Source organism: Methylobacterium sp. B4, from assembly GCF_003201865.1.
Lineage (GTDB): Bacteria > Pseudomonadota > Alphaproteobacteria > Rhizobiales > Beijerinckiaceae > Methylobacterium.
On record NZ_QJJJ01000005.1, the window covers coordinates 167,680 to 272,004 of the forward strand.

Annotated in this window: 118 protein-coding genes, 1 tRNA gene and 2 pseudogenes (1 of these 121 only partly in view); 46 read left to right on the forward strand and 75 right to left on the reverse strand. The window is 69.7% G+C overall.

Translation table 11 applies throughout. From position 1 onward, the window contains the following. Positions 1-184, forward strand: partial view of a pyrimidine 5'-nucleotidase gene (locus BY998_RS09565; protein WP_110351394.1) — the end only. It extends 563 nt beyond the left edge of the window; 184 of the gene's 747 nt are visible here — the last part of the coding sequence; the start codon falls outside the window, past its left edge; the stop codon is at positions 182-184. A gap of 11 nt (positions 185-195) precedes the next feature. Then, positions 196-651 carry a metallopeptidase family protein gene (locus tag BY998_RS09570; RefSeq protein ID WP_110351510.1) on the forward strand — a complete coding sequence of 152 codons (456 nt, stop codon included), beginning with the start codon at positions 196-198 and terminating at the stop codon, positions 649-651. Positions 652-724: 73 nt separating this feature from the next. Here BY998_RS09570 and BY998_RS24290 read toward each other — a convergent pair whose 3' ends face one another. From BY998_RS24290 to BY998_RS09595, 6 genes are all read right to left on the reverse strand, one after another. Then, entirely contained in the window at positions 725-886 is a 162-nt protein-coding gene (locus BY998_RS24290; RefSeq protein ID WP_181425471.1) for a hypothetical protein, read from the reverse strand. Positions 887-1,326: 440 nt separating this feature from the next. After that, on the reverse strand, positions 1,327-2,559 hold the full coding sequence (locus BY998_RS09575) for a peptide ABC transporter permease (protein WP_110351395.1): 1,233 nt from the start codon (positions 2,557-2,559) through the stop codon (positions 1,327-1,329). 128 nt (positions 2,560-2,687) lie between these two features. Beyond that, a complete protein-coding gene (locus BY998_RS09580; protein ID WP_110351396.1) occupies positions 2,688-3,218 on the reverse strand; it encodes a DUF2937 family protein in 531 nt (176 codons plus the stop codon). Positions 3,219-3,286: 68 nt separating this feature from the next. Further along, complete coding sequence (locus BY998_RS09585; RefSeq protein ID WP_110351397.1) at positions 3,287-3,547, reverse strand: hypothetical protein; 261 nt, start codon at positions 3,545-3,547, stop codon at positions 3,287-3,289. A 5-nt stretch (positions 3,548-3,552) separates the two neighbouring features. Beyond that, the gene (locus BY998_RS09590) at positions 3,553-4,560 is read right to left on the reverse strand and encodes a WD40 repeat domain-containing protein (protein ID WP_110351398.1); all 1,008 of its coding nucleotides are present in this window, start codon (positions 4,558-4,560) and stop codon (positions 3,553-3,555) included. A 16-nt stretch (positions 4,561-4,576) separates the two neighbouring features. Next, positions 4,577-5,251 (reverse strand): YoaK family protein, encoded by a 675-nt coding sequence (locus BY998_RS09595; protein WP_110351399.1) that lies wholly within the window; start codon positions 5,249-5,251, stop codon positions 4,577-4,579. A gap of 180 nt (positions 5,252-5,431) precedes the next feature. Here BY998_RS09595 and BY998_RS09600 point away from each other — a divergent pair, with 180 nt between their 5' ends. Next, positions 5,432-5,851: a response regulator gene (locus BY998_RS09600; protein WP_110351400.1), complete on the forward strand. Its 420-nt coding sequence runs from the start codon at positions 5,432-5,434 to the stop codon at positions 5,849-5,851. Between the two features lie 35 nt (positions 5,852-5,886). Continuing rightward, positions 5,887-6,246 (forward strand): photosystem reaction center subunit H, encoded by a 360-nt coding sequence (locus BY998_RS09605; RefSeq protein WP_110351401.1) that lies wholly within the window; start codon positions 5,887-5,889, stop codon positions 6,244-6,246. Positions 6,247-6,282: 36 nt separating this feature from the next. Here BY998_RS09605 and BY998_RS09610 read toward each other — a convergent pair whose 3' ends face one another. The 6 genes from BY998_RS09610 to BY998_RS09635 all read right to left on the reverse strand — a co-directional run bounded on the left by BY998_RS09610 (position 6,283) and on the right by BY998_RS09635 (position 10,891). After that, positions 6,283-7,143: a hypothetical protein gene (locus BY998_RS09610; protein ID WP_146221762.1), complete on the reverse strand. Its 861-nt coding sequence runs from the start codon at positions 7,141-7,143 to the stop codon at positions 6,283-6,285. A gap of 91 nt (positions 7,144-7,234) precedes the next feature. Next, positions 7,235-7,915 carry a dethiobiotin synthase gene (bioD, locus tag BY998_RS09615; protein ID WP_110351403.1) on the reverse strand — a complete coding sequence of 227 codons (681 nt, stop codon included), beginning with the start codon at positions 7,913-7,915 and terminating at the stop codon, positions 7,235-7,237. Between the two features lie 158 nt (positions 7,916-8,073). Next, entirely contained in the window at positions 8,074-8,847 is a 774-nt protein-coding gene (locus BY998_RS09620; RefSeq protein WP_110351404.1) for a ferredoxin--NADP reductase, read from the reverse strand. Between the two features lie 184 nt (positions 8,848-9,031). Further along, positions 9,032-9,964 (reverse strand): ring-cleaving dioxygenase, encoded by a 933-nt coding sequence (locus BY998_RS09625; RefSeq protein ID WP_110351405.1) that lies wholly within the window; start codon positions 9,962-9,964, stop codon positions 9,032-9,034. Positions 9,965-10,081: 117 nt separating this feature from the next. Continuing rightward, positions 10,082-10,408 (reverse strand): membrane protein insertion efficiency factor YidD, encoded by a 327-nt coding sequence (gene yidD, locus BY998_RS09630; protein ID WP_110351406.1) that lies wholly within the window; start codon positions 10,406-10,408, stop codon positions 10,082-10,084. 6 nt (positions 10,409-10,414) lie between these two features. Then, positions 10,415-10,891, reverse strand: coding sequence for an iron-sulfur cluster assembly scaffold protein (locus BY998_RS09635; protein ID WP_110351407.1), 477 nt, complete (start codon positions 10,889-10,891; stop codon positions 10,415-10,417). Between the two features lie 223 nt (positions 10,892-11,114). Here BY998_RS09635 and folE point away from each other — a divergent pair, with 223 nt between their 5' ends. The 3 genes from folE to BY998_RS09650 are packed head-to-tail and all read left to right on the forward strand — an operon-like array spanning position 11,115 to position 13,433. Then, the gene (gene folE, locus BY998_RS09640; protein WP_110351408.1) at positions 11,115-11,936 is read left to right on the forward strand and encodes a GTP cyclohydrolase I FolE; all 822 of its coding nucleotides are present in this window, start codon (positions 11,115-11,117) and stop codon (positions 11,934-11,936) included. A gap of 19 nt (positions 11,937-11,955) precedes the next feature. Then, positions 11,956-12,378 carry a phosphoribosyl-AMP cyclohydrolase gene (hisI, locus tag BY998_RS09645; protein WP_110351409.1) on the forward strand — a complete coding sequence of 141 codons (423 nt, stop codon included), beginning with the start codon at positions 11,956-11,958 and terminating at the stop codon, positions 12,376-12,378. Continuing rightward, positions 12,375-13,433 (forward strand): patatin-like phospholipase family protein, encoded by a 1,059-nt coding sequence (locus BY998_RS09650; protein ID WP_110351410.1) that lies wholly within the window; start codon positions 12,375-12,377, stop codon positions 13,431-13,433. Before hisI ends, BY998_RS09650 begins: the two co-directional genes overlap by 4 nt. Positions 13,434-13,460: 27 nt before the next feature. Here BY998_RS09650 and BY998_RS09655 read toward each other — a convergent pair whose 3' ends face one another. The 3 genes from BY998_RS09655 to BY998_RS09665 all read right to left on the reverse strand — a co-directional run bounded on the left by BY998_RS09655 (position 13,461) and on the right by BY998_RS09665 (position 15,993). After that, entirely contained in the window at positions 13,461-13,892 is a 432-nt protein-coding gene (locus BY998_RS09655) for a CBS domain-containing protein (RefSeq protein ID WP_110351411.1), read from the reverse strand. Between the two features lie 232 nt (positions 13,893-14,124). Next, positions 14,125-15,009: a transporter gene (locus BY998_RS09660; RefSeq protein ID WP_110351412.1), complete on the reverse strand. Its 885-nt coding sequence runs from the start codon at positions 15,007-15,009 to the stop codon at positions 14,125-14,127. A 159-nt stretch (positions 15,010-15,168) separates the two neighbouring features. Further along, on the reverse strand, positions 15,169-15,993 hold the full coding sequence (locus BY998_RS09665; protein ID WP_110351413.1) for a rhomboid family intramembrane serine protease: 825 nt from the start codon (positions 15,991-15,993) through the stop codon (positions 15,169-15,171). Between the two features lie 248 nt (positions 15,994-16,241). Here BY998_RS09665 and BY998_RS09670 point away from each other — a divergent pair, with 248 nt between their 5' ends. The 6 genes from BY998_RS09670 to BY998_RS09695 all read left to right on the forward strand — a co-directional run bounded on the left by BY998_RS09670 (position 16,242) and on the right by BY998_RS09695 (position 22,114). Then, entirely contained in the window at positions 16,242-16,865 is a 624-nt protein-coding gene (locus BY998_RS09670) for a PAS domain-containing protein (protein ID WP_110351414.1), read from the forward strand. Between the two features lie 126 nt (positions 16,866-16,991). Beyond that, positions 16,992-17,618 (forward strand): PilZ domain-containing protein, encoded by a 627-nt coding sequence (locus tag BY998_RS09675; RefSeq protein ID WP_110351415.1) that lies wholly within the window; start codon positions 16,992-16,994, stop codon positions 17,616-17,618. Positions 17,619-18,098: 480 nt separating this feature from the next. Then, complete coding sequence (locus tag BY998_RS09680; RefSeq protein WP_110351416.1) at positions 18,099-18,740, forward strand: transglutaminase-like cysteine peptidase; 642 nt, start codon at positions 18,099-18,101, stop codon at positions 18,738-18,740. A 205-nt stretch (positions 18,741-18,945) separates the two neighbouring features. After that, a complete protein-coding gene (locus tag BY998_RS09685; RefSeq protein WP_110351417.1) occupies positions 18,946-19,647 on the forward strand; it encodes a transglutaminase-like cysteine peptidase in 702 nt (233 codons plus the stop codon). A 157-nt stretch (positions 19,648-19,804) separates the two neighbouring features. After that, positions 19,805-20,914: an ATP-binding protein gene (locus tag BY998_RS09690; RefSeq protein WP_110351418.1), complete on the forward strand. Its 1,110-nt coding sequence runs from the start codon at positions 19,805-19,807 to the stop codon at positions 20,912-20,914. A 216-nt stretch (positions 20,915-21,130) separates the two neighbouring features. After that, complete coding sequence (locus tag BY998_RS09695) at positions 21,131-22,114, forward strand: TIM44-like domain-containing protein (protein ID WP_110351419.1); 984 nt, start codon at positions 21,131-21,133, stop codon at positions 22,112-22,114. Positions 22,115-22,238: 124 nt separating this feature from the next. Here BY998_RS09695 and BY998_RS09700 read toward each other — a convergent pair whose 3' ends face one another. The 5 genes from BY998_RS09700 to BY998_RS09720 form a co-directional block, all read right to left on the reverse strand. Beyond that, the gene (locus BY998_RS09700) at positions 22,239-22,445 is read right to left on the reverse strand and encodes a Trm112 family protein (RefSeq protein WP_110351420.1); all 207 of its coding nucleotides are present in this window, start codon (positions 22,443-22,445) and stop codon (positions 22,239-22,241) included. Positions 22,446-22,503: 58 nt separating this feature from the next. Further along, positions 22,504-23,172 (reverse strand): LON peptidase substrate-binding domain-containing protein, encoded by a 669-nt coding sequence (locus BY998_RS09705; protein WP_110351421.1) that lies wholly within the window; start codon positions 23,170-23,172, stop codon positions 22,504-22,506. Positions 23,173-23,251: 79 nt separating this feature from the next. Beyond that, positions 23,252-24,163, reverse strand: a complete 912-nt coding sequence (locus BY998_RS09710) for a co-chaperone YbbN (protein ID WP_110351422.1) — start codon at positions 24,161-24,163, stop codon at positions 23,252-23,254. Positions 24,164-24,281: 118 nt separating this feature from the next. After that, on the reverse strand, positions 24,282-24,821 hold the full coding sequence (locus BY998_RS09715) for a hypothetical protein (RefSeq protein ID WP_110351423.1): 540 nt from the start codon (positions 24,819-24,821) through the stop codon (positions 24,282-24,284). A 71-nt stretch (positions 24,822-24,892) separates the two neighbouring features. Next, the gene (locus tag BY998_RS09720; RefSeq protein ID WP_110351424.1) at positions 24,893-25,885 is read right to left on the reverse strand and encodes a glutathione S-transferase family protein; all 993 of its coding nucleotides are present in this window, start codon (positions 25,883-25,885) and stop codon (positions 24,893-24,895) included. A gap of 179 nt (positions 25,886-26,064) precedes the next feature. Between BY998_RS09720 and BY998_RS09725 the strand changes: the two genes are divergently transcribed. Then, positions 26,065-27,183 carry an NADH:flavin oxidoreductase/NADH oxidase gene (locus BY998_RS09725; RefSeq protein ID WP_110351425.1) on the forward strand — a complete coding sequence of 373 codons (1,119 nt, stop codon included), beginning with the start codon at positions 26,065-26,067 and terminating at the stop codon, positions 27,181-27,183. Positions 27,184-27,276: 93 nt separating this feature from the next. Here BY998_RS09725 and BY998_RS09730 read toward each other — a convergent pair whose 3' ends face one another. Then, complete coding sequence (locus tag BY998_RS09730) at positions 27,277-28,038, reverse strand: phosphodiester glycosidase family protein (RefSeq protein ID WP_110351426.1); 762 nt, start codon at positions 28,036-28,038, stop codon at positions 27,277-27,279. Between the two features lie 229 nt (positions 28,039-28,267). Here BY998_RS09730 and BY998_RS09735 point away from each other — a divergent pair, with 229 nt between their 5' ends. Further along, complete coding sequence (locus BY998_RS09735; protein ID WP_110351427.1) at positions 28,268-28,819, forward strand: hypothetical protein; 552 nt, start codon at positions 28,268-28,270, stop codon at positions 28,817-28,819. Between the two features lie 76 nt (positions 28,820-28,895). Here the strand turns inward: BY998_RS09735 and BY998_RS09740 are convergent, their stop codons facing one another. Next, positions 28,896-29,303: a DUF4174 domain-containing protein gene (locus BY998_RS09740; RefSeq protein WP_110351428.1), complete on the reverse strand. Its 408-nt coding sequence runs from the start codon at positions 29,301-29,303 to the stop codon at positions 28,896-28,898. A 91-nt stretch (positions 29,304-29,394) separates the two neighbouring features. Between BY998_RS09740 and BY998_RS09745 the strand changes: the two genes are divergently transcribed. Both BY998_RS09745 and ssb read left to right on the forward strand, forming a co-directional pair. Beyond that, the gene (locus BY998_RS09745; RefSeq protein ID WP_110351429.1) at positions 29,395-30,411 is read left to right on the forward strand and encodes an NADP-dependent oxidoreductase; all 1,017 of its coding nucleotides are present in this window, start codon (positions 29,395-29,397) and stop codon (positions 30,409-30,411) included. Between the two features lie 201 nt (positions 30,412-30,612). Then, a complete protein-coding gene (gene ssb, locus BY998_RS09750; protein ID WP_110351430.1) occupies positions 30,613-31,170 on the forward strand; it encodes a single-stranded DNA-binding protein in 558 nt (185 codons plus the stop codon). A gap of 117 nt (positions 31,171-31,287) precedes the next feature. Here the strand turns inward: ssb and BY998_RS09755 are convergent, their stop codons facing one another. The 3 genes from BY998_RS09755 to BY998_RS09765 all read right to left on the reverse strand — a co-directional run bounded on the left by BY998_RS09755 (position 31,288) and on the right by BY998_RS09765 (position 35,523). Next, on the reverse strand, positions 31,288-33,822 hold the full coding sequence (locus tag BY998_RS09755) for a TonB-dependent receptor (protein ID WP_110351431.1): 2,535 nt from the start codon (positions 33,820-33,822) through the stop codon (positions 31,288-31,290). A 157-nt stretch (positions 33,823-33,979) separates the two neighbouring features. Continuing rightward, on the reverse strand, positions 33,980-34,918 hold the full coding sequence (locus tag BY998_RS09760) for a FecR domain-containing protein (protein WP_110351511.1): 939 nt from the start codon (positions 34,916-34,918) through the stop codon (positions 33,980-33,982). A gap of 95 nt (positions 34,919-35,013) precedes the next feature. Continuing rightward, the gene (locus BY998_RS09765) at positions 35,014-35,523 is read right to left on the reverse strand and encodes a sigma-70 family RNA polymerase sigma factor (protein WP_181425472.1); all 510 of its coding nucleotides are present in this window, start codon (positions 35,521-35,523) and stop codon (positions 35,014-35,016) included. A 520-nt stretch (positions 35,524-36,043) separates the two neighbouring features. On the opposite strand from BY998_RS09765, the gene BY998_RS09770 reads away from it, so the two are divergent. From BY998_RS09770 to panC, 3 genes are all read left to right on the forward strand, one after another. Beyond that, on the forward strand, positions 36,044-36,649 hold the full coding sequence (locus tag BY998_RS09770) for an XRE family transcriptional regulator (protein ID WP_110351433.1): 606 nt from the start codon (positions 36,044-36,046) through the stop codon (positions 36,647-36,649). A 77-nt stretch (positions 36,650-36,726) separates the two neighbouring features. Next, positions 36,727-37,089 (forward strand): hypothetical protein, encoded by a 363-nt coding sequence (locus tag BY998_RS09775; protein WP_110351434.1) that lies wholly within the window; start codon positions 36,727-36,729, stop codon positions 37,087-37,089. Between the two features lie 88 nt (positions 37,090-37,177). Continuing rightward, positions 37,178-38,035 (forward strand): pantoate--beta-alanine ligase, encoded by an 858-nt coding sequence (gene panC, locus BY998_RS09780; RefSeq protein WP_110351435.1) that lies wholly within the window; start codon positions 37,178-37,180, stop codon positions 38,033-38,035. A gap of 235 nt (positions 38,036-38,270) precedes the next feature. Here the strand turns inward: panC and BY998_RS09785 are convergent, their stop codons facing one another. From BY998_RS09785 to BY998_RS09795, 3 genes are all read right to left on the reverse strand, one after another. Continuing rightward, positions 38,271-40,109 (reverse strand): NADPH-dependent assimilatory sulfite reductase hemoprotein subunit, encoded by a 1,839-nt coding sequence (locus tag BY998_RS09785; protein ID WP_110351436.1) that lies wholly within the window; start codon positions 40,107-40,109, stop codon positions 38,271-38,273. A gap of 205 nt (positions 40,110-40,314) precedes the next feature. Continuing rightward, positions 40,315-42,090 (reverse strand): flavodoxin domain-containing protein, encoded by a 1,776-nt coding sequence (locus BY998_RS09790; RefSeq protein WP_110351437.1) that lies wholly within the window; start codon positions 42,088-42,090, stop codon positions 40,315-40,317. A 112-nt stretch (positions 42,091-42,202) separates the two neighbouring features. After that, a complete protein-coding gene (locus BY998_RS09795) occupies positions 42,203-42,706 on the reverse strand; it encodes an Lrp/AsnC family transcriptional regulator (RefSeq protein ID WP_110351438.1) in 504 nt (167 codons plus the stop codon). Between the two features lie 244 nt (positions 42,707-42,950). On the opposite strand from BY998_RS09795, the gene BY998_RS09800 reads away from it, so the two are divergent. The 4 genes from BY998_RS09800 to BY998_RS09815 all read left to right on the forward strand — a co-directional run bounded on the left by BY998_RS09800 (position 42,951) and on the right by BY998_RS09815 (position 47,349). Further along, positions 42,951-43,775, forward strand: a complete 825-nt coding sequence (locus tag BY998_RS09800) for a phosphoadenylyl-sulfate reductase (RefSeq protein WP_110351439.1) — start codon at positions 42,951-42,953, stop codon at positions 43,773-43,775. Continuing rightward, complete coding sequence (gene cysD / locus BY998_RS09805) at positions 43,775-44,704, forward strand: sulfate adenylyltransferase subunit CysD (protein ID WP_110351440.1); 930 nt, start codon at positions 43,775-43,777, stop codon at positions 44,702-44,704. Before BY998_RS09800 ends, cysD begins: the two co-directional genes overlap by 1 nt. Then, entirely contained in the window at positions 44,704-46,116 is a 1,413-nt protein-coding gene (gene cysN / locus BY998_RS09810) for a sulfate adenylyltransferase subunit CysN (RefSeq protein WP_110351441.1), read from the forward strand. The genes cysD and cysN overlap by 1 nt, the downstream gene beginning before the upstream one ends. 180 nt (positions 46,117-46,296) lie before the next feature. Then, positions 46,297-47,349, forward strand: coding sequence for a hypothetical protein (locus BY998_RS09815; RefSeq protein ID WP_110351442.1), 1,053 nt, complete (start codon positions 46,297-46,299; stop codon positions 47,347-47,349). On the opposite strand, the gene BY998_RS09820 is transcribed toward BY998_RS09815, so the two are convergent. Beyond that, positions 47,237-48,163: a YihY/virulence factor BrkB family protein gene (locus tag BY998_RS09820; protein WP_110351443.1), complete on the reverse strand. Its 927-nt coding sequence runs from the start codon at positions 48,161-48,163 to the stop codon at positions 47,237-47,239. The two genes, BY998_RS09815 and BY998_RS09820, sit on opposite strands and share 113 nt — an antisense overlap. Positions 48,164-48,339: 176 nt before the next feature. On the opposite strand from BY998_RS09820, the gene BY998_RS09825 reads away from it, so the two are divergent. The 3 genes from BY998_RS09825 (at position 48,340) to BY998_RS09835 (ending at position 53,608) form a co-directional block, all read left to right on the forward strand. Further along, complete coding sequence (locus BY998_RS09825) at positions 48,340-49,245, forward strand: DMT family transporter (protein WP_110351512.1); 906 nt, start codon at positions 48,340-48,342, stop codon at positions 49,243-49,245. A 110-nt stretch (positions 49,246-49,355) separates the two neighbouring features. After that, positions 49,356-51,047 carry an acyl-CoA dehydrogenase family protein gene (locus BY998_RS09830; RefSeq protein WP_110351444.1) on the forward strand — a complete coding sequence of 564 codons (1,692 nt, stop codon included), beginning with the start codon at positions 49,356-49,358 and terminating at the stop codon, positions 51,045-51,047. A gap of 146 nt (positions 51,048-51,193) precedes the next feature. Next, positions 51,194-53,608 (forward strand): EAL domain-containing protein, encoded by a 2,415-nt coding sequence (locus BY998_RS09835; protein WP_181425477.1) that lies wholly within the window; start codon positions 51,194-51,196, stop codon positions 53,606-53,608. Between the two features lie 12 nt (positions 53,609-53,620). Here the strand turns inward: BY998_RS09835 and BY998_RS09840 are convergent, their stop codons facing one another. Beyond that, positions 53,621-53,809 (reverse strand): hypothetical protein, encoded by a 189-nt coding sequence (locus BY998_RS09840; RefSeq protein ID WP_110351513.1) that lies wholly within the window; start codon positions 53,807-53,809, stop codon positions 53,621-53,623. A gap of 93 nt (positions 53,810-53,902) precedes the next feature. Next, positions 53,903-55,177 carry a glycosyltransferase family 4 protein gene (locus tag BY998_RS09845; RefSeq protein ID WP_110351446.1) on the reverse strand — a complete coding sequence of 425 codons (1,275 nt, stop codon included), beginning with the start codon at positions 55,175-55,177 and terminating at the stop codon, positions 53,903-53,905. Positions 55,178-55,303: 126 nt separating this feature from the next. Here BY998_RS09845 and BY998_RS09850 point away from each other — a divergent pair, with 126 nt between their 5' ends. The 5 genes from BY998_RS09850 to BY998_RS09870 all read left to right on the forward strand — a co-directional run bounded on the left by BY998_RS09850 (position 55,304) and on the right by BY998_RS09870 (position 60,461). Continuing rightward, positions 55,304-56,566 carry a glycosyltransferase gene (locus BY998_RS09850; protein ID WP_110351447.1) on the forward strand — a complete coding sequence of 421 codons (1,263 nt, stop codon included), beginning with the start codon at positions 55,304-55,306 and terminating at the stop codon, positions 56,564-56,566. A 275-nt stretch (positions 56,567-56,841) separates the two neighbouring features. Then, complete coding sequence (locus BY998_RS09855; RefSeq protein ID WP_110351448.1) at positions 56,842-57,195, forward strand: phasin; 354 nt, start codon at positions 56,842-56,844, stop codon at positions 57,193-57,195. A 189-nt stretch (positions 57,196-57,384) separates the two neighbouring features. Continuing rightward, entirely contained in the window at positions 57,385-58,182 is a 798-nt protein-coding gene (locus BY998_RS09860) for a phasin family protein (RefSeq protein ID WP_110351449.1), read from the forward strand. Positions 58,183-58,376: 194 nt separating this feature from the next. Continuing rightward, positions 58,377-59,846 (forward strand): DegQ family serine endoprotease, encoded by a 1,470-nt coding sequence (locus BY998_RS09865; protein WP_110351450.1) that lies wholly within the window; start codon positions 58,377-58,379, stop codon positions 59,844-59,846. Between the two features lie 363 nt (positions 59,847-60,209). Further along, positions 60,210-60,461: a hypothetical protein gene (locus tag BY998_RS09870; protein ID WP_110351451.1), complete on the forward strand. Its 252-nt coding sequence runs from the start codon at positions 60,210-60,212 to the stop codon at positions 60,459-60,461. A gap of 132 nt (positions 60,462-60,593) precedes the next feature. Here BY998_RS09870 and BY998_RS09875 read toward each other — a convergent pair. Together BY998_RS09875 and BY998_RS09880 are read right to left on the reverse strand one after the other, a co-directional pair. Then, positions 60,594-60,821, reverse strand: a pseudogene (locus BY998_RS09875) (hypothetical protein); the annotation flags it as partial. Between the two features lie 149 nt (positions 60,822-60,970). Beyond that, positions 60,971-63,979, reverse strand: coding sequence for a glycosyltransferase (locus BY998_RS09880; RefSeq protein ID WP_110351452.1), 3,009 nt, complete (start codon positions 63,977-63,979; stop codon positions 60,971-60,973). Positions 63,980-64,261: 282 nt separating this feature from the next. On the opposite strand from BY998_RS09880, the gene BY998_RS09885 reads away from it, so the two are divergent. Together BY998_RS09885 and BY998_RS09890 are read left to right on the forward strand one after the other, a co-directional pair. Next, complete coding sequence (locus tag BY998_RS09885; RefSeq protein ID WP_110351514.1) at positions 64,262-65,533, forward strand: hemolysin family protein; 1,272 nt, start codon at positions 64,262-64,264, stop codon at positions 65,531-65,533. After that, entirely contained in the window at positions 65,530-66,261 is a 732-nt protein-coding gene (locus BY998_RS09890; RefSeq protein WP_245421543.1) for an NAD-dependent deacylase, read from the forward strand. The genes BY998_RS09885 and BY998_RS09890 overlap by 4 nt, the downstream gene beginning before the upstream one ends. A gap of 109 nt (positions 66,262-66,370) precedes the next feature. On the opposite strand, the gene BY998_RS09895 is transcribed toward BY998_RS09890, so the two are convergent. Beyond that, positions 66,371-67,114 (reverse strand): peptidase, encoded by a 744-nt coding sequence (locus BY998_RS09895; protein ID WP_110351453.1) that lies wholly within the window; start codon positions 67,112-67,114, stop codon positions 66,371-66,373. A gap of 188 nt (positions 67,115-67,302) precedes the next feature. Beyond that, complete coding sequence (locus BY998_RS09900) at positions 67,303-68,178, reverse strand: transglutaminase family protein (protein WP_110351454.1); 876 nt, start codon at positions 68,176-68,178, stop codon at positions 67,303-67,305. 185 nt (positions 68,179-68,363) lie between these two features. Here BY998_RS09900 and BY998_RS09905 point away from each other — a divergent pair, with 185 nt between their 5' ends. After that, the gene (locus BY998_RS09905; RefSeq protein WP_110351455.1) at positions 68,364-68,993 is read left to right on the forward strand and encodes a phosphatase PAP2 family protein; all 630 of its coding nucleotides are present in this window, start codon (positions 68,364-68,366) and stop codon (positions 68,991-68,993) included. Positions 68,994-69,099: 106 nt separating this feature from the next. Here BY998_RS09905 and BY998_RS09910 read toward each other — a convergent pair whose 3' ends face one another. The 4 genes from BY998_RS09910 to map form a co-directional block, all read right to left on the reverse strand. Beyond that, positions 69,100-70,044, reverse strand: a complete 945-nt coding sequence (locus BY998_RS09910) for an alpha-E domain-containing protein (RefSeq protein WP_110351456.1) — start codon at positions 70,042-70,044, stop codon at positions 69,100-69,102. Positions 70,045-70,151: 107 nt separating this feature from the next. Further along, positions 70,152-71,591 carry a circularly permuted type 2 ATP-grasp protein gene (locus BY998_RS09915; RefSeq protein WP_110351457.1) on the reverse strand — a complete coding sequence of 480 codons (1,440 nt, stop codon included), beginning with the start codon at positions 71,589-71,591 and terminating at the stop codon, positions 70,152-70,154. Between the two features lie 271 nt (positions 71,592-71,862). Next, the gene (gene radC / locus BY998_RS09920; RefSeq protein WP_110351458.1) at positions 71,863-72,612 is read right to left on the reverse strand and encodes a DNA repair protein RadC; all 750 of its coding nucleotides are present in this window, start codon (positions 72,610-72,612) and stop codon (positions 71,863-71,865) included. Between the two features lie 11 nt (positions 72,613-72,623). Next, on the reverse strand, positions 72,624-73,478 hold the full coding sequence (gene map, locus BY998_RS09925) for a type I methionyl aminopeptidase (RefSeq protein WP_110351459.1): 855 nt from the start codon (positions 73,476-73,478) through the stop codon (positions 72,624-72,626). Between the two features lie 222 nt (positions 73,479-73,700). Here map and BY998_RS09930 point away from each other — a divergent pair, with 222 nt between their 5' ends. From BY998_RS09930 to BY998_RS09945, 5 genes are all read left to right on the forward strand, one after another. After that, complete coding sequence (locus tag BY998_RS09930) at positions 73,701-73,961, forward strand: zinc-finger domain-containing protein (protein WP_110351460.1); 261 nt, start codon at positions 73,701-73,703, stop codon at positions 73,959-73,961. Positions 73,962-73,998: 37 nt separating this feature from the next. Continuing rightward, positions 73,999-75,186, forward strand: coding sequence for an FAD-dependent monooxygenase (locus BY998_RS09935; protein WP_110351461.1), 1,188 nt, complete (start codon positions 73,999-74,001; stop codon positions 75,184-75,186). Positions 75,187-75,220: 34 nt separating this feature from the next. Next, positions 75,221-75,307, forward strand: a tRNA-Leu gene (locus BY998_RS09940). Positions 75,308-75,351: 44 nt separating this feature from the next. Then, positions 75,352-75,522, forward strand: coding sequence for a hypothetical protein (locus tag BY998_RS24295; RefSeq protein ID WP_181425473.1), 171 nt, complete (start codon positions 75,352-75,354; stop codon positions 75,520-75,522). Between the two features lie 692 nt (positions 75,523-76,214). Then, entirely contained in the window at positions 76,215-76,877 is a 663-nt protein-coding gene (locus BY998_RS09945) for an SOS response-associated peptidase family protein (RefSeq protein WP_110351462.1), read from the forward strand. On the opposite strand, the gene BY998_RS09950 is transcribed toward BY998_RS09945, so the two are convergent. Then, positions 76,878-77,375, reverse strand: coding sequence for an HD domain-containing protein (locus BY998_RS09950; protein ID WP_110351463.1), 498 nt, complete (start codon positions 77,373-77,375; stop codon positions 76,878-76,880). It lies immediately after the preceding gene. Positions 77,376-77,830: 455 nt separating this feature from the next. Continuing rightward, positions 77,831-78,031 carry a hypothetical protein gene (locus BY998_RS09955; RefSeq protein WP_110351464.1) on the reverse strand — a complete coding sequence of 67 codons (201 nt, stop codon included), beginning with the start codon at positions 78,029-78,031 and terminating at the stop codon, positions 77,831-77,833. A 337-nt stretch (positions 78,032-78,368) separates the two neighbouring features. Between BY998_RS09955 and BY998_RS09960 the strand changes: the two genes are divergently transcribed. Further along, positions 78,369-78,809, forward strand: a complete 441-nt coding sequence (locus BY998_RS09960; protein WP_110351465.1) for a hypothetical protein — start codon at positions 78,369-78,371, stop codon at positions 78,807-78,809. Between the two features lie 34 nt (positions 78,810-78,843). Here the strand turns inward: BY998_RS09960 and BY998_RS09965 are convergent, their stop codons facing one another. The 3 genes from BY998_RS09965 to BY998_RS09975 all read right to left on the reverse strand — a co-directional run bounded on the left by BY998_RS09965 (position 78,844) and on the right by BY998_RS09975 (position 81,761). Beyond that, positions 78,844-79,932, reverse strand: a complete 1,089-nt coding sequence (locus BY998_RS09965; RefSeq protein ID WP_110351466.1) for a phosphatase PAP2 family protein — start codon at positions 79,930-79,932, stop codon at positions 78,844-78,846. 92 nt (positions 79,933-80,024) lie between these two features. Beyond that, entirely contained in the window at positions 80,025-81,278 is a 1,254-nt protein-coding gene (locus BY998_RS09970) for a diguanylate cyclase (protein WP_110351467.1), read from the reverse strand. A gap of 102 nt (positions 81,279-81,380) precedes the next feature. Further along, on the reverse strand, positions 81,381-81,761 hold the full coding sequence (locus BY998_RS09975) for a hypothetical protein (RefSeq protein WP_110351468.1): 381 nt from the start codon (positions 81,759-81,761) through the stop codon (positions 81,381-81,383). 450 nt (positions 81,762-82,211) lie between these two features. Between BY998_RS09975 and BY998_RS09980 the strand changes: the two genes are divergently transcribed. The 3 genes from BY998_RS09980 (at position 82,212) to BY998_RS09990 (ending at position 84,313) form a co-directional block, all read left to right on the forward strand. Further along, positions 82,212-82,751, forward strand: a complete 540-nt coding sequence (locus BY998_RS09980) for a thermonuclease family protein (protein WP_110351469.1) — start codon at positions 82,212-82,214, stop codon at positions 82,749-82,751. A gap of 289 nt (positions 82,752-83,040) precedes the next feature. After that, positions 83,041-83,322 carry a hypothetical protein gene (locus BY998_RS09985; protein WP_110351470.1) on the forward strand — a complete coding sequence of 94 codons (282 nt, stop codon included), beginning with the start codon at positions 83,041-83,043 and terminating at the stop codon, positions 83,320-83,322. 46 nt (positions 83,323-83,368) lie between these two features. Beyond that, complete coding sequence (locus BY998_RS09990; protein WP_110351471.1) at positions 83,369-84,313, forward strand: ABC transporter ATP-binding protein; 945 nt, start codon at positions 83,369-83,371, stop codon at positions 84,311-84,313. A 4-nt stretch (positions 84,314-84,317) separates the two neighbouring features. Here the strand turns inward: BY998_RS09990 and BY998_RS09995 are convergent, their stop codons facing one another. The 19 genes from BY998_RS09995 to rplN all read right to left on the reverse strand — a co-directional run bounded on the left by BY998_RS09995 (position 84,318) and on the right by rplN (position 96,256). After that, positions 84,318-84,776: an NUDIX hydrolase gene (locus BY998_RS09995; protein ID WP_110351472.1), complete on the reverse strand. Its 459-nt coding sequence runs from the start codon at positions 84,774-84,776 to the stop codon at positions 84,318-84,320. 239 nt (positions 84,777-85,015) lie between these two features. After that, entirely contained in the window at positions 85,016-85,480 is a 465-nt protein-coding gene (locus BY998_RS10000; protein ID WP_110351473.1) for a MarR family transcriptional regulator, read from the reverse strand. 290 nt (positions 85,481-85,770) lie between these two features. Further along, positions 85,771-86,187 carry a 50S ribosomal protein L17 gene (rplQ, locus tag BY998_RS10005; protein ID WP_012454037.1) on the reverse strand — a complete coding sequence of 139 codons (417 nt, stop codon included), beginning with the start codon at positions 86,185-86,187 and terminating at the stop codon, positions 85,771-85,773. 225 nt (positions 86,188-86,412) lie between these two features. Then, entirely contained in the window at positions 86,413-87,450 is a 1,038-nt protein-coding gene (locus BY998_RS10010) for a DNA-directed RNA polymerase subunit alpha (RefSeq protein ID WP_181425474.1), read from the reverse strand. 78 nt (positions 87,451-87,528) lie between these two features. Beyond that, a complete protein-coding gene (locus tag BY998_RS10015) occupies positions 87,529-88,410 on the reverse strand; it encodes an MBL fold metallo-hydrolase (RefSeq protein WP_110351475.1) in 882 nt (293 codons plus the stop codon). 37 nt (positions 88,411-88,447) lie between these two features. Then, complete coding sequence (gene rpsK / locus BY998_RS10020) at positions 88,448-88,837, reverse strand: 30S ribosomal protein S11 (RefSeq protein ID WP_109895534.1); 390 nt, start codon at positions 88,835-88,837, stop codon at positions 88,448-88,450. Between the two features lie 171 nt (positions 88,838-89,008). Continuing rightward, entirely contained in the window at positions 89,009-89,377 is a 369-nt protein-coding gene (gene rpsM, locus BY998_RS10025) for a 30S ribosomal protein S13 (protein ID WP_110351476.1), read from the reverse strand. A 353-nt stretch (positions 89,378-89,730) separates the two neighbouring features. Beyond that, on the reverse strand, positions 89,731-90,333 hold the full coding sequence (locus tag BY998_RS10030; protein ID WP_110351477.1) for an adenylate kinase: 603 nt from the start codon (positions 90,331-90,333) through the stop codon (positions 89,731-89,733). Positions 90,334-90,477: 144 nt separating this feature from the next. Continuing rightward, the gene (secY, locus tag BY998_RS10035; RefSeq protein WP_110351478.1) at positions 90,478-91,821 is read right to left on the reverse strand and encodes a preprotein translocase subunit SecY; all 1,344 of its coding nucleotides are present in this window, start codon (positions 91,819-91,821) and stop codon (positions 90,478-90,480) included. A 114-nt stretch (positions 91,822-91,935) separates the two neighbouring features. Beyond that, positions 91,936-92,445 (reverse strand): 50S ribosomal protein L15, encoded by a 510-nt coding sequence (rplO, locus tag BY998_RS10040; RefSeq protein ID WP_110351479.1) that lies wholly within the window; start codon positions 92,443-92,445, stop codon positions 91,936-91,938. Between the two features lie 13 nt (positions 92,446-92,458). Then, the gene (gene rpmD, locus BY998_RS10045; protein ID WP_096485157.1) at positions 92,459-92,653 is read right to left on the reverse strand and encodes a 50S ribosomal protein L30; all 195 of its coding nucleotides are present in this window, start codon (positions 92,651-92,653) and stop codon (positions 92,459-92,461) included. Positions 92,654-92,665: 12 nt separating this feature from the next. Continuing rightward, entirely contained in the window at positions 92,666-93,244 is a 579-nt protein-coding gene (gene rpsE, locus BY998_RS10050) for a 30S ribosomal protein S5 (RefSeq protein WP_012253652.1), read from the reverse strand. A 90-nt stretch (positions 93,245-93,334) separates the two neighbouring features. Further along, on the reverse strand, positions 93,335-93,697 hold the full coding sequence (gene rplR, locus BY998_RS10055; RefSeq protein WP_110351480.1) for a 50S ribosomal protein L18: 363 nt from the start codon (positions 93,695-93,697) through the stop codon (positions 93,335-93,337). An 11-nt stretch (positions 93,698-93,708) separates the two neighbouring features. Next, complete coding sequence (rplF, locus tag BY998_RS10060) at positions 93,709-94,242, reverse strand: 50S ribosomal protein L6 (protein ID WP_110351481.1); 534 nt, start codon at positions 94,240-94,242, stop codon at positions 93,709-93,711. 16 nt (positions 94,243-94,258) lie between these two features. Continuing rightward, a complete protein-coding gene (rpsH, locus tag BY998_RS10065; protein ID WP_110351482.1) occupies positions 94,259-94,654 on the reverse strand; it encodes a 30S ribosomal protein S8 in 396 nt (131 codons plus the stop codon). 12 nt (positions 94,655-94,666) lie between these two features. Beyond that, positions 94,667-94,972 carry a 30S ribosomal protein S14 gene (gene rpsN / locus BY998_RS10070; RefSeq protein WP_110351483.1) on the reverse strand — a complete coding sequence of 102 codons (306 nt, stop codon included), beginning with the start codon at positions 94,970-94,972 and terminating at the stop codon, positions 94,667-94,669. 42 nt (positions 94,973-95,014) lie between these two features. Continuing rightward, complete coding sequence (gene rplE, locus BY998_RS10075; protein WP_110351484.1) at positions 95,015-95,581, reverse strand: 50S ribosomal protein L5; 567 nt, start codon at positions 95,579-95,581, stop codon at positions 95,015-95,017. Then, a complete protein-coding gene (gene rplX / locus BY998_RS10080) occupies positions 95,574-95,888 on the reverse strand; it encodes a 50S ribosomal protein L24 (protein ID WP_110351485.1) in 315 nt (104 codons plus the stop codon). Before rplX ends, rplE begins: the two co-directional genes overlap by 8 nt. Then, entirely contained in the window at positions 95,888-96,256 is a 369-nt protein-coding gene (rplN, locus tag BY998_RS10085; RefSeq protein WP_012253654.1) for a 50S ribosomal protein L14, read from the reverse strand. Before rplN ends, rplX begins: the two co-directional genes overlap by 1 nt. A gap of 526 nt (positions 96,257-96,782) precedes the next feature. On the opposite strand from rplN, the gene BY998_RS10090 reads away from it, so the two are divergent. Then, positions 96,783-97,187, forward strand: a complete 405-nt coding sequence (locus BY998_RS10090; protein ID WP_181425475.1) for a TadE/TadG family type IV pilus assembly protein — start codon at positions 96,783-96,785, stop codon at positions 97,185-97,187. After that, positions 97,187-98,821: a TadG family pilus assembly protein gene (locus tag BY998_RS10095; protein WP_110351487.1), complete on the forward strand. Its 1,635-nt coding sequence runs from the start codon at positions 97,187-97,189 to the stop codon at positions 98,819-98,821. The genes BY998_RS10090 and BY998_RS10095 overlap by 1 nt, the downstream gene beginning before the upstream one ends. A 73-nt stretch (positions 98,822-98,894) precedes the next feature. Here the strand turns inward: BY998_RS10095 and rpsQ are convergent, their stop codons facing one another. The 12 genes and pseudogenes from rpsQ to BY998_RS10155 all read right to left on the reverse strand — a co-directional run. Beyond that, positions 98,895-99,158 (reverse strand): 30S ribosomal protein S17, encoded by a 264-nt coding sequence (gene rpsQ, locus BY998_RS10100; RefSeq protein ID WP_110351488.1) that lies wholly within the window; start codon positions 99,156-99,158, stop codon positions 98,895-98,897. Between the two features lie 11 nt (positions 99,159-99,169). Then, positions 99,170-99,385 (reverse strand): 50S ribosomal protein L29, encoded by a 216-nt coding sequence (gene rpmC / locus BY998_RS10105; protein ID WP_091947101.1) that lies wholly within the window; start codon positions 99,383-99,385, stop codon positions 99,170-99,172. 12 nt (positions 99,386-99,397) lie between these two features. After that, positions 99,398-99,811 carry a 50S ribosomal protein L16 gene (gene rplP / locus BY998_RS10110; protein ID WP_003597105.1) on the reverse strand — a complete coding sequence of 138 codons (414 nt, stop codon included), beginning with the start codon at positions 99,809-99,811 and terminating at the stop codon, positions 99,398-99,400. Between the two features lie 32 nt (positions 99,812-99,843). Continuing rightward, positions 99,844-100,590 (reverse strand): 30S ribosomal protein S3, encoded by a 747-nt coding sequence (gene rpsC, locus BY998_RS10115; RefSeq protein ID WP_003597102.1) that lies wholly within the window; start codon positions 100,588-100,590, stop codon positions 99,844-99,846. Positions 100,591-100,600: 10 nt separating this feature from the next. Beyond that, positions 100,601-100,984, reverse strand: a complete 384-nt coding sequence (gene rplV, locus BY998_RS10120) for a 50S ribosomal protein L22 (protein ID WP_108940089.1) — start codon at positions 100,982-100,984, stop codon at positions 100,601-100,603. Between the two features lies 1 nt (position 100,985). After that, entirely contained in the window at positions 100,986-101,264 is a 279-nt protein-coding gene (gene rpsS, locus BY998_RS10125) for a 30S ribosomal protein S19 (protein ID WP_003597098.1), read from the reverse strand. Between the two features lie 5 nt (positions 101,265-101,269). Next, complete coding sequence (rplB, locus tag BY998_RS10130; RefSeq protein WP_110351489.1) at positions 101,270-102,106, reverse strand: 50S ribosomal protein L2; 837 nt, start codon at positions 102,104-102,106, stop codon at positions 101,270-101,272. 22 nt (positions 102,107-102,128) lie between these two features. Further along, positions 102,129-102,425: a 50S ribosomal protein L23 gene (locus BY998_RS10135; protein WP_091947107.1), complete on the reverse strand. Its 297-nt coding sequence runs from the start codon at positions 102,423-102,425 to the stop codon at positions 102,129-102,131. Next, positions 102,422-103,042 (reverse strand): 50S ribosomal protein L4, encoded by a 621-nt coding sequence (rplD, locus tag BY998_RS10140; protein WP_017485510.1) that lies wholly within the window; start codon positions 103,040-103,042, stop codon positions 102,422-102,424. Before rplD ends, BY998_RS10135 begins: the two co-directional genes overlap by 4 nt. Next, the gene (gene rplC / locus BY998_RS10145) at positions 103,042-103,782 is read right to left on the reverse strand and encodes a 50S ribosomal protein L3 (RefSeq protein WP_110351490.1); all 741 of its coding nucleotides are present in this window, start codon (positions 103,780-103,782) and stop codon (positions 103,042-103,044) included. The genes rplD and rplC overlap by 1 nt, the downstream gene beginning before the upstream one ends. A 50-nt stretch (positions 103,783-103,832) precedes the next feature. Then, positions 103,833-104,141, reverse strand: a complete 309-nt coding sequence (gene rpsJ / locus BY998_RS10150) for a 30S ribosomal protein S10 (protein ID WP_003597088.1) — start codon at positions 104,139-104,141, stop codon at positions 103,833-103,835. A gap of 87 nt (positions 104,142-104,228) precedes the next feature. Further along, positions 104,229-104,325 (reverse strand): annotated as a pseudogene (locus BY998_RS10155) (elongation factor Tu); the annotation flags it as partial.

Here is a 104,325-nt window from a genome sequence, read left to right on the forward strand (position 1 = left end):
GGTGCCGCACGATCTCGGCATGGCCACCGTGCTCGTGGTGCCGCCGACGCCCGACCCGTTCCGCGAGCTGTTCGAGCAGGAGGCGGTGCAGGAACCGCATATCGACCACATCACCAGTGATCTGGCCGCCTTCCTGGCGCGCTGCGTGCTGCCGGTCGTCCCGCAGGAACCCGCCGCGCCGTGAGCCAGGACGCCGTGAGCCAGGGCGCCACGAGCGAGGACGCCGCGAGCGGCTGGGCTGGGACCAAGGCGCCGAGCCTCGCCGAGATCGAGGCTTTGGCCGACGCCGCCTTCGCCGCCCTGCCGGAGGAATTCCGCCGCCTCTGCGCGGGCGTGCGCATCCACGTGGACGACTTTCCCGATGAGGAGACCCTGACCGAGATGGGCTGCGAGTCGGAGTTCGACCTGCTCGGCCTGTTCCGCGGCGTCGGGCTGGCCCAGGGCGGCGAGTGGGCGACGGGACAGATGCCCAACGCGGTCTGGCTCTACCGTCGGCCGCTGCTCGACTACTGGGCCGAGCACGACGAGACGCTGGGCCACCTCGTCACCCACGTCCTCGTCCACGAGATCGGCCACCATTTCGGCCTCTCCGACGACGACATGACCGCCCTCGAAGCGGCGGCCGACGCGATCGAGGCGCCCGGGCGCTGAGCCTGGCTTCGCTCGTCTCCCTTCGTCGGTTGGCGCCGGCGGGGAAAGGGTGTGGCGCGCGATCTGCGCCGCTTCAGAGAAAGCCGAGCCAGCCGACGAAGGCAAAGATCGTCAGCAGGCCGAGACCAAGCAGAAGACCGGTTCGTACACCCCGCGCGATTTCGATGAAGGATGAGGGCGCCGCGTCCGGCGTCGTCCGCTCCCGCCGCCACTGATCGATCAAGTTCTCGCGCATGTCTGTTGCCCGCCCGCGCCAGGACTACAGATGTCGATAAGAGCCCGACTCATCCGCGTAGGATAGTGCCGACTGGACACAGTGGCCGATGAAGTGCCCCTCCATGGACCAGACCTGATTGGCCTCTTGGCTGCCTAGATCGCAGCGTGGCTCGTAAGGTTTGAAGACAATGCGCCAAGCCGAGACGGTGGTGGTTGATTTTGGATCGACTTCGGACGTCGTCCTTCCATCAACCATCTTAGAGCGGATCATTTCAGGCGCGCTCACTCTGGCGTCCGGAGCGGCGCTGGGCTGGACGGCCGATCTGACGTGGCGGATCTGTTGCTTCGTCGGCGGCTAGGACATCGGCCCGAGAACAGTCGCGACCCATCCACCTCCGTTGCGGACGGGGATTGCCGGCGCTCCGCGATGCTCGCTAACCCTGCCCCGACGAGCCGGCGTCACCCCCGCGAGGGGAGCCGCGGGATCAGCCCGACCTTGGGGCGGCTGGAGCGGAACTGGCCGCGCTCGATCGCCACGAAGGTGAGGATCGCCAGCGCCAGCGTGGTCAGCCACCACAGCGTGGTGAGCCCGACGCCGATGCCACCGATGGCGAAGGCCGTGGCGAAGGCGGCCATGGCGCAGGGCACCAGCACCGTGGCATCGCGGCCGGCGCGGTGGATCGCGCCGTAGAGGGCGAACGCCGCGGCGAAGGCGCCGACGATGCCGAGTTCGTACCAGAATTCGAACAGCATCGTGGTCGGCGCATTGATCGGCAGGATGCCGAAGATCTTTCCGCGCAGGGCCGTCTCCAGGCCGTGGCCGGTCACGAGGCGCACGGGCTCCAGGGTCACCACCTTCTGCCACGCCTTGAGCGCCAGCACGCCCGGCGCCACGGGGCCGAACAGGGCCGCGCCGATGGGGCGGGCGAGGAAAGGCAGCAGCGGCGCCACCACGAGCAGGCCGGCCGCCGCGAGCGCCGTGATTCGCACCCCGAGCGACAGGCGCCAGTAAGTCAGGGCAAAGGCCAGCGCGCCGACGGCGAGGGCCAACAGTGCGGTCAGGCCCGGCGCCAACAGCAGCGCGCCCGCGACGAGCAGCACCACCACGAGGGATTCGGTGTCGCGGCGGCGCGAGCGCAGCCACGCCACGGCGGGCCAAGCGAGCAGCGCCAGCAGCACGGCGCCGCGTTCGAGCGCGCTGTCGCCGTCCGGATTGTCCTTGAGCATCGCGTCGCCGACGAGGTTGATCAGGATCGCGACGATCGCTGCCGCGCCGACGCCGAGCGGCAGCAGGTAGAGGTTGGCCGAGCGCATCCGCTCCGGCAGGGCGTGGTAGGCGAGCAGGGTCATCGCGACGATGGCGAGGAGATTCGCCAGCCGCTCGCTCGCCGGGCCGGGAAACGGCGTCCAGACCAGCGAGAGCGCCGACCAGAACACCACCAGCATGCCCGCCAGGAAGGCCGGCGCGATCAGGAGCCGCCGCACGGACGGCCAGACGGCGCGCTGACGCTGGTCGATGGCGCTGGCGGTGATCAGCAGGACGACGGCGATGGGGGCGAGCACCACGGTGGCGCGGCGGGAGACCTGGGCGGCCACCGGCAGCACCACGAACAGGCCGAAGAAGCCGATGCGCCGCAGCAGGGCCGCTGCGTCGAGCGCGGGATCGACGGTCGTGGAGGGGGGACGCGGCATGGTCGAGGGGAAACCGGATCCGGTGCCTCGCCGGAGGGAGAAGCGGCCGCCTACACCTAGTGCAGGCGGCCGGACCCGGCTGTAGAGGCCGAGCAACACTTCCGCCGCGCGAAAGCGACGGATTCGTCTCAAACCGGCGTGGTTTCGGGGCGCGGGCGCCGGGTCCGGCGGGCCATGTGGCGGCCGAAATCGCTGGTGACGCGCCAGCCGCCCCAGGCGGCGAGGAAGCCGAGCAGCCCGGCCACCAGCCCGTCCGTGGTCGTCGGCACCGCCGGCTGGTAGTCGCGATAGGCCGCGCGGGCGATGCCCATGTCGGGGTCACGCACGATGACGGAAAGGCGCCCGAGCGGGCTCGAGGCGGTGTCGAGGGCCTGCTTCTGCGCCTCCAGCCGCTTCAGCCGCTCGATGTCGGCGCGAGCCGATTCCCCGCGCCGGGCGGCGAAGGCGTCCGGATTGGCGCGCAGGCGCTCCAGCGCCTCGTCCCGGCTGCGGCCGGTCGCCTGCGCGTCGGCGTCGAGGGAGGCGATGGCGCGGCGCAGCTCGTCCAGCGCCCCGCCGAGGCGCTGCGTGTATTGCTGAGCGAATTCCGGCCCCTGCGCGGCGATGACCGCGGCGAGAAGCCCGAAGGCGAGACCGAGCGTGCGGATGACGCGGAACACGAACGACGATCTCCCTGGGCGACCGACAGGGTTGTAGGGCGGCGGGCGCCTGCGGGGAGGGCCGGCGCTCAGCGTTCACCGAGCGCGGCAGCCACATCCGCCTCGCTCAGGGCATCGAGCGCCCCGGCGAGCTTCACCGCCCGCGTCTTCTCGCCGGGCGGGAACAGCAGGATCACGGTCTCGGTGCCGGGGCAGGCCGGATCGGCGCAGACGATTTCGCTCACCGTCATCGCCGTGTCCGGCCCGTAGCCGCCCGCTTCCCGCACCCACGCCTCCACCCGGCGCCGGGCGGCGGCGTCGGGCTTCGGCGCGCGTCCGAACAGGGCCATCGGCCTCAGGCCGGCAGGGCGAGCAATCCGGCCTGCCCGTCGGCGCAGCCGAAGGCGAGGCGGCTCCCGGTTCCGTCCCAGGCGAGCGCCGAGATCGCGCTGCCCTTCACCGCCGGGCGCACCAGCAGCTCGGAGGCGTCGGTGAAACGCACGAGCAGCACGCAGCCGTCCTCGTAGCCGATCGCCAGGACTGGCGCCTTGGGGTGGAAGGCGACCTGCGAGACCCGCGCCGGCCGCACGCCGCATTCCCGGGGTGCCTTGCCCGTCGGGCCTTCCTTCGAATCGAACGGCCAGACGATGGCGGCCTCGGCGCCGCTGGTGGCGAGCCACTTGCCGTCGCTCGACCAGGAGAGGGAGCGCACCTTGCCCGGATAGCCCGACATGCGCATGTGGCCGCGGTCGGGCTGGAGACGCCAGCCGTGGAGTGCGTTCTCCTGCATGGTCGAGACGACGAAGCGGCCGTCGGGCGACCATGTCACGTCGATATGCGAGCCCTTCCACTCGATGAAGTCGGGCGGCGTCTCGAGGTTCGGATACCAGAGGCTCACGCCGTTGTAGTGGGCCACCGCGAGCCGGTAGCCCTTGGGCGCGAACGCGAGCCCGCGGGGGGTGGAGGGGGCGGCGAAGGTCTTCTCGCGGCCCTTGGCGTCCCGGGCCACCACGGTGCGGCCCGAGGAGAAGGCGAGCGAGCCGTCTGGGTGGAGTGCCAGGGCATCGACCCAGCCGCTGCCCTTGGCCTGCGCCACCTCCTGCGCGGCTCCCTTCGCATCGGTCGCGACCACCCGGCCGTCATCGCCGGCGCTCACCAGCCGCGACCCGTCGCTCGCCGCCGAGAGGATGCCGCCCTCCGGATGGGCGGAAACCGTCTCGGTCGCGCCGTCGCGCAGGAGGAACACCCGGCCATCCGCCAGGGCCAGGGCCAGCGTGCCCTTCAGCCAGTGGGCGGCGGTGACGTGGGCACCGGCATCCAGGCCGGTGACGTGGTCGGTGAGGGAGGGAGCGGAGACGCTCATCCGGATCGGCCTTCCTTCAGATCTTGATCGAGGACACCGGCGCAGACCGGTGCAGCAGGGTGAACAGGCTGGCGGCCAGACATAGACCGCCGGCCACGCAGGCGGGAACCGCCAGGGCAGCGATCCCGAAATGCCCGTGGGCATAGGTGCCCGCAACCGCTCCCGCCAGGAGCGCGAGCCAGACCGAGGCGTCGCCGACCCAGCCGAAGCGGGGGCCGCGCCCGGCCAGCGCCAGCGCCGCCTTCTGCCCGAAGGCGAACAGGGCGCCCGTGATGAAGGTGGTGCCGGCGCGAAAGCCCTGGACGTGGGCCAGCACCGCGTTCTGCGTCCCCATGGCGAGCGCCAGGAACAGCGAGGCCACGCCGACATGGGCGTGCTCGACCGCCATGGCGAGGGCGGCGGTGAGCGCGACGGCCTCGAAACCCAGAACCGCGGGCGTGATCCAACGCGGCGGGCACAGGGCCGAGATGGCCCCGCCCGAGACCGCACCGACCAGGAAGACGCCGATCAGCAGCGCCGGCAATACGGCGCCCAGCGGGTCTCCATGGCCGAGCGAGACGGCGAGCTGGGTCGTGTTCCCGCTCATCAGCGAGGTGTAGAGGCCGCCGAGCCGGATGAAACCGACCGCGTCCACGAAGCCGGCGAGCGCGGTCAGCACCACGCCGAAGCCGATCTGCCAGGGACGCGTCACGGCACGGCTCTCCACGGCAAGGCCTCAGCTCTTACCGGCCTGCCGTCAAGGTTAACCAACCGGTTACCAATTGCGCGCAAATCGAAGCAATCACGGTGAACGCGGCCCTTCATGGCCCCGTTGGTCCGGCGATCCGCAAGCTCGGCGGTTGTCCGAGCACGGGTGAGTTGGAGTTCTGCCATGATCCCCTTCGCTTGCGCCCCCGCCGTCCTTCCCCCGTTCCACTTCGCGCCGAACGCCGGCACCATCCTCGTGGTCGAGGACGAGGCCTTCGTCTGCGAACTGGCCGCCGAAGCGCTTCTCGATGAAGGTTACCGGGTGCTGACCGCCGCCGACGCCGAGGAGGCCGAGGCGATCCTGTCGAGCGAGCGGGTGGATCTGCTCTTCACCGATATCGATCTGGCCCGCAACACGAACGGCATCGCCCTGGCCCGCAGCGCCCGCCGCAGCCTGCCGCGCCTGCCCGTGGTCTATACGTCCGGCGGTCGCGACGGCCTCTCGCCCGCCGAGGCGGTGACCGAATCCGTGTTCGTGCCCAAGCCCTACCGCGCCGCGCAGCTCGTGGCCGTCACCAACGACCTGCTGCGCCACCGCGGCTGAGTTCCCCGCCCCTCCTCGGACCCAAGAGACGGACGATGCGTCGCCTGATCGCCTGCGCCCTCCTGATGCTCGCCGCGATGCCGGCGGCCCGCGCCGACTGCAATGTCGAAGATACCGGGTTGGAACCGGCCATCGCGGCCAAGAGCGAGTTGCAGGAGGCCAAGAACGCGCAGATCGTGCGGGATCTGCGCAATCTGCGCGACGCGGCCATCGTGCTCGATTCCTACGGCTTCCCGGACGAGTGCAAGCGCCTCGTGACCATCGTGAAGGGGCTGGTGGCCAACCCCGACAGCACGATCAAGCGCAGCAGCGACACCGACGAGGAGAAGGCCGAGGAGATTCAGGAATCCCGCGAGCCGAAGGCGCCGAAGGAGCGCCGCGGCTCCGGCCGATAGGCCTCCTGCGACCCACGTTCGCCCAGGGCCGCAGCTTCAACGCCGGCAACGGACGTCGTAGCTCGACACCGCCGGATCGTCGGCATCCCCGACGGTCGCGAGCGAGAGGATCGCCGCCGGGCTCTCGTAGCCGTAGGAACAATAGCCGAACCCGGTCCCCGAACAGCCGTCGACCTCGACGACGCCCCGCTTCATCAATTCGGCCTCCCGCGATTGCGGGTGGTCCGGCGCCGGCCCCTTGACGGGATTCCAGCCGAGTTGTCGCAACGCCTCACGCGCCCGGGTGATCGGCTGGCTGTAGACGTTCGGAACGAGGCTCTTGCCGTCGCAGAACGTCTCCAGGGGTGCGAGCGGCACGACGCCCAGGCCGTCGGCACCGTCCAGCCGGAGATCGGCCAGCGGCAGCGGGAGCAGTCCGCCGTCCCACAGGCGCAGGCCGTCCCGGCCGAAGGGCACCGCCCGGCCGATCGAGCGGGCCGGGGTTTTGGGAGCATAGACGATCGCCCGAAGCGTCTCGCCGTCGAAGATCCCGACATTGCCGGCAGCGATCTCGCAGGACCCGCTGGTGCCCTGCGTGAACCGTCCGGCGAAGCCGACCGCCTGGAACCGCCCGATCCGCGCCTCGCTGGTGACGGCCCATCCGGCGGCAGACACCTGCCGGCCGGCGGCGGATTGCGGAGTCTTGAGGAAGTGGGCGCAGAGTTCGCGCTCTCCCGGATCGGCGGGTGCCTTTGGCAGGCTCGAGAGGGGCGTTACGACGACGCCCTCGACCGACGACGCGACCCGGAGCGGCGCCGGCTCGCTTCGCGGCAGGGCCGGCGTCGAGGTCGTCAGCAGGCAGGCGAGCAGGATCGGGGTAACGGCGCGGCGGTTCATGGCGGGGGCGGTGCGATTCATCGAGCGGTGAGCCGGGCTTGAGCACAGGGCGGGCGCCACGGTGATCGCCGCGAACGCATCCCGCAAGCCGGAACACCCGATCGGGGCCGCCTCAGCCGATTGCCGGGAAGCCGTCCGGGAAATCGCCGCCGCGGTGCAGGGGCCGGACCGGCCCGTCGGCGTACCGCGCGATCTGCCCGGCCACCGTCTCGGGCGACGTCGGTGCGCCCTCGCTCGCGCTGACGACGATCCCCGCGAGCGGGACGCCGTGGGCGCGCAGGGTCTCGGCCGCCGTCAGGGCATGGCTGATCGCGCCGAGATAGCTGCCGGAGACCAGCAGCGCCGGAAGATTTTGGGCCTTCAGCCAGTCGAGCCCGGTCGCCGTCTCGGTGACCGGACTCATCAGGCCGCCGACGCCCTCGATCAGCACGGTCTCGTCGGCTCTCGCCTCGGCGAGGCGATCCCGGCACCAGCCGAGGAGATCGGCGAGCGCGAGGCTGCGGCCTTCGCGCGAAGCGGCGAGGTCGGGGGCGAGCGGGGCGGCAAAACGCCAGGGCGAGCAGGCCGCGACGGTGTTAGGGGTGATCGCAAGTCCCTGCGCGGCGAGCAGCCGACCGGTGTCGCTCTGCGCAAAATCGGGATGGTCGAGCGGAGGAACGCCGCTCGCGAGCGGCTTCAGGGCGCGCACGCGGCGGCCCTCGGTGCGAAAGCGGCGGACGAGGGCGGCGGTGACGTAGGTCTTGCCGATCTCGGTGCCGGCGCCGACGACGAACAGGGTGGACGTACGGGTCATGGCGGATGGCGGCGGCGCTTCGTCCGGCAGCGGGGCGGTTCCCTGGATTGCTTCGCTTCGCTCGCAATGACGAAGTGGAAGGGTCCCACCGTCGTCGCGCGCTGGCGAAGCGATCCGGCGGCGCGGCGCCGCCGGCCTTCACGGCAACCGTGAAGGCCTCACTTTTCGACGAAGGCCTTCTCGATCACGTAGTGGGCCGCCTCGCCGTGGTTGCCCTCCTCGTAGCCCAGCCCGGTCAGCATCTCGCGGGTGTCCTTGATCATCTCCGGCGAGCCGCAGAGCATGAAGCGGTCGTTCTCGATCGACATGTTCGGCAGGCCGATATCCTCGAACAGCTTGCCCGAGGTCATCAGGTCGGTGATCCGGCCGCGGTTGCGGAACGGCTCGCGGGTGACCGTCGGGTAGTAGATGAGCTGGCGCGCGATCATCTCGCCCAGGAACTCGTGCTTGGGCAGGGTCTCGGTGATGGTCTCGCCGTAGGCCAGTTCCTGCACCTGACGGCAGCCGTGGACGAGCACGACCTTCTCGAAGCGGTCGTAGGTCTCCGGGTCCTTGATGATCGACAGGAAGGGGGCGAGCCCCGTGCCGGTGCCGAGCAGGTAGAGGTGACGGCCCGGCAGGAGGTTGTCGAGCACCAGCGTGCCGGTCGGCTTCTTGCCGATCATGATCGGGTCGCCGACCTTGAGGTGCTGGAGCTTGCTCGTGAGCGGACCGTTCGGCACCTTGATGGAGAAGAACTCCAGCTCCTCCTCGTAATTGGCCGAGACCACCGAGTAGGCGCGCAGCAGCGGCCGGCCCTCGACCTCGATGCCGATCATCGTGAACTCGCCGTTGCGGAAGCGGAACGAGGGATCGCGCGTCGTGCGGAAGGAGAAGAGCGTGTCGGTCCAGTGGTGGACGGAGAGGACGCGCTCCTCGTTGTACTTGCTCATCGGCCGCAGGTTTCCCGATTCTCAAAGCGTCGAACGCGGGCTCTTCTCGCAATCGCAGCATCCGCGTCAAGACGCTGTGCGGCCACAGCCCGCGAAATGCGACTTGAGCTAGAACTGTTCTTGATTGCCGCGCATGCCTGCCCCGGGCCGCACGCATCGGACGCGAAGGACTCGGGGGCCGTGGTCAGAGAGGCTTCAGGCCCGCCTCGATCTCGGCCCGGCGCGGTTCGAGGAAGGGCGGCAGGGCGAGGCGCTCGCCCAACGTCTCCATCGGCTCGTCGGTCGCGAAGCCCGGTCCGTCGGTGGCGATCTCGAACAGGATGCCGTTGGGCTCGCGGAAGTAGAGGCTGCGGAAGTAGTAGCGATCGACCGGTCCGCTGGAGGGCACCCGCCGCTGCTTGAGCCGGTCGGCCCAGGCCTCGTAATCGGCGTCCGGGATGCGGAAGGCGACGTGGTGGACGCCGCCCGCGCCCTGCCGGGCCGGCGCACCGGCAGCCTGGAGCAATTGCACCTCCGCCGCCGGGCCGCCCGCGCCGGTCTCGAACACGCTCACCTCGCCCTCGGGCAATTCGAAGGTCCGGGCGCGGCGAAAGCCGAGAACCTCGGTCAGAACCGCCTCGGTGCGCTCAGGCCTCGCGACGGTGAGCCGGATCGGCCCGAGGCCGCGGATCTGGTGCTCGGCCGGCACGGGGCTCGCCGCAAAGGGGTGGGCCTCGCCCGCGCCGCCATCATCGACGAGGCTGAGGCGCTGGCCCTCCCCATCCTCGAAGTCGAGGGTCAGGCGCCCGTCCCGCTCGATCGCCGGATGATGCGTCACGCCGTGGCGGGCGAGGTGCTCGCGCCACCAGTCGAAGGCCGCCGGCCCCGCGACCCGGAAGGCCGTGCGGCTGATGCTGTCGGTGCCGCGGCGCTCGGCCGGCGCCGGCCAGTCGAAGAAGGTCAGGTCGGTGCCCGGCGAGGCGCGCCCGTCGGCGTAGAACAGGTGGTAGGCCGAGACATCGTCCTGGTTGACGGTCTTCTTGACGAGCCGGAGCCCGAGCACGCGGGTGTAGAAGGCAAGGTTGTCGGCTGCCCGCGCCGTGATGGTGGTGACGTGGTGGAGTCCGGTGAGCTGCATCGCTGGCCTCGCGCGGGAAGCGGGTTCGGGCTCCAGATAGGGACTCTGGCGGGAAGCCCAAGGGAATGGGAAGCCCAAGGGAGACCGAGCGAGCCCGAGAGACCGAAGCCCGGCGCCTTACGGCCGGCCCGGCTCGTCCACCGCCTCGCAGGTCAGCGGGGGCGGCGCCTCGACGCCGCGCCAGCGGCCGTAGGACCAGGGGCGGTGCCACGCGGCGTCCGCGGGCAGGCCTTCGGGCACGAGGTCGATGCCGTGGGTGCCGAAGGGGCCGCAGCGGCAGATGCGGGCAAACCCCATCCAGCCGCCGGCCCAGAGGCCGTGGCGCTGGATCGCCTCGTCGGTATAGCTCGAGCAGCTCGGCCAGTGCCGGCACTGGCGCCCGACCAGCCCCGAGAGCGTGAGCTGGTAGGCGCGGATCGCCCCGTGCGCCACCTGCCGGATCACGGCGGCTCAGGCCGCTTCGGGGGCGCCGGGCGTGTCCGACGAGGAGGACCGGCGGGCGGCGATCTGGTCGAGGGCGTCGACCACGGCATCGAAGGTCAGCAGGGTCGAGGCGTGGCGGGCGCGGAACTCGCGCACCGGCTCCAGCACGGCGAGGTCGGCCCACTTGCCCTCGGGTGCCGGACCGTTCTCCTTCAGCATCGCCCGCATCCGAGCACGAACCTCGCGCAGCTCGTCCGCCCGGGCGCCGACGACGTGGCGGGCCATCAGCGAGGAAGAGGCCTGACCGAGCGCGCAAGCCTTCACGTCGTGGGCGAAGTCGGCCACCGTGGTGCCGTCCGCGTCCAGGGCGAGATCGACCGTAACGGTCGAACCGCAGAGCTTGGAATGGGCGGTGGCGCTGGCCTCGGGTGCCTCCAGGCGTCCGAGGCGCGGAATGTCGGCGGCGAGTTCCAGGATACGGCGGTTGTAGATGTCGTCGATCATCGCGGACACGCCTCGGCGCTGCACGTTCGGGTGAGGCTCAAGCTTTCGTCGAGCCGGATGCGCATGCCACGCATTGCGCGGCGGCGCGATTGCGACGATATAGGCGCGATCATGCCGTTCCGCGAGAATGGCACCGTCGACCCCGGTCACGCCCTGGCCCAGGATTCGGATCGTTCGAGGGCGTCGGCACTTAAACCGTTTAAGACGCCGGGACGGATCGACGATGTACGCCAAGCCTGACAGCACGACCATGAAGGCGCGTGTGGCGAAGGCCGGAGATGCCATGGATGCCGCCCTCAAATCCCTGTCCTACGGCATGAGCGACGACGAGAGACGCATGAGCGCCGTCGACCTCGAAGGGATGCGCGGCGCCAACGATTCCGTCCGGCCCGGCGACGCGCCCGACATCGCTCCCGAGATCGCTCCCTTGCCCGAATCGGCGCAGCGGGTTCCGAACGAGGTCGCCCTCGGCCGTCCGAGCCGTCAGGAGGCGGAGGCCGCCGTGCGCACGCTGCTGCGCTGGGCCGGCGACGACCCGACCCGCGAGGGCCTGCTCGACACGCCCGCCCGGGTGGTGAAGGCCTACGAGCAGATCTTCGGCGGCTACCGCATGGACGCCGACGCGCTCTTGGAGCGCGTGTTCGAGGAGGTCGAGGGCTACTCGGACGCCGTGCTGGTGCGCGACATCCCGTTCTATTCGCATTGCGAGCACCACATGGTGCCGTTCATGGGGCTCGCCCACATTGCCTATTATCCGTCCAAGGGCGTGGTCGGCCTCTCCAAGCTCGCCCGCGTGGTCGATGCCTTCGCCCGCCGCCTGCAGACGCAGGAGACGATGACGGCCCAGATCGCCGACACCATCGAGAGCATCCTCCAGCCCCGCGGCTGCGCCGTGATGGTCGAGGCCGAGCACCTCTGCATGGCCATGCGCGGCGTGCAGAAGGCCGGCGTCTCCACGATCACCACGCAGTTCCGCGGCATCTACCGGGCCGATCCGAGCGAGCAGGTTCGCTTCCTGACGCTCGTTCGGAACCAGAAGGCCTGAGACGGCCGGATTCCCCGCGATGACCGAGCGGTTCGCTTCCCCCGGCTCCCGGGCCGCGGTCGAGGAGGGCGCCTCCCTGACGCCGCGCTTCGGCTCCGACGGGCTGATCGCCTGCATCGCCGTCGATGCGGGGGACGGACGCGTGCTGATGCTCGCCCACATGAACGCCGAGGCGCTGGCCCGCACCCTGGAGACCGGCGAGGCGTGGTACTGGTCGCGCTCGCGCGGCGAACTCTGGCACAAGGGCGCCACTTCCGGGCAGATCCAGCGCGTCGTCGAGATGCGGGTGGATTGCGATCAGGACGCGATCCTGATCCGCGTGACGGTCGGCGGTGACGGCGGCTGCTGTCATACCGGCCGCCGCTCCTGCTTCTACCGCGCGGTCGAGCGCGACCCCGCGAGCGGCGCGCCGATCCTCGTTCCCGCCGATCCGGACCGATGAGGTTCGAGGCGCTGAACCCCGGTCCGCCCCGCTTTCCGGAAGGGGTGGTGGAGCCGGTGGTGCCGCGCCTGCCTGCTCCCCGCATCGGCCTGGCGCTCGGCGGCGGCTCGGCCCGGGGCTGGTCGCATCTCGGCGTGATCGAGGCGCTCGAAGAGGCCGGGATCTATCCCGACGTGGTGGCCGGCTGCTCCATCGGCGCGGTGGTGGGCGGGGCCTACGCGGCGGGCCGCATCGGGGCGCTCAAGGAGTTCGCCCTCTCGCTGACCCGGCGCCGGGTCGTCGGCATGCTCGATCCGCGCATCACCGGCTCCGGGCTGATCGCGGGCGAGCGCCTGCGCCGCCGCCTCTCCCGCGAACTCGAAGGCCTGCGCATCGAGGATCTGCGCCTTCCCTTCGCCAGCGTGGCCACCGAACTCGGCACCGGCCACGAGGTATGGCTCTCCCGCGGCCCCCTGGTCGAGGCGGTGCGGGCCTCCTACGCGATCCCCGGCATCTTCCCGCCGGTCGCCCTCGATGGACGACTGCTGATGGATGGCACGCTGGTGAACCCGGTGCCCGTGCGCCTCGCCCGGGAACTCGGCGCCGACCTCGTTCTGTGCGTGAACCTCGCCTGCGAGACGCGCCCGCCCGGCACGGTGATCCGGCCCGAGCTGGACGCGCCGCCCCTCGCCGAGCCGGAGGAGCCGGTGGAGCGGGCGATCGAACAGACGCTCGAGGCGACCATGCGGCGACGGGACCGCTGGGGGCTGCTGCGGGGGGCGGGCCGGCGCCTGATGGGCCGCCGACGGGCGGAGCCGACGCGCGAACCCTCGGGCCCGCCGACACCGGGCGTCGCCCGGGTCATGCTCGACGCCTTCAACATCACCCAGGACCGGATCTCCCGGGCCCGGCTCGCGGGCGATCCGCCGGACGTGTCGATCCGCCCCCGGCTCGCGGAGTTCGGGCAATTCGAATTCCACCGCGCCGCCGACGGGATCGAGCTCGGCCGTCAGGCGGTGCGCGCGGCGCTGCCGGAGATCCGGCGCATGATCGGGAGCGCGGCGGCCCGGAGTTGATCCGTCCGCCGCGCCGGCCGATCGGGCTCAGGCCATGGTGATGTAGTCGCGCATGGCCTGGTGCTCGGCCTCGACGGCCGCGATGCGGCGGGCGACCACGTCGCCGATCGAGACGACGCCGACGAGACGCCCCTCCTCGACCACCGGAAGGTGGCGGAAGCGGCCGTTCGTCATCGTCTCCATCACGTCCTCGATGGTGGTCCGCCGGGTGCAGGTGACGACCTTCTGGGTCATGTAGTGCGAGATCGGCCGGTCGAGGGCCGCCGCGCCCTCGGTCGCCAGCGCCCGCATCACGTCACGCTCGGACAGGACGCCGATCACGCGGCCCTCGGCATCGCCGACCACGAGCGCGCCGATCCGCTTCTCGGCGAGAAGATGGATGGCCTCGTCGATGGTGCGGTGCGGAGGCAGCGTGACCACCGAGCCGCCTTTCTCTGCAAGGATTCGCGCAACGGTCATAACTATAGTTCCCCTCCCTGAGGATCGCGCCGTCAGCCCACGGCGCCGATAAGCCTGCCGGCCGGGTTGGACCCCGGCTCTCTGCGGCGATTGTGTGGCGTCGTGGCCGTGCTGGCAAGCCGGCGAGGCCGGACCACCGGAAGCAGCCCTGCACAAAAATGCACACGGCCCGCCGAAGGAGAGGCCGGCGGGCCGCATGAAGTTCCCGAAGATGAGGCCGGAACGCTCCCGCTCAGCGGCCCTCGGCCTGGCGGCGGGTGATCAGGGTGCGGTTCGGCTGGGCCTCGCCCTTGTCCTGGCCGAACGGCACGACCACGCGCAGCCAGCCGCGGGTCTCCTTGCCGCCGTAGTTGCGCTCGGCCACGTCGCGGGTGACGTAGCCCTGCACGTTCATGAAGCCGAAGTTGTAGCCGACGAGACCGCCCACCGCGAGCTGGCCCTGCTGACGGTAGCCGACGACGTTGGTCTTGAGATCGACCGAGCCGAAGGCGACGGGGCCGACCTGCCACTTGCCGAACTTCTTCGTCAGCGTGAGGTCGAGGTTGAGGTAATCGGGATAGAGCACGCCGGTGGGCGAGCGCGTCTCAAGCATGTGGCCGTAGAGCAGGTTGGCCGTGATCGCCCAGTCGTTGGCGGCGTAGGTGATCGCGAAGCGGTGGCTCAGCGACGGCGACTGGGTCAGGAAGCGGGTATCCCAGGGGAGATAGCCGCCGAGGAGGTAGCTGACGCCGACGCCGTCGCCGAGATCCCAGGCGAGCTGGCCCGCGAGCAGGGGCTGGCCCCAGCCGCTGTTGTAGGGGGCGCCGCGCACGCTGGAGGCCGCGATCGGCGCGACGAAGATGAATTGCACCTGCCCGCCGAGCACGGTGAAGGGCGTCGCCCACAACAGGGTGGGAAGGTTGACGTTGCTCTCGGAGTCGAGCGGCGCGGTCTCGCGCACGCCGAAGCTCGAGAGGTTCACGGCGTAGAAGCCCTTGGGGAACGGCGCGCCGAACGGCACGCCGATGGTCTGGCCGGGCTGGGCAGCGGAGGCGGCATGGGCGGCTGTGCCGCCGAGGCCCCAGGCGCACGATACGGCAAGCCCAAGACGGGCGATGACGGCTGCTCGATGTTTCACCGGTTCCACTCTCCATCAGGAACGGAGCGGACAAACATTTGATTGTTTATCTTTAATCCGCTGTCGTTCCTAAAATCGACGGCCGGCGTCTCTCATTTAATTCGTTCCAATCGGCAAAAGCCCACAGTGTGATGTCCAGGGCACATCACCGCCCGCGCTTCAGGGGCGATTGCGGAGGCTGCCGCGCTCCATCAGCGGCAGCAGGAAGAAGCCGGCCGCGAAGCCGCCGAGATGCGCGTCCCAGGCGATCGGTCCCTCGCCGCCGCCGAGCGGCAGGGCGAGGACGCCGAAGAGAAGGTTGGTGACGAACCAGATCCCGAGAAACAGCACGGCCGTGCGGTTGCGCATCAGTTCGGGGATGGTCTGGAGCGGCGGTCGCGGCGGAAGCTGCCAGGGCGCGCCGGCCTCGAAGGGCGGCGGGGGCTGGAACACGAAGCGGGCCGCTGCCGCCATCAGCGCCGAAATCCCGGCCGAGGCCCCCACGAGCGGCATCAGGCTGTAGGGATCGATCAGAAGGTGGAGCACCGCCCCCGCGACGATGCCCGCGAGCGCCAGGATCGCGTAGCGCAGGGCGCCGTAGCGGCGCGCGACCGGGGCGCCGAAGGCGGCGAGCCAGACGACGTTGAAGATGAGGTGCATCCACGACCCGTGCAGCAGGGCGTAGCTCGCCCCCGTCCAGGGCATGGCGGACGGATCGGTCACGAGGTAGCGGGCGAATTCCTGGCGCGCGGAAGCGAGTTCCGGCCCGCCCGCTCCCTCCCCCGCCGCGCCGATGATCGCGGCCGCCGTCGAGGGATCGAAGGACGCGGTCCAGCGGGCCGGGATGAAGGCGAGGTTGAGGAGCACCGACAGGTCGATTCCATCCGGCAGCACGGTGCGGACGAGATGGATCGCCGCGAGCACGGCGATCGAGATCGTCACGATCCCCGGCAGGTTGAAGACGGGCACGCGGCCCTGGCGCGGCAGATCGGGGGAGGCATCCATGCCGCACCATGTCGGCCAAGCCTGCGCCGCCGCAAGGGCCGCAGAGCCCGGGACCGCACGGAATCGGCAAGCGCGCGGACGAGCCGCAACCTTTTGTTAAGGTTAAGGATGAGTTGCGCGAGCGCGCCCGGATCACTCGGCCTAGGGTGTGCGAGACATCACCGACCCCCGGCCGGGCACCCTCTCTTCGTCCCGGGCCGACCCAGATTGAAGCCCGTGTGAAACGGGCCGTACCGGTGCGGAACACCATGAAGCATCCCACGAGCCGTCAGCTACACGCCTACTGGGACCGGCTGCGAGGCGAGCGGGCCGCGCCGGAGCGCAGCGAGATCGAGCCCGGCGAGATCCGCAACCTGCTCGCCGACAGCTTCATCCTCGAAACCGATCCGGCCCGCCGGGTGAACATGGTGCGGCTTGCCGGCACGCGCCTGTGCGCCTTGTTCGGGAGGGAATTGCGAGGCCACGCCTTCATCGATCTGTGGGGCGACGCCCTGCCCCCGTCCCCCACCGATCCCTGGCGGCTCGTGGAGACGGTGGCCTGCGACACCGTCGGCATCGTGGCGGGCCTGACCGGCGTCACCGCGCGGGACGAATCCATCGACCTCGAATTGCTGCTGCTCCCCCTGCGCCACCGCGGCAAGACGCAGGCCCGAATCCTCGGCTCGCTCAGCCCGCATTGCATTCCGTCGTGGCTCGGCACGCGGCCGATCCTGCAGGTCGAGGCGGTCTCGCTGCGGGTGCTCGAAGTGGCCAGTGCCGAGCCCACGGCCGTGCGCAGCTTCGTGGAGGGCCTGCCCGAGCCGGCCAACGACCCCCGCCCCGTCCGGTTCGGGCATCTGCTCGTGCACGAGGGCGGCCGCGGCGGCGCCTGACGCGGGGCACACAACTCTAAGGGCGCAAAAAGGGAGAGCGGCACGGTTGCGTCGGGTCCGGGAAAGTCTTTCGTAACCCTGGAACGGCTAGGGATTCGGTCACGATATCCAGACTGCCGAGCCGCCATGACCGAGCTTTCCCACGCAGGGACGGCCTCCAGCCCGCAACCGGCCAGTGCCGCCGACCAGCGCCGGCACCAGCGGGTGCGCGCGACGCTGCTCGGCCGCTACATGCTGGCGGACCGACGCGAATATCCCTGCCAGACCGTGGACATGTCCCCCGGCGGCGTGCGCCTGACCTGCGCGGTGCTCGGCGCGGTCGGCGAGCGCGTGGTGCTCTATCTCGAACAGATCGGCCGGCTCGAGGGCGCGGTCGCGCGTCACACGCCGGGCGGCTTCGCGCTGCGCTTCACCGCGACGCCGCGCAAGCGCGACAAGATCGCCTCGCAGCTGATGTGGCTCGCCAACCGGGAAAGCCTCGGCCTGCCGGAGGGCCGCTTCCACGAGCGCCTCGTGCCCAACGATCCCGGCGTCACCCTTCGCCTGGAGAGCGGCCGGCTCATCCCCGCCCGGATCATCGACATCTCGATGTCGGGCGTGGCGCTTGCCACCCCATCGACGCCGCCCATCGGCACCCACGTCCTCGTAGGCTCCACCCCGGGCCGCGTGGTGCGCTACTTCGAGGGCGGTATCGGCGCTCAGTTCATGCTGCCGATCTCCCCAGACCGCTTCCACGAGGGCATCACGCTCTGAGCCGCGGCTCGGAGCGCTGCACCTTTCGTCTGAAGCCCCGGCCCGCAACGCCGCAACGGCAGGCCTCGGCCGACAAAGCGTCCCGATGCGGCCCGTTCGGACGCGACTCCCGGCCCGATGCGCGCCCGTCGTCAAAACACCGCCCCCCTGGACGCTGAATCCGGCCGACGGCCCGCCAGGCCGGGCTCCCGCGCACGCCGCCGGCTCCGGACATCCCGCCGATGGGCCGGGTCTTCGCCCCGCCCACGTCGCGAAAACGGCAGGCTGCCCCTGCGAGCACGCGAAGGCGCTCGCCCGGGCGACAGGGTTTCTCCTCTCCTAATGGAATCCCTCGCTTTTCCCGCATCGGCGTGAGGGGCGGTTCGCCCTCGCACGGGCGAGAACCGGAGGGGGCGCGAATCGATAAAATTGCGCGGATCGGCTTCAGCGCGGCGGAGGGGGTGCGGCGACATCCTGGCCTCGTTCGAAGGAAACGCCGCGATGCGCACCACCGATACGGGTCATCTCAAGACGGGGCTTCTCGCGGCCCTCGCCCTCTGCCTCGGCCTGTTCTGCGGCAGCGTTCAGGCTCAGACGCTGGCCGCCCTCCCCTCGGCGAGCGCCGGCCTCACCACCGGCGCGGAAGCCCGGCCGATCCTCGCCTGGACCGAGTTCTGCCAGTCCTACCCGGCCGAATGCACCTTCGACCGCAACGAGCCGGCCCGCATCACCCTCACCCCCGCCCTCTGGTCGACGATCGTCTCGGTCAACCGTCGGGTGAACCGCGCGATCGAACCCGTGACCGACCAGGACCATTGGGGCCGCCCCGACCGCTGGGATCTGGCCGAGGACGGCCGCGGCGATTGCGAGGACTACCAGTTGCTCAAGCGCCGCCTGCTCGCGGAGGCGGGGCTGCCGCGCCGGGCCATGCGGATGACCGTCGTCATCGACGAGAAGGGCGAGGGCCACGCCGTGCTCACCCTCATCACCGACCGCGGCGACTACATCCTCGACAACAAGACCAACGCCGTCTCGCCCTGGCACCAGACCGGCTACGTCTTCATCAAGCGCGAGGGGCAGGACGCCCTCGCCTGGGTCTCGCTGGGCGGGGCCACCTCCCCGGTCACCACGGCCAACCGCTGACGGCCGGCCGCAGCCCGCGGCCCGCCTTTTGCTGGACCACGGAGGGTCGGGCCCGGTGTGGCCCGTTTGCCAGCCTGCTCGGGGTTGTCTCGCCATGATACGGGAAAGCGATCGCAGGGCTTCACCCTTCTTTCACTTTCTCATTGAGCCGGGCGCCGGCCCGTGCAAGCTTTGCCGAGAAACTGGGGCGGCAGGACGGGCGGCCATGCGGTACGCGGTGTTTCGGAGCGTCGGCGACGGATCGGCGTTTCCCCGCGGACACGTCACCCGGCGCCTTCGCCGGGCCGCCCACCTCTCCCTCGTCGGCGCCACGCTTCTGATCGGCGGCGCCGCGGCTCCGGTCCAGCCGAGCCAAGCCCGCAGCGCCGGGCTGCCCGAGGCCGGCACCGCCGCCGATCCCGGCGCGCCCGCCCGGCCCGTGGCGGCCTGGAACGACTTCTGCCTGCGCTATCCGAGCGAATGCGCCGTCGATCCGGGCGAGCCCGCCCTCGTCGCCCTGACGCCCGCGATGTGGCACACGCTGACCACGGTCAACCGCCGGGTCAACGCGCGCATCAAGCCGATCACCGACATGGCCCATTGGGGCGTGGTCGACCGCTGGGACTTCCCCGATGACGGGTTCGGCGATTGCGAGGACATCCAGCTCCTCAAGCGGCGCATGCTGATCGAGCGGCGCCTGCCCCGCCGGGCCCTGCGCATGACGGTGGTGATCGACGAGATCGGCGAGGGCCACGCCGTGCTGATGGTGCGCACCGATCGCGGCGACCTGATCCTCGACAACAAGACCAACGCGGTGCTGCCCTGGCAGCGCACCGGCTACAGCTTCGTGAAGCGAGAGGGGCAGGACGGCCGGGCCTGGGTCAGCCTCAACAACGGCGCCTCGCCGGTGACCACGGCCAACCGCTGATCCGCGGACGCGCGATGCCGGGTGCCCCGATCCAAGCGGGGCTTGGCGCGTTGACGGTCATGCTTTTAGCGCATCCCGAAGACAGCCTGTATCGCTCGCGCATCCACCGGGCTCGCAGGAGTCCGGCCGGTTCACGGCTGCGGGAGGGCCCTGCCCGATGACGCCACGCGACGCGAACGCTCCGCCCGAACAGCGGGAGGAGACCGATGGCGGCTTCCTCGCCGCCCTGCCCCTGCCCGCTTTGCTGCTGGATCGCACGGAGACCGGGGCCGTCATCGCGGCGGCCAATGCCGGCTTGTGCGCGCTGACCGGTCGCGACGAGGGAGATCTGGTCGGGCGGGGCCTCGAGGCGCTCGAATGCCGCCAGGGCGACCATGCCGGCTGGGCCGCCCTGCGGGAAGCGCTGGCGCGCGGAGAGCCCGCGAGCGCCGAACTCCTGTTCTCCCGCGGCAGCGGCTCGTTCTGGGGCGAGATCCACCTCGTGCCGCGGCCCGGCGACGCCGCGCGCTTCCTCGGCCAGATCGTGGACGTGACCCGGCGGCGCGACGCCGAGGACGCGCTGGCCCTGTCGCGGCAGCGCGAGGCGCTCGGGCTGCTCACCAACAGCGTGGCGCACGAGTTCAACAACTTCCTGCAGATCCTGATCGGCTACATCGACGGGCTGAAGCGGCGCCTCGGCGACCGGCCCGAACCCTTCATCCAGCGGGCGATCATCCGCTCCACGGAAGCCTCCGAGCGGGCCGCCGTGCTCACGCGCCAGCTCCTCGCCCATTCCAGGCGGATCGCGCCGGACGTGCGCCCGGTCGATCTCGCCGCCGCGGTCCGCGCGGGCCTCGACCGCCTGCGTCCCAACCTGCCGGCCGGCATCCGGCTCGACCTCTCGATACCCGATGGCCTTCCCCCGGCCCTGTGCAACCCGATCCAGCTCGAACTGGCGCTCGGCCACATCCTCGCCAATGCCTGCGAGGCCATGTCCGGCCAGGGCCGCATCCACGTCACCCTGTTCGCCGTCGAGCCCGGCGACCGCTCGCTCCAGCGCCCGGAGGCCGGGGCGGTCGGGCTTTCGGTCTCGGATACGGGGCACGGCCTGTCGCCGGAGATGCTGTCGCGGGCGCTCGCCCCCTTCGCCACGACCCGCGAGTCCGGCCGAGGCGCCGGCCTCGCCATCGTGCACGGCCTGATGAAGCGGCAGAACGGCACGATCTCCATCGAGAGCCGGCCGGGCGAGGGCGCGACCGTGCGGCTCGTCTTCCCGGCCGCGCGCTGAGGGCAGCGCGCACGGCTGATACGAAAAGCGCGGCCGCCACCTTAAATAATCCGACGCGGACACAACATCTTAGCTCAAGGTCTCGGCACCGCCGGCCGGCGCCACGAAAAAATCTTGCGAAACCCGGCTCCGGGCCGGGACTAAAATCTCGTTTCACCCGTCACCATCTAAAGAGAGCATTCTCGCTCTCCTCACGCTGACCCGAGGTTCTCTCTGATGGCTTCCCCTCCCGTGCGTCGCAAACGCGTCGTGACCCTCCTCGCGCTCGCGGCCTCGCTCGCCGTGGCGGCGCCCGTCGTCGAGGCGCGCCCGGGCGGCGGCGGCGGGATGGGCTCGCGCGGCTCGAAGACCTACAGCGCGCCCCCCTCCACCGCGACCTCCCCGGGCGCCATGGGGCCGATCCAGCGCTCGCAGACGAGCCCGAGCCCCGGCCTCAACAATCCCGGCATGGCCGCGCAGAACCGGGGCGGCTCGCGCTTCGGCGGCGGCTTCCTCGGCGGTATGCTCGGCGCGGGCCTGCTCGGCGCTCTGCTGGGCGCAGGCTTTTCCGGCGGACTCGGCGGCATCGGCTCGTTCATCGGCCTGATCTTCCAGATCGGCCTGATCGCACTTCTCGTGATGCTGGCGGTGCGCTTCTTCCGCCGCCGTCAGGAGGGCAACCAGCCCGCCATGGCCGCCAACGCGCCGCATGCCCGTTCCGGCCTCCCGCCGCAGGGCGGCCAGAACGGCGGCGTCAATCCCGGAATGAATGCCGGCATGAACCCGGTGGGCGGCGGCTATAGCGGCGGCGCCCGTCCGGAGCCGGTCCAGGTCCAGCCGGACGACTTCCAGGCCTTCGAGCGCTCGCTCAACGAGGTCCAGGGCGCCTTCGGCCGCGAGGATGTCGCAAGCCTGCGTCGTCTCGCGACGCCGGAGATGGTCGGCTATTTCGAGGAAGAGCTGCGCGCCAACGCCGCCCGCGGCGTGGTCAACCGCATCTCCGACGTGAAGCTCCTCCAGGGCGACCTGTCGGAAGCGTGGCGCGAGGGCCCGGTCGAGTTCGCCACCGTCGCCATGCGCTTCCAGCTGCGCGACGAGGTCTTCGAGCGCGCCACGAACCGCCACGTCGAGAACGGACCGCAGGAGGCCAAGGAATTCTGGACCTTCGTGCGCGAGCCCGGCGGACCCTGGCTGCTCTCGGCGATCCAGCAGGGCCGCTGAGCCATCGGCCAACATGAAAAAAGGGCGTCCGGCGGGAGCCGGGCGCCCTTTTCGTTTCAGCATCACGCGACCGCGATCCGTCCCCCTCTCCGCGCTTTCGGGGAAAGACGGAGGCCGGAAACCATCACTCCGTCAGCGAGCGGGCTTCTTCCGGCAGCATGATCGGGATGCCGTCGCGGATCGGGTAGGCGAGCTTGGCGGAGCGGCTGATCAGCTCCTCGCGCGCCGCGTCGTATTCCAGCGGCTCCTTGGTCAGCGGGCAGACCAGCAGTTCCAGCAGGCGGGGATCGACTCGGGTCGCTTCGACGGGCGGGGTGGGTGTGTCGGCCATGGCGTCTCGGTTCCGGTGAGCGGGCCCCCATAGCGCGGATGGCCGGGGGCCGGAAACGTTATTGCAGCGTCGGCTCGGAGCCGCTGGCCCGCACCAGCTCCATCTCGGTTACCGCGATCAGCACCTCGGCCCGCGTCTTGAGATCGGGAGCTTCCAGCATCGCCTGCTTCTCGCGCACGCCGAAGGGGCTCATCATGCACAGCGCGTTGACGAGCGCCTCGTTCGGCGCCTCCTCGATACCCGACCAATCGACCTGCAACTCGTTGGCGTCGACGAAGCTGCGCAAGGTGCGCAGCACGCTCTCGCGGTCGACCTCCGCCTCCCCGGCCCGCGCCTCGAAATCCTGGGCGAAGGCGTCGTAGGAGACTTGGCAGCGCCGGTATTTCGTCGTGACGGCGAGTTCGCTCTCGACCCGGAAACGGCTGACGCCGGTCAGCGAGATCAGGTAGCGCCCGTCCCCGGTCTCGGCGAACTGGCTGATCCGCCCGGCGCACCCGACCCGGTAGAGCCGGGGGGCCAGCGGAGAGCCGCCGCCCTCCGCGTCGGGTTGGATCATGCCGATGAGGCGCTCCGAGCGCAGGGCGTCGTCCACCATGGCGAGGTAGCGCGGCTCGAAGATGTTGAGCGGCATCTGCCCCCGCGGCAGGAGCAAAGCCCCCGGCAGCGGGAAGACCGGGATGATGCCGGGGCAATCCGCCGGCGATTTGAAGCCCGACTGCGTGCTCATGCGCGGCGTCCCTGCTGGAGGACGGGGCGCTGCGGGCCCCTTCCGAGGTGTCGTACGAGAGGCCGAGCGCGCCCAGCGCTCATGAAAACAGAAGCGTCGAGAGCTGCCGGCGTCCGCGGATCGCGGCCGAGTCCATCAGGCCCCAGGCCTCGAAGAACTGGAGCAGCTGCTTGCGCGCCGCGTCCTCGTTCCAGTTCCGGTCGGCCCGGGCGATGGCCACGAGCTGGTCGACGGCTTCGTCCCGCTTGCCCGCGGCGTTGAGGCCGAGCGCGAGATCGAAGCGGGCCTGATAGTCGCTCGGGTCGGCCTCGATGCGCTTCTGCAGGCCGGCGAGGTCGCCCAGGCTCTCGGCCTGGTCGGCCAGTTCGAGCGCCGCGCGAACACCCGCCAGCAGCGGATCCTCCACCTTGTCCGGGGGCACCATGGCGAGGACCTGCCGGGCATTCTCGGTCTCGCCGAGTTCGAGCTGGGTCTTGGCCAGGCCAGCGATGGCCTTGAGATTCGCCGGCTCCTCGCGCAGCACCGCGGCGTAGAGCTCGGACGCCGCGGCGAGATCCCCGGCCGAGGCGACCGCGGCGGCCTCCTCCAGCACCTGATCGATCTCGGAGGGACCGGCGAGCCGGTCGACGAAGGCGCGCACCTCCGATTCCGGCACCGCGCCCATGAAGGCGTCGACCGGCCGGCCGCGATCGATCGCGATCACCGCGGGGATGGATTGCAGGCCGAGCTGCTGGCCGATCTGCTGCCAAACGCCCGGATGCTCGTCGATGTTGAGCTTGGCGAGCTTCACCCGCCCGCCCGCAGCCCGCACGACCTTCTCGAGGACCGGCGTGAGCTGCTTGCAGGGGCCGCACCAGGGTGCCCAGAAATCGACGATCACCGGCTGGTTCATCGACTCGGCGATGACGTCCTGCCGGAATCCCGCCGTCGTGGTGTCCGTGATGAGACCGTCGGCGGTGGGTGCGCCGGCGGCGGGGTTGGCTTCGAGCATGGAGCCCTCGGGAATCGTTTGAGACACGCGCGATCGCGTGCGTTGCACCGGGCCGTTACATGGGGCCTGACGCCGCCCCTGACCAGACGTTTTCGGGCGCCCCGGGGCCGTGGCCGGCTCAGGGCTTGGCCGCAGACCCGGCCGGGCCGCCCGCGCCCTCCTTCGCCCCTTCCTTCACCCCTTCCTTGGCACCCTCCTTGGCCGCCTTGTTGTCGGTCAAGAACACGCCCGCATAGATCTTGCCCTGAGAGGTCGCCTCGCAGGTGATCATGGTCTTGCCGGGCTCGGGCGCCGAGAACTTGCAGGAGCCGACCGCGGGGGCGGGGCTGCGGGCGATGCCCTCCTTGTTCTTCATGCCCGGCACCACGAGGCTGATGGGCTGGAGCTGTTCGGTCTCCTCGGTGCGCTCATGCTGCGCACCCGCCCCGCTGAAGCTCAGGGTCTGGCCGTCCCAGGCGGCGAAGTCGAAGGTCGTGCGCCCGCGCGAGACGGTGTTGACGAGCTCCTCCTTGCAGTTCTGCGTCACGTCGAGGCCGCCGATCACCAGCCGCTCGCACCGGCCGGTCATCTTCACGTCGGCCCCCTGCTGGGCGAGCGCCGGACCGGCTGCGAGCAGGCCGAGGAGGGCAAGGAGCGGGGTGTGCGAGCGGGTCGTCATGGCGTCGTCTTCCTCCTGAGCGGCCCGTGCCGCTTTTCCGTGAATGGTATTCCCCGGGGGCGATCCGGGTTTCAACCGCCGAAGCGCAGGGCGCGATCGTTGGGCGCGTCGAGATGAAGCTCGGGGCCCAGCGGCACGATCCCGGTCGGGTTGATGCCTGCGTGGCTGGCGTAATAGTGGCGCTTGATCTGCTCGAAGTTCACCGTCTCCGCGACGCCCGGCAGGGCGTAGAGATCGCGCAGGTAGTTCGAGAGGTTCGGATAATCGGCGATGCGCCGCCGATTGCACTTGAAGTGCCCGACATAGACCGCGTCGAAGCGCACCAGCGTCGTGAACAGGCGGATATCGGCTTCGGTCAGGGCGCCGCCGCAGAGGTAGCGCCGGCGATCGAGCCGGTCTTCCAGCGCGTCGAGTTCGGCGAACAGGACCGTGAACGCCTCCGCGTAGGCTTCCTGGCTCGTGGCGAAGCCGGCCTTGTAGACGCCGTTATTGACCCGGTCGTAGACCCGGGCGTTCACCGCGTCGATCTCCTCGCGCAGGGGTTCGGGATAGAGGTCGGGGCCGTCCGCGCCGAAACCGGCATCGAGCATCCGCACGATCTCGGCGGATTCGTTCGAGACGATGGTCTCGCGCTGTTTGTCCCACAGCACCGGTACCGTGACACGGCCCGAATAGTCGGGCTTGGCCCGCCGGTAGATCTCGTAGAGGCGCCGGGCGCCGAACAGCGGCTCTGCGGTCGAGCCCGGCACACCGCCCTCCTCCTCGGCCTGGAAGACCCAGCCCTCTTCGCGCATGTAGGGCGAGACCACGGAGACGCCGATCGCCGGCTCCAGGCCCTTGAGCCGGCGAACGATCAGGGTTCGGTGGGCCCAGGGGCAGGCGAGCGAGACGATGAGGTGGTAGCGCCCCGCCTCGCCCGCGAACCCGCCCTCGCCCGAGGGGCCGGGCGCGCCGTCCGGCGTCACCCAGTTGCGGAAGGCGGCGGCCGAGCGCTCGAAGCGTCCGCCGGACTTGGCGGTGTCGTAGCCCTTGTCCACCCACTCGCCCTCGACCAGCATTCCCATCTCGAACGATCCTCGCGCGGCCGATCCCGGCCATGCAGGTGGAGGAGTTCGGCCCGGAGAGAAGCCCGCCGGGGCCTGCGACCGGCGTCGCAGGCAGCCCTCGATGCGCCGGGCCGGAACTGGCCGCGGGCGGAAACGGATCCCAGATAGGCCGCCACCTGTCCCTACGGAGCCCGCCGATGTCCGCACGCCTGTTCGAGCCCCTGCGCCTGGACGACCTGGAACTCGAGAACCGCATCATCGTCGCGCCGATGTGCCAGTACTCGGCCCGGGCCGGCGAGGCGACCGACTGGCACCTGATGCATCTGGCGCAGATGGCTCAATCGGGCGCCGGCCTGCTGACCCTGGAGGCGACGGCGATCTCGCCGGAGGCACGGATCTCGCCCGGCGATCTCGGCCTCTACGACGACGCCACCGAGCGGGCGCTCGGCCGCGTCCTCGACGCGGTTCGCGGATACGCGCCGGTCCCGGTGGCGATCCAGATCAACCATGCCGGGCGCAAGGCCTCGAGCCGCGCCCCTTGGGAGGGCGGCGCGCAGATCGCGCCGGAGGCCGTCGACGGCTGGCGCACCGAGGCGCCCTCGGCGCTGGCCCACGGGCCGGACGAGGCGCCGCCCCACGCCCTCGATGCGGAGGGCTTGAAGCGGGTGCGCGACGGCTTCGTCGCGACCGCGCGGCGGGCGATGCGGCTCGGCATCGACGGCGTCGAGCTGCACGGCGCCCACGGCTACCTGCTGCACCAGTTCCTGTCGCCGCTGTCCAACCGCCGCGAGGACCACTACGGCGGCAGCCTGGAGAACCGGATGCGCTTCCCGCTCGAATGCTTCGAGGCGGTGCGCGAGGCCGTGCCCGCGGGCAAGCCGGTCTGGATGCGCGTCTCGGCCACCGACTGGGTCGAGCAGGGCTGGGATCTCGACCAGACCCTCGAACTCGCCCGCGCCCTCAAGAGTCGCGGCGCGGCGGCGATCCACGTCTCCACCGGCGGCCTCTCGACGGCGCAGAAGATCCCGCTCGGTCCGAGCTATCAGGTGCCCTTCGCCGAGCGGATCAAGGCGGAGACGGGCCTGACCACCATCGCGGTCGGCCTCATCACCGAACCGGCCCAGGCCGAGGGCATCCTGGCCGAGGGCCGGGCCGACGCGGTCTCGCTCGCCCGCGCCCTGCTCTACGATCCCCGCTGGCCCTGGCACGCGGCGGCCGAACTCGGCGCCCGGGTGCGCGCGCCCAAGCAGTACTGGCGCAGCCAGCCGCGGGAGTACAAGGACCTGTTCAAGGACACCTCCCACGGGCAGCGATAGCGGCGCCTTCTCGCCTCCCGCCATCCTTGACGCTCATCGCGAGGTGCGCAGCGCGGCACCTCGCGATGAGGGCGCGTGTTGGAAGGCGGCGTCCTACCGCCCCACCGCTCCCACCAGCGGCCCGAGCGGCCGGCTGAGATCGGATCGGCCGAGGCCCGGGGCGTAGAGGCTCGAAACGCTGCCGTCGAGGAACAGTGCGTTGCGGCAGCCGAGCCCGTCCTTGAACAGGCGGGCGAAGGCGCCGAAGGTCACCGGCTGCTCCGAGATCGCGAAGACCGCCGTGCGGCCGCCGTCGCGGACGCCGACGCCGTTGCGGATCTTCTGGCTCGGGCCGTCCTCGGAGATCTTGGGGTGAATCTTGCCCTCGATCACCAGCATCGGGCCCGACTGCGTGGCGAAGTCCGGGGCCGGCTTGGCGCGCAGGTAGCGGGCCGTGTCGAGCACGCCCGCCCGGTCGCCCTTCACGTAGAAGACGCCATTGGGCTTGAGGTGGAAATTGCCCGGCCCGTTGGCGGTGGAGACGCCCTTCATCTCGCGGCCCTCCTCGACATAGAGCCCGACCGGAGCCTGCCCCTTGTCGTACATGCCGGCATTCATCGCGAAGCTGAGTCGCGGCCCCTGCCTCTGGGCGAGGCTCGACAGCGAGGCGTAGGGCAGCCCGTCCGGCCCGAGCCAGAACAGGCGGACGCGCTCGCGGGTCAGGTCGACCGTGCAGACCGTATAGGGCTGCCCCTCGGATTCGACGGCCTTGCAGGGGCCCTTGCCTGCGGGCGCCGGCTGCGCCCGGGGCGCCTCCGGCGCGAGGGCGAGGCAGGCGAAAAGAACGGGGACGAGAACGGCGAGACGGCGCTTCACGGGCGGTTCCTGTCTGGCGGCGGCCGCTTCGGGGCAGGCGGGAGGGCCGGCTCGGCCGCGCCGGATCTCCTCGCCCGAAAGCATGGCAGCATTCAAGCAGGCCGCGCCCCGCAGGCCGGCGCGGACACATCACGCATTTGGGACCCCCGGTCGCTGGGACCGATTCAACTCCCCGAACGTTCACAACGAGCTAGGGGGTTCATTCTCTCTTTCGGGTGGAGACGATCTGATGAAACGGGTTGTTCTGGCATCGGCGCTGATGACCGGCGCGCTGATGATGATCCCGGCCACGGCCGATGCCCGTCCGGGCTTCGGCGGCGGTGGCTTCCGTGGCGGCGGCTTCGGCGGCGGCTTCGGCGGTGGTTTCCGCGGCGGCGGGTTCGGCGGTGGTTTCCGCGGCGGCGGGTTCGGCGGCCCGCGCTTCGGCGGCGGGTTCGGGGGACCGCGCTTCGGAGGCGGGTTCGCCGGCCGCGGCTTCGGCTATCGCGGCGCCGGCTTCGGCGGATGGCGCGGTGGATACGGCGGATGGCGCGGCGGCGGCTGGGGCTATCGCCGCGGCATCGGACTCGGCGGCGTCGGCCTCGGACTCGGCCTGGGTCTCGCCGCGGGCGGGCTCTACGGCGGATACGGCGGCTGGGGCGGCTACGGCGGATGGGGCGGCCCCTACGGTTACTCGACCGTCGGCTACGATCCCTACTATGCCGGCGGCTGCTACACCGTTCCGCGTCTGACTTGGACGCCCTACGGCTACCGCCGCGTGCTGGTCGAGCGCTGCTACTGATCCTTTGGGACAGACATGAACGAAGAAGGGGCCGCATGCGGCCCCTTTCCTTTTGCGCTAAGCGTGCCTTCGCCCCTCAGCGCCCCTTGGCCTCGTCCCGGCGCATCGGCATCGCATCGATCGTCGAGAACAGGCGCTGCGGCGGGATCGGATCGGCCGCGGTGAGCTTGGCGCCGCCGTCCTTGCCAACGAGAACCGCCCTGAAGGACCCGTCCGGCAGGCCGAGATGCCGGCGCAGTCGCAGAGCCTGCGCGCCCGTGCCCACCGCCTCGACCGTGACGAGGTCGCGCTCCGCCGTGCCCGCACGCGCCGAGGCCAGCGCCTGACGCTGGGCCATGAGCCGGGCGTCGTCCGGATCGGGGGCGGCCAGCACCAGCACCCGGGACTTCCAGCGGTAGCCCGCCAGCGGATCGCCCTCCGCCGCGCCCACCGGACCGCTCGCTGCCAGTACCGCCATCGTCACCGCCGCTGCCTTCCACACCATGCCCGACCTCCCTGCATGCCCCACCCTGCATTGCCGGAACCAGCGCGCGACCCATCTGCCCGGTTCCGTTTCGCGAACAGCCGGAGGCCCCATGGCCATCGTCAACCGTCGGATCGTGCTGGCCGCGCGCCCGCACGGCGAGCCGCGCCCCGAGCATTTTCGCCTGGAGGAAGGGCGCATGCCGGCACCGAAACCGGGGGAGGTTCTGCTGCAGACCCGCTGGCTCTCCCTCGACCCGTACATGCGCGGGCGGATGAGCGCGGCGAAATCCTACGCCAAGCCCGTCGAGATCGGCGAGGTCATGGTCGGCCAGACGGTGAGCGAGGTGGTTGCCTCGGAAAATCCGGCCTTCGCCGAGGGCGATCTCGTGCTGAGCCAATCCGGCTGGCAGGACTACGCGGTCTCGGACGGCCAAGGCCTGCGCCGCCTCGACCCGGCCGATGGACCGCCGAGCCGCTTCCTCGGCATCCTCGGCATGCCGGGCATGACCGCCTATGCCGGCCTCCTCGAAATCGGTCGGCCGAAGGCGGGAGAGACCGTGGCGGTGGCCGCCGCGACCGGGCCGGTCGGCTCCCTCGTCGGCCAGGTCGCCCGGCTCAAGGGCGCGCGGGCGGTGGGCATCGCCGGAGGCCCCGAAAAGTGCGCCTACCTGACCGAGACGCTCGGCTTCGACGCGGCGGTCGATCACCGCGCCGACGACTTTCCCGAGGCGCTGGCCCGCGCCTGCCCGGACGGGATCGACGTTTATTTCGAGAATGTCGGCGGGGCGGTGTTCGACGCGGTGCTGCCGCTGCTCAACGACTTCGCGCGGGTGCCGGTCTGCGGCCTCGTCTCGGGCTACAACCTGAGCGAACTGCCCCCCGGCCCCGACCGCTCCCCCCTGCTGATGCGTGCCGTGCTCACCAAGCGGTTGACCCTGCGCGGCTTCATCGTCTGGGATTTCGCCGCGCTGCAGGACGATTTTCTGCGCGATGTCGGCGGCTGGCTCCGGGCGGGCCGGGTCCAGGGCCGCGAGGATGTGGTCGAGGGTTTGGAGAACGCCCCGACCGCCTTCGCCGGGATGCTGCGCGGCGCTAATTTCGGCAAGCTCGTCGTCAAGGTGTCCTGAACCGGGATCACGCGCGGGCCTGCGCCGCGGCGCTTGTCCGAGGAGACGAACAAAGATAGAACATTGGGGGCGACGGATCGGTGGGAAACGGGCACAAGCGGCGCGGGCCGCTTGCTCCGACCGGGCGGGACGCCCAGAGTCGTCGCCATCGCGGGCGTGAACGAAGATGCCCTGTGAGATCGGACCGGATGGAGAGATGAGATGGCGGGCAGCGTCAACAAGGTGATTCTGGTCGGCAACCTCGGGCGCGATCCCGAGACCCGGCGCCTGTCCTCGGGCGACCCCGTGGTGAACCTGCGCATCGCGACCTCGGAGTCCTGGAAGGACAAGGCGTCGGGCGAGCGCAAGGAAAAGACCGAGTGGCACTCGGTCGTGATCTACAACGACAACCTCGCCCGGGTGGCCGAGCAATATCTGCGCAAGGGCTCGAAGGTCTACATCGAGGGCCAGCTCCAGACCCGCAAATGGACCGACCAGTCGGGCGTGGAAAAGTACACGACCGAAGTGGTGCTCCAGCGCTTCCGCGGCGAGATGACGATTCTCGATGGACGCGGCGGGGGCGGCGGCGAGTTCGCGGGCGAGGATGAGGGCGGCGGCCAGATCAGCCGTGGCGGCGACAGAGGCGGGGATCGCGGCGGCGATCGCGGCGGACGCGAGGATTACGGCTCGAGCCGCTCCGGCGGCGGCGACCGCCGGCCTTCCTCGGGCGGCGGCGGCGCCAAGCCGAACTACGACCTCGACGACGACATCCCGTTCTAGGTTCGAGACGGCGGATCGCCTCCGGCCCCGATGCCGGAAGCACGACAGGCCCGTGGGAGACCGCGGGCCTGCTTTCGTTTCGGCTCCGCACGTCCGCCACGGAGGCTGCGGGAAGGATCAGAAGTCGACCGATGCGGAGACGATGAAGGTGCGCGGCGCGCCGACGGCCAGGAAGCCGCGGGCGGCCGAGGCCCAGTAGGAATTGTCCAGAAGGTTCTGGACGAGGGCGCGGAGAACGACCGGCTTCCCGTTCGCGCCCACGGTGGTGTAGCGCAGGCCCGCATCGAAGCGCGTCCAGTCCGGCACCGATTGGGTGTTGGTCTGATCGTAGAACATGCTGCTGGTGTAGATCGCCCGGCCCGTCAGGGTCAGGCCCGGCGCCAGCCACGGCGGCAGGTCGTACTCGGCGTAGAGGTTGAAGGCCGTGTCGGGCACGCCGGGCGCCGCCTTGCCGTTGGCCGCCGGATTGTTGGCCCGAACCAGTTCGGCGTCGATGAAGGTGACGCCACCGAGAAGCCGCAGGCCCGGGACGACCTCGCCGAACACGTTGAGTTCGACGCCGCGGTTCCGCTGACGGCCGCTGACCGAGTAGATGTTGGTCGCCGGATCGGTGAAGGCGCTCGCCAGCTCGATCTCGAACAGCGAGGCCGTGGCCGTCACCGTGCCGAAATCGTATTTGACGCCGATCTCCTTCTGCCGCCCGACGGCGGGCGGGAAGAGCTCGTCGCGATTGACCGCCGTGACGGGCGCGCTGGCCACCGGGTCGAGCGACTCGATGTAGTTGCCGTAGAAGGACAGGTTCTCGAACGGGCTCAGCACGAAGGTGATGGAGGGGCTGAAGCGGCTCTCCTGGTAATTCGAGGTCACCTGCCCCTGCGTCGGACCCGGCCGGGTGGCGAAGCCCTGCTGGTCGATCTCCTGGTAGCGCCCACCCAGCGTCAGCAGGAAGCGGTCGTCGCCGAAGAACGAGAGGGTGTCGGCGATGGCCACGCTGCGCGCGGAGAGCTGTGCGAAGAGCGGCTGCGAGGCCGAGCGGGGAAGCCCGATCGTCGGAATGGATCCGGTCGGCAGATAGGTCGGATTGTAGATGTTGATCGTGTAGGGCGTGAAGACGGGCGGGACGAAGCCGCTGCGGAAGTTCTTGTTGTTCGCCTCGACGGCCGCGATGTTCACCTGATGGTCGAGGAAGCCGGTGCGGAAGCGGGTGCGCAGGCCCACCTCGCCGCTCAGGCCCTGGATCTCCTGGGGCTGGATCGCGAGCAGGTTGGTCGCCAGCCCGGTCACGCTCGTCACGCGATAGTTCGAGGTCAGGAAGTCCTCGTTGTAGCGGCTGGCGCCGCCGGCGATGTAGACCGTCGTGTCGGGCAGGATGTCGTATTCGGCCCGGCCCGCGATCATGCCGTAGCGGCTGTCGTTGTACTCGAACGGGTTCGCGGTGTTGCGCCGGTTGTTCGGAGCGCGAGGGATCGGAATGCCCGGCGCGACCGCGTTGAACAGCGAGGTCGGCGCCGTGACGTTCTGCGTCGAGTGGGTCATGTCGAGCGAGGCGCGGAAGCGGTCGCCGCGATAGTCGAGGCCCAGCGCGGCGACGCCGACCTCGATCGCGTTGTTGTCGAGCGGCGTGGCGCCGGTGCGGTAGGCGCCGTTGAAGCGCACGCCCCATTCCTTGAAGTCGCCGAAGCGGCGGCTCAGGTCGGCATGCGTCCAGATCTGCGCATCGCTGAGATAGGTCGTGGTGAGCCGGGCGAACGGCTCCTCGTAGGCGCGCTTGGGGATGAGGTTGATCGTGCCGCCGACGCGGCCGGTGCCGCCGCTCAGGAGCGCGGAGGGGCCCAGCAGGATCTCGACGCGCTCGAGACCCTCCGTGAAGCTGCGCCGCGGGTTGGCAAGGTAGAACAGGCCGTCGAAGGCCGTGTCGAGGTTGGTGACCGAGAAGCCGCGAATGAAGTAGGAATCGCGCTCGCTGTAGGGCGGCGCGTCGTTGCGCACCGACGGGTTGTTCAGCACGACGTCGGCGAGCGACACAGCCTGCTGGTCCTCGATCAGCTTTTCCGTGTAGCCCGTGATGTTGAAGGGCGTCTTCAGGAGGGAGCGGTTGCCGAGGAAGCCGACCCGGGTTCCCGAGCCGACCTGACCGCCGGCATAGGGGACGGGCGGTTGCCCGACCGTTCCGGTGGGCGGCGGCAGGCCGGCGGCAGCAGCGGCGGCGCGGCCCTGCCGCGTCGCCTGCCCCTGGACGTGCAGCTCGTCGAGCGTCACCGCCCCCGCCGGCTCCGCGCCGAGCTGGACGTAGCGCGGATTGACCAGCGTGATGGTCGAGGCGCCCGCCGGTCGATAGGTCAGACCGGTGCCCTCCAGGAGCTTGGTCAGCGCCTCGACGGGCGAGAAGGTGCCGTCGACCCCTTGCGTCTCCAGCCGCGCCGTCAGTTCGGTCGGGTAGACGAGCTTGACGCCGGCCTGCTCGGTGAAGGCGACGAGCCCCGTCTCCAGCGAGCCGCTGGGGATGCTGAGGCGGCGGTGCCGGCTGTCCGTCAGCGCCGTCGGCACGGCCGGCACCGCCGCGTCGAGGACACGTTTCGCGGGAGAGGCCTGGGCGGTCGCGGCCTGCTCCATCACCCCGAGCGACACGCCAGCCAGGGCGAACACCGTCAACCGCCTGTGTGAAAACCCGCGCCGCTGCGCCACCATGTCAGAGCCCCATCGATCCGTCGGGAGGGCTGGCGCGCTTCGCGCTCTCTGCCCTCTCACCGACTAAGATCAACGGGAGCGCCTTCTCCTGACGTCGGGAGGCGAACTTTTTGGAGGCGCGTCACACGGGCGACCCGACCAGGACCAGCAGGGGCGAGAGCCGGCGGATGCGCACGCCCATGGTCGCGGCGATCGCGTCGAGCGCCTCGTCGGTGTTGCGGGGATCGAAGGCGCCCGTCACGCGCCGCTCTCCGAGCCGCCGGTCGAGCAGGACGATCCGTCCGTGGCGGTAGCGCCCGAGTTCGGCCAGGACGCGCGCGAGCGGCTCGCCGGAGAAGAGGAGCCGGTCCTCGCGCCAGGCCATCGCCCGCTCCACGTCCGCCGCCGCCACGGTGAGGGACGCGTCGGCATCGACCCGGACGGCCTCGCCGGCCGAGACCACCGCGTGGCGGCCCGCCGCCGAGACGGCGACCCGCCCCTCGGCCACGCCGACCGGGCTGCTCGCGCCGTCCGCACGCACGAAGAAGCGGGTGCCGATCGCGCGCACGCTCAAGCCGGGTCCCCGCACGACGAAGGGCCGGTCGGCATCCGGGGCGACGTCGAAGCTCGCCTCGCCGCGCAGCAGTTCGACGCCGCGCTCTCCCTCGCTGAAACGCAGGGCGATCGCCGTATCGGTGTTGAGATCGACGCGGCTGCCGTCGGCGAGCGTCGCGCGCTCGATCGCGCCGACGCCGCTCCAGTGGTCGGCGCGCAGCCGGTCGAGGAGAGGCGATTGCGAGACCAGGGCACCCCCGAGCAGCAGCGCGAGGGCGAGGCCCGCGAGCGTCTTCGCACCACCCCGGCGCGGGCGGGGATCGGGCAGATGCCCGAGCCTGCGCCAGAGCGCGTCCATCTCCGCATAGGCCGCGGCATGGGCCGGATCGGCCGCCCGCCAGCGCTCGAAGCGGTTGCGATCGGAGGCGCTCGCGTCGGAGGAGGAGAGCCGCGCGACCCAGGTGGCGGCGGCCTCGTAGATCGGATCCTCGCCGCCCTCGCCCTCCGCCTCCTCGCCGCCGGCCACGTCTACGCCCTCCGGGCCCCAGCGCGGCCGGATCGGCGCAGCGCTCTCCTGCTCCTCATAGATCAACGACGGGCTGATCTCCTGATCCCGTCCGCTCAAAAAAGATCGAGGCGGCTGCGCCGACAGTGCAGGAGAGCCCGGATGATGTGTTTCTCGACCATGTTCCGCGAGATGCCGAGACGCGCGGCGATCTCCCCGTTCGCCAGCCCGTCGAAGCGGCTGAGCAGGAAGACCTCGCGGCAGCGGGGAGGCAGTTCGTCGATGGCCTGCGCGAGGCGCCTCAATTCCTGCCGGGCGATCGTCTCCCGCTCCGGCAGGGCGTAGCCGTCGGCGATCTCCTCCCATTCGATATCGGTCTTCGGCGCGAACAGGCTGTTCTCCAGACGGCGCCGGTTGCGCATCCGCAGGGCGACGTTTGTGGCGATGCGGAAGAGCAGAGCCGTCGGATGCTCGACGCTCGTGCGCGACAGCGCGGCGACCATGCGCAGATAGGTTTCCTGGCTCGCATCGGCGGCATCGGCCGGATTATCGAGCAGGCGCGCAAGCAGGCGCCGCAGTTTCAGGCCCTCGTGACGGTAGAGGGCATCGACCGATACTCCCTGCATGGCATCGGTCCTCTCGCCCACCGGACTTCCCATCTCCTGCACCGACCGGTGAAGACCAGACGGAATTACCCGAATGATGCAAGTTCCGCAGCACGTTAGACGCTTTCCAGGCTAGACGTTTCAAAGAACACAAATCACTGACCAGACGGATGAAACTTCTCCAATCAAACAGGACTCCAGAACTGGAATAATTACAGATTATTATTCATTCCCTGCCCTTGTTGCACCCGAGCCACACGCTTACGCGTCGATCTGTGGATGATTTCGACTTCCGCGTCGGGCTCATCTTGCCCATCCGAAACAGGCGGGATCGGCCCCCGCATCCGTGCTCGCCCCTAACGGCCACGGAGCGCCCGTCCTTTGCATGGCCTGCGCTCTCCGGGCGGCCCATGATCGGGCCTTCCGTGCCGGCGGCCGGACGGTGTGCCGCTGCCCTTGCCGCTTCGCCCCAGTGGCGCCTGCGAAAACCCGCGTCATAATGGGTGTGCACCGCACGGTGCGAGGAGGCAGCCAGGGATCCATGCTCAGCACAGCGTCGAACGCGCCCGCCGTCGAGGAACGTCCCCTCGAAAAGGCCCTGGGCCATCAGGTTCGCTTGCTGCGACGGGAGCGCGACCTCTCGGTGGCCGATCTCGGCGCCGCGGCCGGCATCTCGCCGGGCATGATCTCCAAGATCGAGAACGGCGCGATCTCGCCCTCGCTCGCCTCGATCAATTCGATCGCCTCGGCCCTGAACGTGCCGATCACGGCCCTCTTCGCCGCCTTCGAGGAAACCCGCGACTGCAGCTACGTGAAGCGCGGCCAGGGCGTGCCGATCGAGCGGCGCGGCACCAAGGTCGGCCATCTCTACGAGTTGCTCGGCGCCGGCATCCGCGGCGACGTGGTGGTGGAGCCCTACCTCATCACCCTGGAGACCGAGGCGGAGGCCTATACGAGCTTCCGCCACGTCGGCACGGAGTTCATCTACATGCTGAGCGGCGAGGTGCTCTACCACCATTCCGGCCAGGACTATCACCTGGAGCCCGGCGACGCGCTGATGTTCGACTCCAACGGCCTGCACGGACCGGCCAAGCTGTTGCGGACGCCGATGACCTATCTCTCGGTGATCGTCTATCCGCGCGGGTGAGCGCGGGGCGCGGTAAGGATTCGTTCACCATCCGCTGCCAGGCTTTTTCTTCAGGATCGGACGGGAGTTTCCTTGCGATGACGGGCGGTTGGCAGCGGGCACGCGGTGCCCTCCTCGCCCTTGCCCTCATCCTCGTCTTCGGCGCACCGGTTCCGGCGGCGGACCTGTCGGAATTCGGGACGGCCACCCCGCTGCCGCCCTCGGCCCCGCGCTTCTTTCCCCGCGGCGACGGCGAGGCGATCGTCGACCGGCCGCCCCGTCCCCTCCCCCGGCGTCTCGCCGGATGCGCGCCGCGGATCGCCCCGGTGCCGACCGACGCCCCCGACGACCCAAGCTATGTCGGCTCGGCCTACGGCCTGGGCAAGCCGAGCTATTACGGCTTCCGGCCGGGGCTCGGCTACGACGACCCGTTCGGGCGGCCCCTGCGCTACTGTCCCTGATCGCCCAAGCCGTCGGCCCGTTGCGCTGGCGCCGGGAGGAAAGCGGGCCTACCTGTGCCGCGCGCATCGTCACTCCGCGAGCAGCCCCATGCCCGACACCACCCTCCGCTTCGATACCCTCGGACCCTTGCGCGCGCGGGTCGACGCGTGGCGCCGGGGCGGCGACCGGATCGTGCTGGTGCCGACCATGGGCGCGCTGCATGCGGGCCACCTCGCCCTAGTGACGCATGCCAAGGCGATCGGCCGGCGGGCGATCGTCAGCATCTTCGTGAACCCGACCCAGTTCGGCCCGACCGAGGATTTTTCGCAGTATCCACGCGACACCCAGGCCGATCTCGCGCTCCTCTCGCAGGCGGGCGCCGACGCGGCATGGCTTCCCAGCGTCGAGACCATGTACCCAACGGGCTTCTCGACCCGCATCGAGCCCGGCCCGGCGGCGGAGGGTCTGTGCGGCTGCTTCCGGCCGGGGCACTTCTCCGGGGTCGCCACCGTGGTGACCAAGCTGATCAACCAAGTGCAGCCCGACATCGCCCTGTTCGGCGAGAAGGATTTCCAGCAATTGCAGGTGATCCGGGCCGTGACCCGCGACCTCGACCTGCCCGTGACCATCGAGGGCGTGCCGACCTTACGCGAGACGGACGGCCTCGCCCTCTCTTCGCGCAACCGCTACCTCGATCCGAGCGAGCGATCGATCGCCCCGCGCCTCCACGCGGTGCTGGCCGACATCGCCGAGCGTCTCGCGCGCGGCGCTGAGGCGGGGCCGCTCGTCGCCGAGGGGATCGCGGCGCTGACGGCGGCGGGTTTCGGCCCGGTGCAATATCTGGAGGTGCGCGACGCGCAGACGCTCCAGCCCGTCGAACGGGCCGAGCGGGAGGCGCGCGTGCTCGTGGCCGCCTATCTCGGCAAGACGCGGCTCATCGACAACGTGGCGGTGGTGCCGGCCTGAATGGCTTCCGCCGCGCGGGCTCGGTCATCCCGTCTCCGATCCCATCGACCGGAAAGCGGGATCGTACGACTTTCGACTGAACGCTTCTGGTTGTGCCACGCTCCGTCATCGCGCGCGTGAGCGAAGCGATCCAGGGCGCGACTTCCTCCGACGGGATTGCGCCCTGGATTGCTTTGGCTTCGCCTCGCACGGACGAAAGCGCGTCCCGAAGCAAATCCCCGCGCGGATGCCGGCTTCAAGCCGCCCGCAACGGCCCCGTGTGCTCGTGGAAGTCCGGACCGTTGCCGGTCCTGGCCACGAAGCCTGCCCGGATCACGAAGTCACCGAAATGCTCGCCCGGCTGCCGATCCTTGGCGTAGGCGGCAAACAGGGGCTCCAGCGTGTCCTTGATCTCGCTCGCCGTAACATCCTCGCGGTAGAGCTTGCTCAGGCGGGAGCCGTCGAAGGCGGCGCCGAGATAGAGGTGGTAGCGCTCGGGGCCGCGGCCGACGAGGCCGATCTCGGAGATGAAGGGCCGGGCGCAGCCATTCGGGCAGCCGGTGGAGCGGATCGTGATCTCCTTCTCCTGCAGGCCGTGCCGGGCGAGGCTCTCCTCCAACTCGGTGAGGAGATCGGGCAGGTAGCGCTCGCTCTCGGCCAGCGCGAGACCGCAGGTCGGCAGCGCGACGCAGGCGAGCGAACTGCGCCGGATCGCCGAGGCGCCCCGGGTCAGGCCGTACTCGTCGACGAGCGCATCGATCTCAGGCTTCTTGTCCGCCGGCACGTTGGCGATGATGACGTTCTGGTTGCCGGTGAGGCGGAAATCGCCCTCGTGGACGCCTGCGATCCGGCGCAGGCCCGAGAGGAATTGCGGTCCGCCCTCGATGTCCTTGATGCGGCCCGACGGCACGTAGAGCGTGAGGTGGTGACGCCCGTCCTCGCCCTCGACCCAGCCGTAGCGGTCGCCGTTGCCCTCGAAGGTGAAGGGCTTGGGCTCACCCAGCTGCTTGCCGATGCGCTTCTCGACCTCGGCCCGGAAGGCGTGGAGCCCGAAGCGCTCGATCGTGTACTTGAGCCGGGCGTTCTTGCGGTTCTTGCGGTTCCCCCAGTCGCGCTGGACCGTCATCACCGCTTCGGCGACCTTGAGGGCGTCTTCCGGCTTGCAGAAGCCCATCACGTCGGCGGTGCGCGGGAAGGTATCGGTCTCGCCGTGGGTCATGCCCATGCCGCCGCCGACGGTGACGTTCCAGCCCGTCACGCGGTTCTTCTTGTCGAGGATGGCGATGAAGCCGAGATCGTGAGCGAAGATGTCGACCTCGTTGGAGGGCGGCACCGCGACCACGGTCTTGAACTTCCGCGGCAGGTAGGTCCTGCCGTAGACCGGCTCGACCTCGGCCGCATCCTCGCCGCCGACCACGCGCTCGCCGTCGAGCCAGATCTCGCGCCACGCGCCGGTCTTCGGCAGCAGGGTGTCGGAGATGTCCTTGGCGAGTTGGAGCGCGGCCTTGTGGGCGCCGGCCTGGGCCGGGTTGGTCGCGGCCATGACGTTGCGGTTGACGTCGCCGCAGGCGGCGATGGTGTCGAGCAGCGCCGCGTCGATCGCCGCCATGGTGCGCTTGAGGTTCGACTTGATGACGCCGTGATACTGGAAGGTCTGGCGCGTGGTCGCGCGCAGCGCCCCGCCGGCATAGGTCGTGGCGATGTCGTCGAGGATCAGCCACTGCTTGGGCGTCACGACGCCGCCCGCGATGCGCAGGCGGATCATGAAGCTGTAGGCCTTCTCGAGCTTCTTCTTGGTGCGCTCCGCCCGGATGTCCCGGTCGTCCTGCATGTACATGCCGTGGAACTTGACGAGCTGGCCGTCATCCTCGGAGATCGCGCCGGTGGCGTGCTTGAGGAGCCCGTCGGCGAGGCCCCCGCGCAGGTAGCCGCTGGCGATCTTCAGGTGCTCGTTATGGGCGAGCCCCGCGGCACGGGCGGCCTCCGCATCCGTGATCGGGCGGTCGGTCGGCGGCGTCTCGTAGCGGCGCGCGCCGATGCCGGGCGTGTCCACGGCGGGGCCATCAGGGGTGTCGATCGGCTTGTGGTCGTCCATGGCGGTGATCCGTTTCGCACTCAGCCCTCCCCCCTCTGCGGGGGAGGGTAGCCCTCGCTTCAGCGAGGGTCGGGAGAGGGGAGCGCCCTGTCCGGAAAAGTCTCGACAGCACGGGCCGCGCCTTCCTCGGCGCCGTCGCACTGCCCCTCTCCCGCCTCGCTGCGCTCGGCACCCTCCCCCGCAGAGGGGGAGGGTTAGGTGAACTTCAGTAAACGTCCTGCTGGTAGCGACGGGCGCGCTCCAGCGAGGCGACATGCGCCTCGGCATCGGCGCTGCTCAGGCCCTTCACGCTCTCGAAGGCGCGCACCACGGCGGCGCGCACGTCCTTGGCCATGTTCTTGGCGTCGCCGCAGACGTAGAAATGGGCACCGCCATCGAGCCATTCCACCACCTCGGCGGCATGTGCGTCGATCCGATCCTGAACGTAGATCTTCTCCGGCTGGTCGCGGGAGAAAGCCACGTCGATCTTGGCCAGCGAGCCGTCCTCCAGCGCGTCCTGCCATTCGAGCTGGTACAGGAAGTCGTGGGTGAAGTGGCGGTCGCCGAAGAACAGCCAGGAGCGGCCCGGCGCTTCCGTGGCGCGGCGCTCCTGCACGAAGGCGCGGAACGGCGCCACGCCGGTGCCGGGACCGACCATGATGATGTCGGTGGCCGGGTCCGAGGGCAGGCGGAAATGCTTGTTCGGCTTCACCCGCACCCGCAGCTTGGCGCCGTTGGCGATGCGGTCGGCCACATGCACCGAGGCGACGCCGGCGCGAGCGCGGCCGTGAGTCTCGTAGCGCACGGCCGCGATGGTGAGATGGACCTCGTCGCCGACTTCCTTGCGCGAGGAGGCGATGGAGTAGGCCCGCGGCGGTAGCGGCCGGGTCACGGTGTTGAGGTGCTCGGCGGTCAGCGCGGTCGGGAAGCGCTCGATCAGGTCGATCAGGTGGCGCCCCTCGATCCAGGCCTTCACCTCGCCGCTCTCGACGAATTTTTGCGCGTCGGCATGGCCGGTCGCCTTGGCGAAGCGCTCGACCGTGGTGGGCGAGAGCGTGGTGATGTCGCGCTCGGCCAGCAGCGCCCGGCGCAAGGCCTCGTCGCCAGCAAGCCCGGTGGCGCGCAGAATCTCGTCCACGAGCTGCGGGTCGTTCTCCGGGAAGATCTCCAGGGAATCGCCCGGCTCGTAGGCCGGCGCGCCACCCTCGAATTCGAGGGCGAGATGGATCGTCTCCTTGTCGGAGCGGGACGAATTGAGGTTCACGTGGTCGATCACCTCGACCACGACCGGCTCGCGGCTGACCTCGCCGTCCTCGTCCTCGGCGCCGGCGCGGAAATCGACCGCCACGACGTTGTCGGCCGGGACTTCTGCCGGCGCCAGCGCCTTCAGCGCGCCCTTGATCCAGTCGGCGGCCGGCTTCTCGAAATCGAGGTCGAGATCGGCGCGGTCCGCGGCCCGCTTGGCGCCCAAAGCCTCGAAGCGCGCGTCGAGCGCCTTCCCGATGGCACAGAACTCGGCGTAGCTCGTGTCGCCGAGAGCCAGCACGCCGAACTGGACGCCGTCCAGCCGAGGGGCATCCTCGCCCATCAGCTCGCCGTAGGCCCGCACGGCGCGGGCCGGCGGCTCGCCCTCGCCCCAGGTCGCGACGATGGCGATGAGCTTGCCGGCCTTGGGCAGCGTGGCGAGGTCGAGATCGGCGAAGTCCACGATCTTCGGCTTGAAGCCCTGCTTGCGTGCGAGCTTGTTCACGTCGCTCGCGAGCTTTTCGGAATTGCCCGATTCGGAAGCGAACAGGATCGTCAGCGGCTCGGCCGCCTTCGGAGGCGCGACCGGGGCCGCGACCGCCGCGGCGGGCTGGCCGGAGGCGGCGTCGAGCCCCGCGAGAAAGCCCGTGAGCCACGCGCGCTGGATCGGCGTCGCCGCGCAGAGCGCCGCGTCGAGATGGGCCCGTTCCTGATCTCCGAAGGGAGCGGTGCGGGGGAGGAGTGCTTGCCTGGACATCGTGGGTGCCATGTCGTCTGCCGTGGCGCCGCTGTCAACGGCGAAATGTCCGTTTTAAAGAACGCCCGGAGAAGAGAAGAGATTGTTCGTTGCTGCGACGCAAAAAGGAAGATTATTCTCCAACCACCGAGAGGCGCGGCTCGGGCCGCCCCCGTGGCGGGGGTGCCGGCAGCGGCAGGGCGGTGGTGGATTTGACCTTCTCCATCGCGAATCGCGAGGTCACGTTCTTGAGAGGAAGCGTCGCGATCAGGTGCTTGTAAAAGGTGTCGTAGGCGGCCATGTCGGCGACCACGACGCGCAGCATGTAATCGACGTCGCCGGCCATGCGGTAGAATTCCAGCACCTCCGGCATCGCCGCGATCCGGTCCGCGAATCGCTCCAGCCAGTCCTTGGAATGATCGGCCGTCTCGATGGAGACGAAGACGGTGAGGCCGAGCCCGAGCTTCACCGGGTCGAGCACGGCAACGCGCCGGTCGATCACGCCGTCGGCCTCCAGCCGCTGGATGCGCTTCCAGCACGGGGTCTGCGACAGCCCGACCTGCTCGCCGATGGCGGCGATGGAGAGCGTGGCGTCCTTCTGCAGGAGGGCGAGGATCTTCAGGTCGATGGAATCCAAGGGGCCTCTCCAAAGCTCGTAGCGAGGATCGCGCGCCGTAACGACCTCGCCGGAGGCCGGGCCGCGCAACACCTTACTGAGAAGAATATTTTCTATTACCGGCAACGATCCGCCCTGAAGGTCGTTGCCGGGTCATTCGCGCCGCAGCGCAGGATTGCGTGCGCAGCGGCACCGACGCCTTGACAGCGTTCGTTATAGCGAACATTTCAGAACTCCGACAAGCAGGCAATCCGATTTTACGCACATGACCGCTGCCCTCGTCCGGGCGGCCCGGGACCTCGCCGAAGCCATGGCGGGGCAGGATCTTCGGGGGCGCATCCGCCTCGTGGAGGACCGCATCCCCGGCCGGCTCGTCTTCACCACCAGTCTCGGCATCGAGGATCAGGCGCTCACGCACGCGCTCGCCTTGAACAAGGGCCGTACCGAGATCGTCACCCTCGATACCGGCCGGCTCTTCCCCGAGACCTACGACGTCTGGACCGAGACGGAGGCCGCCTACGGCATCCGCATCCGCGTCTACGCGCCGGAGCGGGTGGCCGAGGAGGACTTCGTGGCGCGCGAGGGCATCAACGGCTTCCGCCACTCGGTGGCCGCGCGGCAGGCCTGCTGCGGCTTCCGCAAGGTCGAGCCGCTCGGGCGCGCCCTCGACGGCGCGGCGGCGTGGTTCACGGGGCTTCGCGCCGGCCAGTCGGCCAACCGGGCCGACACGCCGCTGGCGGAGGCCGACGAGGGCCGCGGGCTGATCAAGGTCAACCCGCTGGCCGACTGGTCGCGCGCCGACATCGACCGCTTCGTGCACGACAACTTCATTCCCTACAACGCCCTGCACGATCGCGGCTTCCCCTCGATCGGCTGCGCCCCCTGCACCCGCGCCGTGAAGATCGGCGAGGACGAGCGCGCGGGCCGCTGGTGGTGGGAACAGGAATCCAAGCGGGAGTGCGGCCTGCACCTGCACGCCCCCGAAGGCGAAGAAACCTTGAAGGACGTGGCTCCCGGACAGGAAGCCGCCGCTTTCGAGGAGCCGGCGAGCGCCGCGACCTCACGCGAACAGAGAAGGGAACTGGTTTGATGAGCGCCGCCGTCGCCGCGCCCGCGCGCACCCGCCTGACGCATCTCCAGCGTCTGGAGGCCGAGAGCATCCACATCTTCCGGGAGGCGGTCGCCGAGGCCGAGAACCCGGTGATGCTCTACTCGATCGGCAAGGACTCCTCCGTCCTGCTGCATCTGGCGCTCAAGGCCTTCGCGCCGGGACGCCTGCCGTTCCCCCTGATGCACATCGACACGACTTGGAAGTTCCGCGAGATGATCGCCTTCCGCGATCGGCGCGTGAAGGAGCTCGGCCTCGAACTCATCGTGCACACCAACCAGGACGGGCTCGCCAAAGGCATCGGCCCGGTCAGCCACGGCTCGGAAGTGCACACCGACGTGATGAAGACGCAGGCCCTGCGGCAGGCGCTCGACACGTACAAGTTCGACGCGGCCTTCGGCGGCGCGCGCCGCGACGAGGAGGCGAGCCGCGCCAAGGAGCGCATCATCAGCTTGCGCAACGCGCAGCACCGCTGGGACCCCAAGCGCCAGCGCGCCGAGCCGTGGCACCTCTACAATTTCAAGAAGCGGCGCGGCGAAAGCTTCCGCGTGTTCCCGCTCTCGAACTGGACCGAGCTCGATATCTGGCTCTACATCGAGCAGGAAAACATTCCGATCGTGCCGCTCTACTTCGCCGCCGAGCGGCCTGTGGTCGAGCGCGACGGCCAGCTCATCATGGTCGATGACGAGCGCCTGCCGCTGGAGGCGGGCGAGACGCCGGAACTGCGAACCGTCCGCTTCCGCACGCTCGGCTGCTACCCGCTCACCGGCGCGGTCGAGAGCCCGGCCGCGACCCTGCCGGAGATCATCGGCGAGACGCTGGCCGCCCGCACCTCGGAGCGCCAGGGCCGGGTGATCGACAAGGACGGCGCCGGCGCCATGGAGCGCAAGAAGCAGGAGGGCTATTTCTGATGACGATCCATCAGTCCCCGGAGGCGTTCGGCTACGAAGCCTTCCTGCACAAGCACCAGAACAAGGAGGTGCTGCGCTTCATCACCTGCGGCTCGGTCGATGACGGCAAGTCCACCCTGATCGGGCGGCTGCTGCACGACACAAAGCAGATCTTCGACGATCAGGTGACCGCGCTGCAGCGCGACTCGCGCAAGCACGGTACGCAGGGCGGCGAGGTCGATCTCGCCCTGCTGGTGGACGGCCTCCAGGCCGAGCGCGAGCAGGGCATCACCATCGACGTCGCCTACCGCTTCTTCTCGACCGAGCGGCGCTCCTTCATCGTGGCCGACACCCCCGGCCACGAGCAGTATACCCGCAACATGGCGACCGGCGCCTCGACGGCGGATGTCGCCGTGATCCTGGTCGATGCCCGCCACGGGCTGACCCGCCAGACGCGGCGCCACGCGCTGCTCGTCTCGCTTCTCGGCATCCACCGGGTCGCGCTGGCCATCAACAAGATGGATCTCGTCGGCTGGTCGCAGGACAAGTTCGACGCCATCGTCTCGGGTTTCCAGGCCTTCGCCGCGCCGCTGAACTTCTCCGAAGTGCGGGCGATCCCGCTCTCGGCCAAGAACGGCGACAACGTCGTGCTGCCGGGCACCGCCGCGACCTGGTACGCGGGCGTGCCGCTGCTGCGCTACCTCGAAGAGGTGCCGGTGAAGTCGGAGGAGCGCGCCGCCGCCTTCCGCATGCCGGTGCAGTGGGTGAACCGACCGAATTCCGACTTCCGCGGCTTCTCCGGCCTGATCGCCTCGGGCTCGATCGCGCCGGGCGACGCCGTCACCGTCGCGCCGTCGGGCAAGTCCTCGACCATCGCCCGCATCTTCACCGCCGACGGCGATCTGGAGCGGGCGAGCGAGGGTCAGTCGGTCACGCTGGTGCTCGCCGACGAGATCGACGCCTCCCGCGGCGCCGTGATCGCCACCTCGGACGCGCCGCTGACGCTGACCGACAGCCTCGACGTGCGCCTGTTCTGGGCCGCCGAGACCGAACTCGCTCCCGGGTCGAGCCTCTGGGCCAAGGTCGGCACGCAGACGGTCAACGCCGTGGTGAAGGCGGTCCACCGCCGGATCGACCCCGAGACCGGGCAGGCCGGTCCGGCCGACAGACTCGCGGTCAACGATATCGGCGACGTGACCCTGACGCTCGACCGGCAGATTGCCGTGGATCCGTATGTCGAGAACCGCGACACCGGCAGCCTGATCCTGATCGATCGCGAGACCACGGACACGGCCGCGCTCGGCCTCGTCCAGACGGTGGTCGCCTCGGCCAAGGCCTCCGCTCCGGCGCCGGCCACCTCCGAGACGGCGCAGCCGGAGCCCGCGCGCAGCGGCGGCCTGCTGGCCGGCCTCAAGCGGCTGTTCGGCGGGTAGATACGCAGCCTATCCCTCTCCCCGCTGCGGGAGAGGGTGGCCCCCGAAGGGGCTCGGGTGAGGGGCTGGCTCCGCATTGTCCGGAAGCGTCGCTCCCCTCTCCCGCCCGCTGAAGCGGGCACCCTCCCCCGCGGAGGAGGAGGGTTTGGCGGTGGCCCGCTCCCCCGCTAGAACCAGCGCATGACCTCCCCCACCGATCCGGCCGACGACCTGTACGAGGGCCGGGACGGCTGGCTCTTCCTGACCCGCGGCAACAACCGGGTTCTGGAGCAGTACGGCCGGCCGGGCGTCTCCCGCAGGACGCTGTGGCGCTGGCGCCGGATCATCGAGACACGAAGGCGCGCCTGCGCCCGGCTCGGCGCGCTCTATCTTCACGCCGTCGCGCCCGAGAAGCTGACGATCTATCCCGAGCTCGCCGAGGGGCTGGCCTTCGACCCGGCCCGCGCGCCCGCCCTGCGGCTGGCCCGGTGGCTGACGGGCTCGCCCGGCGCCCGCGCCTGGGTCGATCTCGTCGGGCCATTGCGGGCGGCGCGCGACGGCCCGCCGCTCTACCTGCGCACCGACACCCATTGGACGCATCGCGGCTGCGACATCGCCCACCGGGCCATCCTCGCGCGGATGGGCCTGCCGCCGCGCGCCGATCTCGAAGCCCGGCGCGAGGCCGGCCCGGTCCCGTTCTCGGGCGATCTCGGCCGCAAGTTCGGCCCCCACCGCACGGAGACCGCGCCCGGCAGCGCCTTCGCGAGCGGCGCCCGGCGGACCTACGCCAACGGCCTGCTGACCGAGATGGAGGCGCTCGGGCGCGGCGGGGACGCGCATCTCGGCACGCATGCGGTGTTTCGCAACGACGATCCCGGCGCCGATCCGCGCCGGCTCGTGATCTTCGGCGATTCCTACGCGCAGCACACCGCCCACAGCCCCGTCGCCACGCTGACCGCGCTCTTCGCCGACCGCTTCCGCGAGGTGCATTTCCTCTGGTCGACGGGCATCGACTGGCACTACCTCGAAGGCGTCCGGCCGGATTTCGTGCTCGCCGAGATCGCCGAGCGCTTCCTGATCGACCTGCCGCCTCGCGGCATCCGGATCGAGCGGCTCGCGGAACTCGCCCGCGAGCGCAAGGTCATGGGAGAGGGTTCGACAGGGGCTTCGGCAGCGGCTCCCCGCTCTGGCGCGCGGCCTCCGCCTGACGCGCCCGCATCCGTGCCTGAAGACGCTGGCGCCGGGCCGCGATGACCGTGCCGTTCACCTCGCCCCCGAACAGGAACATCGCCGCGAGCCAGTAGAGGAAGACGAGGAACACCATCGCCGTGGCCAGCCCCCCGTAGGTCGAGGCGTAGGCGTTCGAGAAGCGGTCGAGGTAGAAACCGAAGCCGAGGCCGGCCAGGAACCAGAGCACCAGCGTCACGGCGATGCCCGGCAGCACCGAGAGAACCGCGCGCCGCCCGGCGGCCACGAATTTGTGGGCGATGATCAGCACCAGCGCGATCAAGACCGCCGTCACCCCGATGCGTCCGATGGCGACCGTGAGTCCCAGGGGCTCCAGCCCGGGCGCCACGAAGACGAGCTGGCGCCAGATCAGCGGCCCCAGCACCACGAGCAGCGCGAAGGCCAGCATCGCGAAGGCGCCGCAGACCACGTAGCCGATCGATTCGAGCCGGGTGAGCCACCAGGGCCGCATCTCGCGGATACCGTAGGCCCGGTTGAGCCCGACCCGCAGGGATTCGACGCCCGAGGAGGAGAAGTAGAGCGCGAGCAGGGCGCCCAGCGTGAGCACGCCCCCGCGCTGCTCGGTGAGCAGCCGATGCACCTCGCCGACGATGGGCTTGGCCACCTCCCGCGGCACCGCGTCGAAGATCAGCGTACCCGCCTCGTCGGCCAGCGACTTGGTGCCGATCAGGCCGGCGAGCGCCGCGAGCAGGATCAGGAACGGGAACAGCGAGGTCAGCATCGACAGCGCGATGTGGCTCGCGATCGCCCAGCCGTCATGGGCGACGAAGCGCTGCGCGGCGATGCCCGTCACGTCGAGAACTTTTCGCAGGCGGCTCAAGACAGACGGCTCAAGGGAGGACGCGGCTTCTCGCACGAGGGTTGGGGCGGACGGGCTTCATACGGGCATTCGGCCCGCCCCCGTCAACGGTGAAGCGAGCGATCCGTCACCGGCATGGCTGGGAAGATTCCGCCCTGCTTGCCTCGGTGCCCCCGGCGTGCTGCCTGCCGGGCGCCATGCCGATGCTTCTCTCCCGTCTGATCCCGGCCGCCTTCGTGCTGATCTGGGCGAGCGGCTTCGTCGCCGCGCGCTACGTGGCGCCGTTCGCCGAGCCGCTGGCCTTCGTCGCGGTCCGGCTCGCCCTGGTGGCGGCGGTGCTGGGAGCAATCGCGCTGGCGCTGCGCTCGCGCTGGCCCCGGACCGGCGCCGGCTGGCGCGACGGGATGGTCGCGGGCGTGCTGATGCAGGGCATCTACGTGGCCGGCGTGTTCTGGTCGGTGCATCGCGGCCTGCCCGCCGGCATCGCCGCCCTGGTCGGCAGCCTGCAGCCGCTGCTGACGGCCGCCGCCTCGGAGCCGCTGCTCGGGGAGCGGGTGGGGGCGAAGCGTTGGGCGGGCATCGGGCTCGGCTTCCTCGGAGCGGGATTGGTGCTCGTGCCGAAGCTCGGGGCGGTCGATGCCGCGGGCATCCCGCCCGACGCGCTCGCCGTGTGCCTGACCGCGATGCTGGCGATGACCGCCGGCACTCTCTGGCAGAAGCGCAAGGCGGCGGGTGCCGACCTCGTCACCAATGCCTGCCTGCAATTCGTCGGCGGCACCGCCTTCGCCGTGCCGCTCGCCCTGCTCGCCGGGGAAACGCATCTGCAGCCGAGCCTGCCGCTGGCGCTGGGCATGGGCTGGTCCGTCCTCGTCAACTCCGTGGCGGGCATCCTCCTGCTGATGGCGCTGATCCGGCGCGGGGCGGTGGCGGGCGTGGCCTCGCTGTTCTTCCTCGTGCCGCCGGTCTCGGCGGCGATCGCCTACGCGATGTTCGGGGAGGCGCTCACCCTCGTGCAGATCGGCGGGATGGCGGTGGCCGCCGCCGGCGTCGGCCTCGCCACGGGTCCCTCGGCGGGCCGGTCTTCGACGGGTCCAAGCCGGTGAACTGTATGATGAATTCAGCCTAAAGACGGGGATGCGGCGACGAGAAACCACTATTGTGCCGGCGATCCCGGCTATAAGAAACCACAGATCCACTCCGCAGAGAGACAGACATGGCCGCATCTCCCGCCATCCAGCCCGCCAACGACCCGAAGGACTTCGTGGCCCTGGCCAAGGACGCTGCCGAGGGCGCGCGGGCCCTCGTCGCGGAGGCCACCGCCCGCGTGAAGGCGCGCGTGGCCGGACCCGAGGGCAAGCTCGACGCCGGCGCGCTGGAGCGCGAGCAGCACGCCGCCCACGGTCTGGCTTGGCTCGCCACCTACGGCGAGGCGGTGCGCGAACTCGCCGACTATGCCGAGCGGCTGCAGAGCGAGGGCGCCTTCGGCGAGACCGAGGCGCTGCTCGTGAAGATCGGCATGGGCGAGTATCTCGATCAGATCTTCGGCGGCATCCCGATGAGCCAGGGCGAGATGGTGCGCCCGACCTCCTCGCTCGGCTTCGAGGCCTCCGAGCTGGCCGGCTTCCGCACCCCCGCCATTGAGGCCGTGATCGCCCAGGGCAACACCCCGGCCAACCGCGCCGCGCTCGTGGCCCGGATCCGCGAGGCGACCAGCGCCGGCGCGGCCACGATCGGCGCCTCGGGCCTCGACGAGGACATGGAGGCGATCCGCTCCGAGATGCGCCGCTTCGGCAAGGCCGAGGTGGTGGAGCAGGCCCACGAATGGCACCTCGAGAACGCCTACATCCCGATGTCGATCATCGAGAAGATGGCCGAACTCGGCGTGTTCGGCCTCACCATCCCCGAGGAATACGGCGGCATGGGCATGCCCAAGGCCGCGATGTGCGTGGTCTCGGAGGAGCTGTCGCGCGCCTATATCGGCGTCGGCTCGCTCGGCACCCGTTCCGAGATCGCCGCGGAGCTGATCCTGTGCGGCGGCACCGAGGAGCAGAAGCAGCGATTCCTGCCCCGGATCGCGAGCGGAGAGATCCTGCCCACCGCCGTCTTCACCGAGCCGAACACCGGCTCCGACCTCGCCTCGCTCCGCACCAAGGCAGTGAAGGAGGGCGATGTCTGGAAGATCACGGGCAACAAGACCTGGATCACCCACCCCGTGCGCGCCGACATCATGACCGTGCTCGTGCGGACCAAGCCCGAGGAGAAGGGCCATCGAGGCCTCTCCATGCTGATCGCCGAGAAGCCGCGCGGCGACGACGCCGACCCCTTCCCGGTGGAGGGCCTGTCCGGCGGCGAGATCGAGGTGCTCGGCTACCGCGGCATGAAGGAGTACGAACTCTCCTTCGAGGGCTTCTCGGTGCCGGCCGGCAACCTGCTCGGCGAGGTCGAGGGCAAGGGCTTCGCCCAGCTGATGCAGACCTTCGAATCGGCCCGCATCCAGACGGCGGCCCGCGCCATCGGCGTGGCCCAGTCGGCCCTCGACATCGGCCTGCGCTACGCCGAGGAGCGGGTGCAGTTCGGCAAGGCGCTGGTCGAGTTCCCGCGCGTGGCCGACAAGCTCGCGATGATGGCGGTGGAGATCAACATCGCCCGCCAGCTCACCTACTTCTCCGCCCGCGAGAAGGACGAGGGCAAGCGCTGCGACCTCGAGGCCGGCATGGCCAAGCTGCTCGGCGCCCGCGTCGCCTGGGCGGCGGCGGACAACGCCCTGCAGATCCACGGCGGCAACGGCTTCGCGCTGGAATACAAGATCAGCCGCGTGCTGTGCGACGCGCGCATCCTCTCGATCTTCGAGGGTGCCGCCGAGATCCAGGCGCAGGTCATCGCCCGGCGCCTGCTGGAGCAGTAAGTCGAGAGATCGGCCGCCCCGACCGGCTCTCGATCGGTCGGGGGCGAGCCATCGCCTGGGCCGGATAGCGTAGCCAGCTCATATACTTGCCCTCAACTTCTGCCGCTTAGGCCGTGCTCCGAACCTCCCGGAGCACGGCCCGCGTGTTGCCAGACCCGACTGCCGGCGTGCAGGACGCCACGCTGATCCAGCACTGGCGCAGCTGCCGAACCCGCCCCGGGGCGATGCCGAGCTACGATTCCGTCGTGCTGGGGCGCCTCGGCCGCCTCGCCGACCGTTGCGCTCTCGTCGCCACCTGCGAGGGCCGGGCCGACCGCATCCTCTGGGGCGGTCCGGGCTTTCGCGACTGGTTCGAGGATGAGGTCAGCGACCTCCCCCTCGCCCGCCTCCCCGACGAGATCCGCCGACCGATCGAGGAAATCGCGCTCGCCGCCCTGCGCGGGGGCGAGCCGGCGAGCGCGCGCTGCGACCGAATCACCGACGGCGTCGTCACCACCTGGGGGCTTGTCGGCGTTCCGCTCGCCCATGGCGGCCCGCCCCTCATTCTCATCCACGTCGATACCGAGGGCGTGCGCACCGAATTGATGCGGGCGATCTTCGGCGCCACCGGGCAGGGGTTGATGGCGCTGGGCGCGCTGCGCGATGCCGAGGGCGCGGTTGCCGACTTCAAGATCGTCGCCCTGAACCAGGGCGCCGCCGAGATCTTCGAGCGGCCGGCCGAGAGCCTGCAATGGAAGCGCCTCGGCGAGGTCGTTCCGGCCCGGCTCGGTGCGACGCCGCTGCTGGCGGGCATCCTCGGGCGCTCGGACCGCACCGTGTTCGAACTCGCCGTGCCGCGCGCCGACCGGACGATCCTGTCGCTGCGGGTGGAGGCCCGCGCCATCGGCGACCTCATCGCGGTGGCCATGACGGATGTCGGCGACATCAAGGCTAGGGAGGAGTCGTTCCGCTTCCTGTTCGAGAGCAACCCGCTGCCGATGTGGCTGGTGGATCGGGAGACGGCCCGCTTCGTCGCCGTGAACGAGGCGGCGATCACGCATTACGGCTACAGCCGGGACGCCTTCCTGAGCCGTCAGCTGACCGACCTCGCGGCGACCGCTGCGGTCGGCTTCTCCTCCGGCGGCAACCTGCACCGGCACCTGCGGGCCGACGGCTCGGCGATCGACGTGACCCTGTTCGAACGCTTCCTCACCTTCGAGGGGCGGTCGACCGTGCTCGGCGCGGCCATCGACGTGACCGAGCAGCGCCGGGCCGAGGCGCGCATCAGCCACATGGCCCATCACGATGCGCTGACAGGCCTGCCGAACCGCGTTCTCTTCGCTGCCCGCCTTGCCGAGGCGATCGCCGATCACGCCCGCCTCGGTGCGGGCGCCGCCCTGCTGTGCCTCGACCTCGACAAGTTCAAGTTCGTCAACGACACCCTCGGCCATCCCGCCGGGGACGCATTGCTGCGAGAGGTGGCCGAGCGGATCTCCCTCTGCCTGCGCCGCGAGGATCTCGTCGCGCGCCTGGGCGGCGACGAGTTCGCCGTGCTGCTGCACAACCCCGACGCCGCGACGGTACGGACGATCGCCGGGCGGATCGTCGAGGCCCTGTCGCGACCGGTCCGGCTCGGCGGGCGGGAATGCCGGATCGGCGTGAGCATCGGCATCGCCTGCCTGCCCGAGCACGGGAGCGAGGCCGACACCCTGCTGCGCAATGCCGATCTCGCCCTCTATCAGGCCAAGGCGGAGGGCGGCAGCCTCGCCCGCACCTTCGAGGCGGCGATGGACGGCTGGACCCGCTCCCGGCGGCGGAGAGAGACCGATCTGCACGAGGCCTTCGCCCATGGCGACCTCACCTTGGCCTATCAGCCGGTCGTGGAGACCCGCACGGGCGCCATCGTCGGATCCGAGGCCCTGCTGCGCTGGCACCACCCGGTCGAGGGGGCGATCCCACCGGCCGCCTTCGTCCCGCTGGCCGAGGAGATCGGCTTGATCGGGCCGCTCGGCGCGTGGGTCCTGCGCCAAGCCTGCGCCCAGGCCGGCAACTGGAGCGCTCCGGTCCGGGTCGCGGTCAACCTCTCGCCGGTGCAGTTCCGCGATCCCGGCCTCGTGGCGACGGTACGCGAGGCGCTCACCCTGTCCGGTCTCGCGCCGGAGCGCCTCGAACTGGAGGTGACCGAATCCGTGCTGCTCGCCGCGAGCGAGGCCAACGTGGCGACGCTCCACGCCCTGCGGGACCTCGGCGTGCGGATCGCGATGGATGATTTCGGAACGGGCTACTCGTCCTTGAGCTACCTGCAGAAGTTTCCCTTCGACACCATCAAGATCGACCGCTCCTTCGTGATGCGGCTCGGCGAGGATCTGCACTCGACGGCGATCGTGCGGGCGGTGATCGGGCTCGGTGCCAGTCTCGGGATCGTCACCGTGGCGGAGGGCGTCGAGACCGAGGACCAATGGGCGTTGCTGCGCGCCGAGGGCTGCGGGGAGGCCCAGGGCTACCTGTTCGGACGGCCGGTTCCGGCCCTGGAGGCGCGGCGGATGCTTCGGCCGGAGCCGAGTCTGGCCGCCTGCGCCTGAGGGCCGGTCGCGCTACTTCGTGATCTTCACCGAGACCGGATCGCTCGACGGGAAGGTCTCCTCCAGCGCCTCGTCGAGGCGCTCGTCCTTCTCCTCGCGGCTGTTGCCGGGATTGGACTTGTCGCCCGCGCCGTCCTGCTGGAACCCGGTGGACTTGGTCGTGGATTTGGTCTCGTCGCCGGTTCGCGTCTTGTCGGACATGAAGGCCTCGCTGCTCGTTGCGCACGCGCCGCCGATGATGGCGGCTCTCATGCCGACCAACGCGAGCGCGGCCATCCTGTTGCGTCGCCCGCGTTACGAGCCCGCCGGCGCCGCGCCGCGCAGAGCCGGCGGCTCGACGGCCCGCGGGAGCGGCCGCGCCTCGCGCAGGACGAGGCCGTAGACCTGCTCCAGCCGGTCGAGATGCCCGTCGACGGTGAGCGGAGCCGCCCAGTAACGCTCGTAGGCGCGCTCGGCCATGCGGGCGGCGAGCCCGTCATCGGACAGGCGGCTGAGATGGGCGGCCAGCGCGTCCGGGTCGCCCGAGCGGAACCAGAACCCGTTCTCGCCGTCCTCGACCGCCTCGCGGCCGGCGCAGGCATCCGAGACGATCACCGGGCAGCCGGAGGCCAGGGCCTCGTAGACCGTGAGCGGCTGGCCCTCGTACCAGATGCTCGGGAAGACCAGGGCGCGGGCCCGCCGCATCAGCGCCTGCACCGCGGGGCCGTCCTTCCAGCCCAGCAGCACGGCCTCGGGATAGCGCGCCCTCAGATCGTCCGCGGCCGGGCCGTCGCCGACGAAGACCGGGCGCAGGCCCGCCCGCCGCGCCGCCTCAGCGAAGATCGGCGCCCCCTTCTCCGTCGAGAGGCGGCCGACGAAGAGGAAGTCTTCGCGCCCCTCGCGTTCCAGCGGGTGGCGCTCGACGGAGATCGGGTTGTCGATCCGGTGGAACACCGTGCGGGGCGGCAGGAGCGGCGCGATCACCCGCTCCTGCAATGCGCTGATCGTGACGACGTGGCGGAACAGGTCGGGCAGACCGGCGACGTGCTCCAGGCCGAGATGGCGCACCACCCGCATCAGCTTGCGCGGGTAGGAGCGCGCATCGCAATTCGTGGTCAGGCAGGCGGCCGACATCGGGGTGCGGTGGCAGATCCGGTCGGCCGGATACTCGTAGAATCCGCCGTTGGGGCAGACGAGGAAGAACTCGTGCATCGTGTAGAGGCACGGCAGGCCGGAGCGCCGGATCGCCGTGCCGATCGAGGGCGAGAGCGCCTTGGCGAAGGCGTGAACGTGAACGAGCGTGTCGCGCGGGTCGCACAGGGTCAGCTCGGCGGCGAGCCGCGCAGCGGCGCGGGTGTTCCAGACCGCCTGCACCGCGAAGGCGAGTTTGTTCGTCGTGGAAGCGATGTCGTCCTGCCCGAGGCAGACGACCCGCGCCCCGCTCTCGGCGAGCCTCGGGTCCACGGGGCCGACCGCGGCGAACACCGTGACCCGGTATCCGCGCCGCCGCAGGCCGAGCGCCGAGTCGAGAGCGACCTTGGCTTGGCCGCCGTTGACGTGGGCATGGTCGAGGACGAGGACGACGTGCACGGCAGGCCTCGGCTCTTCATGGCGAGAGCCTTCCGTTTACCGGACGGCAGTTGATCGCTCGTAAACCTTGCGCGCATCGACCCGCCGCGCCGCGGCGGTCTCCCCGCTCGGAGGCGAAGCACGCCCATGCACGTCGTGATCGTCGCCGAATTCGCCGCCGCAAGCGGGGGTGCCGAGAAGGTCGCCGTGGAATCCGCCCGCGCGCTGGCGGAGGCCGGCGCGGAGGTGACCTACATCCAGGCGGTCGCCGGGCCGGCCGACCCGCTGCTCGCCCATCCGCGCCTGCGCCGGATCGGGCTCGACCTGCCGGACGTCTGGTCCTTGCCGGCCCTGCGCGGGGCCTTGGGCGGGATCTGGAACGGCGAGGCCGCCGCGCGCCTCGCCAGCGTGCTCGACGCGCTGCCGCAGCCGCCCGATTGCCTTCACCTGCACCAGTTCACCCGGGCGCTCTCACCCGCCGTGCTGCCGGTTCTGCTCGGGCGCGCCGTGCCGCTGGTCCTGACGCTGCACGACTACGCGCTCGCCTGCCCGAACGGCGTCTATTACCGTTTCGACCGGGCCGAGCCCTGCGCGCTGCGGCCGATGTCGGGCGCCTGCCTCGCCGCCGCCTGCGATCCCAAGAGCCGGCTGCATAAGGCGGTGCGGCTCGGGCGCGCCGCCGCCCTGCGGATCGCGGTGGGCCGCGCCCGCCTCGAGGTCGTCCATGTCTGCGACGGCAGCCTGAAGCGGATGGATGCGATCGCGGGGGGCTATCGCCTGCGCCATCACCGCATCGACAACCCCGTGCGCGTGGCGCGTCAGGCCCCGGCCGAGCCCGCCCGGGGCGACGCCGCGGTCTATGTCGGCCGCCTCACCGTCGAGAAGGGCGCCGATCTCGTGGCCGAGGCCGCCCGCCGCGCCGGGCTGCCCGCCCTGTTCGTCGGGGCCGGCCCGCTGGAAGCGCGCCTTCGGGCGCAGGGCGCGGAGGTGCTCGGCTGGACCAGTCCGGCGGAACTCGAGACGATCCTGCGCAGCCGCGCCCGGGTCGTCTGCGCGCCCTCCCGCTGGGACGAAACCGGCCCGCTCACGGTCTACGAGGCCCTGGCCCAGGGCATCCCGGTCGTGGCCTCGCGCCGCTCGGGCGCCGCGGAGAAGGTGCGGGACGGCGTGGGCGGCTACGTCGTGGAACCGGAGGTCGACGCACTCGCTGGCGCCCTGAGTGCCCTCAAGGACGACGGCACCACGGCGCGCTTCGGCCGCGCCGCCTACGACGCTTATTGGCGGGCCCCGCTCACACTCTCCGCCCACGCCCGTGCGCTGCTCGCGCTCTACGGCCGGCTGGTAGATGAACACAATATGCGGCAGTGCGAAACGGAGCTGTCGACGCCGGCATCAATTGTGGCACCTTAGCGGTTGTGCCCACTCCCGCCGACGCTTGGCAGAGTCTACTTCTCGACACTATAATCCCGCCCTCTGCTCCCGACTCGCGCTCTTGAGGCGAAATCTCGTTACGGATTCGTAGCATAAGTAAATTTTTCGGCCCTGGGAACCAATCCTCGATCGTCGGAATGCGGCCTTGACTTTCATGTTGCACCGCAACATATGAGGGGTGGGCCGGCTAGGGCGGGGCTGTATTGCAGACACCCGCTGCACCACTTCTCCCGGTCCGTTGACAGGAGAGCGACATGAGCAACCCGAGCTTCGAGATCCCCGCCGAGTTCCGCGACTTCGCCGACAAGAGCGTCGATCAGGCCCGCAACGCCTTCGGCACCATCCTGAACGGCGCGGTGAAGACCTCCGAGCAGTTCCGCAACTCGGCCTCGACCGTTCAGTCGACCCTGCATGCCGCCATGCTCAAGAGCCTGGATCACGCCAAGACCAACGCCGACACGACCTTCGACTACGCGCAGCGCGTCGTGCGCGCCAAGGACGTGCGCGAGGCCTTCGAGATCCAGTCCGAGTTCGTGAAGACCCAGTTCGCCGCCCTCCAGGCCCAGGCCAAGGAGTACGGTGCCCTCGCTCAGAACGCCGCGCACTAAGCCGGTCCGGTATCGGGCCGGGCGGTCCGCCGACTGTCCGAGCCCGTGCGTGAGCGCGGCACGATCCGCTCCGAGCGCCTCGCAGCGAGGCTGCGCCGTGGCCTGACACGATGCTCTCCCCCCAAGGCGCCCCGGACATGGTCCGGGGCCGCCGCGGGCGGATGAGCGTTTCGAACGAGGAGAGGATTCATGTCGTCGAGCCGCCGCAGGGGACGTTCGCCCGGGGCCTCCGCCCAGCCCGCGCCGCCGACAGGCGCCGAGTCCCAGGACTTCGCGACTCCGGCCGCCGAGAGCGCCGAGAGCGCGGCGGACGAGGGCCAGACCTTCGAGACGAGCGAATCCGAACCCGCCCACGAGACCGCCCTCGCGCAACAGCCCGATGGCGAGACGGTGAGCGAGGCCGAGCCGGCCGCCGAGGGTGTTGCCGCAGAGGCAGCGCCCGCCGAAGAGGCTCGGGACGCGTCGTCGAACCCTGTCTCCGAGGCGATCGAGGCGGTGACCGCCGAGCCCGTGCAGGAGGCCGCCCCGGTTCAGGACATCGCTCCGGCCAAGGAGCCCGCGCCGGAAGCGGTCTTCACGCTTCCCGAGCCCGAGGCCGCAGAGGGCATCCAGGATAACGTCCAAGAAGCCGCCGAGGAGACGGCCGAGGCCGTCGCCCAGGCCGCGCTGCTTCCGGCGCTGCAGGAGCCCGTGCGGGACGCATCCGCCGGCCAGCGCAGCTCGGATCACCCCCGCGTCGGCGCGAGCTTCGGCGTCGCGACCCTCGCGCCCTTCACCGAGATCAACGCGAAGCTGTTCGCCTTCGCCCGCGGTGAGAGCGAGGCGGTCCTGGCCCATTTCCAGGCCCTGGCCCGCGCCAAGAACCCGGCGGAGGCGATCCGCCTCCAAGTCACGGAAATGCAGCGCGCCGCCGACGCCTCGCTGACCTGCTTCAGCGACATCGTGCGCAGCGCCAACCGCCTGGGCGAATCCGTCCGCTGGCACTGACCCTCGCGCGCCTCGAACGCGGTCGGAAGAGAGTTCAGGGCGGCCATCCGAGAAGGATGGCCGCCCTTTTTGTTTGCGTTCCTTCCCCGGGCGGATGGCGCGGAGGCAGGCCCGCGAGAGGCGCCGGCCCCCTCGCCCCCCGTCTCCCCGGGGGCTACATAGCCCGCACGCTTCGACACCCTCGGGAGACCCGCATGCCCACCTCGCCGCTCCTGCCGGCCGGCCTCGTTTCCGTGCTGCTCCTCGCCGCCGCGCCCGCCCTCGCCCAGACCGCGAATGCGCCGGAGAAGCCGGCCTCCGAGGCTCCCATGCACGAGAGGGCCGTTCCGCTCTCGAAGGGCGAGATCCAGCTCTCCTTCGCCCCCGTGGTGAAGCGGGCCGCCCCGTCCGTCGTCAACGTCTACGCCTCGCATGTCGAGAAGCGCTCCGCCCGCTCCAACGCGATGGAGGAGTTCATGCGCCGCTTCTTCGGCGAGGACCGCCCCGGCCGCGGCCCCAGCGGCATGCCGGGCGAGCGGGCCCAGCGTTCCCTGGGCTCGGGCGTGATCGTCGACGCCTCCGGACTCGTCATCACCAACAACCACGTCATCGAGAACATGAACGAGGTGAAGGTGGCGCTCGCCGACAAGCGCGAGTTCGAGGCGCAGATCGTCCTGCGCGATCCCCGCACCGACCTCGCCGTGCTCAAGATCAAAAGCCCGGCGGACGTGGCGCCGATGCCGATCGGCGATTCCGACCACATCGAGGTCGGCGACTTCGTGATGGCGATCGGCAATCCCTTCGGCGTCGGGCAGACCGTAACGCAGGGCATCGTCTCGGCGCTCGCCCGGACGCAGGTCGGCTCTTCGGACTACCAGTTCTTCATCCAGACGGATGCCGCGATCAATCCGGGCAATTCCGGCGGCGCGCTGGTCGATCTCCGGGGCCGCCTCGTCGGCGTCAACACGGCGATCTACTCGCAGTCCGGCGGCAGCCACGGCATCGGCTTCGCCATCCCCGCCAGCATGATCCGCGCCGTGGTCGAGACCGCCAAGAGCGGCGGCAGCGTCGTGCGACGGCCCTGGCTCGGCGCCCGGGTGCAGAGCGTGACGGCGGACATCGCCGAGAGCGTCGGGCTCGACCGCCCGACCGGGGTGCTTGTGGCAAGCATGCAGGCGAAGAGCCCCGCCGAGGAGGCAGGCCTGAAGCGCGGCGACGTGATCCTCACCGTCGACGACCAGAGCGTCGCCGACCCGGACGCCTTCGGCTACCGCTACGCCCTCAAGGGCATCACCGGCACCGCCAATCTCGGCATCCTGCGGGGCAGCAAGCGCCAGACCATCCAGGTCAAGCTCGGGCCGGCACCGGAGACCCGCCCGCGCGACGTGCTCAAGGTCCGCAGCCGCACGCCGTTCGCCGGTGCCACGCTCGTCAACACCTCCCCCGCGGTGGGCGAGGAACTGCAGGCGGACCTGCCGGACGAGGGCGTCGCGGTTACCGCCGTGGAAGAGGGGTCCCTGGCCAACCGGGCGGGCTTCCGCAAGGGCGACGTGATCCTGGCGATCAACGGCATGCCCGTGCCCTCGACCAAGGATCTGGAGCGGCTGACCCAGCGCAGTCTCGGCCTGTGGGAGGTCTCGATCAACCGTGGCGGCGAGGTGCTGACCTCGGTGTTCGGCGGGTAGGACGCGTGCCGGCGAAGGGGATGCGGGTTCGTCCAGGGCGCGTCATGACCGTGACCGAGAGACAACCCGGCCGCTGCCGTCTCGCCCGGTCCAACGATGCGCTCGCAACCGGCACGATAGGAAGGATCGTGCCGGTCCCGATACCCCGGCACGCCGGCAGCGTGCGTTTTCGCTCATCCAGCGGGACGGTGCCGGGTTAGCCTCCCACTCGGATCGTCGGTGAAGTCATCGCGGTGCCGATGTTTCGTCCCGGAAGGACGACGCAATCCGGTAACCTTACGAGGCAATCCGCCGGAAACCCTGAGACCCTAGAACGGCGCCATACGAGAGCCGGAAGGGCCTCAAGCGAGAGGGGCGGACATCATGCGGGACCTGATCAAGATCGCGGCGGCCGGAACGGTGCTGACCGCCTACGCCCTGCTCGCTCCAACCCTCGTCGAGGCCGTGCCGAGCTCGGCCGCGCCGACGAAGGCCTTCACCCAACGCCTGCCCCAGGCGGGCGGTGCGGTCCCCGTCAGCGCCCGGTTCGACGGCGTCGAGCCGGTCTCGGGTCGTGTCGTGGTGGCTCGCCGGCCGCTTCTGCTCGGCACCACGGTGGATTCTGCCTTCCGGTAACCGCCCCCGCGCGCCTCGTCGGCACGCCGCGGCGGTCACGGCGGTTTCACGGGACGGCCGGACCGGCCTTCAGAGGGAAGCGGACCTGAACGCGTCCTCGGCCGGGCGGGCACCGCGCCCGAGCTTCAGGCCGGCATCGAGGCCGCCGACGGCGTGGCGGTTGCCGCGCAGGCCGGCGCAGAGATCATCGATCTCGGTCACGTCCAGCGCCTCGCCATTTCCCGCGGCGATGGTGTCGATCAGGTCGTCCGTCTGCGGATCGAAGGGATGCCCCTGCATCCGGTAGAACTGGTAGTAGCGCAACGCCGCCAACAGCGTGTCGCGCTCGCGGGCGGTCACAGTGATGTTCTGCGTGGTCATGGGAGTCCCCTTGGCTTGCAACGAACGCCGGGCGAGACCGCGCGCGCCTCGCCTAGCTTGGCCGTTGTAAGCCCCGGTCGGCAGCCTCGTCCATGACATGGGAGAGGATCGGGCGGGCCTCGAAGGGTGGACCAGCGGTCGCCCGGCGCTCAGCCGGACACCACGACGGCCGGTGGCGCGGCGACTTCGGTACCGGGAAGCCCATAATAATCTTCGAGGATCCGCGGATAGGCGGCCGCGCGGAAAGGCCGGCGGGCGGCCCACAGCGCCTCGACGGGGAGCGCGAGCAGAGCGTCGTTCAGCCGCTGAGGGTCCTCCGCCAGGGCCGGATCGAGCCGGTGGCCGCTCCCGATGGCGCGCAGGCGCTCGGCCTGTGCGCCGAGGTCGAACACCACCGGGGGTACGCCGGCCGCCAGTGCCAGGGAGAGCGTATAGCAGTAGGTTTCCGGCCAGATCGAAGGCAGCAGCACGAGGTCGGGATCGAGCCGGACGATCTCGGCGAGCGCCGCCGCGTCGCTGCCGTAGGGACCGGTCTCGCACACCCCCGCCGCCGCCATTGCCTCCGGCTCGGAGGAATGCCCGACAATCGTGAAGGTGATCGGAAGCGTCCTCAGCCCGGCGTCGAGGGCGAGGTTGTGGACGACGTCGTAGCCCTTGTGCGGGCCGATCGATCCGATCACGGCGACGCGCAACGGCCCGCCCCCGCGTCGACGCGGGAGCGGCTCGGCGGAGGCAAGCGTCTCCTCGTGCGGGCGCAGCACGATGTCGTTGAGCGAGAGAATGGGGGCGATGCGGTCGGCGAGATCCTTCGAGGGCGCGAACACCCTGCGGGCGCCGCCGAGGAAGCCGGCCCAGAGCCGACGCCGCTCCGCGGGATCGGGCAGCGCGATGCCGTCCGCCCCGCGGTCGAGGCGGATGCAGTCGCGGCAGAGGGCGGGTGCGGCCAACCCGCAATAGACGCCCTCCGGACGCACGAGATTGTTGCGATGGCAGACGGGCGCGTAATCGTGGAGCGTCACGTCGTAGCCGGTGCCCAGCCCCTCGATCAGCCGCATCGCCGCGCGGGTCGCGGGCGCGTCGAGGCCCGCCAGCGAGTGGACATGCACCATGGCCGGGGCGAGCCAGCCGATCAGTTCGGCCAGAAGCGCCCTGTCCCGGTCGAGGGAGAGCGGATCGAGGATGGCCACGGGAAAGTCGATCGCACTCGATCCGGGCAGGCCGAGCTTGAACGCGCCGGGTTCCTCGGTGCGCAGGTAGATCGCGGCCAGCCCCGCCTCGCTCAGCCGCGCACTCGTGGCCTCGATATGCGTCTCGACGCCGCCGCCGAAATCGTGGGTCACGATCAGGGCGATGCCCCGTGTCGCACTCCCCTGCGCGCATCGGGCGAAGCGGTAGAGGTCGAGGCGCTGCCGGGCGAAGCGGGCCGGATCGACCTCGATATGGGTGTGGACCCGGCGCTGGTAATCGGGGTGCTTGGTGAGGATGGTGCGGAAGATGTCCGCCCCCTTGGTCGCCAGCAGTGCGCCGAAGGAGACGCTGCCGGAGTGGAACACGAACACGTCGTGGGCCAGCACGTTGGAGAAGCCCGCCTTGAGGGCGCGCATGCAGAAGTCGTTCTCCTCGCCGTAGCCGCGCCCGAAGGTCTCGGCGTCGAGGGGCCCGACCGCATCGATGACCGCGCGGCGCATGTACAGGCAGAAGCCCACCCCTGTCGGGACGGGAGAGCGGCCGCGGGCGTTGCAGACGCGGGTGAAGGCGTCGATCTCGGCGGGCGTGATCTCGAGCCTGGACCGGTTCTCGACGTTCGGCCGCGGGTAGCTGCAGATCGTGGCGTTGTTGGAGAACGGCGTCACGGTCGCGATGGCCGGATCGTCCTGCGCGTGCCGGAGCAGACGGTCGAGCCAGTCGCCGTAGACGACGACGTCGGCGTTGAGCAGCACCACGTCCCGGCCCGCGGCCCGCTCCAGGCCGAGGTTGCAGGTCCGCACGAAGCCGAGATTTTCCGCATTGACCGCGTGGGCGAACAGGCCCCGGGCCGCGAGACCGGCGAGCGCCGCGCTCAGGCGCGCGTCCGGGCTGCAATCGTCGATGACGAGGAGGGCGAAGGGGGTCGCCTGCGGCGCGCTCAGCACCGAGTGGATCGCCCGCAGGGTGTCGTCGTAGCCCTTGTAGACCGGCATGATCAGGACGACCCGCGCCGCGGCGATGTCGGCCGCCGGCCGCGCCCGGCTCCACTCGTCCTCCGTCGGCGCCACCTGCGCGGGCCAAGTGCCGAGCCCGAAGGGCGTCGGGCGCAAGCCCTGCGCCCGCCCCACCGCGAGATAATGAAAGAACGGATTGACCCCCGCGCCGATCTCCCGGCGGTACTGCTTACGGTAGAAGCGGAGCGAGAAGTCCGGGCTCGGGTCGCGATCCTCGCGAGCGCCGAAATCCAGGAAGTGGCGAACCGGATCGACGCCGGAGCGGCGGATATCCGCGTTGGTCTCCAGGTAATAATCCCGGTCGAAGGCGGCCGCGACGGTCTCGTAGACCTGCGTGTCGGAGGCCTCCGCGGGGTCGGCGGGAAGCGGCACGACCCGGGGCTTGGCCCGAGGCGCTGGCCGGGTCGCGCTCGCCGCGGACTGGAGCCGCCGCGTCGAGGCGAAGTGGTAGAGCGGGCTGACGCCGAGGCGCCGCATATGGGCGTGGCGTTGCAGGTAGGCTTCGCTTCCGAAGCCCTCGCTCGGGTCGAGTCCGCGTCGCCAGCCCTTCGCCAGATAATGGGCGAGCGGGTCCGCGCTCCCGTCGAGCCCGGCGAGGCGGGCATAGAACGGCGCGTCGAAGAACGGCTCGACGATCCCGGCCTGCACCTCCGGGAAGTCGGGTCCGGGCTGGGTCGCGACCCGCAGCCGCTCCTGCGCGGAGAGCCGGGCATAGTGGAGGAGCGGGTTGGCCGGCACTCCTTCAGCGAGGTGACGGTCGACGTAGTACAGGGTCGAGAACACGGCCGAGGGATCGCGGCCTTCGCGCCAGCCGTGATCGAGGTAATGCAGGAGCGGGTCGCCGCCGCCCGCGGCCACGTCGGGATAGGCGGCGCGGTAGAAATCGGCATCGAAGAAGGGAGCGATGGTCGCGGCATCGCGGCGCTTGGGCCGCAACAGCCTCGGCAGCTTGATCACGACCGGTTCCTTCGAATGAGCCTTCAGGCCGCCCCCGGCGCCGGCAAGCGCGGGCCGCGTGGCCGGGGCTGGCGCGAAGCCATGGAAACGAAGTGTGGCGAGCCCGGGGCAGCCGCCTTCCCACTTGGATTGCGGGAATAGGCCAGAACCCCTTCCCCCGCGACCGGGTTCGGCTTTAAGCATCGGTGCCGCCGACGGGTGCGGCCATCGGGTGCGGCTTGGCCCCGGGAGGGCACGATTTCGGACGGCATCTGGTCTTCGGCGCTCGGCCTCCTCGCGGTCATCGCCCTCGTCTTCGCCAACGGCTTCTTCGTCGCGGCGGAATTCTCCCTCGTCGCGGTCCGGCGCAGCCGGGTCGCCGAACTGGTCAACGAAGGCCGGCTCAACGCTCGGGCGCTCCAGCGCGCCACCGACCGGCTCGACGCGCATCTCGCCGCGACGCAGCTCGGCATCACCCTCTCCTCGCTGGCGCTCGGCTGGGTCGGCGAGCCGGCGCTGGCACACCTGTTCGAGCCGATGTTCCACTGGCTGCCGGCGACGGCCGCCGGCGTCACAGCCCATACGCTCGCCGTCATCGCGGCCTTCGTCATCATCACCACGCTGCATATCGTGCTCGGCGAACTGGCGCCCAAGAGCCTCGCCCTCCAGCGCAGCGAGCGCACGGCGCTGGTGATCGTGCGCCCGCTCACGCTGTTCCTGACGGTGTTCGGCCCGGCGATCCACCTGCTCAACGGGCTCGGCAACGGCGTGCTGCGTCTGCTCGGCCTGCGCCCCGGCGAGGGCGAGGGCCACCTTCCCTCCCCCGCGGAGCTGAGCCTCCTCGTCACCGCAAGCCACGAGGCGGGCCTGCTCCACGAGGCGCAGGAGGACGCGGTGGCCCGCATCCTCGCCATCGGCGAACGGCGCATCCGCGAGATCATGACGCCGCGCAACGAGGTGGATTGGGTCGATCTCGACGATCCCCAGGAGGCGCGGATCGAGGCGGTGCGGGCCTGCCGTCACGAGCAGATCGTGGTGAGCCGGGCGCAGATCGACGACGTGGTCGGCGTGCTGCGCAAGCAGGACCTGCTCGACCAGTTCCTCGACGGGAAGCCCCTCGACGTGAAGGCGGCCACCCGCGAGCCCATCGTCGTGCACGAGGGTCTGGCGATCCTGAAGGTGCTGGAGATGTTCCAGACCAAGCCCGTGCGCATGGCCATCGTCGTGGACGAGTACGGCAGCCTGGAGGGCATCGTCACCCAGACCGACCTGCTGGAAGCGATGGCCGGCGAGATCCCCGAGCCGGGCGAGGAGCGGATGGTGGTCGAGCGCGAGGACGGCTCGCTGCTCATCGACGGCATGATGTCGGCGGGCGAGGCCTTCGACCGACTCGGCTTCACCGAGAAGCCGCGCTCGGACGACTTCTCGACCCTGGCCGGCTTCTTCATCGTCCAGCTCGGGCGCATCCCCACCGAGGGCGACGCGATCGAGGCGCAGGGCTGGCGCATCGAGGTGGTCGACATGGACGGGCGGCGCATCGACAAGGTGCTCGCCACCCGCCTCGCGGACGCGTGAACGGCGCCGTGGGCCCGGCCCGAACCGTCTTCGTGCTGACCGGGGCGGGCATCTCCGCCGAGAGCGGGCTCGGCACGTTCCGCGATGCGGGCGGGGCCTGGACCCGCCTCGACCCGATGAAGGTCGCGACCCCCGAGGCCTTCGCCGCCGACCCGGTGCTGGTCCACGACTTCTACAACGGGCGCCGCCGCGACGCGCTCGCCGCGAAGCCCAACGCCGCGCACGTGGCGCTGGCCCGGCTCGAAACAGGCTTGGCGGAACAGGGCGGCCGGCTGTTCCTGTGCACGCAGAACGTCGACGACCTGCACGAGCGGGCCGGCTCGCGCCGCGTCGTGCACATGCACGGCGAGTTGCTGAAGGCCCGCTGCACCGCTTGCGGAACGGCGTTCGCGTGGCAGGACGACCTCGGCCTTGAGACGCCCTGCCCCCATTGCGGGCGCCGCGGCGAGATGCGGCCGGACGTGGTCTGGTTCGGCGAGATGCCCATGCACCTCGACACCATCGACGAGGCCTTGGCCGAGGCCGACCTGTTCGTGGCGGTCGGCACTTCGGGTGCGGTCTACCCGGCGGCAGGCTACGTGGCCCAGGCCCGCGCCTTCGGCATCCCGACGCTCGCCCTCAATCTCGAGGCGGCCGACAATGCCGGGATGTTCGAGGCGACACGGCTCGGGCCGGCGAGCCGGACGGTGCCGGCCTGGGTGGAGGAAATTTTGGGCGGGCGGGCGTGATCCCCGCCGTCATCGCGAGGCGAAGCCGAAGCGATTCAGGGCGCCGCACTGCCCGGAGAGGTTAGGCCGCCGGCTTGCTTCGCTCCGCTCGCCATGGCGGAACAGCCTGTTACTGCGGCCCGTAGGGCGGGCGCGGGATCGCGCGGTGCGCCGCGCGCAGGGCCGCCGACCAGCGCTCGCGCAGGTCGTGAAAATAGCCTTCGCCGGCCTCGATGCGGTGGCTCACTTCGAGGTCGAGGTGGCCCCGGCGCTGCACCGCGATGTCGATGGGCAGGCCGACGCCGAGATTCGACCGCATGGTCGAATCCATCGAGACGAGGCCGACCTTGAGCGCGTCGTAGAGATCGGTCTCGTAGGTCACTGCCCGATCGAGGATCGGCTTGCCGTACTTGTGTTCGCCGATCTGCAGGAAGGGCGCCTCGCGGCTGCACTCGATGAAGTTGCCGGCCGAGTAGATCATGAACAGCCGCATCGGCGCGTCGCCGATCTGGCCGCCGAACAGGAACGAGACCTCCATGCGGAGATTGGCCGCCTCGAAGCCGGCCTGCTCGATCTCGCGCACCCGGCGGATCGCCCTTCCGACGAGCTGGGCCGCCTTGAACATGGTGGCCGCGTCCTCGAGCTTCGGCGGCGTCTCGCCCTCGACGTCGTCCACGCCCTCGCGGAGCATGCTCAGCACCGATTGCGTCATGGACAGGTTGCCGGCCGAGGCCAGCAGCATCACGCGCTCGCCCGGCACGTTGAACATGTGCAGCTTGCGGTAGGTCGAGATGTTGTCGAGCCCCGCATTGGTGCGGGTGTCGGCGATCATCACCAGCCCGTCCTCGACGAGCACTCCGACGCAGTAGGTCATGGCGGCACCCGCCTTCGCGAGGGTGCCCGGGCGGCGGGCACGAGGGTCAGGTTTTTCGCATCGCACGCGCCGGCCGGAGGCGGCAAGAGGCGCGGCAGGACAAGTATTTCAAAGCGGTTCCCGCCACCCTGTGCGGCCTCCGCCCCGCCGTGACGAGAGGAGACCGAAGGAACCGATCGGAGACCGGCTCAGCCCTGGGTCTGGCTCTGGGACTGTCCCTGGCTCTGCTGGCCCCGCGCCTGATGCTGGGAGCGGGTCTGCACCTGCTCGACGCGCAGGGCGACGTCGAGGGTCTCGGTGCCGCCGCCCAGGCGGCTGCCGCGGATCGGCGCCGCGCCGAGATAGTCGAGGCCGACGGCGACCCGCACATGCGCCTCGGTCGCCGACATGCCGTGGGCCGGATCGAACCCGACCCAGCCGAGATTCGGCACCAGCGACTCCACCCAGGCATGCCCCGCCTTCTGGTCGTCGCCGTCGTCGCGGCGATAGTAGCCGGAGACGTAGCGCGACGGGATGTCGAGCTGGCGGGCCGCCGAGAGGAAGACGTGGGTGAGATCCTGGCAAACGCCCTTGCCCGCCTCGAACGACTGGGCGGCGCTCGTGCTGGCGCTGGTGGGGCCGGGCTCGAAGATCACCGTGTCGTGCACCGCGGCGACCAAGCGGTGCAGGGTCGCGAGCACGTCGCGCTCGCCCGCCGCCCCGACCTTTTGCGCGAAAGCCGCGAGTTCCGGGCTCGTCTCGGTCAGCGGCGTGTCGCGCAGGTAGAAGAGATCGGGCAGGCGCTCGACCGCGCCGCGGACGATGCCGCTCGTCTCGAAGGTCTCGATCTCGCCGGTCACCCGCACGGTGAGCGCGTCGGTGGGGTCGTCGGCGGTGAACCAGTGGACGAGGTTGCCGAACCCGTCCTCGCGAGCGGTGAGCCGGCCGTTGACGGAGGGCTCGATGCGCCACTCGCGCACGTGCTGCCCGTCGTGATCGCGCGGGGTCAGCCGTAGGATCTGGATCAGGCCGCGGGCCGGCTGCTCGTAGGTGTAGACCGTATCGTGGACGATCCGGATGCGCATGCCTCGATCCTGCCGGGGTGACGGGGCCAAGCTACGGCATGGAACCCGGTTTGGAAATCCGACACGCTGCTCAAAGCGTCGGCAGCACGACACAGCCGAGGTCAGCCACGCGCAATCGAGGCTCGCCCCGGTGAGCGGCGAATCTCTCGGCGGCGAACGATCGCCGGAGATCCGCGTTTAAGGCCATGCTTTCGCAGACCCCACCTCCGCCGCCCCTCGATCGCGCCAAACGCTTCGCCACGCGCCTCGAAGCGGCCGACATCGCCTCCGCCGTGTCGCTCGCCCGCGCGAAGGATCGTCCGGCGGTTCGCGCCCTGGCACGGGCCAGTGAAATCGGTAGTTGGCAGGCCCTGTTCGCCCTCTCCGCCGCCACCCTGGCCTGGGGTCTGGTGAGCCGGGACCGGCGGCTCGCCGATGCCGGGCGCGGCATGCTTCAGGCCGGCATCCTGGCCAGTCTCGTGAAGACGACGGTGAAACGGACGGTCCACCGCACCCGTCCCAACGTGCTGATGGACGAGGGCCTCTACGCGCGCGGCCGGCCGGGGACCGGCATCGGGCCCTGGCAGTCCTTTCCCTCGGGGCACGCCGCCTTGAGCGTCGCCGTGGCCCGGGCCGCGGGGCGCGCCTATCCCGAATTCGCCGGCGTCGCGTCTCTCGGGGCGGCCGGCGTCGTCGCCGTGCAGGTGGTGCGCGGAGCGCATTACCCCGCGGACGTGCTGGCCGGTGCGCTGATCGGTCTGGCAGCGGAGGCCGTCAGTCACGGCGCTTCGCATCCGACGCCGAGCGGGCGCGGCGAGGAAGAACCTGCCCTCTGAGGCAGCGCGGGCCGCGCCCCGACAGCAGGGAGCGCGATCGGGGACTGGAGATCGGCCTTGCGCCCCCGCGCGCAGGGGGGCGGCAGGCTCGATGGCCCGCCGCCGGTCACACCAGATATTGCTCGCTGATCGCCGCGCCGAGGGCGTTGTTCTCCGAGATGAAGCCCTGGATGAACTCGTGCAGGCCGGAGGCGAAGATGCGTTCGATATCGGCGCCTGCGAGCTTCGCCCGCATGTTGCTCGCCAGCCGCTGGCTTTCGCCCCGGCGCCCGTAGGCGTCGGCGATCAGGTCGAGATGCTCCACCAGCATGCGGTAGCAGCTCGCCAGCGAGCGCGGCATCTCGGGGTTGAGGATCAAGAGGTCGGCCACCAGCACCGGCTTGATGCTCTCGCGGTAGACCCAGTGATAGGCGTTGAAGGCCGAGACCTCGCGCAGGATCGTGGTCCACTGGAAATAGTCGAGCGAGCCGCCGACCCGCTCCGAGGCCGGCAGCAGGATCTGGTACTTCACGTCGAGGATGCGGGCGGTGTTGTCCGCCCGCTCGATGGCGGTGCCCGCCCGGGTGAACCAATAGGCGTCGTTCCGCAGCATCGTCCGGTAGGCCGAGCCGTCGAAGGTCAGCGAGACGCGCTTCACCCAGTCGAGGAATTGCGTGAACTCGTCCCGCGAGAGGTCGCGGCCTTCATACGAGCGCAACTCCAGCCACGCGCCGTTGATCGTGTCCCACATCTCGGTGGTGAGCGCCGTGCGGATCGAGCGGGCGTTTTCCCGCGCGGTGGCGATGCAGGAGCGGATCGAGGACGGGTTGTGGTGTGAAAAGGCGAGGAAGTTGCAGACCGTGTGCTCGTTGACCGAATCGTAGAGTGTCTTGAACAGCTCGGGATCGCCCGCCGAGGACAGGGCCGAGGCCCACTCGTTCGAGGTGCGCCCGCCGTAGCTCGACGGCAGGGCGGCCAGCCGCAGGGCGGCGTCGAGGATGCGGGCGAGGAAGTCCGCCCGCTCGGCGTAGCGCGAGAGCCAGTAGAGGTTGTCGGCAGTCCGGGACAGCATGGGGTCAGCTCGCGGGCGCGTTGGCGACCGGGTCGGCAGATGCGCGGTGTTTCAGCACCGACGCCGCCCGGCTCGCCGGAAGAATGCGAAAGAAACGGGCAAAACGCTCAGGCATCGAGCACCCAAGTGTCCTTGGTGCCGCCGCCCTGGCTCGAATTGACCACGAGCGAGCCCTCCTTCAGTGCGACCCGCGTCAGGCCGCCCGGCACGATGCGGATCTCGTCGGCGCCCGCCAGCACGAAGGGGCGCAGGTCGACGTGGCGCGGGGCGACGCCGGAGGCGACGAAGGTCGGGCAGGTGGAGAGCGAGAGCGTCGGCTGGGCGATGAAGTTGTCGGGCGCGTGCCGCAGCTTCTTGGCGAACTCGTCGATCTCGCGGCGCGTCGCGTGCGGGCCCACCAGCATGCCGTAGCCGCCCGAGCCGTTGACCTCCTTCACTACGAGGTCCTTGAGGTTGTCCATCACGTAGGAGAAGGCCTCCTTCTCCCGGCAGCGATGGGTCGGCACGTTGTGCAGGATCGGGTCCTCGCCGGTGAAGAATTTCACGATCTCCGGCATGTAGCTGTAGACGGCCTTGTCGTCCGAAATGCCGGTTCCGACCGCGTTCGACAGCGTGACGTTGCCGCGCTCGTAGGCGTTCATCAGCCCCGGCACGCCGAGCACCGAATCCGGCCGGAACACCAGCGGATCGAGGAAATCGTCGTCGAGGCGACGGTAGATCACGTCGACCCGGCGCGGACCTTCGGTCGTGCGCATGTAGACGACCTCGTCCTTCGTGAAGAGGTCACCCGCCTCCACCAGCTCCACGCCGAGCTTGTCGGCCAGGAACGAGTGCTCGTAGAAGGCCGAGTTGTAGCGGCCGGGGGTCAGAAGCACGACCGTGGGATCACGCGTCGCGGAGGCCGGCGCGAGGCTGCGCAGGGTCGCGAGCAGCGCGTCGGGATAGTTCTCGACCGGGGCGACGCGGTGGCGGGAGAACAGCTCGGGGAAGAGCCGCATCATCACCTCGCGGTTCTCCAGCATGTAGGAGACGCCGGAGGGCGTGCGGGCGTTGTCCTCCAGCACGAAGAAGTCGTTCTCGCCGGTCCGCACGATGTCGATGCCGGCGATGTGGACGTAGAGGTCGTGCGGCACGTCGAAGGCGCGCATCTCCATGCGGTAATGCGGGTTACGGTAGACGAGGTCGGGCGGGATGATCCCGGCCTTGATGCATTCCTCGGCGCCGTAGATGTCGTTGATGAAGGCGTTCAACGCCGTGACGCGCTGCTTGAGGCCGCGCTCCAGGAAATCCCATTCGGGCTTCGTCAGCACCCGCGGGATGATGTCGAAGGGGATCAGCCGCTCGGTCGATTCGTTTGCGCCGTAGACCGCGAAGGTGATGCCGATGCGCCGGAACAGCATTTCGGCCTGGCTGCGGCGGGTGTTGAAATGCTCCGGCGGCGTCTTGTCGAGCCAGGCCTTGAGGATGTCGTAGGCCTCGCGCACGGCCGCCGGTTCGAGCCCGCCCGCCCCGCCCCCGTTCATCTCGTCGAACGCCGTGTGCGCCATCCGCGCGGTTCCCCCTGATGTCTCGCCCTGCCGGAGCAAGAGGCAGGCCACCCGGAAGGTTGCCGCACGTCCCGTCCCCGCCTCGCCTCAACCTGCCGTGGCACGAGGGCCCCGGACGGCGATTGCCCATGATCCGCTCGGCGGCGGATTTGCCGGACAACCTGTCATCGATGTAGCGGACGCTTTGCGCGGGCCTATCCCCGATCCCGCACCGATTGCGGATGGCGGCGGCGAAAAAGGCGATGCCGCCGGCGGCCTCTCACCACGCGCGTCAGATCAACTTGAGCCCTTTCAGGCTGGCATGTCCGTCACGGCCGAGGATGACGTGGTCGTGCACCACGATGCCCAGCGGATCGAGCACGGTGACGATCTCCCGCGTCATGCGGATGTCGGCCCCCGAGGGCGTCGGATCGCCCGACGGGTGATTGTGGGCCAGGATGATCGCGGTGGCGGAGAGTTCGAGCGCCCGGCGGGCGACCTCGCGGGGATAGACCGGCGTATGATCGACGGTACCGCGGCCCTGCACCTCGTCGGCGATGAGGTGGTTGCGCCGGTCGAGGAACAGCACCCGGAACTCTTCGCGGCCCGAAAAGGCCATGGTGGCGCGAAGATACTCGATCAGGGCGCTCCAAGAGGAGAGCAGCGGGCGCGCGGCGACCGCGCCGCGGGCCAGCCGCCGGCCGGCGGCCTCGATGAGCTTGAGGTCGGCGGCGACGCCGGCACTGACGCCCTCCACCTCCATGAGCCGGGCCGGCTCGGCGCTGACGACCTCGGCGAACGAGCCGAACCGGTGGATCAGAGCCTTGGCCAGCGGCTTCACGTCCCGCCGCGGAATCGCCCGGAACAGGGTGAGTTCGAGAAGTTCGTAATCGGCCAGCGCCTCCGCGCCGGCTTGCGCGAAGCGGGCGCGCAGGCGCTCGCGGTGGCCGTGATAGTGCGGCGTCTCCTCGGCGGACGCCGTCGGGGCCGGCGCCTCGGCAAGGCCCGGCAGGGCGGGCGGATCGGCCGTCCGGCGGGTCATCCCCGGGGCCGTCAATCGGCCTGGGTGCCGTGGGGCTCGATGCCGTGAGGTTTGGGCTGGTCGAGCCCCTTGGGCGAGAGCGTGAAGATCTCGTAGCCGTCCTGCGTCACCGCCACGGTGTGCTCGAACTGTGCCGAGAGCGAGCGGTCGCGGGTCACGGCGGTCCAACCGTCGGAGAGCACCTTCACGGCGGGCCGGCCGAGATTGATCATCGGCTCGATGGTGAAGAACTGGCCGGGTTTGAGCGGTACGTCGTAGCTCGCCTCGACGTAGTGCAGGATGGTCGGCGCGTCGTGGTAGACGCGGCCCAGGCCGTGGCCGCAGAAATCGCGCACCACCGAGCAGCGCTCGGATTCCGCGTAGGTCTGGATCGCGCGGCCGATATCGTTGGTGGAGCCGCCGGGCCGCACCGCGCGGATGCCGCGCATCAGCGCCTCGTAGGTGATCTCGCACAGGCGCTGCGCCTTGCGCGGCACCTCGCCGATATAGGCCATGCGGCTCGAATCCCCGTGCCATCCGTCGAGGATCAGGCAGCAATCGAGATTGACGATGTCACCCTCGCGTAGGGGCTTGTCGTTGGGGATGCCGTGGCAGACGACGTGGTTGATCGAGGTGCAGATCGACTTGCGGTAGCCGCGGTAGAACAGCGAGGCCGGGTAGGCGCCGTGGTCCATCCCGAACTCGAAGGCGAGCTTGTCGAGATGCTCCGTCGTCACGCCGGGCTGGGCGGCCTCGACGAGGAGGTCGAGCGCTTCCGCCGTCAGGCGGCCGGCGCGGCGCATCCCCTCGAAGCCTTCCGGCCCATGGATCGGCGGCTCGGGGGCGCGGCGCCCGCCTTCGGCGAGGGCTTGCTCTTCACGGCTCATGGAATCGGGCGCTTCGGCAGGAATGCGAGGTGGTCGCTTCGTCTTACGCCGCCCCGGCGGCGGCGCCAACCCGACCTGTCCCGCGCGAGACCGGATCGCACGGGGCCCGATCGAGACGGCGCGGCGGCTTCCTTCGCGCTCCCTTCGCCCGGCCGGATCGCTTCCGTCTAGGATTGCGGCCGCGAACGCGCTAGACCACGGGCTCGATCTCAGGGACGAGCGATGGCTGACAAGGCGGTTCCCCACTACCACAATCAGGCCGGCGTGAGCGTGATCGCGGTGGGCTCCAAGGAGTTCATGTGCATCGGGGCGCTGCCGCCCTTCGACCATCCCCACGTCTTCCTCGACATGGGAGCGGACACCGAGATCATCTGCGAGTACTGCTCGACCCTGTTCCGCTACGACCGGGCACTGAAGCCGGGCACCGCGGCGCCGGCCGAGTGCGTCTGGCACGACGAGACGCCCGAGACGAAGGCGGCCTGACGGTCGGACGCCCGGGCCAAGCCCCGCAAGCGACCCCATGGCGGCGCTCTCCATCGTCATCGTCGGCGCAGGAATCGGCGGCCTCACCGCGGCGCTCGCCCTGTCCGGGGCCGGCCACGCGGTCACGCTGGTCGAACGCCGCACGGGCTTTTCCGAGGTCGGGGCGGGCCTCCAGCTCTCACCGAACGCCAGCGCCGTTCTGATCGGGCTCGGCCTCGGCGCGGCCCTGCGCCGGGCGGCCGACGAGCCGCCGGGCGTCACGGTGCGGGCGCTGGCCACGGGCCGGGTCATCGGCGGCATCCGCCTCGGCCCCGCCCTGCGCGAGCGCCACGGAGCGCCCTACTACGTCATCCACCGGGCCGACCTTCAGACCATCCTGCTCGACGCCGTGCGCGGGCGCCCCGACATCCGCCTCTGCGTCGGCCGCGAGGTCTCGGACCTGCGCGAGCGCGAGGACGGGGTCAGCCTGACCATCACCGGCATCGACGGCGGCCGCAGCGAGACCTTGAACGCCGACCTCCTCGTCGGCGCGGACGGCGTGCGCTCCTCCCTGCGGCAGCGCTTCGACGACCGGCCCCTGCGGCTCCACCGCGAGGCGGCGTGGCGCGCCGTCATCCCGCGGGAGGCCGCGCCGGAGATGCTGCAGGGCGACGAGACCGGGCTGTGGCTCGGCCGCCGCCGGCACGTCGTCCACTACCCCATCAATGGCGGCCGGCGCCTCAACGTCGTGGCGATCGTGCCCGAGCGCGAGGGCGACGAGGATTGGGGCCGGATCGGCGATCCCGCGGCGCTGCGCGACCATTTTCCGGACGCGGCCGCCCCGCTCGTGAGCCTGATCGGCCTGCCCGATGCCTGGGTGGTCTGGTCGCTGGTGGACCGTCCGGCGGCGCGGCCGATCGCCCGCGGCCGGATCGCGCTCCTCGGCGACGCGGCGCATCCGGTGCTGCCCTTCCTGGCCCAGGGCGCGGCGCTGGCCATCGAGGATGCGGCGGTGCTGGCCGCCGAACTGGCCGGCCAAGACGACGTGCCCACGGCGTTGGACCGCTACGCGCAGGCGCGCCTGCCCCGCGTGCGCGCCGTGCAGCGGGCGGCCCGCCGCAACGGCCGCTTCTACCATGCCGGGCGCCTGATCGGCTTCGCGCGGGACACGGCGATGCGGCGGCTCGGCCCCGAGGGCATGAGCGCGCGCTATGCCTGGATCTACGGCTGGCGCCCCCCCGCTTGATCTGCCCCCGCGGGGCCGCTACCGCTGCGGCGATGCGGACGTGGCGGAATCGGTAGACGCACGAGACTTAAAATCTTGCGGCCCCAGGGCTGTGCGGGTTCGAGTCCCGCCGTCCGCACCAATCTGCTGAAATTGCAAGCACCTCAGCAAGATACTGACCCGCAGGTGTTTTTCGGCGCCCGCCGCTACAATGTCGCCATTCCCATGACCTCTCTGAGCCGCGCCGCGAATGGCGACTGGTTCACCCGTGAAGGCATCCCGAAGGACATCCGAGCGGCCGACAAGGCGGCCTATGGCCTGTTCCAGGAGGAACGTTTCCAACGCCCTGGGAGCTAGTCCACAGGCGCGGCCAAGGGGGAGCTATGGGTGGGACACGACCGTGACGGGACCCATCGAGGCGCTGAGGGCGGCTGCAAGGGTCAAGGGCTCACGCCGGGTGTCGCGCACCGGCCGACGGGCCGATGGTACGCGTGGTCCGTCGTCCGGCAAGAGGATGAGCCCGAGGGCGTGGGTAAGGACATCATCGAGCGGCTTGAGGCGGCTCCAGCGGTGTCGAGAACGCCTGCCTTCAAGGCGCCTTCCGCCTGGCGGTCGCCCTACGCCGCCTCGCTCGCCGCTTCGGCTCGCTCAGGGTGACCGTAGCGGGCTTCAACATCTTCGTGAGCGCTGTCCCGTCAGCCTGCCGACGCTGCCTCGTTATCGTTCAAGGCGAAGATGCCTGCCTCTGCGCTGCGTTGAGCCGCCTTTGTTCGTGCCGCTAGAATAGCCTTAGCTGTCGCCGGAGATCGTCTGACGATCCAGGCTTCATGGCGAGCGCGGGGGTCGCACACAGAGCGTTGCCGGCGTGATTTCACGTGTGCCCCCTGGAAATAGAGGGGGGAGCTTAGTCAGGATGAGCCGAGCAGTGGCAATGGCAATTTCTGCGAGGATCGCTTGCAGCGCCGGTATTCCCCCGCCGAACAGTTTTCACCCTACGGGGAGCTGGCAAGCGGGTACTAAGCGTGAGGCTCGACCGCTAAGCTGGCCCCATGTGCAACCTCTACAGCCTCAACCGCCCCCAGGATGAGATACGGCGCTGGTTCGACGTGAGCCGCGACAGCGCCGGCAACCTGCCTCCCATGCCCGGCATCTTCCCCGACCAGATGGCTCCCGTGGTCCTGGCCGGGAAGGAGGGGCGTGAGCTGACGATGATGCGATGGGGCATCCCAGGGCCGAAGGCTTACGGGGAGCATCCCGTCACCAACGTCCGCAACGTGAAGAGCCCGCACTGGCGCCCGTGGCTCAAGCCTGAGTTCCGCTGCCTCGTGCCCGTCTCATCGTTCAGCGAGTATGCCGACACGAAGCCTCGTAAGACGCCCGTGTGGTTCGCCCTGGACGATGACCGGCCTCTGTTCGCCTTCGCCGGCATCTGGCGGCCCTGGACGGGCGTGAGGGGCACCAAAAGGGAGAACCCCGACAGGGTCGAGGAGGAGCACGAGTTGTTCTCCTTCCTCACGACCGAGGCGAACGGCGTGGTCGGGCCCGTTCACCCGAAGGCGATGCCGGTCCTCCTCACCACGAAGGAGGCGTGCGGGGCGTGGCTTGAGGCGCCCACGGAAGAGGCCCTGAGGCTGCAACGGCCGCTCGCTGATGGGCTCATGAAGGAGGTGGCGAGAGGCGAGCGTCACGATGGAGATGCCCAGGCTCGCTGACTATGAGCCTGTGTATCCCAGTGCAGCGGCGGCTTCCCGGAGTCTCGGTATGGAGGCTGCGTAACGAGCGGTGACACTTTCCATGTTCGGAAGCTGCCGCTCGATGCTCGCGTTGTCTTCGTTGTCCGACAGTTTGATGAGGATTGCCCCGAGGTTTCTCGTTTCAATCAGGGCAGTGATGCGCTCGGCGTAATTCATGGGCTCATCCGTCTTTGTAAGAAGGCGAACCATCTCGATCACTTCGGGAGCATACCCCGCGCGAGCTAAATCCTCCGGTGTCGTTTTCGTATCCTCGATCACGTCGTGAAGGTAGGCGGCCTGCAACACGTGCTCGGGATTGACCTTCAAGCCATCGACCTCGAGGGCATGGCGGGCGCGCTTATCAGCAGCGGCAGCGACGCGGTTGATGTGCCGGATGTACGGTTTGCCACCCTTGTCCACTTGGCCGGCGTGCGCTTGAGCCGCGAACTGATGTGTGTCGAAATTCGTCGGCGGCACCGTACCCTCTCCGCGCAGGCTTATTGGCCCTCTCCAACGAGCCACATACTGGCGAGTTTCCAGAAAGGCCTGCTACTTAAGTGCATTACAGGCATAGGCTTCAATCGCCCACGACGGATGACTTGAGGCTGCAACGAGTGCTGCCTGATGGCTCACGCAATGCGGTGCGGTGCGGGCCGAACGTCGCGATGGATCGGCCTCCTAGCTAAGCGCGGCCGGTATCCGTCGAGCCCTCGGCAGCCGCTACAAAGCCTTTCGCTCGCCCTCGACAAATACCAACGTTTTGAACGCATGAGGTGATACGGAGGATCTCCCGCCGTCCGTACCAGGCTATTTTTCGGCGCCCGCCGCTGCAAAGCGTCGATTCCATCAGACCACCTGCCCTCGGCGCCAAGTCATGCTCAAGCTGCGGCTGGCGCAGGACGGCGCGGCCCGCCCTTGCGAAGGTGCCGCGCTCAGAGCGCCCGCCGCTTGGCCGTCGCCTTACGCCGTCTCGTTCTCCGCTTCGGCTTGCCCAGGGTGCCCGCCGCGGGTTTCAGCATCTCCGCGAGCGCCGCACGCTGCTGGCGACGCACCGCGTGGGCCGCGTGGCCGCCCCACCAGCCGAGCGTTCCGTTGACGGATGAGAGCCATAGGCTGAGCGCGGGATTCTTCATGGTGCGATCTCCGTGGGGTCAACGAGGTCGACCGAGATCGGTTCGCTTGCGTGCCGGCTCGGCCTCGGAGCCTGTAACCGCCCCTTCAAGTCCGCCTCCCATGACGCGCGCTCGATGAAACATACCCTGGTTCGAATTTCCGACGGCGTGGACCGACAGGCCTCTCATGCCATCCGTCGCTCTTCGCTGCGGGAGCAACGAGGGCTCGCTGGCTACGATGGTGTGCTGGAGCATCCCGGGGCCGAAGGCTTAGGGCGAACACCCTCAGGCACGCCTTCCACAGCGCTGAGGCGGCCCGCGCTCGACGCCACCGGTCATGCCGTGCGAGCCTTGCGCGGTGTCCATCACCAAGCCCAAACTCTGCGCGCTGCTCGCCGAAGCGCCCGACGTCCCGGAGTGCGAGCGCGTCGCGGCATTCCTCCGCGATCCGGCGGTGCAGCTCATCGACAACCCGTTCTCGGCGACCCGCGCCGCCGCCGCGCGCAACACCTGGGCCGGCAGGAGCTTCGATTTTCGCGTCATGGGCGTGGAGGCGGTGGGCCTGTCGGCGTTGGTGAGCGCCCTCGCCCGGCTTCCGGTCTCGGAACCGCTGATCGAGGAAGTCGCCCGCTCCGGGCCGCACACCGCATCCATCGTCCTGAGCGCGGATCGCGGCCGTCTGATCGGCGTGGCCCTCTACGGCAAACCCGGCATCCCGCTCCCGCGCTTCGTCGCGCGCTCGCCCCGCCGCCGCCGGGTGGCCTCGACCCAGCTCGACCTGTTCGCCGATGCCCTGTGAGGCGCCGCACTAGGCGCCTTCGGTTCGCGAGCGGCTAAGAATGCTTCTCGGCGCCCATCGCCGCGAAGCGGCCGCTTCCCGGCAACGCCCGCGGGTCGGGCATCGCCGCACGCCGCCCCTCGGAGGCGGCTGGGAGGCGGCGCCGGAAGTGCTGATACGACACCAACAGAATCCCCATCAGCGTCCCCGCCGCGACGTCCGGCAGGTAATGGCCGCCCGCCCCGACCGTCGCGACGATGATCGCCGCGTTGAGGAGGAGCGCCAGCGGGCCGAGCACCGGCACCGGGGCAAGCGCCCAGGCGGTGAGGACCGCAAGCGCCGCGTGGAACGAGGGGAAGGTGACGAGGCCGCGGATCTCGGAGAGGGCGAGCGTCGCCATCGTACCCTCTCGGAGGGCCTCTAGCGCGTCGAGGTGCCAGAGGGCGCCCACGGTCTCCAGATGACCGGCCGGATAGGCCTGCGGCTGGTAGAAGGCGTAGGGCCCCACCGCCGGCCACAGGGCCGAGAGCAGCACCGAGGCGAGCAGGGCCAGCGAGAACAGGCGGGCATAGGCCCAGAGGCGGGAGACCCGCGAGACCGCACTCAGCGCGATGACGACGAGGCCGACCTGCGGGCCGCTCGAATGGTAGGCGAGCGCGAGTCCATGGGACAGATCCGGATGCGCGGCCAGGAAGCCGAGCCAAGCCTTCCAGTCGAAGCCCAAAGCCGCCTCGAACCCGGCGAGCCGGGAATCGGCGAGCGGCGCCGCCAGGGTGGCCGTAAGATAGTGAAGGACGGCGACCGCGGTGGTGAAGGCCGCCAGATACGCGCTCGACAGCGCCATGGCCCTGAGCTTGGGTTCCGGTTTGACGGCACTGAACAACAGGGCGAGCGCGAGCAGCACCGTCACCGTGCCGGCCACCGTGATCAGGCCGGGCCAAGCGATGGCGATGCCGGCCGCGGTGAGCCAGACCGCATCGATGACGGCCACGAGGCCCGTCACGATCCAGAAACCGACTCCGGGTGCGGCGAGGCCCGCCGAGAGCGCACGCTGGGACGAGCCGGCCCTGGATCTCCGAGCGAGGTCCGGCGCCTGTAGGCGCTCCCGCGCCGCGCCGGCCCCGCGTTCCGCATCAAGCAGCATCCGTCGGTCGTTCCCCACCGTCCGCGACCGATCCGGTCACCCCGCGGAGGGGAAGACGCGGCAGAGCGGGGTTTGGTTCGGAGTGTGCGGCCTCAGGCCGAGGGTGCCGCCGTCTGCGAAGCCCCCTGGCTCGGCGCCGGCCGGTTCGCGTTCGCCGCCGGGCTGAAGCTCTCGACCCGGTCCCGTCCCTCGTTCTTGGCGGCGTAGAGGGCGAAATCGGCGGCCCGAAGCAGGTCGATCGCCCGGATGCCCAGTTCACGCGTCCGGCCGCGGGCGGCGGTGACGCCGACGCTGACGGTGAGCCGCGTACCCGCCGGGCGGCCGGGATGACGGATCGCGAGATCCGCGACCGCCGCGCGGATCGCCTCGCCCGCCTCGCGCACCGCCGACGGCTCCGCATCGGGTAAAAGGGCGACGAATTCCTCGCCGCCGTAGCGCGCCGCCAACCCGCCGCGGGCCGCGACGGAGGCTTGGAGCGCCGCCGCGACCGCGACGAGGCAGCGGTCCCCCTCGGCATGGCCGGCGGTGTCGTTCAGCAGCTTGAAGTGGTCGATATCGACGAGGATCACCCCGAGCCAGGCATCGTCCCGTCCCGCGTGCTCCCAGACCGTCTCCAGTCGCTCGGAGAAATGCCGGCGGTTGGCCAGGGTGGTGAGGGAGTCGGTCTCCGAGAGGACGGTCAGGCGCGCATTGGCGCGGGCCAGCGCCTCACCCTGGCGCTTGACCCGCAGGGCGATGAGGAAGGTCTTCCGCGCCTCCCATTCCCGGGAATAGCTGAGCTTCAGCGGCACGAGGATGAGGCCGGAGACGAGGAGCGGCAGGCCGCTATGCCCGGGGCTGTAGAGCCCGAAGGCGACCACGAGGCCGGCGTAGAGCGCGAGCGACGCGCCGCAGAACCAGAGGCAGTGCCGGAACGGCAGGGGCGCGATCAGCCCCACCACCAGCGGCACGATGGTGGCGATGATGACGTAGACGTCGGTGTGCGGCGCGGGCGCGAGACGGGCGCTGTTGAGGACGACGACGATGTCGACGAGGACGGTGGCCAGCACCGCGATCGAGATCCGTGTCACGGTCGGCCGTCCCCGCAGGGAAGCGATCGCCGCCAGCGCCACCGGGCAGAACAGGCCGAGCGTCATCGCCAGCGGCACCGCGAAGCCCTCGGGACCGAACACCTCGCGGTCCATGATGAGGGACAGGACGTTGAACAGGGTGAAGAGGCCGAGCCACGATTGGACGTGGAAGCCGCTCTGACGCTCGGTCTCGGCCCGGAACTGCGCTTCGAGCGGGTCGGGCAATCTGAGCCGATACCAGGGTCGGCTCAATCCGGCTTCGATAGGCGAAAGCATCGATATGCCAAGCAAGCCTCGAGGCGCCGATGGTAGCTGAGCCATTGCCCTTCGCTCAATACAAAACGATAGCGGCGAGACGAGAAAGCACCGGTCGTCGCACTATTCGCCGGGTGGTGTCGAAACCGGCTCGCCCGCCGCGCCGTAGCCGCGCCGAGCCGCCTCGCGGTTGACGATCCCGAAGCGAAGGACCGCCTCCTCCAGGTAATCGACCGCCCGCACGAGTTGCCGGCGCGCCCGCTCGATCGTCTCCTCGGGATCGTCGCCCGAGGTTTCCGCCAGCGTGACCGACGCAATCAGCACCCGGTCCCGCTCGTCCTCGATCCGCCGGTCGCGCTCGATATGGCCGCGCACCTGCGCGTCGAACGGTCCGATCACCGCCCAGGGGAAATCGTCCTTTCGGCCCGAACCGGGAAAGGCGGCGGCGAGCCGGCGGGCCTGCGCGGCGGCGCTGCGCACCAGATCCTCCAGCCTGATCTCCATCGTCTACCTTCCCTTCCCAGCCGCCCGAGATGGCGCACCGTCATCTGTGCCCGCAATCCACACCCGGCAGGCACGCCCCGAGGGCCGGCGCCCGGTGCCTTACGGGAACGGCCGAGGCGGGCAAGCTTTCCGTAGCGCGTGCGGACACCAATGCGACCTAGAGGCCCGCCGCGACCGAACGCGTCTCTCCCGGCTCCGAGCGGCGGAGCGCGACGACCCCCGCGCCTGCGGAGTCGGATGCGACGCTGCCATGAGGTTGCGACATGAGGCCAGCCACGAAATGGGCATAACCTCTGCTTTAGGGTTTTCGGCAAACGCTCGCTCCGCCGCCGGACCCCGATCGGACCCGAGAGCGACCGGGCGTTTCGTCAGCAACACGTGAGCGACCCCCACGTGAGAGTCACTGGCCGGCGCCGCCGCATCGGCGCGCCGGAAATGCAGGGTGCATTGATGAGACGAACGGGATTGCTCGGCCTCGGCGTTCTCGCCCTCGCTGCCGCCGGAACGGTCGGAACCGATCCGTCCCGGGCCGGCGAGAGCGTGAGCGGACGGCCCCGCGTCCTGACCGGCGATACGCTGGTCGTAGGCGGGCGCATCGTCGGCCTCTACGGGGTGGCGGCGCCGGGCCTGACGCAGACCTGCCTGAACGCCAAGGGCCAGAGCTACGCCTGCGGCACGCGCTCGGCCAGGGCGCTGGCCGTCCATCTGAAGGACGCGACCGTCACCTGCCAGATCCGGGAGACGGATGCCTACGGCCGCGCCCTCTCCGTCTGCCACCGGGACAAGGAGGACGTGAACGCCTGGATGGCCGAGAAGGGCCTCGCCATGGCCGAGCGCGGCGGCAAGGCCGCCTATGTCGGCGCCGAGACCCTGGCCTGGGGCAAGCGCCTCGGCCTGTGGGCGGGCTCCTTCGAGGACCCGACCGCGCAGAAGCGGACGAGCTACTCGCGCGCCAACGCCATGGCCGACGCGCAGCCCGAGGCCCGCTGACGCTCCTCCATCCGACCTGGACAGGGCACGCAGCCGGGGCCGATCCGCGCAGAACGGCCCGCAGCGCCGAAGCGTGCGGTGAGCAATGGCACCGGGCGAACCGCGGCGCGGCCCTGCGCCGCTTGCGATCGCTCCGGCCCAGTGCCACCTAGGCGCTTGCGCGCAACGCAGATCGGCCGATCACGTCGGCCGGTCACCCCGCGAGCCTCACCTTCCTCGGCCGCCCGGAGCGGCGGAATGCGGCCTCGAGCGGGACCGGCGGCGTGCATCAGGGAGTGATTGAGAAGCCATGCGTCGCCCGATCGCCGTCTCCGCCCTTCTGCTCGCCGGCCTGATGGCGGCCGCGCCCGCCCTCTCTCAGGATGCGGGTGATCGCCGAACAACCCCGACCGGGCGCACCGTGACCGCCACCGGCCAGACCAAGCCGCCAACGCCGGGCACGGCGCAGGGGCAGATCTCCCCGGCCTCGCAGGACCAGATGCTGAAGGCACAGCGCGCCGCCCGCGACCGCGACAAGGCGTGGGATGCCAAGATGAACAAGACCATGGGCTCGATCTGCAAGGGCTGCTGACGGCAGGGTTTCCGAGCATCGAGGCCGAGACCCGGCCGCTCCCGGCATGATCCGGTTCGAGGGCGTCACGAAACGCTTTCCCGGCGCCGATCGCCCGGCCGTGGACGCCCTCGACCTCGTGGTCGCGGAAGCCACGACCTGCGCCCTGATCGGTCCCTCGGGCTGCGGCAAGTCCACGACCCTGCGCATGGTCAACCGCCTCATCGAGCCGGATACGGGCCGCATCCGCATCGGCGAGCGGGACATCGCCAGCGTCGATCCGGTGACCCTTCGGCGCGGCATCGGCTACGTGCTCCAGGGCGTCGGCCTCTTTCCCCATCGCAGCGTCGCCCAGAACGTGGCCACCGTGCCTGCCCTGCTCGGCTGGCCGCGGGCGCGCATCGCCGCGCGGGTGGAAGCGATGCTCGATCTCGTCGGGCTCGAACCGGACCGCTTCGGCGACCGGCGTCCCGACGCACTCTCAGGCGGTCAGCGCCAGCGGGTGGGCGTGGCCCGAGCACTCGCCGCCGACCCCGACGTGATCCTGATGGACGAGCCGTTCGGTGCAGTCGATCCCGTCGCCAGGGATCGCCTTCAGAGTGAGATCGGTGCGATCCTGAAGCGTCTGCGCAAGACGGTGATCCTCGTCACCCACGACATCGGCGAGGCGATGCGGATGGGCGACCAGATCGCCCTGATGCGGGACGGGCGCCTCGTGCAGGCCGGCTCGCCCGACCATCTGCTCGCCGCTCCCGCCGACGCCTTCACGGCACATTTCCTGGGCGAGACGCGGGCCCTGCGGCGCCTGGAGCGGCTTCAGGCCCGCGACTTCGCGCAAGCCCCGGCGGCGGGCGAGGCGGCGCCGGCGATCCCGGAAGAGGCCAGCCTGCAGGAGGCGCTCGACCGCATGCTCGAGACCGGCACCGATCGGGTCACCGTCGGCGACCGAAGCCTCACCCTGGAAGCCGTGCGTGCCGCCGCGCGGGCGGCACCCGGCGAAGGCGGGGACTGAGCGCTCAGCCCTTCTTCTTCGCGTCGCGGTTGCTGGCGGCCCGAATCAGACCGGCCAGGCCCGACTCGATCACCGCGTCGGCCGCCTCGGACGGTGAGAACCAGCGTGCCTCGCGCTGGCCGCGCTCGGGAAACTTCTTGAGCTGCTTGCGCACCTCGAGGGGGAAGACCTTCACTTGGCAGAGCACCGCGTCACGGTTCTTCAGCCGCTTCTCGTAGAGGTAGAAGCCGAGCGGGCGCTTGCCGACCTGACCGACCACGCCCGCCTCCTCGTAGGCCTCGCGGGCGGCGGCCTCGTAGGGCTTGCGGCCCTTCATCGGCCAGCCCTTCGGGATGACCCAGCGCCGGGTCTCGCGCGAGGTGACGAGCAGAATCTCGGTCCCGCCATCCGGGGTCCGGCGCATCGGCAGCACGCCGACCTGCGGCCGCGCCTCGCGGCTAATCTCGATCGGGCCGGACGTCATTCTTCTGAAACGCCTCGCGTCCGGCGCGGTTCGCAACCGGCCCATGCCTTCGGGCACGTCCCGACGGGTGGGCGAAACAGACAGAACCACTTGAAGCTATGATGACGGGAAAGCACGTCGCCGTGACCGAGGGCTGCCGTCGCGCCGAGACGATGGGCGACGGGGCTCAGTACCGGATCGGAAGGCACGGGCTCAATCGAAATTTAACCGGCAAAGGATAGTGCCGCCACCCGCTGGGATCAGCTTGCCGCGCAGAGATTCTCGATCAGCGCGTTCAGATCCGCCCGCATGGCCTGGATCTCCGGCTCCGACATGTTGAGCTGGCACATCACGGACTGGCGGACGGCAACGGCCTCGTCGCGCAGGGCGCGGCCCTGCTCCGTCAGGGCGATCTCGACCTCCCGCTCGTCCGACTGGCGACGGCTGCGATTGAGGAAGCCGCTGCTCTCCAGCCGCTTCAGCACCGGCGTCAGCGTGCCGGAATCGAGGCGCAGGCGCCGGCCGATCTCCGAGACGGTGATGCCGTCCGTCTCCCACAGAACCAGCAGCACGAGGTATTGCGGGTATGTCAGCCCCATCCGCTCCAGCATCGGCCGGTAGGATTTCGTCATCCGGTGGGCGGCGGCGTAGAGCGCATAGCAGAGCTGGTTGTCGAGAAGCAGCGGATCCCTCAGCACCTCAGCGGTCTCGTTGGGAGCATTCACGGTTCACATCCTGCCGTTCGACTAGGTCTTCCGGCCGGCCGCGCCATGGAAACGGGCACCCGCGCACCGGCAATCCTGACTCCGCCGCTCCAACCCGCACGATAGCGGATGAAAGACGGCAAGGTACATGCACAATTGTCCCAGTACCGGCTTTCCCCGCGCTTTCTCGGTGACAGCGGCGGCGAAGACTCGCGTTCACGGAACGCTTCAAAAGCAGAAAGGCGGCCGTGAGGCCGCCTTTCGCGTCGATCGTCAGTGCCGGGCCCGCCGGGCCACGGCGTAAGACCGGATCAGGCGGCGTCGGCGGTCTCGACGGCGGTCGGACCGGAATCCTTGCCGCGGGCATCGACGTCGCGGTCCACGAACTCGATCACGGCCATCGGCGCGTTGTCGCCGTAGCGGAAGCCGGCCTTCATGATGCGGCAGTAGCCGCCCGGACGCGACTGGTAGCGCGGGCCGAGCACCGTGAAGAGCTTCTTGACCATGTCCGCGTCGCGGATCTGGGCCATAGCGAGGCGGCGGGCATGGATGCTGTCGGTGCGGCCGAGCGAGATCAGCTTCTCGACGACCGGACGCAGGTCCTTGGCCTTCGGCAGCGTGGTGACGATCTGCTCGTGCTTGATCAGCGCGGCGGACATGTTGGCGAACATCGCCTTGCGGTGCTCGGCGGTCCGGTTGAAGCGGCGGCCGCGGTAGGAGTGACGCATGGTGGCTGGTCCTTCTCGATCACGGCCGCCGTGCCACGGTACGGCCGCTGCCCTTCCGGGCTGTTTTCATCGGATCCGCGTAACCCAGCGGCGGGATTTCCTTGGGAGTGCCCGCCCCGGCTCGGCTGGGGCGGGAGGCTGAGCCGACGCATCAAGCGTGGGATCGGATCGGCCGAACGGGCTGCGCCGTACAGCGCCGCCCGTTCATCCCGAGGCGGCCTCGCCTCAGTAGTGCTCTTCGAAGCGCTTGGCGAGATCCTCGATGTTCTCCGGCGGCCAGCCGGGAACGTCCATGCCGAGGTGCAGGCCCATGCCGGCGAGCACTTCCTTGATCTCGTTGAGCGACTTGCGGCCGAAGTTCGGGGTGCGCAGCATCTCGCCCTCGGACTTCTGGATCAGGTCACCGATATAGACGATGTTGTCGTTCTTCAGGCAGTTCGCCGAACGGACCGACAGTTCCAGCTCGTCCACCTTCTTGAGCAGCGCCGGGTTGAAGGGGAGCTGCGGCGCGAGCGGCGCGGCCTCTTCCTTGCGGGGCTCCTCGAAGTTCACGAAAACCTGGAGCTGGTCCTGGATGATGCGGGCGGCGTAGGCCAGCGCATCCTCCGGCGACACGGCGCCGTTGGTCTCGAGCGTCATGGTCAGCTTGTCCTTGTCGAGATCCTGGCCCTCGCGGGTGGTCTCGACGCGGTAGCTGACCTTGGTCACCGGCGAGTAGAGCGCATCGACCGGGATCAGGCCGATCGGCGCATCCTCGGGACGGTTGCGCTCGGCCGGGACGTAGCCCTTGCCGGTGGCGACCGTGAACTCCATGCGGATCTCGGCGCCGTCGTCGAGCGTGCAGATCACGAGATCGGGGTTCAGGATCTGGATATCGCCGACCGCGCCGATGTCGCCGGCCGTGACGAGGCCCGGACCGGTCTTGCGCAGGGTCATGCGCTTCGGGGTATCGGTCTGCGAGCGCAGGGCGATGGTCTTGATGTTGAGGACGATGTCGGTCACGTCCTCGCGCACGCCCGGGATCGACGAGAACTCGTGCAGCACGCCGTCGATCTGGACCGAGGTGACGGCGGCGCCCTGAAGCGAGGAGAGCAGCACGCGGCGCAGGGAGTTGCCGAGGGTCGTGCCGAAGCCGCGCTCCAGCGGCTCGGCCACGACGGTGGCGACCCGCTTGGGATCGTCGCCGGCGGAGACCTGCAGCTTGTTCGGCTTGATGAGCTCTTGCCAGTTCTTCTGAATGACCACGGTCCTACCTCTTGCCAAACCTGCGCCGCCGGCGTCCCGGAGAGCGCTTCGGCCGGCCCTTGAGCACTCGCGGAGCGCCCGGACCGGTCCCAAAAATCACTGCTGCTCGCCCGCCACCCAGAGAGCGGGAACGAAGCGGTAGCCCGCACCATCGCGAGCGACGTATCCGAGCGCCGGGAACTCCAGATGGGAGCCGGCGATGAAAGTCCGCTCGGTCGCCACCTCGTCGAGCACGCGCTTGCGGGTCGCGCGCGCCTGATTCCCGTCCACGTCGAAGGCGACACCCGCCTCCGGCTGCTTGAACTGGATCGCCGGCATATGCACCACGTCGGTCCACATCAGCAGGGACTTGTCCCCCGATACGATCCGCATGCCGCAATGGCCCGGCGTATGGCCCGGCAGCGGGACGGCGGTGATGCCGGGCACCAGTTCGCCGCCCTCGTGCCGGCGCAGCCGCGCATTGTAGGGCGAGACCGCCTTGCGGGCGTTCTCGAAATACGGCTTCGCCTCGTCCGGGGCCCGGGAGAGAGCCTCGTCGGGAAGCCAGTGGGCCGCCTCGTCGGCATGCACCACGAGTTCCGCATTCGGGTAGGCCGCGCTGCCATCCTGCTTCACCAGCCCGCCCGCATGGTCGGGATGGAGATGGGTGAGGAGCACGGTCTCGATCTCCTCCGGCTCGACGCCGGCGAGAGCGAGCGCGGCGGGCACCCGGCCCATGGTGGCAGGACCGAAATGCCCGTAGCCCGAATCGATCAGCACCGGCTTGCGGCCGGCGCCGGTGACGAGGAAGGCGTTGAGCGTGACGACCGGAGCCTCGGGGCGGAAACCGGCCCGCTGCAGCGCGCCGGCCTCTTCCTTCGGGATGCCCGTGACGAGATCGAGGGAGCCCTGAAACCAGCCGTCGTTGAGCGCGGTGACCGTGAGGTCGCCGAGGTTCCAACGCAGCGCGCCGGGAAGGGGCTTCGATCCGTCCGCCATGGGCGTCTCCGTCCGAGAGTGCTCCGGGTCCGTCCGATCAGACGCGGCGACGCTTGCGCGGCCGGCAGCCGTTATGCGGGATCGAGGTGACGTCGCGGATCGAGGTCACGGTGAAGCCCGCCGCCTGGAGCGCGCGAAGCGCCGACTCACGGCCCGAACCGGGACCGGAGACCTCGACCTCGAGGGTGCGCATGCCGTGCTCGGAGGCCTTGCGGGCCGCGTCCTCGGCCGCGACCTGCGCAGCGTACGGCGTCGACTTGCGCGAGCCCTTGAAGCCCATCGCGCCGGCCGACGACCACGAGATCGTGTTGCCCTGCGCGTCGGTGATGGTGATCATCGTGTTGTTGAACGAGGCGTTCACATGCGCCACGCCGGAGACGATGTTCTTGCGTTCGCGGCGGCGGACGCGGGTCGGTTCCTTGGCCATCTTTTTCTCGCTGGTCCTTCAATCACGCCCGTAACACCAGGCGCTCGGGATTCTTTTGGGACTTGGCCGAGCCGCTCGTGGAGCGCCGGCCTGCGGCGCCGGCGCTCCAGCGAGGAGCACCCGACGCAGCGGCAGGAAGGCCGTGCGATGCACGGCCTTCCAAAGCCAAAATTACTTCTTCTTGCCGGCGATCGGCTTCGCCTTACCCTTGCGGGTGCGGGCGTTGGTGTGGGTACGCTGGCCACGGACCGGGAGCTGCTTGCGGTGACGCAGGCCGCGGTAGCAGCCGAGATCCATCAGGCGCTTGATGTTCATCGAGACTTCGCGACGCAGGTCGCCCTCGACGATGTAGTCGCGGTCGATGGTCTCGCGGATCTGAAGCACCTCGGCGTCGGTGAGCTGGTTCACCCGACGCTCGGCGGGGATGCCGACCTTCTCGGTGATCTCCTCGGCCTTCTTCGAACCGATGCCGTGGATGTACTGAAGCGCGATGACGACGCGCTTGCCGGTCGGGATGTTGACGCCTGCGATACGGGCCAAGATGATCTCTCCATGGGGCAGGGCCTGGCCCCGCCGTCAGCGAATGAAGGCGCGCGTCCGGTGGAGGCCGGCCCCTGCGCACCCGCCCAAAACGACAAATCGGCCCGCAAGCGCTCCCTGTGAGGCGCTCCGGACCACCATCCCGTTTGGACGAAGGGGGCCCGCCTAGCGCGACCGGGCCGAGTTGTCAACGCTTTGCAAACGAACTCCTCGACGGATGACGCGAAAGAGCGAGAGCATCAGCGATGGTCGAAGGTTCGCCCCTCCGCGCGCAGGGACAACCGTGAAACAGAAAAGCCCGCCCCATCGAGATGGAAGCGGGCCTCGCCATGGGTCAGTTCGGTGCCGTCGGATCAGGAATTCGCCGTCTCGCGAAATCCGTCGAGCAGACCGGTCACGTCGCCGCTCACCTCGTCGATCGGCTTCATGCCGTCGATCTTCCGAAGCAGACCCGTGCCCGCATAATAGTCGGAGAGCGGGGCGGTCTGCCGCTTGTAGGCGTCGAGGCGGGTCTTGAAGACCTCCGGCGTATCGTCCTTGCGAACGGGCTGCCCCTTCGCCGCGGTCTCCTCGGCGCGCCGGGCGATGCGGCCGACCAGCGCGTTCTCGTCGACGACGAACTCCACCACGGCGTCAAGCGCGATGCCCTTCTCGGCCAGCATCGCGTCGAGCGCCTTGGCCTGCTCCACGGTGCGGGGGAAGCCGTCGAGGATGAAGCCGTTCTTGGCGTCGGCCTCCTCGATCCGGTCGGCGACGATGCCGACCACGACGGCGTCGGGCACGAGACCGCCGCTCTCCATGATCGACTTGGCCTCCAGGCCCACCGGCGTCCCGGCGGCGACCGCCGCACGCAGCATGTCGCCGGTCGAGAGTTGCGGAACCCGATAGCGCTCTACGATGCGCTCGGACTGCGTGCCCTTACCCGCTCCCGGCGGTCCGAGCAGAATGATCCGCATGGCGTCTCCCCGTCCTCATGGCCCGGCGCCGGGCTCGTTCTTCCTGATCGGCGCGCCTCCCTTCCGAGGCTGCGCCGGCGTCAAGCCGCTGTGATGCGCAATTCCGGCCCGCGCGTCCACCGAACCTTTGGCGAAGTCGGGGGATCAGCGGCGCCGCGTGGTCGATGCGCCGCGCAGCTTGGCCTTCTTCACGAGGCCCTCGTACTGGTGCGCCATCAGGTGCCCGTGGATCTGCGCCACCGTGTCCATGGTGACCGAGACCACGATCAGCAGCGAGGTACCGCCGAAGCCGAGCGCGGCCGAGGTGTAGGAGGCCACGATCTCCGGCACGAGACAGACGAAGGTGAGGTAGGCCGCGCCGATCACGGTGATGCGGGTCAGCACCTTGTCGATGAAGGCGGCCGTCCGCTCGCCGGGGCGGATGCCGGGAATGAAGCCGCCATGCTTCTTCAGGTTGTCGGCGGTCTCCTGCGGATTGAAGACGACGGCCGTGTAGAAGAACGTGAAGAAGATGATCAGCGCGGCGTAGGCGACCATGTAGAGCGGCCGGCCGTGGCCGAGATAGGCCGTCAGCGTGCCGAGGATGCCGGTCGAGCCCTGGCTCGCCGAGAAGCTCGCCACCGTCGTCGGCAACAGTAGCAGCGAGGAGGCGAAGATCGGCGGGATCACGCCCGAGGTGTTGAGCTTGAGCGGCAGGAACGAGGTCTGGCCCTCGTACATGCGGTTGCCGACCTGGCGCTTGGGATAGTTGATCAGCAGGCGGCGCTGGGCGCGCTCCATGAAGACGATGAAGTAGATCAGCGCGACCGCGGCGAGACCGGCGCCGAGCAGGATGGCGGGCGAGAGCGCGCCGGTGCGGGTCAGCTCGAGCGCTCCAAAGATCGAGGCCGGCAGGTGGGCGACGATGCCGGCGAAGATGATGAGCGAAGAGCCGTTGCCGATGCCGCGCGAGGTGATCTGCTCGCCGATCCACATCAGGAACAGCGTGCCGCCGGTCAGGGTGACGACGGTGGAAAGGATAAAGAACGGACCGGGATTGATCACGGCGTTCGAGCCCTGGAGGCCGAAGGCGATGCCCCAGGACTGGACCAGCGCCAGCACGACCGTGAGGTAGCGGGTATACTGGTTGATGACCTTGCGGCCCGATTCGCCCTCCTTCTTCAGCGCCTCCAGGGTCGGCACGACCGAGGTCAGCAGCTGAACGATGATCGAGGCCGAGATGTAGGGCATGATGTTCAGCGCGAAGACCGCCATGCGCTCGACGGCACCGCCGGAGAACATGTTGAACATGCCGAGCACGCCGCCGGCCTGGTTCTGGAAGTTGCGCGCGAACTGTTCGGGATCGATGCCCGGAATCGGGATGTAGGTCCCCAGCCGGAACACGATGAGCGCACCCAGGGTGAACCAGATGCGCTTCTTGAGCTCGTCGGCCTTGGCGATCGCGCCGAAATTCAGGTTGGCGGCAAGCTGCTCGGCGGCTGAGGCCATGTCATTGATCCCGGAATATGCCGTCGGGACGCGTCTCGAACGGTCCCTGAAAGCGGAAACGGCGGCCGCGTGCGAGCACGGGCCGCCGCTTCGGCGTTCGACTTAATGGTGGCGTCAGGCCGACGCAACCGCGCTGTCGGACGTGCCGCGGTGGGCGACGCCGGCGGCGAAGGTCGTGGTCACCGAGCCACCGGCCTTCTCGACGGCCTCGACGGCCGATTTGGAAGCGCGGGTCACCTCGAAGCTGAGCTTCGCGGTCAGTTCGCCGACACCGAGCAGCTTCACACCGTCGCGGGCACGGCTGATGATGCCGGCCTGGACCAGAGCATCGACCGTGATCGGCGCGTTGGCGTCGAGCTTGCCGGCATCCACCGCCGCCTGGACACGACCGAGGTTCACCTCGTTCAGGTCATGGGCGTGGATGTTGTTGAAGCCACGCTTGGGCAGGCGGCGATGCAGCGGCATCTGGCCGCCCTCGAAGCCCTTGATGGACACGCCGGTGCGGGCCTTCTGACCCTTCACGCCGCGGCCAGCGGTCTTGCCCTTGCCGGAGCCGATGCCCCGGCCGACGCGCATCCGATTCTTGGTCGCGCCTTCGTTGTCGCGGATTTCGTTGAGCTTCATGGTTAAGCCCTCCTCACGCCGCGGCGTCGTCGAGGACGCGCACGAGATGCGCGACCTTGCGGATCATGCCGCGCACCGAGGGAGTATCCTCCAGCTCGGAAACGCGGTGCAGCTTGTTCAGCTTGAGGCCGATCAGCGTCGCACGCTGGGAGGCCTCGCGGCGGATCGGCGAGCCGATCTGCTCGACGCGGACAGTCTTGGTTGCCATGCTGCCCTCCCCTTACGCGACGGCCGCTTCGGAGGTGTCGGCCGGGTCGGCGTCACGGCGACGGGCCTGGAGGGCCGACACCTTGAGACCGCGACGGGCCGCGACCGAGCGCGGGCTGTCCTCGTTCTTGAGCGCGTCGAAGGTGGCGCGCACGAGGTTGTAGGGGTTGGACGAGCCGAGCGACTTGGCGACGACGTCCTGCATGCCGAGCGTCTCGAAGACGGCGCGCATCGGGCCGCCGGCGATGATGCCCGTACCCTGCGGAGCAGCGCGGAGGATCACCTTGCCGGCGCCGTGACGGCCGTTGACGTCGTGGTGCAGGGTCCGGCCTTCGCGGAGCGAGACGCGGATCAGGCCGCGCTTGGCAGCCTCGGTCGCCTTGCGGATGGCCTCCGGCACCTCACGGGCCTTGCCGTGGCCGAAGCCGACGCGGCCCTTCTGGTCGCCGACGACGACGAGCGCCGCGAAGCCGAAGCGACGGCCACCCTTCACCACCTTGGCGACGCGGTTGATGTGGACGAGCTTGTCCACGAACTCGCTGTCGCGCTCCTCGCGGTCGTCGCGGCGACGACCCTCGCGTTCACGTGCCATATCTGATTCCTGTTATCTCACTGACGCGGATCGGAAAGACCCGCTCGCTCGATGGGTCCCCTCCCCGCGAAGGGGAGGGAACGCGGCGTCTTAGAAGTCCAGGCCACCCTCGCGGGCGGCGTCGGCGAGAGCCTTGACGCGGCCGTGGAAGATGTAGCCCGAGCGGTCGAAGACGACCTTGGTGACGCCCGCAGCCTTGGCACGCTCGGCGACGAGCTTGCCGACTGCCTCCGCCGCCGCCTTGTCGGCGCCGGTCTTGAGGCTGGACTTCAGATCCTTGTCGAGGCTCGAGGCAGCGGCGAGCGTGCGGCCCGCGGCGTCGTCGATGACCTGGACGTAGATCTGCTTGGACGAGCGGAACACCGACAGCCGTGGACGGCCGTTGGCGGTGGCTCGAAGGGCCCGACGGACCCGCGCCTTGCGGCGCAGGAGGGCTTCGTTCTTGTTCGACATGATCGCCCCCCTTACTTCTTCTTGCCTTCCTTGCGGAAGATGAATTCGCCAGCGTACTTGACGCCCTTGCCCTTGTAGGGCTCGGGGCCGCGATACTCGCGAATCTCCGCCGCGACCTGACCGACGCGCTGCCGGTCGATGCCCGACACCACGATCTCCGTCGGCTTGGGCGTCACGATCGTGATGCCGGCCGGGATCTCGTACTCGATGTCGTGGCTGTAGCCGAGCGAGAGCTTGAGCGCCTTGCCGGCCATCGCCGCGCGGTAACCCACGCCGGTGATCTCCAGCTTCTTCTCGAAGCCCTTGGAGACGCCCTCGACAAGGTTCGCCACCTGGGCGCGCGAGGTGCCCCACAGGGAGCGGGCCTGCTTCGACTGGTCCTTGGGCTGCACCGAGACGGCACCGTCCTTGAACTCGACGACCACCTGGGGCGGCACGACGAACTGGAGTTCGCCCTTCGAGCCCTTCATCTTCACCGTCTGACCCGTGACCGTGGCGGTGACGCCAGACGGGACGGGGACGGGCTTCTTGCCTACGCGAGACATGTCGCTGTCCTCCGGATCAGAACACCTTGCAGAGCACTTCACCGCCGACGTTGCGCTCGCGCGCCTCGTGATCGGCCATGACGCCCTGCGGGGTCGAGATGATGGTCACGCCGAGACCGTCGGCGACGCGCGGCAGCTCGCCAACCGACGAGTAGACGCGGCGGCCGGGCTTCGACACGCGCTTGATCTCCCGGATGACCGGGCGACCGTCGTAGTACTTGAGCTCGATCGCGAACTCGGTGCGGCCGTTGCCGAGGTCCGCGACGGCGTAGTCGCGGATGTAGCCCTCGGACTTTAGCACGTCGAGGACCGAGGCGCGCAGGCGCGAGCCGGGGGTCTGGACGACGTTGCGGCGACGGCTCTGACCGTTGCGGATGCGGGTGAGCATATCACCCACGGGATCGTTCACCATGGATGCCTCCCCTTACCAGCTGGACTTCACGAGGCCGGGGATCAGACCCCGGTTGCCGAGCTCGCGCAGAGCGACGCGCGAGATGCCGAGCTTGCGGTAGTAGGCCCGCGGACGACCGGTCATCTCGCAGCGGTTGCGGATGCGGGTGGCCGAGGAATTGCGCGGCAGCTCCGCGAGCTTCAGGCGCGCCTCGAAGCGCTCCTCCACTTCACGGGACTCGTCGTTGGCGATGGCAAGGAGAGCCTTGCGCTTCTCGGCGAAGCGCTTGACCAGTTCCTTGCGGTGGTTGTTCTTCTCGACTGAGCTTTTCTTAGCCATGTCTTTCTCCAGTGTCCGCGTCTAAGCGACGAAATCCGTCGCTTACTGCCGGAACGGGAACTTGAAGTGGGCGAGGAGAGCCTTGGCCTCTTCGTCCGTGGTGGCGCTCGTCTGGACGACGATGTCCATGCCCCAGGTCTGCTCCGCCTTGTCGTAGGAGATCTCCGGGAACACGAGGTGCTCCTTGAGGCCCATGGCGTAGTTGCCGCGGCCGTCGAAGGAGCGCGGGTTCAGGCCGCGGAAGTCGCGGACGCGCGGGAGCGCGATCGTGACCAGCCGGTCCATGAACTCGTACATGCGGGCCTTGCGCAGGGTCACCTTGCAGCCGATCGGCATGCCCTCGCGGACCTTGAAAGTCGCGATCGCCTTGCGGGCGCGGGTGATGACCGGCTTCTGGCCGGCGATGAGCGCGAGGTCGCCCGCCGCAACGGTGGCCTTCTTGGAGTCCGCGGTGGACTCGCCGACGCCCATGTTGATGACGATCTTCTCGATCTGCGGGACCTGCATCGGGTTCTTGTACCCGAACTGCTCGATCAGCTTCTGCCGCACGACCTCGTCGTAATGCTTGCGCAGACGCGGGGTGTAGGCGTTCTTGTCGGCCTCAGCCATCGATCTGATCCCCCGTGGTCTTGGCGAACCGGACCTTGCGCCCGTCGTCGAGGATGCGGAATCCAACGCGGGTCGGCTTGCCGTTGGCATCGGCCACCGCGATGTTGGACAGGTGGATGGCAGCCTCCTTGGAGATGATGCCGCCTTCCTGGTTCTGGGTCTGGCGCTGGTGCTTCTTCACCAGGTTGATGCCGCGAACGAGGGCCTTGCCCTCCTTCGGCATGACCTGGACGACCTCGCCGGAGCGGCCCTCGTCGCGGCCGGTGAGAACGACGACCGTGTCGCCCTTCTTGATCTTGGCGGCCATCACAGCACCTCAGGAGCGAGCGAGATGATCTTCATGTGGTTGCGGGCGCGCAGCTCGCGCGGCACCGGCCCGAAGATACGGGTGCCGACCGGCTCCTTCTGATTGTTGATCAGAACGGCGGCGTTCTTGTCGAAGCGGATCACCGAACCGTCGGCACGCTTCACGTCCTTGGCGGTGCGAACGACGACCGCCTTCATGACGTCGCCCTTCTTGACGCGGCCGCGCGGGATCGCCTCCTTGACGGAGACGACGATGATGTCGCCGACGCCGGCATACTTGCGCTTCGACCCGCCGAGCACCTTGATGCACATCACGCGGCGCGCACCCGAATTGTCGGCGACGTCCAGATTCGTCTGCATCTGGATCACGGGAGTGACCTTTCCTTGTTTCAGGCGGGTTTCCGCACACGGACGGTATTGCCCGGCGGACGACGCCTGATGGGGATCTGATGTCCCCGGATGTAATGAACCGCGCAAACGGCGCTTTTCAGCACCGGCGCGGTCGCCGCGTACGAAGGGGTGCGAACACCCCAAGGACTGTCGCGAAGGCCGGTCCGGTACTACGGGTGGGCGGGAAATGCAAGGCGTTCGGGATCCGCGAACGAACTTTCAGGCGCGGGTCTGGCCTTGAGGCGCTCGCGTGGCGCCGAACATCCTTGGACATGCGCCGGCGAGCCTCGACCCGGCATCGACGGGCACGTCCTCGCCGAAGGCAGGCCATCCTCAGTCTCGGCAAACGGAAATATAATTTCCATTGGTTGCGCCATAAGATTTCAGCAACCTAAGAGATCAACGATGCAGCATTGAAAGTCAGCCACTTCGGCAGGATCGTGCCATGAGACTATCGCGGCAAGACTTTAACATCCGATACTGCCGCGCGGTTCGGCATCCATTTGTGAGTGACGTGGGAGGGGCGATCGCGGTCGAGTTCGCGTTTCTCGGCCCTCTGTTGTTCTATCTCATGCTCAACATCTTCGTCGGCGCGATCTACTTGGGGGCCTTTCACAAGCTGCAACACGTGACGGCGCAGGCGGCGCGCGCCTCCATCGCCGGCATCGATGCGGGCGAGCGCCTGAGCCTGGTGCGGCAGAGCCTCGATCGCGCCCTCAGCGACGGCGTGCTGCTCCGGCCCGCCTCGATCAGCGTGGCCGTCGATTCGCTCTCGGCCGATCGGGCGCATTACCGCGTCAGCCTGAGCTACGACACACGGGTGCTCGGGCTCGGGCGCATTCCCGGCGTCGCCACCTTCGTGCCCGAGACGCTCACGAGTTCCTTCGACGTACGGAACGGTGGAATGTGATGGGGATCCGCTCCGATCAACGCGGCTCGGTCACCGTCATCACCGCCCTCGGTTTCACGGGTCTGCTCGGGGCCGCAGCCATCGGCCTCGACCTCAGCGTTCTCTACAATGCCCAGCGAAGGGCACAGGGTGCGGCCGACCTCGCCGCCCTCAACGCGGCGAGCGATCCGGCCACCGCCGAGGCCGCGGCACGGCGCGCGCTCGCGGATAACGGCTTCCGCGATGCGGCACGGATCGAGATCCGCACCGGCTCCTACCTGCGCAGCGCGGCCCTTCCCGAGGCAAGCCGCTTTACCACGGCTGCCGCCTCCCCGAACGCGGTACGGGTGAACCTCAAAGCCCCGGTCCGGCTCACCTTCGGCCGCTTCGTCGGCCTGCCCCCGGCCTTCGACGTCGCCGTCACCAGCACGGCAGCGAATACGCGCTTCGCCGCCTTCAGCCTCGGCTCCGGCGCCGCGGCGCTGGACGCGGGCATCGCCAACGCGGTGCTCGGCGCCATGCTCGGCACCCGCCTGTCGCTGACGCTGCTGGACTTCAACGCCCTGCTTTCCGCCCGGGTCGACGCCTTCCGCTTCCTCGACGCGCTCGCGACGGATCTCGGTCTCCAGGCGGCGAGCTACACGGATATCATCGCCGCCAGCGCCACGCCGGGCCAGATCCTCGGCGCGCTCGCCGTCTCGGCCGCCTCGACCTCCTCGACAACGGCGGGAAGCATCCTGGGCCGGTTGGGACAGACCGTCCCGAAGGGGGCGGGCCGCATCCCCCTGCGCGGGATCATCGATCTCGGTGATGCGGAGAACCTCTCGCCCGAGCGGGGCAGCGCGGGGCCGGCCATCCGCCTCTTCGACGTCGTTTCAGCTGCGGCCGCCCTGGCCAACGGCGACCGCCAGGTCTCGGTCGACCTTGCCGGAAGCGTCCCGGGCCTCGTCGCGACACGTCTCACCCTCGCCGTCGGCGAGCGGCGACAATCGTCAGGCTGGGTCGCGCCCGGCAGCGCGCGGGCGACGCTGCGGACGGGTCAGGTCCGGCTGCTGATCGAGACGCAGATCCGGGCGCCGCTCAATCTCGGAACGATCGCCCTACCGCTCTACGTCGAGGCCGGAAGCGCGCAGGCGACGCTGCGGGCGGTCGGCTGCTCCGGCCCCACGGGCGGGCGCCGGGTTGATCTCGACGTGCAGCCGAGCCTCGTACGGCTGACGCTCGGCGACGTGACGGCCACCGACATCAACGCACGAACCCCGCCGCCCAACGCCGCTCTACCGGCCGACCTGCTGCGCCTGCCCCTTTTGTCGCTCGCCATACGAGGACGGGCACAGACGAATCTCGGCTCGGCCTACGCGCAAAGGGTCAGCTTCACCGAGGACGACATCGTGCGGCACAGCGACCGGACGGTCTCGAGCGCCGGTCTGCTAACCTCCGCGACCGGGAGCCTGCTCGGAACGCTGGAGCTCGACATCAACGGAGGCAGCCTGTTGCCGACGCTGCGACCGCTCCTGATCGCAACGCTCGCAGCCGCCGCCCCTGCGCTCGACGGAATTCTCGACACGACCCTGCGGACGCTGGGCCTGCAGCTGGGCACCGCCACCGTTGCCGCGGAGGATGCGCGCTGCGAGCAGGCGGTGCTGGTGCAATGACACCGGACTGACAAACGAAAACGGGCGCGGAAGTTTCCTTCCGCGCCCGCTTCGATTCTCAGAGAGAAGAAAATCAGGCCGTGCCGGCCGCTTCGGCCGCAGCTGCCTGGTCCTCGACCAGCTTCCAGGTCTTGGTCTTGGAGTAGGGGCGGGACTCCTCGATGAACACCGTCTGCCCGATCTTGGCCGTGTTGGCCTCGTCGTGGGCATGGTAGTTCTTCGAACGGCGAACCGTCTTCTTCATCACCGGGTGGGTGAAGCGACGCTCCACCTTCACGACGATGGTCTTATCGGTCTTGTCGCTGACGACGACGCCTTGAAGGACGCGCTTGGGCATGTGGAATCTCCTCAGGCCTTGGCCGCGTCCAGCGTCTTCTGACGCTGCAGCGTGCGGACACGGGCGATGTCGCGGCGAACCTCGCGGACGCGGGCGACGTTCTCGAGCTGGCCCGTCGCGCCCTGGAAGCGCAGGTTGAACTGCTCCTTCTTCAGGTTGACGAGCTCGTCGGAAAGCTGATCCGCCGACAGAGCGCGCAGATCAGACAGTCTCTGGTCGGACTTCATGATCTCTTCCTATCAATCAGCGATGCGCTGGATGACGCGGGTGCGCACCGGCAGCTTCGCGGCACCAAGGCGCAGGGCCTCGCGGGCGATGTCCTCGGCGACGCCGTCGACCTCGAACATGATCCGGCCCGGGTGGACGCGGGCCGCCCAGTACTCGGGCGCGCCCTTACCGGAGCCCATGCGGACTTCGGTGGGCTTGGCGGTGACGGGCAGATCCGGGAACACCCGGATCCAGACCCGGCCCTGACGCTTCATCTCGCGGGTGATCGCGCGGCGGGCCGCCTCGATCTGCCGCGCGGTGATGCGCTCGGGCTCCAGGCACTTGAGGCCGAACTGGCCAAAGTTCAGCTCGAAGCCGCCCTTGGCCGCGCCACTGATGCGACCCTTGAACTGCTTACGGAATTTGGTCTTCTTGGGTTGCAGCATGGCAGCCTCTCAAGATTTCTGCTTGATGAGCGTCAGGCGTGCGACGGCTCGCGGCGGCCACGGCCACCCCGGTCGTCACCGTCACGCTCGCGGCGCCCGCCGGAACGGCCACCCTCTTCCTGGGCCTTCTTGTCCTGCGCCATCGGGTCGTGCTCGAGGATCTCGCCCTTGAACACCCAAACCTTGATGCCGCACGTCCCGTAGGTCGTGAAGGCGGTGGCCGTGCCGTAATCCACATCCGCGCGGAGCGTATGCAGGGGCACGCGGCCCTCGCGGTACCATTCGGTGCGGGCGATCTCGGCGCCGCCGAGACGGCCGGCGCAGTTGATGCGGATGCCCTCGGCGCCCAGACGCATGGCCGACTGCACGGCGCGCTTCATGGCACGACGGAAGGCGACGCGGCGCTCGAGCTGCTGCGCGATCGACTCGGCGACGAGCGTCGCGTCGATCTCGGGCTTGCGCACCTCGACGATGTTGATCGTGACGTCGGCCTTGGTCATCGTGCCGACGAGCTTGCGCAGCTTCTCGATGTCCGCGCCCTTCTTGCCGATCACCACGCCCGGACGGCCCGAGTGGATGGTGACGCGGCACTTCCGGTGCGGGCGCTCGATGACGATCTTCGAGACGGCGGCCTGCTTGAGCTGCTTCATGAGGGCGGCGCGGATGGCCACGTCCTCATGCATCAGCTTGGCGTACTCGCCCTTCTCGGCGAACCAGCGGGAATCCCAGGTCCGGTTGATGCCGAGACGCAGGCCGATCGGATTGATCTTCTGACCCATAATGGTCTCCTCAGGCCGCTTCAGCGCGCACTTCGCGAACCACGATCGTGAGGTTCGAGAAGGGCTTCAGGATGCGCGCGCCGCGACCGCGGGCACGGGCGTGGAAGCGCTTGAGCACCAGCGCCTTGCCGACGAAGGCCTGGGAGACGACGAGATCGTCCACGTCGAGGTCGTGGTTGTTCTCGGCGTTGGCGATCGCGCTCTCGAGGCACTTCTTCACATCGCGGGCGATGCGCTTGCGGGAGAATTCGAGGTCGGCCAGAGCCGACTCGACCTTCTTGCCGCGGATCAGCGCCGCCACGAGATTGAGCTTCTGGGGCGACACGCGGAGCATCCGCGCGACGGCCTTCGCCTCGTTCTCGGGAAGCGCGCGGGGGGTGGCAGGCTTGCCCATCTCAGCGCCTCTTCGCCTTCTTGTCGGCCGCGTGACCGGGGAAGGTGCGGGTCGGCGAGAACTCGCCGAACTTGTGACCGACCATCTCCTCGGTGACGTAGACCGGGATATGCTTGTGTCCGTTGTGCACACCGAAGGTGATGCCCACGAACTGCGGAAGGATCGTGGAGCGGCGGCTCCAGATCTTGACGACCTCGTTGCGGCTGCCGCCGCGGGCGGCGTCGGCCTTCTTGAGGAGGTAGCCGTCGACGAACGGCCCTTTCCAGAGGGAACGTGCCATGGCTGTTACTTCTTGCGGTTATGGCGGCTGGACAGGATGAAGGTGTCGGTCCGCTTGTTGGACCGGGTCTTCTTCCCCTTGGTGGGCACGCCCCAGGGCGTGACCGGGTTCCGGCCGCCCGAGGTACGACCCTCGCCGCCGCCGTGCGGGTGATCGACCGGGTTCATGGCCACACCGCGGACGTGCGGGCGCTTGCCGAGCCAGCGGTTGCGGCCGGCCTTGCCCAGCGAGATGTTCATGTGGTCCGGGTTCGAGACCGCACCCACGGTCGCGAAGCACTGGCCGTGCACGAGCCGCTGCTCGCCCGAGTTCAGGCGCAGCGTCACGTAGCCCTGATCGCGACCGACGATCTGAGCGTAGTTGCCGGCGGAGCGGGCGATCGCGCCGCCCTTGCCGATCTTCAGCTCGACGTTGTGGACGATCGTGCCCACCGGCATCGAGCCGATCGGGGCCGCGTTGCCCGGCTTCACGTCGACGCTCTCGCCCGCGACCACCTTGTCGCCCGGCGACAGGCGCTGCGGGGCGAGGATGTAGCTCTGCTTCCCGTCGGGGAAGGTGATGAGCGCGATGAAGGCGGTGCGGTTGGGATCGTATTCGATCCGCTCCACGGTCGCGGGAACGTTGAGGTTCTCGCGACGCTTGAAGTCGACGTTGCGCAGGACCCGCTTATGGCCACCGCCGCGGAAGCGGACGGTGATGCGGCCCAGGTTGTTGCGTCCGCCCGAGGAGCTCTTGCCCTCGGTCAGCGCCTTTACCGGCTTGCCCTTGTAGAGCTCACGGCGGTCGACGAGCACGAGCTGGCGCAGGCTCGGCGTGACCGGTTTGAATGTCTTCAAGGCCATCGGCTTGATCCTAACGCTTCTGTCAGAGGCCGGTCGTGACGTCGATCGTATCGCCCTCGGCGAGGGTCACGATCGCCTTCTTCACGTCCGAACGCTGCCCGCGCTGCCCGCGGAAGAACTTCTTCTTGCCCTTGGTCGTGAGCGTGTTGACGCCCGTGACCTTGACGTCGAACAGACGCTCGACCGCTTCCTTGATCTGCGGCTTGGTGGCCTTCGGGGCGACCCGGAAGACGACCTTGTTCTGTTCGGTGAGGTTGGTCGCCTTCTCCGTGATGACGGGGGAGACGATCACATCGTAGTGGCGCGGATCGGCACTCATTTGAAACGCTCCTCCAGCGCGTCGACGGCGGCGCGCGTCAGCACGAGCGTGTCGCGGCGCAGGATGTCGTAGACGTTGATGCCCTGCACCGGCAGGACGTCGATCTTCGGAATGGCGCGGGCGGCGCGGCCGAAGTTCTCGTCCACTTCCGAACCGCCGATGATCAGCGCGCTCGACAGGCCGAGCTTCTCGAAGCGCTCGATCATCGCCTTGGTCTTGTGGCTGTCGACCTTGATGTCGTCCACGACGATCAGAGTCGAGGCCTTGGCCTTCGACGACAGGGCGTGCTTGAGGGCGAGCGCACGGACCTTCTTGGGCAGGTCGTGGCTGTGATCGCGCACCACCGGACCGAAGGCCCGGCCACCGCCGCGAAACTGCGGAGCGGAGGCGGCGCCGTGACGGGCGTTGCCGGTGCCCTTCTGTTTGTACAGCTTCTTCGAAGTGCGATCGACATCCGAGCGGTTCTTGACCGCGTGGGTGCCGGCGCGGCGCTTGGCGAGCTGGTAGCGCACCATGCGCTGCAGGATGTCGGCGCGCGGCTCAAGGCCGAAGATCGCTTCATTGAGCTCGACCGAGCCGGCGGAGCCGCCGTCGAGCGTGGTGATATCGAGTTTCATCACGCGTTCTCCTCGGACGCCGGAGCCTCGGGGGCCGCCTCGACCTGGGACGCGCCGGAGGAACCGTTTTCACGGAACTTGCCCGGCAGCGGCACGTCGGCCGGCAGCTTGCGCTTGACCGAGTCGCGAACCTGGATCCAGCCGCCGGCCACGCCGGGGACGGCTCCTTCGACCAGGATCAGACCGCGCTCCGGATCGGTGCGGACGACCTTGAGGTTCTGCGTGGTCACGCGCTCGACGCCCAGGTGACCCGGCATCTTCTTGTTCTTGAAGGTCTTGCCCGGATCCTGGCGGCCACCGGTCGAACCGATCGAGCGGTGGGAGATCGACACGCCGTGCGTGGCGCGCAGTCCGCCGAAGTTCCAGCGCTTCATACCGCCGGCGAAGCCCTTACCCGTGCTGGTGCCCGTCACGTCGACGAACTGGCCCGGGATGAAGTGGTCGGCCGTGATCTCGGCACCAACCGGGATCAGCGCATCCTCGGACACGCGGAACTCGGCGAGCTTCTTCTTCGGCTCGACCTTGGCGACCGCGAAGCGGCCGCGCTCGGCCTGCGACACGTTCTTCACCTTGGCCTTGCCCACGCCGACCTGGAGGGCGACGTAGCCGTCCTTCTCGGTCGTGCGATGCGCAACAACCTGGCACTGATCAATTTGGAGCACAGTGACGGGCACATGCTCGCCAGCGTCCGTAAAGACGCGGGTCATGCCGACCTTCCGTGCGATGACGCCTGAGCGCATAGGTCTCTCCCTCGCGCGATGAAACGGTAAGCTCTAAATCCGACGCGGACTTAGAGCTTGATCTCCACGTCCACGCCAGCGGCGAGGTCGAGCTTCATCAGCGCGTCCACGGTCTGCGGCGTCGGGTCGACGATATCGAGCACCCGCTTGTGCGTGCGCATCTCGAATTGTTCGCGCGACTTCTTGTCGATGTGCGGCGAGCGGTTCACCGTGAACTTCTCGATATGCGTCGGCAGAGGGATCGGGCCCCGGATCTGCGCGCCGGTTCGGCGCGCGGTCGAGACGATCTCCTTGGTGGACGCATCGAGGATGCGGTGATCGAACGCCTTGAGGCGAATGCGGATGTTCTGACCGTTCATGACCTGACCTCGGCGGAAACGTTGCGGAGCGGGCGCGAGGGCCCGCCCCTCTTACGTCCCCTGTCGATGATGCCTTGCGAAGGGCGGTTAGTCGTTGATGGCGGCGACGACGCCGGCACCGACGGTACGTCCGCCCTCGCGGATGGCGAAGCGCAGCTTCTCTTCCATGGCCACCGGCACGATC

Coding starts and splice junctions, on each gene's coding strand:
- BY998_RS24290 (WP_181425471.1), bottom strand. CDS start 886: ATGCGCGAGAACTTGATCGATCAGTGGCGGCGGGAGCGGACGACGCCG.
- BY998_RS09575 (WP_110351395.1), bottom strand. CDS start 2,559: ATGCCGCGTCCCCCCTCCACGACCGTCGATCCCGCGCTCGACGCAGCG.
- BY998_RS09585 (WP_110351397.1), bottom strand. CDS start 3,547: ATGGCCCTGTTCGGACGCGCGCCGAAGCCCGACGCCGCCGCCCGGCGC.
- BY998_RS09590 (WP_110351398.1), bottom strand. CDS start 4,560: ATGAGCGTCTCCGCTCCCTCCCTCACCGACCACGTCACCGGCCTGGAT.
- BY998_RS09600 (WP_110351400.1), top strand. CDS start 5,432: ATGATCCCCTTCGCTTGCGCCCCCGCCGTCCTTCCCCCGTTCCACTTC.
- BY998_RS09605 (WP_110351401.1), top strand. CDS start 5,887: ATGCGTCGCCTGATCGCCTGCGCCCTCCTGATGCTCGCCGCGATGCCG.
- BY998_RS09610 (WP_146221762.1), bottom strand. CDS start 7,143: ATGAATCGCACCGCCCCCGCCATGAACCGCCGCGCCGTTACCCCGATC.
- bioD (WP_110351403.1), bottom strand. CDS start 7,915: ATGACCCGTACGTCCACCCTGTTCGTCGTCGGCGCCGGCACCGAGATC.
- BY998_RS09620 (WP_110351404.1), bottom strand. CDS start 8,847: ATGAGCAAGTACAACGAGGAGCGCGTCCTCTCCGTCCACCACTGGACC.
- BY998_RS09625 (WP_110351405.1), bottom strand. CDS start 9,964: ATGCAGCTCACCGGACTCCACCACGTCACCACCATCACGGCGCGGGCA.
- BY998_RS09635 (WP_110351407.1), bottom strand. CDS start 10,891: ATGATCGACGACATCTACAACCGCCGTATCCTGGAACTCGCCGCCGAC.
- folE (WP_110351408.1), top strand. CDS start 11,115: ATGTACGCCAAGCCTGACAGCACGACCATGAAGGCGCGTGTGGCGAAG.
- hisI (WP_110351409.1), top strand. CDS start 11,956: ATGACCGAGCGGTTCGCTTCCCCCGGCTCCCGGGCCGCGGTCGAGGAG.
- BY998_RS09650 (WP_110351410.1), top strand. CDS start 12,375: ATGAGGTTCGAGGCGCTGAACCCCGGTCCGCCCCGCTTTCCGGAAGGG.
- BY998_RS09655 (WP_110351411.1), bottom strand. CDS start 13,892: ATGACCGTTGCGCGAATCCTTGCAGAGAAAGGCGGCTCGGTGGTCACG.
- BY998_RS09665 (WP_110351413.1), bottom strand. CDS start 15,993: ATGGATGCCTCCCCCGATCTGCCGCGCCAGGGCCGCGTGCCCGTCTTC.
- BY998_RS09670 (WP_110351414.1), top strand. CDS start 16,242: ATGAAGCATCCCACGAGCCGTCAGCTACACGCCTACTGGGACCGGCTG.
- BY998_RS09675 (WP_110351415.1), top strand. CDS start 16,992: ATGACCGAGCTTTCCCACGCAGGGACGGCCTCCAGCCCGCAACCGGCC.
- BY998_RS09680 (WP_110351416.1), top strand. CDS start 18,099: ATGCGCACCACCGATACGGGTCATCTCAAGACGGGGCTTCTCGCGGCC.
- BY998_RS09685 (WP_110351417.1), top strand. CDS start 18,946: ATGCGGTACGCGGTGTTTCGGAGCGTCGGCGACGGATCGGCGTTTCCC.
- BY998_RS09690 (WP_110351418.1), top strand. CDS start 19,805: ATGACGCCACGCGACGCGAACGCTCCGCCCGAACAGCGGGAGGAGACC.
- BY998_RS09695 (WP_110351419.1), top strand. CDS start 21,131: ATGGCTTCCCCTCCCGTGCGTCGCAAACGCGTCGTGACCCTCCTCGCG.
- BY998_RS09700 (WP_110351420.1), bottom strand. CDS start 22,445: ATGGCCGACACACCCACCCCGCCCGTCGAAGCGACCCGAGTCGATCCC.
- BY998_RS09705 (WP_110351421.1), bottom strand. CDS start 23,172: ATGAGCACGCAGTCGGGCTTCAAATCGCCGGCGGATTGCCCCGGCATC.
- BY998_RS09710 (WP_110351422.1), bottom strand. CDS start 24,163: ATGCTCGAAGCCAACCCCGCCGCCGGCGCACCCACCGCCGACGGTCTC.
- BY998_RS09715 (WP_110351423.1), bottom strand. CDS start 24,821: ATGACGACCCGCTCGCACACCCCGCTCCTTGCCCTCCTCGGCCTGCTC.
- BY998_RS09720 (WP_110351424.1), bottom strand. CDS start 25,885: ATGGGAATGCTGGTCGAGGGCGAGTGGGTGGACAAGGGCTACGACACC.
- BY998_RS09725 (WP_110351425.1), top strand. CDS start 26,065: ATGTCCGCACGCCTGTTCGAGCCCCTGCGCCTGGACGACCTGGAACTC.
- BY998_RS09735 (WP_110351427.1), top strand. CDS start 28,268: ATGAAACGGGTTGTTCTGGCATCGGCGCTGATGACCGGCGCGCTGATG.
- BY998_RS09740 (WP_110351428.1), bottom strand. CDS start 29,303: ATGGTGTGGAAGGCAGCGGCGGTGACGATGGCGGTACTGGCAGCGAGC.
- BY998_RS09745 (WP_110351429.1), top strand. CDS start 29,395: ATGGCCATCGTCAACCGTCGGATCGTGCTGGCCGCGCGCCCGCACGGC.
- ssb (WP_110351430.1), top strand. CDS start 30,613: ATGGCGGGCAGCGTCAACAAGGTGATTCTGGTCGGCAACCTCGGGCGC.
- BY998_RS09765 (WP_181425472.1), bottom strand. CDS start 35,523: ATGCAGGGAGTATCGGTCGATGCCCTCTACCGTCACGAGGGCCTGAAA.
- BY998_RS09770 (WP_110351433.1), top strand. CDS start 36,044: ATGCTCAGCACAGCGTCGAACGCGCCCGCCGTCGAGGAACGTCCCCTC.
- BY998_RS09775 (WP_110351434.1), top strand. CDS start 36,727: ATGACGGGCGGTTGGCAGCGGGCACGCGGTGCCCTCCTCGCCCTTGCC.
- panC (WP_110351435.1), top strand. CDS start 37,178: ATGCCCGACACCACCCTCCGCTTCGATACCCTCGGACCCTTGCGCGCG.
- BY998_RS09785 (WP_110351436.1), bottom strand. CDS start 40,109: ATGGACGACCACAAGCCGATCGACACCCCTGATGGCCCCGCCGTGGAC.
- BY998_RS09790 (WP_110351437.1), bottom strand. CDS start 42,090: ATGTCCAGGCAAGCACTCCTCCCCCGCACCGCTCCCTTCGGAGATCAG.
- BY998_RS09800 (WP_110351439.1), top strand. CDS start 42,951: ATGACCGCTGCCCTCGTCCGGGCGGCCCGGGACCTCGCCGAAGCCATG.
- cysD (WP_110351440.1), top strand. CDS start 43,775: ATGAGCGCCGCCGTCGCCGCGCCCGCGCGCACCCGCCTGACGCATCTC.
- cysN (WP_110351441.1), top strand. CDS start 44,704: ATGACGATCCATCAGTCCCCGGAGGCGTTCGGCTACGAAGCCTTCCTG.
- BY998_RS09815 (WP_110351442.1), top strand. CDS start 46,297: ATGACCTCCCCCACCGATCCGGCCGACGACCTGTACGAGGGCCGGGAC.
- BY998_RS09825 (WP_110351512.1), top strand. CDS start 48,340: ATGCCGATGCTTCTCTCCCGTCTGATCCCGGCCGCCTTCGTGCTGATC.
- BY998_RS09830 (WP_110351444.1), top strand. CDS start 49,356: ATGGCCGCATCTCCCGCCATCCAGCCCGCCAACGACCCGAAGGACTTC.
- BY998_RS09840 (WP_110351513.1), bottom strand. CDS start 53,809: ATGTCCGACAAGACGCGAACCGGCGACGAGACCAAATCCACGACCAAG.
- BY998_RS09850 (WP_110351447.1), top strand. CDS start 55,304: ATGCACGTCGTGATCGTCGCCGAATTCGCCGCCGCAAGCGGGGGTGCC.
- BY998_RS09855 (WP_110351448.1), top strand. CDS start 56,842: ATGAGCAACCCGAGCTTCGAGATCCCCGCCGAGTTCCGCGACTTCGCC.
- BY998_RS09860 (WP_110351449.1), top strand. CDS start 57,385: ATGTCGTCGAGCCGCCGCAGGGGACGTTCGCCCGGGGCCTCCGCCCAG.
- BY998_RS09865 (WP_110351450.1), top strand. CDS start 58,377: ATGCCCACCTCGCCGCTCCTGCCGGCCGGCCTCGTTTCCGTGCTGCTC.
- BY998_RS09870 (WP_110351451.1), top strand. CDS start 60,210: ATGCGGGACCTGATCAAGATCGCGGCGGCCGGAACGGTGCTGACCGCC.
- BY998_RS09895 (WP_110351453.1), bottom strand. CDS start 67,114: ATGACCTACTGCGTCGGAGTGCTCGTCGAGGACGGGCTGGTGATGATC.
- BY998_RS09900 (WP_110351454.1), bottom strand. CDS start 68,178: ATGCGCATCCGGATCGTCCACGATACGGTCTACACCTACGAGCAGCCG.
- BY998_RS09905 (WP_110351455.1), top strand. CDS start 68,364: ATGCTTTCGCAGACCCCACCTCCGCCGCCCCTCGATCGCGCCAAACGC.
- BY998_RS09910 (WP_110351456.1), bottom strand. CDS start 70,044: ATGCTGTCCCGGACTGCCGACAACCTCTACTGGCTCTCGCGCTACGCC.
- BY998_RS09915 (WP_110351457.1), bottom strand. CDS start 71,591: ATGGCGCACACGGCGTTCGACGAGATGAACGGGGGCGGGGCGGGCGGG.
- radC (WP_110351458.1), bottom strand. CDS start 72,612: ATGACCCGCCGGACGGCCGATCCGCCCGCCCTGCCGGGCCTTGCCGAG.
- map (WP_110351459.1), bottom strand. CDS start 73,478: ATGAGCCGTGAAGAGCAAGCCCTCGCCGAAGGCGGGCGCCGCGCCCCC.
- BY998_RS09930 (WP_110351460.1), top strand. CDS start 73,701: ATGGCTGACAAGGCGGTTCCCCACTACCACAATCAGGCCGGCGTGAGC.
- BY998_RS09935 (WP_110351461.1), top strand. CDS start 73,999: ATGGCGGCGCTCTCCATCGTCATCGTCGGCGCAGGAATCGGCGGCCTC.
- BY998_RS09945 (WP_110351462.1), top strand. CDS start 76,215: ATGTGCAACCTCTACAGCCTCAACCGCCCCCAGGATGAGATACGGCGC.
- BY998_RS09955 (WP_110351464.1), bottom strand. CDS start 78,031: ATGAAGAATCCCGCGCTCAGCCTATGGCTCTCATCCGTCAACGGAACG.
- BY998_RS09965 (WP_110351466.1), bottom strand. CDS start 79,932: ATGCTGCTTGATGCGGAACGCGGGGCCGGCGCGGCGCGGGAGCGCCTA.
- BY998_RS09970 (WP_110351467.1), bottom strand. CDS start 81,278: ATGCTTTCGCCTATCGAAGCCGGATTGAGCCGACCCTGGTATCGGCTC.
- BY998_RS09975 (WP_110351468.1), bottom strand. CDS start 81,761: ATGGAGATCAGGCTGGAGGATCTGGTGCGCAGCGCCGCCGCGCAGGCC.
- BY998_RS09980 (WP_110351469.1), top strand. CDS start 82,212: ATGAGACGAACGGGATTGCTCGGCCTCGGCGTTCTCGCCCTCGCTGCC.
- BY998_RS09985 (WP_110351470.1), top strand. CDS start 83,041: ATGCGTCGCCCGATCGCCGTCTCCGCCCTTCTGCTCGCCGGCCTGATG.
- BY998_RS09990 (WP_110351471.1), top strand. CDS start 83,369: ATGATCCGGTTCGAGGGCGTCACGAAACGCTTTCCCGGCGCCGATCGC.
- BY998_RS09995 (WP_110351472.1), bottom strand. CDS start 84,776: ATGACGTCCGGCCCGATCGAGATTAGCCGCGAGGCGCGGCCGCAGGTC.
- rplQ (WP_012454037.1), bottom strand. CDS start 86,187: ATGCGTCACTCCTACCGCGGCCGCCGCTTCAACCGGACCGCCGAGCAC.
- BY998_RS10015 (WP_110351475.1), bottom strand. CDS start 88,410: ATGGCGGACGGATCGAAGCCCCTTCCCGGCGCGCTGCGTTGGAACCTC.
- rpsK (WP_109895534.1), bottom strand. CDS start 88,837: ATGGCCAAGGAACCGACCCGCGTCCGCCGCCGCGAACGCAAGAACATC.
- BY998_RS10030 (WP_110351477.1), bottom strand. CDS start 90,333: ATGCGGATCATTCTGCTCGGACCGCCGGGAGCGGGTAAGGGCACGCAG.
- secY (WP_110351478.1), bottom strand. CDS start 91,821: ATGGCCTCAGCCGCCGAGCAGCTTGCCGCCAACCTGAATTTCGGCGCG.
- rplO (WP_110351479.1), bottom strand. CDS start 92,445: ATGAAGCTCAACGAAATCCGCGACAACGAAGGCGCGACCAAGAATCGG.
- rpmD (WP_096485157.1), bottom strand. CDS start 92,653: ATGGCAACCAAGACTGTCCGCGTCGAGCAGATCGGCTCGCCGATCCGC.
- rpsE (WP_012253652.1), bottom strand. CDS start 93,244: ATGGCACGTGAACGCGAGGGTCGTCGCCGCGACGACCGCGAGGAGCGC.
- rplR (WP_110351480.1), bottom strand. CDS start 93,697: ATGTCGAACAAGAACGAAGCCCTCCTGCGCCGCAAGGCGCGGGTCCGT.
- rplF (WP_110351481.1), bottom strand. CDS start 94,242: ATGTCTCGCGTAGGCAAGAAGCCCGTCCCCGTCCCGTCTGGCGTCACC.
- rpsH (WP_110351482.1), bottom strand. CDS start 94,654: ATGGTGAACGATCCCGTGGGTGATATGCTCACCCGCATCCGCAACGGT.
- rpsN (WP_110351483.1), bottom strand. CDS start 94,972: ATGGCTAAGAAAAGCTCAGTCGAGAAGAACAACCACCGCAAGGAACTG.
- rplE (WP_110351484.1), bottom strand. CDS start 95,581: ATGGCTGAGGCCGACAAGAACGCCTACACCCCGCGTCTGCGCAAGCAT.
- rplX (WP_110351485.1), bottom strand. CDS start 95,888: ATGGCCGCCAAGATCAAGAAGGGCGACACGGTCGTCGTTCTCACCGGC.
- BY998_RS10095 (WP_110351487.1), top strand. CDS start 97,187: ATGGGGATCCGCTCCGATCAACGCGGCTCGGTCACCGTCATCACCGCC.
- rpsQ (WP_110351488.1), bottom strand. CDS start 99,158: ATGCCCAAGCGCGTCCTTCAAGGCGTCGTCGTCAGCGACAAGACCGAT.
- rpmC (WP_091947101.1), bottom strand. CDS start 99,385: ATGAAGTCCGACCAGAGACTGTCTGATCTGCGCGCTCTGTCGGCGGAT.
- rplP (WP_003597105.1), bottom strand. CDS start 99,811: ATGCTGCAACCCAAGAAGACCAAATTCCGTAAGCAGTTCAAGGGTCGC.
- rpsC (WP_003597102.1), bottom strand. CDS start 100,590: ATGGGTCAGAAGATCAATCCGATCGGCCTGCGTCTCGGCATCAACCGG.
- rplV (WP_108940089.1), bottom strand. CDS start 100,984: ATGGGCAAGCCTGCCACCCCCCGCGCGCTTCCCGAGAACGAGGCGAAG.
- rpsS (WP_003597098.1), bottom strand. CDS start 101,264: ATGGCACGTTCCCTCTGGAAAGGGCCGTTCGTCGACGGCTACCTCCTC.
- rplB (WP_110351489.1), bottom strand. CDS start 102,106: ATGGCCTTGAAGACATTCAAACCGGTCACGCCGAGCCTGCGCCAGCTC.
- BY998_RS10135 (WP_091947107.1), bottom strand. CDS start 102,425: ATGAGTGCCGATCCGCGCCACTACGATGTGATCGTCTCCCCCGTCATC.
- rplD (WP_017485510.1), bottom strand. CDS start 103,042: ATGAAACTCGATATCACCACGCTCGACGGCGGCTCCGCCGGCTCGGTC.
- rplC (WP_110351490.1), bottom strand. CDS start 103,782: ATGCGCTCAGGCGTCATCGCACGGAAGGTCGGCATGACCCGCGTCTTT.
- rpsJ (WP_003597088.1), bottom strand. CDS start 104,141: ATGAACGGTCAGAACATCCGCATTCGCCTCAAGGCGTTCGATCACCGC.